Annotated in this window: 107 protein-coding genes (1 of these 107 cut by a window edge); 43 read left to right on the forward strand and 64 right to left on the reverse strand. The window is 45.3% G+C overall.

What is annotated here, in order from left to right; all coding sequences use genetic code 11:
- Positions 1–340: 340 nt before the first annotated feature.
- Positions 341–1,552: an MFS transporter gene (locus L1D15_RS05355; protein WP_239874917.1), complete on the reverse strand. Its 1,212-nt coding sequence runs from the start codon at positions 1,550–1,552 to the stop codon at positions 341–343.
- Between the two features lie 90 nt (positions 1,553–1,642).
- On the opposite strand from L1D15_RS05355, the gene L1D15_RS05360 reads away from it, so the two are divergent.
- On the forward strand, positions 1,643–3,343 hold the full coding sequence (locus tag L1D15_RS05360) for an ABC transporter substrate-binding protein (RefSeq protein WP_239874918.1): 1,701 nt from the start codon (positions 1,643–1,645) through the stop codon (positions 3,341–3,343).
- 54 nt (positions 3,344–3,397) lie between these two features.
- Here L1D15_RS05360 and L1D15_RS05365 read toward each other — a convergent pair whose 3' ends face one another.
- A complete protein-coding gene (locus L1D15_RS05365; protein WP_239874919.1) occupies positions 3,398–4,273 on the reverse strand; it encodes a LysR family transcriptional regulator in 876 nt (291 codons plus the stop codon).
- Between the two features lie 158 nt (positions 4,274–4,431).
- Here L1D15_RS05365 and hisC point away from each other — a divergent pair, with 158 nt between their 5' ends.
- Together hisC and L1D15_RS05375 are read left to right on the forward strand one after the other, a co-directional pair.
- A complete protein-coding gene (hisC, locus tag L1D15_RS05370; protein WP_239874920.1) occupies positions 4,432–5,550 on the forward strand; it encodes a histidinol-phosphate transaminase in 1,119 nt (372 codons plus the stop codon).
- Positions 5,534–6,307, forward strand: coding sequence for an ABC transporter substrate-binding protein (locus tag L1D15_RS05375; protein WP_239874921.1), 774 nt, complete (start codon positions 5,534–5,536; stop codon positions 6,305–6,307). Before hisC ends, L1D15_RS05375 begins: the two co-directional genes overlap by 17 nt.
- A gap of 33 nt (positions 6,308–6,340) precedes the next feature.
- On the opposite strand, the gene L1D15_RS05380 is transcribed toward L1D15_RS05375, so the two are convergent.
- The 8 genes from L1D15_RS05380 to L1D15_RS05415 form a co-directional block, all read right to left on the reverse strand.
- A complete protein-coding gene (locus L1D15_RS05380; RefSeq protein WP_239863664.1) occupies positions 6,341–7,135 on the reverse strand; it encodes a transporter substrate-binding domain-containing protein in 795 nt (264 codons plus the stop codon).
- A gap of 210 nt (positions 7,136–7,345) precedes the next feature.
- Complete coding sequence (locus L1D15_RS05385) at positions 7,346–7,771, reverse strand: YccF domain-containing protein (protein WP_239874922.1); 426 nt, start codon at positions 7,769–7,771, stop codon at positions 7,346–7,348.
- 27 nt (positions 7,772–7,798) lie between these two features.
- Complete coding sequence (locus L1D15_RS05390) at positions 7,799–8,092, reverse strand: antibiotic biosynthesis monooxygenase (RefSeq protein ID WP_239874923.1); 294 nt, start codon at positions 8,090–8,092, stop codon at positions 7,799–7,801.
- Between the two features lie 40 nt (positions 8,093–8,132).
- The gene (locus L1D15_RS05395) at positions 8,133–8,861 is read right to left on the reverse strand and encodes a sulfite exporter TauE/SafE family protein (RefSeq protein WP_239875124.1); all 729 of its coding nucleotides are present in this window, start codon (positions 8,859–8,861) and stop codon (positions 8,133–8,135) included.
- Positions 8,862–8,953: 92 nt separating this feature from the next.
- Positions 8,954–10,498, reverse strand: a complete 1,545-nt coding sequence (locus L1D15_RS05400) for a cryptochrome/photolyase family protein (protein WP_239874924.1) — start codon at positions 10,496–10,498, stop codon at positions 8,954–8,956.
- Between the two features lie 74 nt (positions 10,499–10,572).
- The gene (locus L1D15_RS05405; RefSeq protein ID WP_239874925.1) at positions 10,573–11,793 is read right to left on the reverse strand and encodes an MFS transporter; all 1,221 of its coding nucleotides are present in this window, start codon (positions 11,791–11,793) and stop codon (positions 10,573–10,575) included.
- Between the two features lie 9 nt (positions 11,794–11,802).
- Positions 11,803–11,988, reverse strand: coding sequence for a hypothetical protein (locus tag L1D15_RS05410; RefSeq protein WP_239874926.1), 186 nt, complete (start codon positions 11,986–11,988; stop codon positions 11,803–11,805).
- 166 nt (positions 11,989–12,154) lie between these two features.
- The gene (locus L1D15_RS05415) at positions 12,155–12,568 is read right to left on the reverse strand and encodes a rhodanese-like domain-containing protein (RefSeq protein ID WP_239874927.1); all 414 of its coding nucleotides are present in this window, start codon (positions 12,566–12,568) and stop codon (positions 12,155–12,157) included.
- A 121-nt stretch (positions 12,569–12,689) separates the two neighbouring features.
- Between L1D15_RS05415 and L1D15_RS05420 the strand changes: the two genes are divergently transcribed.
- Together L1D15_RS05420 and norR are read left to right on the forward strand one after the other, a co-directional pair.
- Positions 12,690–13,628 (forward strand): helix-turn-helix domain-containing protein, encoded by a 939-nt coding sequence (locus tag L1D15_RS05420; protein ID WP_239874928.1) that lies wholly within the window; start codon positions 12,690–12,692, stop codon positions 13,626–13,628.
- A gap of 109 nt (positions 13,629–13,737) precedes the next feature.
- Positions 13,738–15,267, forward strand: coding sequence for a nitric oxide reductase transcriptional regulator NorR (gene norR, locus L1D15_RS05425; RefSeq protein ID WP_239874929.1), 1,530 nt, complete (start codon positions 13,738–13,740; stop codon positions 15,265–15,267).
- 261 nt (positions 15,268–15,528) lie between these two features.
- Here the strand turns inward: norR and L1D15_RS05430 are convergent, their stop codons facing one another.
- Both L1D15_RS05430 and L1D15_RS05435 read right to left on the reverse strand, forming a co-directional pair.
- Positions 15,529–16,011: a hypothetical protein gene (locus tag L1D15_RS05430; protein WP_239874930.1), complete on the reverse strand. Its 483-nt coding sequence runs from the start codon at positions 16,009–16,011 to the stop codon at positions 15,529–15,531.
- A complete protein-coding gene (locus tag L1D15_RS05435; protein ID WP_239874931.1) occupies positions 16,008–17,174 on the reverse strand; it encodes an MFS transporter in 1,167 nt (388 codons plus the stop codon). The genes L1D15_RS05430 and L1D15_RS05435 overlap by 4 nt, the downstream gene beginning before the upstream one ends.
- Positions 17,175–17,320: 146 nt before the next feature.
- Here L1D15_RS05435 and L1D15_RS05440 point away from each other — a divergent pair, with 146 nt between their 5' ends.
- The 4 genes from L1D15_RS05440 (at position 17,321) to L1D15_RS05455 (ending at position 23,319) form a co-directional block, all read left to right on the forward strand.
- Positions 17,321–18,229: a LysR family transcriptional regulator gene (locus tag L1D15_RS05440; RefSeq protein ID WP_239874932.1), complete on the forward strand. Its 909-nt coding sequence runs from the start codon at positions 17,321–17,323 to the stop codon at positions 18,227–18,229.
- A gap of 118 nt (positions 18,230–18,347) precedes the next feature.
- Positions 18,348–20,195, forward strand: coding sequence for a M3 family metallopeptidase (locus L1D15_RS05445; RefSeq protein WP_239874933.1), 1,848 nt, complete (start codon positions 18,348–18,350; stop codon positions 20,193–20,195).
- 369 nt (positions 20,196–20,564) lie between these two features.
- Positions 20,565–22,226 (forward strand): hydroxylamine reductase, encoded by a 1,662-nt coding sequence (gene hcp, locus L1D15_RS05450; RefSeq protein WP_152472566.1) that lies wholly within the window; start codon positions 20,565–20,567, stop codon positions 22,224–22,226.
- Positions 22,227–22,287: 61 nt separating this feature from the next.
- Positions 22,288–23,319 carry a hybrid-cluster NAD(P)-dependent oxidoreductase gene (locus tag L1D15_RS05455; RefSeq protein WP_239874934.1) on the forward strand — a complete coding sequence of 344 codons (1,032 nt, stop codon included), beginning with the start codon at positions 22,288–22,290 and terminating at the stop codon, positions 23,317–23,319.
- Positions 23,320–23,405: 86 nt separating this feature from the next.
- On the opposite strand, the gene L1D15_RS05460 is transcribed toward L1D15_RS05455, so the two are convergent.
- The 8 genes from L1D15_RS05460 to L1D15_RS22035 form a co-directional block, all read right to left on the reverse strand.
- Entirely contained in the window at positions 23,406–24,779 is a 1,374-nt protein-coding gene (locus tag L1D15_RS05460; protein ID WP_239874935.1) for a YjiH family protein, read from the reverse strand.
- Positions 24,780–25,071: 292 nt separating this feature from the next.
- Positions 25,072–25,971 (reverse strand): AraC family transcriptional regulator, encoded by a 900-nt coding sequence (locus L1D15_RS05465; RefSeq protein ID WP_239875125.1) that lies wholly within the window; start codon positions 25,969–25,971, stop codon positions 25,072–25,074.
- A 71-nt stretch (positions 25,972–26,042) separates the two neighbouring features.
- Positions 26,043–29,132, reverse strand: coding sequence for an efflux RND transporter permease subunit (locus L1D15_RS05470; protein ID WP_239874936.1), 3,090 nt, complete (start codon positions 29,130–29,132; stop codon positions 26,043–26,045).
- Positions 29,129–30,271, reverse strand: a complete 1,143-nt coding sequence (locus tag L1D15_RS05475) for an efflux RND transporter periplasmic adaptor subunit (protein ID WP_239874937.1) — start codon at positions 30,269–30,271, stop codon at positions 29,129–29,131. The genes L1D15_RS05470 and L1D15_RS05475 overlap by 4 nt, the downstream gene beginning before the upstream one ends.
- A complete protein-coding gene (locus tag L1D15_RS05480; protein WP_239875126.1) occupies positions 30,261–31,148 on the reverse strand; it encodes an ABC transporter six-transmembrane domain-containing protein in 888 nt (295 codons plus the stop codon). The genes L1D15_RS05475 and L1D15_RS05480 overlap by 11 nt, the downstream gene beginning before the upstream one ends.
- A 95-nt stretch (positions 31,149–31,243) precedes the next feature.
- Positions 31,244–32,233, reverse strand: coding sequence for a succinylglutamate desuccinylase/aspartoacylase family protein (locus L1D15_RS05485; RefSeq protein ID WP_239874938.1), 990 nt, complete (start codon positions 32,231–32,233; stop codon positions 31,244–31,246).
- Between the two features lie 252 nt (positions 32,234–32,485).
- Positions 32,486–33,484 (reverse strand): succinylglutamate desuccinylase/aspartoacylase family protein, encoded by a 999-nt coding sequence (locus L1D15_RS05490; RefSeq protein ID WP_239874939.1) that lies wholly within the window; start codon positions 33,482–33,484, stop codon positions 32,486–32,488.
- 13 nt (positions 33,485–33,497) lie between these two features.
- Positions 33,498–33,626 carry a hypothetical protein gene (locus L1D15_RS22035; protein WP_275658284.1) on the reverse strand — a complete coding sequence of 43 codons (129 nt, stop codon included), beginning with the start codon at positions 33,624–33,626 and terminating at the stop codon, positions 33,498–33,500.
- Between the two features lie 660 nt (positions 33,627–34,286).
- On the opposite strand from L1D15_RS22035, the gene L1D15_RS05495 reads away from it, so the two are divergent.
- Positions 34,287–34,808 carry a hypothetical protein gene (locus L1D15_RS05495; RefSeq protein ID WP_239874940.1) on the forward strand — a complete coding sequence of 174 codons (522 nt, stop codon included), beginning with the start codon at positions 34,287–34,289 and terminating at the stop codon, positions 34,806–34,808.
- Positions 34,809–34,934: 126 nt separating this feature from the next.
- Here the strand turns inward: L1D15_RS05495 and L1D15_RS05500 are convergent, their stop codons facing one another.
- From L1D15_RS05500 to L1D15_RS05510, 3 genes are read right to left on the reverse strand one after another with little or no spacing between them, the layout of a single operon-like run.
- The gene (locus tag L1D15_RS05500; RefSeq protein WP_239874941.1) at positions 34,935–35,843 is read right to left on the reverse strand and encodes a DMT family transporter; all 909 of its coding nucleotides are present in this window, start codon (positions 35,841–35,843) and stop codon (positions 34,935–34,937) included.
- A 1-nt stretch (position 35,844) separates the two neighbouring features.
- The gene (locus L1D15_RS05505; RefSeq protein ID WP_239874942.1) at positions 35,845–36,588 is read right to left on the reverse strand and encodes a 2OG-Fe dioxygenase family protein; all 744 of its coding nucleotides are present in this window, start codon (positions 36,586–36,588) and stop codon (positions 35,845–35,847) included.
- A 12-nt stretch (positions 36,589–36,600) separates the two neighbouring features.
- Positions 36,601–37,815: an argininosuccinate synthase-related protein gene (locus L1D15_RS05510; protein WP_239835949.1), complete on the reverse strand. Its 1,215-nt coding sequence runs from the start codon at positions 37,813–37,815 to the stop codon at positions 36,601–36,603.
- 105 nt (positions 37,816–37,920) lie between these two features.
- Here L1D15_RS05510 and L1D15_RS05515 point away from each other — a divergent pair, with 105 nt between their 5' ends.
- Complete coding sequence (locus L1D15_RS05515) at positions 37,921–38,832, forward strand: LysR family transcriptional regulator (RefSeq protein ID WP_239863639.1); 912 nt, start codon at positions 37,921–37,923, stop codon at positions 38,830–38,832.
- Positions 38,833–38,890: 58 nt separating this feature from the next.
- On the opposite strand, the gene L1D15_RS05520 is transcribed toward L1D15_RS05515, so the two are convergent.
- Together L1D15_RS05520 and L1D15_RS05525 are read right to left on the reverse strand one after the other, a co-directional pair.
- The gene (locus L1D15_RS05520) at positions 38,891–39,109 is read right to left on the reverse strand and encodes a helix-turn-helix transcriptional regulator (protein ID WP_239835947.1); all 219 of its coding nucleotides are present in this window, start codon (positions 39,107–39,109) and stop codon (positions 38,891–38,893) included.
- Positions 39,110–39,119: 10 nt separating this feature from the next.
- Entirely contained in the window at positions 39,120–39,647 is a 528-nt protein-coding gene (locus L1D15_RS05525; RefSeq protein WP_239863637.1) for a DUF2975 domain-containing protein, read from the reverse strand.
- A gap of 161 nt (positions 39,648–39,808) precedes the next feature.
- On the opposite strand from L1D15_RS05525, the gene L1D15_RS05530 reads away from it, so the two are divergent.
- Complete coding sequence (locus L1D15_RS05530) at positions 39,809–40,150, forward strand: hypothetical protein (protein WP_239874943.1); 342 nt, start codon at positions 39,809–39,811, stop codon at positions 40,148–40,150.
- 110 nt (positions 40,151–40,260) lie between these two features.
- On the opposite strand, the gene L1D15_RS05535 is transcribed toward L1D15_RS05530, so the two are convergent.
- A complete protein-coding gene (locus L1D15_RS05535) occupies positions 40,261–41,877 on the reverse strand; it encodes an NAD(P)/FAD-dependent oxidoreductase (RefSeq protein ID WP_239874944.1) in 1,617 nt (538 codons plus the stop codon).
- A 209-nt stretch (positions 41,878–42,086) separates the two neighbouring features.
- On the opposite strand from L1D15_RS05535, the gene fdxA reads away from it, so the two are divergent.
- Positions 42,087–42,410: a ferredoxin FdxA gene (gene fdxA / locus L1D15_RS05540; protein WP_239835943.1), complete on the forward strand. Its 324-nt coding sequence runs from the start codon at positions 42,087–42,089 to the stop codon at positions 42,408–42,410.
- Between the two features lie 64 nt (positions 42,411–42,474).
- Here fdxA and L1D15_RS05545 read toward each other — a convergent pair whose 3' ends face one another.
- Positions 42,475–43,212 carry an RNA methyltransferase gene (locus L1D15_RS05545; protein ID WP_239835942.1) on the reverse strand — a complete coding sequence of 246 codons (738 nt, stop codon included), beginning with the start codon at positions 43,210–43,212 and terminating at the stop codon, positions 42,475–42,477.
- Positions 43,213–43,346: 134 nt separating this feature from the next.
- Positions 43,347–44,525, reverse strand: coding sequence for an MFS transporter (locus L1D15_RS05550; RefSeq protein WP_239874945.1), 1,179 nt, complete (start codon positions 44,523–44,525; stop codon positions 43,347–43,349).
- Positions 44,526–44,738: 213 nt separating this feature from the next.
- On the opposite strand from L1D15_RS05550, the gene L1D15_RS05555 reads away from it, so the two are divergent.
- Positions 44,739–45,230 carry a GNAT family N-acetyltransferase gene (locus L1D15_RS05555; RefSeq protein ID WP_239863631.1) on the forward strand — a complete coding sequence of 164 codons (492 nt, stop codon included), beginning with the start codon at positions 44,739–44,741 and terminating at the stop codon, positions 45,228–45,230.
- A 30-nt stretch (positions 45,231–45,260) separates the two neighbouring features.
- On the opposite strand, the gene L1D15_RS05560 is transcribed toward L1D15_RS05555, so the two are convergent.
- Both L1D15_RS05560 and L1D15_RS05565 read right to left on the reverse strand, forming a co-directional pair.
- Positions 45,261–46,238 carry a phosphotransferase gene (locus L1D15_RS05560; RefSeq protein ID WP_239874946.1) on the reverse strand — a complete coding sequence of 326 codons (978 nt, stop codon included), beginning with the start codon at positions 46,236–46,238 and terminating at the stop codon, positions 45,261–45,263.
- On the reverse strand, positions 46,235–46,522 hold the full coding sequence (locus L1D15_RS05565; RefSeq protein WP_239835938.1) for a GNAT family N-acetyltransferase: 288 nt from the start codon (positions 46,520–46,522) through the stop codon (positions 46,235–46,237). The genes L1D15_RS05560 and L1D15_RS05565 overlap by 4 nt, the downstream gene beginning before the upstream one ends.
- Before the next feature lie 171 nt (positions 46,523–46,693).
- Here L1D15_RS05565 and L1D15_RS05570 point away from each other — a divergent pair, with 171 nt between their 5' ends.
- Positions 46,694–47,431: a flagellar brake protein gene (locus L1D15_RS05570; RefSeq protein ID WP_239863628.1), complete on the forward strand. Its 738-nt coding sequence runs from the start codon at positions 46,694–46,696 to the stop codon at positions 47,429–47,431.
- A gap of 67 nt (positions 47,432–47,498) precedes the next feature.
- On the opposite strand, the gene L1D15_RS05575 is transcribed toward L1D15_RS05570, so the two are convergent.
- A complete protein-coding gene (locus L1D15_RS05575; RefSeq protein WP_239874947.1) occupies positions 47,499–48,929 on the reverse strand; it encodes a methyl-accepting chemotaxis protein in 1,431 nt (476 codons plus the stop codon).
- Between the two features lie 276 nt (positions 48,930–49,205).
- Between L1D15_RS05575 and L1D15_RS05580 the strand changes: the two genes are divergently transcribed.
- The gene (locus tag L1D15_RS05580) at positions 49,206–49,670 is read left to right on the forward strand and encodes a GNAT family N-acetyltransferase (RefSeq protein WP_239874948.1); all 465 of its coding nucleotides are present in this window, start codon (positions 49,206–49,208) and stop codon (positions 49,668–49,670) included.
- Here L1D15_RS05580 and L1D15_RS05585 read toward each other — a convergent pair.
- A complete protein-coding gene (locus tag L1D15_RS05585; RefSeq protein WP_239835935.1) occupies positions 49,667–50,569 on the reverse strand; it encodes a DMT family transporter in 903 nt (300 codons plus the stop codon). The genes L1D15_RS05580 and L1D15_RS05585 overlap by 4 nt on opposite strands.
- Before the next feature lie 219 nt (positions 50,570–50,788).
- Between L1D15_RS05585 and L1D15_RS05590 the strand changes: the two genes are divergently transcribed.
- A complete protein-coding gene (locus tag L1D15_RS05590) occupies positions 50,789–51,145 on the forward strand; it encodes an acyl-CoA synthetase (RefSeq protein ID WP_239874949.1) in 357 nt (118 codons plus the stop codon).
- A gap of 37 nt (positions 51,146–51,182) precedes the next feature.
- Here the strand turns inward: L1D15_RS05590 and L1D15_RS05595 are convergent, their stop codons facing one another.
- A complete protein-coding gene (locus tag L1D15_RS05595; RefSeq protein ID WP_239874950.1) occupies positions 51,183–52,334 on the reverse strand; it encodes a tetratricopeptide repeat protein in 1,152 nt (383 codons plus the stop codon).
- A 353-nt stretch (positions 52,335–52,687) separates the two neighbouring features.
- Here L1D15_RS05595 and nagB point away from each other — a divergent pair, with 353 nt between their 5' ends.
- Complete coding sequence (nagB, locus tag L1D15_RS05600) at positions 52,688–53,488, forward strand: glucosamine-6-phosphate deaminase (RefSeq protein WP_239835932.1); 801 nt, start codon at positions 52,688–52,690, stop codon at positions 53,486–53,488.
- 61 nt (positions 53,489–53,549) lie between these two features.
- Here nagB and L1D15_RS05605 read toward each other — a convergent pair whose 3' ends face one another.
- Complete coding sequence (locus tag L1D15_RS05605; protein ID WP_239874951.1) at positions 53,550–54,329, reverse strand: PilZ domain-containing protein; 780 nt, start codon at positions 54,327–54,329, stop codon at positions 53,550–53,552.
- A gap of 365 nt (positions 54,330–54,694) precedes the next feature.
- On the opposite strand from L1D15_RS05605, the gene rsgA reads away from it, so the two are divergent.
- The 4 genes from rsgA (at position 54,695) to L1D15_RS05625 (ending at position 59,008) form a co-directional block, all read left to right on the forward strand.
- On the forward strand, positions 54,695–55,750 hold the full coding sequence (gene rsgA, locus L1D15_RS05610) for a ribosome small subunit-dependent GTPase A (RefSeq protein ID WP_239874952.1): 1,056 nt from the start codon (positions 54,695–54,697) through the stop codon (positions 55,748–55,750).
- 208 nt (positions 55,751–55,958) lie between these two features.
- A complete protein-coding gene (sstT, locus tag L1D15_RS05615; protein WP_239835929.1) occupies positions 55,959–57,176 on the forward strand; it encodes a serine/threonine transporter SstT in 1,218 nt (405 codons plus the stop codon).
- A gap of 235 nt (positions 57,177–57,411) precedes the next feature.
- The gene (locus L1D15_RS05620; protein ID WP_239863615.1) at positions 57,412–57,894 is read left to right on the forward strand and encodes a molybdopterin-dependent oxidoreductase; all 483 of its coding nucleotides are present in this window, start codon (positions 57,412–57,414) and stop codon (positions 57,892–57,894) included.
- Positions 57,878–59,008 carry a GGDEF domain-containing protein gene (locus L1D15_RS05625; protein WP_239863614.1) on the forward strand — a complete coding sequence of 377 codons (1,131 nt, stop codon included), beginning with the start codon at positions 57,878–57,880 and terminating at the stop codon, positions 59,006–59,008. The genes L1D15_RS05620 and L1D15_RS05625 overlap by 17 nt, the downstream gene beginning before the upstream one ends.
- A 103-nt stretch (positions 59,009–59,111) precedes the next feature.
- Here L1D15_RS05625 and pstB read toward each other — a convergent pair whose 3' ends face one another.
- The 4 genes from pstB to L1D15_RS05645 form a co-directional block, all read right to left on the reverse strand.
- Positions 59,112–59,861 carry a phosphate ABC transporter ATP-binding protein PstB gene (pstB, locus tag L1D15_RS05630; RefSeq protein WP_239874953.1) on the reverse strand — a complete coding sequence of 250 codons (750 nt, stop codon included), beginning with the start codon at positions 59,859–59,861 and terminating at the stop codon, positions 59,112–59,114.
- A gap of 56 nt (positions 59,862–59,917) precedes the next feature.
- Entirely contained in the window at positions 59,918–60,781 is an 864-nt protein-coding gene (pstA, locus tag L1D15_RS05635) for a phosphate ABC transporter permease PstA (RefSeq protein WP_239835925.1), read from the reverse strand.
- 21 nt (positions 60,782–60,802) lie between these two features.
- On the reverse strand, positions 60,803–61,735 hold the full coding sequence (pstC, locus tag L1D15_RS05640; protein WP_239835924.1) for a phosphate ABC transporter permease subunit PstC: 933 nt from the start codon (positions 61,733–61,735) through the stop codon (positions 60,803–60,805).
- Between the two features lie 94 nt (positions 61,736–61,829).
- Positions 61,830–62,651 carry a phosphate ABC transporter substrate-binding protein gene (locus L1D15_RS05645; RefSeq protein WP_239863612.1) on the reverse strand — a complete coding sequence of 274 codons (822 nt, stop codon included), beginning with the start codon at positions 62,649–62,651 and terminating at the stop codon, positions 61,830–61,832.
- Between the two features lie 372 nt (positions 62,652–63,023).
- Here L1D15_RS05645 and L1D15_RS05650 point away from each other — a divergent pair, with 372 nt between their 5' ends.
- Positions 63,024–64,667: a methyl-accepting chemotaxis protein gene (locus L1D15_RS05650; protein WP_239874954.1), complete on the forward strand. Its 1,644-nt coding sequence runs from the start codon at positions 63,024–63,026 to the stop codon at positions 64,665–64,667.
- A gap of 114 nt (positions 64,668–64,781) precedes the next feature.
- Here L1D15_RS05650 and L1D15_RS05655 read toward each other — a convergent pair whose 3' ends face one another.
- From L1D15_RS05655 to L1D15_RS05745, 19 genes are all read right to left on the reverse strand, one after another.
- Positions 64,782–66,218, reverse strand: a complete 1,437-nt coding sequence (locus tag L1D15_RS05655) for a coniferyl aldehyde dehydrogenase (protein ID WP_239874955.1) — start codon at positions 66,216–66,218, stop codon at positions 64,782–64,784.
- Between the two features lie 128 nt (positions 66,219–66,346).
- Complete coding sequence (gene dsbD / locus L1D15_RS05660) at positions 66,347–68,086, reverse strand: protein-disulfide reductase DsbD (protein WP_239875127.1); 1,740 nt, start codon at positions 68,084–68,086, stop codon at positions 66,347–66,349.
- Complete coding sequence (locus tag L1D15_RS05665) at positions 68,086–68,967, reverse strand: FAD:protein FMN transferase (RefSeq protein ID WP_239874956.1); 882 nt, start codon at positions 68,965–68,967, stop codon at positions 68,086–68,088. The genes dsbD and L1D15_RS05665 overlap by 1 nt, the downstream gene beginning before the upstream one ends.
- Positions 68,957–70,180, reverse strand: a complete 1,224-nt coding sequence (locus L1D15_RS05670) for a DUF3570 domain-containing protein (RefSeq protein ID WP_239874957.1) — start codon at positions 70,178–70,180, stop codon at positions 68,957–68,959. The genes L1D15_RS05665 and L1D15_RS05670 overlap by 11 nt, the downstream gene beginning before the upstream one ends.
- Positions 70,181–70,199: 19 nt before the next feature.
- On the reverse strand, positions 70,200–70,664 hold the full coding sequence (locus L1D15_RS05675) for a DUF4266 domain-containing protein (protein WP_019274265.1): 465 nt from the start codon (positions 70,662–70,664) through the stop codon (positions 70,200–70,202).
- The gene (locus tag L1D15_RS05680; protein WP_040121981.1) at positions 70,661–71,125 is read right to left on the reverse strand and encodes a TlpA disulfide reductase family protein; all 465 of its coding nucleotides are present in this window, start codon (positions 71,123–71,125) and stop codon (positions 70,661–70,663) included. The genes L1D15_RS05675 and L1D15_RS05680 overlap by 4 nt, the downstream gene beginning before the upstream one ends.
- Positions 71,126–71,149: 24 nt before the next feature.
- Positions 71,150–72,343, reverse strand: coding sequence for a Tad domain-containing protein (locus tag L1D15_RS05685; RefSeq protein ID WP_239874958.1), 1,194 nt, complete (start codon positions 72,341–72,343; stop codon positions 71,150–71,152).
- Positions 72,336–72,905, reverse strand: a complete 570-nt coding sequence (gene tadF / locus L1D15_RS05690) for a tight adherence pilus pseudopilin TadF (protein ID WP_239874959.1) — start codon at positions 72,903–72,905, stop codon at positions 72,336–72,338. The genes L1D15_RS05685 and tadF overlap by 8 nt, the downstream gene beginning before the upstream one ends.
- Positions 72,895–73,329 carry a TadE/TadG family type IV pilus assembly protein gene (locus tag L1D15_RS05695; protein WP_198561847.1) on the reverse strand — a complete coding sequence of 145 codons (435 nt, stop codon included), beginning with the start codon at positions 73,327–73,329 and terminating at the stop codon, positions 72,895–72,897. The genes tadF and L1D15_RS05695 overlap by 11 nt, the downstream gene beginning before the upstream one ends.
- Positions 73,323–74,057 carry a tetratricopeptide repeat protein gene (locus L1D15_RS05700; RefSeq protein WP_045986500.1) on the reverse strand — a complete coding sequence of 245 codons (735 nt, stop codon included), beginning with the start codon at positions 74,055–74,057 and terminating at the stop codon, positions 73,323–73,325. The genes L1D15_RS05695 and L1D15_RS05700 overlap by 7 nt, the downstream gene beginning before the upstream one ends.
- Positions 74,054–74,908, reverse strand: coding sequence for a type II secretion system F family protein (locus tag L1D15_RS05705; protein WP_045986499.1), 855 nt, complete (start codon positions 74,906–74,908; stop codon positions 74,054–74,056). The genes L1D15_RS05700 and L1D15_RS05705 overlap by 4 nt, the downstream gene beginning before the upstream one ends.
- The gene (locus L1D15_RS05710) at positions 74,905–75,810 is read right to left on the reverse strand and encodes a type II secretion system F family protein (protein ID WP_239863602.1); all 906 of its coding nucleotides are present in this window, start codon (positions 75,808–75,810) and stop codon (positions 74,905–74,907) included. The genes L1D15_RS05705 and L1D15_RS05710 overlap by 4 nt, the downstream gene beginning before the upstream one ends.
- Positions 75,807–77,144 (reverse strand): CpaF family protein, encoded by a 1,338-nt coding sequence (locus tag L1D15_RS05715; protein ID WP_239874960.1) that lies wholly within the window; start codon positions 77,142–77,144, stop codon positions 75,807–75,809. The genes L1D15_RS05710 and L1D15_RS05715 overlap by 4 nt, the downstream gene beginning before the upstream one ends.
- A complete protein-coding gene (locus L1D15_RS05720; protein ID WP_239874961.1) occupies positions 77,144–78,310 on the reverse strand; it encodes a P-loop NTPase in 1,167 nt (388 codons plus the stop codon). Before L1D15_RS05720 ends, L1D15_RS05715 begins: the two co-directional genes overlap by 1 nt.
- A complete protein-coding gene (locus tag L1D15_RS05725; protein WP_045986495.1) occupies positions 78,310–78,936 on the reverse strand; it encodes a CpaD family pilus assembly lipoprotein in 627 nt (208 codons plus the stop codon). Before L1D15_RS05725 ends, L1D15_RS05720 begins: the two co-directional genes overlap by 1 nt.
- A 7-nt stretch (positions 78,937–78,943) precedes the next feature.
- Positions 78,944–80,353, reverse strand: coding sequence for a type II and III secretion system protein family protein (locus L1D15_RS05730; RefSeq protein ID WP_239874962.1), 1,410 nt, complete (start codon positions 80,351–80,353; stop codon positions 78,944–78,946).
- An 18-nt stretch (positions 80,354–80,371) separates the two neighbouring features.
- A complete protein-coding gene (gene cpaB, locus L1D15_RS05735; protein WP_239863594.1) occupies positions 80,372–81,211 on the reverse strand; it encodes a Flp pilus assembly protein CpaB in 840 nt (279 codons plus the stop codon).
- A 24-nt stretch (positions 81,212–81,235) separates the two neighbouring features.
- A complete protein-coding gene (locus L1D15_RS05740; RefSeq protein ID WP_006961609.1) occupies positions 81,236–81,418 on the reverse strand; it encodes a Flp family type IVb pilin in 183 nt (60 codons plus the stop codon).
- Between the two features lie 57 nt (positions 81,419–81,475).
- Complete coding sequence (locus L1D15_RS05745) at positions 81,476–86,356, reverse strand: DUF1566 domain-containing protein (RefSeq protein ID WP_239875128.1); 4,881 nt, start codon at positions 86,354–86,356, stop codon at positions 81,476–81,478.
- 171 nt (positions 86,357–86,527) lie between these two features.
- Here L1D15_RS05745 and L1D15_RS05750 point away from each other — a divergent pair, with 171 nt between their 5' ends.
- The gene (locus L1D15_RS05750; RefSeq protein ID WP_239874963.1) at positions 86,528–88,591 is read left to right on the forward strand and encodes a hypothetical protein; all 2,064 of its coding nucleotides are present in this window, start codon (positions 86,528–86,530) and stop codon (positions 88,589–88,591) included.
- 40 nt (positions 88,592–88,631) lie between these two features.
- Here L1D15_RS05750 and L1D15_RS05755 read toward each other — a convergent pair whose 3' ends face one another.
- Positions 88,632–89,525, reverse strand: a complete 894-nt coding sequence (locus L1D15_RS05755) for a LysR family transcriptional regulator (protein ID WP_239874964.1) — start codon at positions 89,523–89,525, stop codon at positions 88,632–88,634.
- Between the two features lie 115 nt (positions 89,526–89,640).
- On the opposite strand from L1D15_RS05755, the gene L1D15_RS05760 reads away from it, so the two are divergent.
- Positions 89,641–90,162 carry an NAD(P)H-dependent oxidoreductase gene (locus L1D15_RS05760; RefSeq protein ID WP_239874965.1) on the forward strand — a complete coding sequence of 174 codons (522 nt, stop codon included), beginning with the start codon at positions 89,641–89,643 and terminating at the stop codon, positions 90,160–90,162.
- A 180-nt stretch (positions 90,163–90,342) separates the two neighbouring features.
- On the opposite strand, the gene L1D15_RS05765 is transcribed toward L1D15_RS05760, so the two are convergent.
- Positions 90,343–90,984 carry a MarC family protein gene (locus L1D15_RS05765; RefSeq protein ID WP_239835905.1) on the reverse strand — a complete coding sequence of 214 codons (642 nt, stop codon included), beginning with the start codon at positions 90,982–90,984 and terminating at the stop codon, positions 90,343–90,345.
- A gap of 157 nt (positions 90,985–91,141) precedes the next feature.
- Between L1D15_RS05765 and nfsA the strand changes: the two genes are divergently transcribed.
- The 15 genes from nfsA to L1D15_RS05835 all read left to right on the forward strand — a co-directional run bounded on the left by nfsA (position 91,142) and on the right by L1D15_RS05835 (position 103,947).
- The gene (gene nfsA, locus L1D15_RS05770; RefSeq protein ID WP_239863587.1) at positions 91,142–91,864 is read left to right on the forward strand and encodes an oxygen-insensitive NADPH nitroreductase; all 723 of its coding nucleotides are present in this window, start codon (positions 91,142–91,144) and stop codon (positions 91,862–91,864) included.
- A gap of 427 nt (positions 91,865–92,291) precedes the next feature.
- Complete coding sequence (locus tag L1D15_RS05775) at positions 92,292–94,073, forward strand: SgrR family transcriptional regulator (RefSeq protein WP_239874966.1); 1,782 nt, start codon at positions 92,292–92,294, stop codon at positions 94,071–94,073.
- Positions 94,074–94,236: 163 nt separating this feature from the next.
- Entirely contained in the window at positions 94,237–95,235 is a 999-nt protein-coding gene (locus L1D15_RS05780; RefSeq protein WP_239835902.1) for an ABC transporter substrate-binding protein, read from the forward strand.
- A 73-nt stretch (positions 95,236–95,308) separates the two neighbouring features.
- Positions 95,309–96,208 carry a proline/glycine betaine ABC transporter permease gene (locus L1D15_RS05785; protein ID WP_239836382.1) on the forward strand — a complete coding sequence of 300 codons (900 nt, stop codon included), beginning with the start codon at positions 95,309–95,311 and terminating at the stop codon, positions 96,206–96,208.
- Complete coding sequence (locus L1D15_RS05790; RefSeq protein WP_239874967.1) at positions 96,201–97,424, forward strand: glycine betaine/L-proline ABC transporter ATP-binding protein; 1,224 nt, start codon at positions 96,201–96,203, stop codon at positions 97,422–97,424. The genes L1D15_RS05785 and L1D15_RS05790 overlap by 8 nt, the downstream gene beginning before the upstream one ends.
- A 250-nt stretch (positions 97,425–97,674) precedes the next feature.
- Positions 97,675–98,622: a hypothetical protein gene (locus tag L1D15_RS05795; protein WP_239874968.1), complete on the forward strand. Its 948-nt coding sequence runs from the start codon at positions 97,675–97,677 to the stop codon at positions 98,620–98,622.
- Positions 98,623–98,749: 127 nt separating this feature from the next.
- The gene (locus L1D15_RS05800; protein WP_239874969.1) at positions 98,750–99,703 is read left to right on the forward strand and encodes an alpha/beta hydrolase; all 954 of its coding nucleotides are present in this window, start codon (positions 98,750–98,752) and stop codon (positions 99,701–99,703) included.
- A gap of 1 nt (position 99,704) precedes the next feature.
- Entirely contained in the window at positions 99,705–99,974 is a 270-nt protein-coding gene (locus tag L1D15_RS05805) for a hypothetical protein (protein ID WP_239874970.1), read from the forward strand.
- 260 nt (positions 99,975–100,234) lie between these two features.
- A complete protein-coding gene (locus L1D15_RS05810; protein WP_045986485.1) occupies positions 100,235–100,606 on the forward strand; it encodes a zf-TFIIB domain-containing protein in 372 nt (123 codons plus the stop codon).
- Positions 100,607–100,782: 176 nt separating this feature from the next.
- On the forward strand, positions 100,783–101,130 hold the full coding sequence (locus tag L1D15_RS05815) for a DUF4144 domain-containing protein (RefSeq protein WP_239874971.1): 348 nt from the start codon (positions 100,783–100,785) through the stop codon (positions 101,128–101,130).
- Positions 101,131–101,220: 90 nt separating this feature from the next.
- Complete coding sequence (locus tag L1D15_RS05820) at positions 101,221–101,928, forward strand: class I SAM-dependent methyltransferase (RefSeq protein ID WP_239874972.1); 708 nt, start codon at positions 101,221–101,223, stop codon at positions 101,926–101,928.
- 24 nt (positions 101,929–101,952) lie between these two features.
- Entirely contained in the window at positions 101,953–102,357 is a 405-nt protein-coding gene (gene fos / locus L1D15_RS05825) for a fosfomycin resistance glutathione transferase (RefSeq protein WP_239875129.1), read from the forward strand.
- Positions 102,358–102,407: 50 nt separating this feature from the next.
- Entirely contained in the window at positions 102,408–102,617 is a 210-nt protein-coding gene (locus L1D15_RS22040) for a GDCCVxC domain-containing (seleno)protein (RefSeq protein WP_275658285.1), read from the forward strand.
- A 38-nt stretch (positions 102,618–102,655) separates the two neighbouring features.
- The gene (locus tag L1D15_RS05830) at positions 102,656–103,420 is read left to right on the forward strand and encodes a carbon-nitrogen hydrolase family protein (protein WP_239874973.1); all 765 of its coding nucleotides are present in this window, start codon (positions 102,656–102,658) and stop codon (positions 103,418–103,420) included.
- 92 nt (positions 103,421–103,512) lie between these two features.
- A complete protein-coding gene (locus tag L1D15_RS05835; RefSeq protein WP_239874974.1) occupies positions 103,513–103,947 on the forward strand; it encodes a GNAT family N-acetyltransferase in 435 nt (144 codons plus the stop codon).
- A 72-nt stretch (positions 103,948–104,019) separates the two neighbouring features.
- Here the strand turns inward: L1D15_RS05835 and L1D15_RS05840 are convergent, their stop codons facing one another.
- On the reverse strand, positions 104,020–107,469 hold the full coding sequence (locus L1D15_RS05840; RefSeq protein ID WP_239874975.1) for an ATP-binding protein: 3,450 nt from the start codon (positions 107,467–107,469) through the stop codon (positions 104,020–104,022).
- Between the two features lie 467 nt (positions 107,470–107,936).
- Between L1D15_RS05840 and L1D15_RS05845 the strand changes: the two genes are divergently transcribed.
- Complete coding sequence (locus L1D15_RS05845) at positions 107,937–109,529, forward strand: BCCT family transporter (protein WP_239874976.1); 1,593 nt, start codon at positions 107,937–107,939, stop codon at positions 109,527–109,529.
- Between the two features lie 186 nt (positions 109,530–109,715).
- On the opposite strand, the gene L1D15_RS05850 is transcribed toward L1D15_RS05845, so the two are convergent.
- Together L1D15_RS05850 and accD are read right to left on the reverse strand one after the other, a co-directional pair.
- Positions 109,716–110,447, reverse strand: a complete 732-nt coding sequence (locus L1D15_RS05850; RefSeq protein WP_239874977.1) for a siderophore ferric iron reductase — start codon at positions 110,445–110,447, stop codon at positions 109,716–109,718.
- Between the two features lie 129 nt (positions 110,448–110,576).
- Positions 110,577–111,452 carry an acetyl-CoA carboxylase, carboxyltransferase subunit beta gene (accD, locus tag L1D15_RS05855; protein ID WP_239874978.1) on the reverse strand — a complete coding sequence of 292 codons (876 nt, stop codon included), beginning with the start codon at positions 111,450–111,452 and terminating at the stop codon, positions 110,577–110,579.
- 101 nt (positions 111,453–111,553) lie between these two features.
- Between accD and L1D15_RS05860 the strand changes: the two genes are divergently transcribed.
- Positions 111,554–112,459, forward strand: coding sequence for a LysR family transcriptional regulator (locus L1D15_RS05860; protein ID WP_239874979.1), 906 nt, complete (start codon positions 111,554–111,556; stop codon positions 112,457–112,459).
- A gap of 220 nt (positions 112,460–112,679) precedes the next feature.
- Positions 112,680–113,234, forward strand: a complete 555-nt coding sequence (locus tag L1D15_RS05865) for a prepilin-type N-terminal cleavage/methylation domain-containing protein (RefSeq protein ID WP_275658286.1) — start codon at positions 112,680–112,682, stop codon at positions 113,232–113,234.
- A gap of 109 nt (positions 113,235–113,343) precedes the next feature.
- Here L1D15_RS05865 and L1D15_RS05870 read toward each other — a convergent pair whose 3' ends face one another.
- Entirely contained in the window at positions 113,344–113,940 is a 597-nt protein-coding gene (locus L1D15_RS05870) for a fructose PTS transporter subunit IIA (protein ID WP_239874980.1), read from the reverse strand.
- Positions 113,941–113,950: 10 nt separating this feature from the next.
- Positions 113,951–115,343 carry the 3' portion of an alpha-amylase family glycosyl hydrolase gene (locus L1D15_RS05875; protein WP_239874981.1) on the reverse strand. 299 nt of this gene lie beyond the right edge of the window, so only the last 1,393 of its 1,692 coding nucleotides appear in the window; its start codon lies beyond the right edge, outside the window — the gene reads right to left on this strand; the stop codon is at positions 113,951–113,953.

Genomic DNA, 115,343 nt, shown 5'->3' on the forward strand with positions numbered 1-115,343 from the left:
AACCAAACAAGCGCACAATATAATTAGCATTTATTTTATAAATCATAAAATAAATCAATTAAATTCAACCTAAAATCAAATATTGTTAAATATGTAAATTAAAACCTCACAGTAAAAATAACGGTTATTTGTATAATACAAACAACCTTTATTGACTTAATTATTTAATTCCAATTTAATCAATTAAATTAGCAAATTATTGAATGCATCAAGAAATTAAAATAACAAACAGACATTTATTTAAATAGTAAACTTCTTAAAAATAAGTGAGTAAAATAATATTTATAACCGCGTAATTAGAAGACTGCATTCAAAATATAAAAATCAAAAATATTGATGATCACCTAATAAATCGAACTCGGCTGAATAATAATATTAGCGCGACCAAAAGCTGAAGTGTAAAGCATGAAACGAACACCGCTTGCTCACCAAAGCTAGCAACCATATACCCTGACGCTGCTAAACCAAACGGCATGAGCAACTTAAACAACGAACCCGTAATCCCCGTCAGCCTGCCGAGGCATTGCTCATCGAACGCTTCCTGGCGGTAACTCCAGATGCAGATCGAGCTGTATAAGCCAATGGCAGAGATCCACAAGAAGGCAAAGACCAGACTCCACACTCCGGGAAGCACCAGAGGAATGAGGAAACCAAACGCCTCCAACGCAATTGAGGCAATCAATAACTGGCCTAAACCAAACTTGGTACGTATTTTATCTGCGGTAAATGAACCCAATAAGCCACCCACACCCGAAGCGGCAATCAAGTAGCTCACTTCAACTGAATTCAGACTGAGAGTGGATTTCGCATAGAAAATCGACTGAATCCAGAATATTGCACCTGTAGTGTTAATTACCATCACGGCCAAGGTGATGTACCACATATTGGTTTCAGCACGCAGTATCGCCCACCCTTCCGCCAATGCTTTTAGCACGGGTGGGTGCGGTTTCGGCTCTGGCTTCACTACAGCTAACTTTTCCAGTTGCCAATAAGCCAGCACCAACATTGCCGCGACACCAAGAAAGACATGATGAATAGCCGACAATAGCATCAGCGCACCAGAAAGTACCGGTCCGACCGTTTCCATAAAACTGCTCAACGAACTCATACGTGCAATAGCGGTATTTTGTAGTTCATGAGGGATACCATTTTTCATCATCGCTATACGTGCATTGTGATAGCCGTAATTACACGCCATCATGAAAAACGCCGACGGGAAAAGAACCCAGAGCGGATTATCCAACCATTCCACTGCAAAATAGCAACTCAGTACCATCAGCAACTGACCTAACAACATCATTTGAGACCAGCGTTTTTTGTCGACTCTATCGACCCATACACCAATAAACAGCGCCAGCAATAAGTTAGGTAGGAATTCAACTGCTCGCATCCAGCCCATCATCTGAGATGACTGAGTCAATTCATACACTAACAAAGGCAATGCCAAATTATAAATCTGGGCACTAAACGCCACGAACAATGCACTGGAAAAGAGCACCACAAACGATCTATTTTTCCACACTGAATTTTGAGGGTGAGATAACGTCTCCATCGAATAATCCTTTCTTCCTGATAAGAATCCACTATTATCCGAATAAAAAGATGAAGAAAAATAGAAATAGAAAAAAGGAATTTCACCTTTATGCGTTACTGGAAATCCCTCGCGTTCTGCCGTGATAATCTGCAGCTTGAGCAGTGGCGGCCAATGTCCTTGGATAATTTCAGCCAATCACTGGACTGCACAAGACGCAATGCCCAATTGCTCATTAAGCGATTGATTAAAGAACGCTTCCTGGAGTGGCAGCCGGGGGTAGGCCGAGGTAATTTACCCAATGCAAAGCTATTGAAGTGCCCAAACGAACGATTGGAGCAACAAGCTTTTCGTCTATTAGAAGAAGGAAAAGTCGCGCAGGCTCTATTGCTGGTCAAGGATTCACATCGTGATAATTTTTTGGAAAACTATCTCGCTCAGTTTCAGCCGAAAGATGCGTCAAAACATATACTAAAGATCCCTTTCTACCGCGGCACCCATTGCCTAGATCCCGTCTTTATCACGCGGCGAACAGAAATCCACCTTGCACGCTATCTTTATGCCAATCTGCTTATCATCAATACCGATAATCTCGGCGTACAAGCAGATCTGGCACACTCATGGAAACTGAGCGGCCACACACTTGAAATAACATTACGCAAAGGGCTTAAATTTCAGGACGGCAGTCCTTTGCTGGCTCAGGATATCAAAGCTCACTTTGAGCGATTGATGAGCTCAGACGCTGGTTGCAAAGTTCTGTTCGAATTTATCGATGACATCATCGTAATCGATGACCTATCTATTCACTTTGTCAGCCATTCAATACCGAACCTACTGCCTAAATTGCTGGCACACTCTGCTATGGGCATCACCAAAGCAATCAAAGGTGAAATCGTCGGAACTGGCCCATTCTGCTTAGAAGAGCAATCTGAGTGGCGAACACTGATGACCATTAACCCGCACTATCACGGATTCAGACCTTGGATAGACGGTATTGAGATCTGGAACATTGGTGATAAAGCTAAGAACTTTGACCTTAACAGTCATGTCGTACACGGCAGCCATATACGTGAAGAACACGCATCTGGCTTCCGTGCGCAAAATCAATGGGAGGAAGGTTGTGTCTACGCAACATTCAACCTGAATCGTAATGGATGGATGGCCAAACGAGCTCATCGGGCTGCGCTGCAAGAGGTTTTATCTCATATGGGCGCACCGCAATCACAACAGTGCGAAGAGCTCGCCGGAGCGAGCGGCATGATGTCTTCTCCCGAGTCAATCAGACCATCAGCGTTAGATTTAATTGCAGAGCATATTCGTTCGCTCTCTAAGCCGGAAGCGCCTCTCTCTGTCGTCACCTACCAACTTGCAACCCATATAGAAACCGCTCAGCTAGTTGTCGAATCGCTAGAAAAGTTAGGCATAAATGCCAAACTGACTGTTCATGAATACCCCGTGTTTGACCAACTCAGCACCTTATCTCAAGCGGATGTCATCATTTGTGGCGAAGTGTTCGGTGAAGATACTGAAATGTCTTGGTTAGGATGGCTATTTAACACCAGTGCTCTTACCGCCTGCCTGACCGATAAAGAGCAACATTGGATCAAGCAGAAATGTACTCAAGCAATGGCACAACCCAAGCTAGCTACGAGACTCAAACAGTTTGAAAATATTGAGAAAAGCTTAATCAGTAAAGGAATTTATCAACCACTCTTTCATGTAGAACAGGACCTCAATATCTCAGACACAGTGACAGCGCCCGCGCTGCTCGCTAACGGCTGGATAGACTTCAATCAGGTAGTGATGAAATAGGTGACTCGCTGAAGGTTACGAACCATTTGATAGCGATACAAAACATTAGAAAGTTTAGTTGTGCGCCAACCAGTCAGATAACGCTTTGACCGAGTCATTCGGCTCTTGATTTGCCGAAAGCAAAAAGTAACTATTGCCAGAGCGGATACGCATATCAAACGGGCAGAGCAAGCGGTTTGACTTAATATCCTGCTCCGCCAAGGTCACATCCCCCACGGTCATCCCAAACCCCTGCTGTGCCGCATTCATAGCTTGATCTAAAGTTGCAAATATCTGATTGCCCGTTCCTTTCAATGCCGATTCATTGCTACTGTTGCACCACAAAGCCCAGTCCGATTGCTCTTGATTTGCATGTAACCACATAAAACGATTAACCAAGTTATCTTGTACTGGTTCATCCTCCTCAACACACTGCGACCACAATTGAGGCGAGCAAACGGGCGCTAAAATTTCATCAAACAACAAGGTTTGCGAAACCTGCTTGCTTCGAGCTGGTTTACCATAAACGATCACCATATCGAAACTATCAAAATCAGGGTGCAATTGATGTTTAGTGGTTGAAGTCAACTCGACATTCACATTTGGGTTAGCTTGCTGAAAGTTTGCCAAGCGAGCCAGTAACCAGGTGGTAATACAACTCGGGGCAAGTAATTTGACTCGGTTGGCACTTTCGGACACTTCCCTAACTGAGCGTTGCAAGCGCTTAATGATGTCTTGCGCCAGCGGAAGGAATAGACTCCCTTCAGGCGTCAAAGCAAGTCCTCTAGCGCGTCGATAAAACAGGCTAACTCCCATAAGAGATTCCAGTGATTGGATCTGTCGGCTGACCGCACCCTGTGTCATGTTGAGCGACTCGGCGGCATGGGTGAGATTGAGGTACTCAGCGGTAGCCAAAAATGCCTGCAAATTTTTCGTCGAAGGTAATCTCATTTTTCACCACCCAATAAGCCATGCATTTATTGCATAGCTAGTATGCCTTTATTTCGATTCTCCTCAAACAAAACTTTGACTACCTTTTTATAAAATAAGAAATTCTAGTTATAGATCTAACTTTAACTAGATTAGTTATGCAGCAAAGGAATAGAAACATGATATCGCTGGCAGATAAAATTGCACCCGATAATATAAAAAAATTAATACCTTATCAGTCAGCAAGACGAATTGGTGGTTCTGGTCGACTGTGGCTCAACGCCAATGAGTTAGAACAACCACTTCATTTTAACGAACAGCAAAATGCGTATCACCGCTACCCTGATTTTCTACCTCACGATATCGCCTCCGCCTATCAGGATTACTGCCAAACCCGAAACCCTGCTCTTGCTGTCAGAGGCGCTGATGAAGCCATCGATCTACTTGTGCGTACGTTCTGCCAACCGGGTAAAAGCCGTATTGCTATCTGTAGTCCGACTTATGCAATGTATGAGTTTTGTGCAGATTCACTGGCCGTTGAAACGATCGACGTCCCTTTACTTGCACCAGACTTTGCTCTGGATGTTGAGGGGGTAGTTAAGGCTGCCGAATCGGCGAGTTTAATTTTTCTCTGTTCACCAAACAATCCAACCGGACAATTACTGAAACGACACGATATTTTATCCATTCTTGAGCAGACACAAGAACACGCTCTGATCGTCGTTGACGAAGCATATATTGAGTTTGAGCTTGAAGAAAGCGTTGTCAGCTTAATCGAGCAATACCCTAATCTGGTTGTTATTCGTACTCTCTCTAAAGCCTTTGGCCTTGCAGCCGTGCGCTGTGGTTTCATCATCGCTGATACATCCGTGATGAACTACCTCAATAAAATGCTACCACCTTACCCAATGCCGGATAGCTCAGCAGAAATCGTATTAAACGCACTGAGCTCAGAGGGTTTGGCCCAAGTCAGGGCGAATACCGAGAAGCTAATCGCTACCAAAGAGTGGTTTGTAGAACAGATTCAGTCATTTGAATGGATTGAGAAGGTGTACCCTTCTGCTACCAACTTTATTTTAATCCGTACGCGACCTGATGTTGACCTTTTCAACTATTTGCTTAATGCCGGAGTTGTGACCCGTAATCAAGCCCATGAACCGAGCTTGAAACACTGTGTACGGATCACGATTGGTTCACAAGAATCTATGCAAGAAGTCGCTACCATCATTAGCCACTTCTCAAACCCAGTATCAACGAAAAACAAAGACAAGGATTTCAACCATGAACAAAGTGCTTAGTGTGATTGCCTGTGCAGCCACTCTTCTGTCTACACCCACTTTTGCAAAACAAGTGCGCTTGGCCTCTGATTTCACTTACCCACCGTTTAACTACAAAGATCCAAACGGTAATCCAACAGGGTTCGATATCGAAATTGCCGATGCATTGTGTGCTGAAGCAAAATTAGAATGTACTTGGGTTGCTCAAAGCTGGGACTCACTCATCCCGAGTCTGCTGGCGAGAAAGTCGGATGTGATCATGGCTTCGATGCGCATCACAGAAGAACGTAAAAAGCGGGTGCTATTTACCAACAAGTACTACCAAACACCAGCTCGGTTCGTCACTGCAACGGGCACTAAGATTGATATTTCGGAGAAAGGATTAAAAGACAGAGTTATAGGCGTTCAAGGTGGCACGATTCATGACCGCTATGTGACCGATAAATTCGGCGATGTCGCCGAGATCAAACGCTATACAGGTCAAGATGAAGTCTATATTGATATGGCCACCGGCCGACTTGATCTGACTTTTGGTAACTCTGATCAACTTGCCTTGGCGTTTTTGGATAAAGACATTGGGCAGGGGTTTGAGTTTGTCGGCAAGCCCGTGACCGACAAAGCTTACATCGGTGAAGGGACTGCTCTGGCACTGCGTCAGAAAGACAAACTGTTGGCCGATAAATTCAATAAAGCGATAGCCGCTATCCGTGCCAACGGTACTTACGACAAGATTGCGCAAAAGTACTTCTCTTTTGACATCTACGGCGAAGAGATGTAAATCCATTTGGGCCTGTTATCAGGCCCCTTTTTATCACTTTGATGCCAGCTCCTGATAGCGGAGCATAATCGGGTTCTCAGGCTGGTAGGCCTCAATCAATGAAGACAGCTCTCCCTCAGCCTTCAACTTTTCAAAGCTTTGCCTCAGCGCTTCCACTACTTCAGGTGACGTTTGCTTACCTGTGACCAACCACAACGCTTTACACAATGGTTTTACTTTCATCACTTCAACAAAATTACTCGGATCGAAGCCGTATTGCGCCATTCGGTAAGGATAGCTGACCGTCACTAAAGGGGCGTAGTCAACCCGATTAGCTCGCAACAAACGAATCGCGTCCTTACCGTAGTTCACTGGAATGATCTGCTTAAAGCCCAAAGACCGGATCAACTCTTCAAAAGACCCTTCTGTTTGAGCACCAAAGCGATAATCCTTGAGTGCTTGTAGTTGATCTGTTTTGAGGCTTGGACCATTAATGTGGCGAAAGATACTGACTTCATATGGCGAAACTTCACCAATCCAGTGAAATTTATCTTCTCGTATTGGTGTGCGTGACACAGATACAAGCAAAGCATTCTTACGAGTTTGCGTAATTCGCATTGCCCTTTTCCACGGCGTAAAATGGACCTGATGCAGTGTCATTGGGAGGGTTCGAGCAGCATCTTGTACCACAGCTTCGACAAATTTGATCACGTATCCTTCTGCCACACCATCGACTTCCACTTGTAACGGTGGAAAATCCTGAGTGTAGAGAGCCAACTCCACGGGATGGGGAGCAGCATAACTTGCAGTGGAGACGATCAAGCTTGACGCACTGAGGATAGTTTTCATCTTTGTTATCCAGCGCAGCATTGAGTGTTTATTCTATTATTCAGCAGCAAATCTAGCGCACTACTATAAATGACATTTATATCGGGTCAATGTCATACCAGTGCAATATGTCTGATTAGATTGTCTCTTTTATGGGAGAAGTGAAAGAGTTTCTTACTCGCCATCCAATATTGGGATCAAGAAAGCAGAAAGCCCCATTCGGGGCTTTCTTTATTTAGAATATTTTGCCATTGCAGCTTGCTCTTTAGGTACCACAGTTTTTCCAATTGGCGCCAATGAAATATACGCCAGTTTGAGGTGCTGAATCGCAAATGGGATACCAATGATGGTCACAAAACACGCCACCGCTGACATGATGTGGCCTATCGCTAACCAGATACCTGCAAACACAAACCAAATGACGTTGCCGACCAAACCGAGCGGGCTGGTTCCAATGTCCATTTCATTAGTCAGTTCATCTCGAGCAATCGCCTCTTGACCAAACGGGAAGAAAGAAAAATTCCCCATCACAAAACACGCCCGCCCCCACGGAATACCCACGATACTAATGAAAGCCAGCAGGCCGAAGAACCACCACATCAGGCCCATGACAATGCCACCAAGCAAAAACCAAATTATATTGCCTATCGTTCTCATAACCTTATTTTCTCCTTTTAGAAAATCTTAGCCGAACACACTCTCATAATGTTCTACGGTCGGAAATGGATCATAAAAGTGATGTAACAGCGCTTTCCATTCCTGATACTCGGCAGATTGTCTGAATCCGACTTCATGGTCTTCCAAGGTTTGCCAATTCACTAACAAAATATAGCGCCTCGGGTTTTCTATGCAACGTTGCAATTGATGAGAAACATAGCCTTGCATGCTGAAAATAATGGCCTGAGCTTTCGAAAAGTTTTGTTCAAAATCTTTCTCCATATCCGGCTTCACATCCAGAATTGCGACTTCTAGTATCATGGTTTTTCCTTAACCTAAGATGAACATCAATAAAAATGGCTTATACCAAACCTTGCCAAACTGCTGTCGCACCACTGACGGTACACAGCATCAATGCTCCAAGACGAATCTTCTCTTTGGGTAGAGATTGAGTCGTTGCTAAAGCGAGTTTATAACCCAACCACGCAGCGGGCAGTAACGGAATACTGATCCACAAGTGGTGCATCGTCAAAAAACCCGCTGGCATTTGGATAATCAATGAAATGATTGAGCTGAAGACAAAAAAGGCCGACAAATTGCCTCTTAATTGATTTGCCTCCTGATGTTGTAACAGTAAAGCCATTGGCGGTCCACCAATCGCTGAGCTGGTGCCAAAAAAGCCAGAGAAGAACCCCGCAATACCCATACGGATTGGGGTCGGTTCGATACGAAAAGGAAGAAGGCTCACCGTAACTGCCAGCAGTACCAACAGACCAAGCCATAATGCCAGCAGATCGGTAGACACCATCACCAGCAACACACCACCCGCTATAGAGCCCGGTACACGACCAATTAAGGCCATCTTAAGCCCACCGATCTCGACATTAGCTCTATGTTTCAACGCGTTAAGAATAGAAATGTAAAGGGCGACTAAACAGATAGGCGCGGGAACATAATCAGGCGAAACAAGGAACAGCAGTGGTGCGGCAACAATCGCTAAGCCAAAACCTATCGCTGTCTGTACGAATGAGCCAAGGAAGATCAGAAAGGCAGCAGTCAATGCCTCTGCCGTTATCCATTCAGCAAACATATTGATAAAAACCATTGTAATCAAAGGCCTTCATCATAATCTAATTTACGCTCTAGCACGTTTTTATTTTTCACAACACGCTGGCGATAGGGCTACAAAGTTTCAATATGCTCTAAATAATGCTCTGCTTTTTGCAAAATCTCACTTTGTGCCTGTTCCTCCAGATTGTCCCAAGAGCGATAAATAACGCCAATACGTGGATTCTGCGTAAGCATTTCTCTGTGTTTGTGCATGAAACGCCAATACAAGCTATTCAACGGACATGCATTATCCTGCGTTTTTTCGCTATGGTTATAATGGCAACCTTTGCAGTAATCACTCATTCGATTGATATACGCGCCACTTGCAGCATAAGGTTTAGTTCCTACAATGCCACCATCCGCGAACAGAGCCATACCTCGGGTATTAGGCATTTCTACCCATTCAATCGCATCCACGTAGATACCGAGATACCACTCATCAACCTGGGCTGGGTCAATCTCCGTTAACAAACAGAAGTTTCCCGTCACCATAAGCCTTTGAATATGGTGTGCGTAGGCAAAATCCAACGATTGCCCGATAGCTTCCTTCATACATGCCATTTTTGTTTCCCCAGACCAAAAATACTTCGGCAAGTGGCGCTTAGCGTCGAAATGGTTGTGCTCAGCATAGACTGGCATATTGGCCCAGTAGACACCTCGAATATATTCCCTCCAACCAAGTATTTGACGTATAAAACCTTCTGCCTGAGAAATATCAATGTCTGGGTTTGACTCATACGCTGACAGCGCACTATCAATCACTTCAAGAGGGTGAAGCATTTTGCTGTTTAAGGCGAAGGACAATCGACTATGGTAAAGCGACCATTTTGATTCATGCACCTGCGTCATTGCATCTTGAAACCGACCAAAGTTAGGTAGGCATACGGAGCAAAAGTGGGCAAGAAGCGTCAGACTTTGATTGCGGTTAATCGGCCATAACAACGGCCCTTCAAGTTGCCCTATGGTGCTGATATTGTGCCGCTCAAGCGACGCTCTAATCTCGGTGACATCATTACCAAACAACAGAGGGGTCGGCAAACGTTTTATATCCGCTGTTTTGAGTTTGTTGCGATTGTTCGCATCGTAATTCCACTTTCCACCTTTAGGTTTTCCATCATCCATTAAGATACTGAAATTTTTCCGCATTTTACGATAGAAGTGCTCCATCATAATGTGCTTTCCTTGAGGAAAGTGCTGCTCAATCTGCTCAAAGGGAAGAAGGAAGTGTTCACTCTCTGTACGTTGAATACGGCAGCCTTGTATCTCTATTTCATTAAGGAGCGTTGCTAAACGAAACTCATCTGGTCTTTGATACTCGAACACTGCTGCACCAGACTCTTTGACATAGTGATGAACAAGTTGAGAGACATCAGAGAATTCCAAAGTTTGGTCCAGATTGAGATGCAACACTTGGTGTCCGTCTTGCTGAAGCTCACGCGCAAACGCTCTCATTGCAGCAAAAAATGCACACACCTTTTGCACGTGATGCCTAACATAAGTAGCTTCTGGGTGAAGTTCTGCAATCAAATACAACACTGACTGGTCAACATCTTGAAACCAAGAGTGACGTGCATTGAGCTGATCACCAAGAATGAGACGGATAGTATTAAAGGTCATTTTACTTACCTCCTGATTTTTCTCTTCTCAGTGTATACGTGAAAAAACAGGAACTAAGACATACGTCGGATAAATTATTGCGCTATTGCAAACTGTCGAACAGGCTTGTCGTTAATTGGCAGGTGAATAATCGCCGCAGCAAACGCGAGAACAACCGTCGACCACCAAATGGGCTCATAAGAACCGTAGTAATCGTAAATACGGCCACCAGCCCAAGCCCCTAAGAAGCTGCCGACCTGATGAGTGAAAAATACCAGCCCGTAAAGAGTCGATAGATACTTAGCGCCGAAGATCTGCCTCACTAAGCCAGATGTCAACGGCACCGTACCTAGCCAACAAAAGCCAATGGCCGCACCAAATATCGCCGCTGTGTGCTCTGTGACTGGCAACGTCACAAATGCGCCAATCACTATGGTACGCATCAGATACAGCGCAGACATCACATGGCGTTTGCTGAATTTATCGCCCATCACTCCCCAAAAGTAAGAGCCGAAGATATTGAAAACCCCGACGTAGGCGAGTGCCATCGCAGCCGTTGAGGCTGGTAACTGTTTGTCTGCTAAATAGCTAGGTAGGTGTGTCGCGATGAACATCACGTGGAAGCCACAAACGAAGAAACCAAGATGGATCAGCCAATAGCCTCTATGAGAAAACGCTTCTTTTAAAGCCTGCTTAAGCGTCAAACTATCTTCCTTTATCTCACTAGTAGAGTGTCCTTGGTTAGCCGCTGTTTTCGGCGCTCGCATAAACAATGCAAACGCGATCATTGTTGAGCAAAGCATAGCAAAGCCCTGAAGAGCCCCTTGCCAACCCAAATCACTCAGCAGCACCTGTGCTCCGGGAATCATAGCAAACATACCAAAAGAGCCTGCCGCAGTGGTCAAGCCAAATGCTTTTGCTGCGTGCTCCGCTGGGACAACTTTAGCAACGGCGCCAAGAACAATGACATAGCTAGTTGCGCTCAGGCCTAAACCAACGAAAACACCAAGTGTCCAATAAAGTGTTGAAGGCTCGACAGCGATGGAGGTCAAATACAAGCCGACGCCATACGCGATAGCACCTGCAATGATGATGCGTTTTGCGCCGAATCGGTCAGCAGCCATACCGACAAACGGCTGAAAGACACCAAACAGCAAATTTTGCAGCGCAATAGCAAAGCTGAAAAATTCACGTCCTGTTTGAAAGTAATCGGAAACCGGCATCATGAAGATGCCAAATGATTGCCTGATACCCAGGCAGATAACCAAAATTGCGATACCTAACCAGACCATTGCTGGAAATCGGAAAATGCTCATGAACTTACCCTAATGATGGTGATGATGATGAGAATGGTCACCGGACATATCATGACTTTGCTGGTGGCAACCGCTATTGATCGCCTGCTCTGCTAACAGTTCCATCAGACGTGGTGACTGATGGACGACCAACAGAGTTAGGCAAAGCAATACCGTCATTCTCACTAGCTGAGCAAAAAGTGATTGAGAAAACATGATTCATAGTCTCAGCAAGAAAATAAAGAGCGCGAAGTGTATTGAGCCTCTCGATGTGACTCAAATGACATTTTCACAATGACTCTATGCGCTATACTCATAGGGTTATTGTCGATGCATCAATAAACCGTTGCACGCCAAGCCCACACAGAATCAACTCTAGCCACTAAGCGCATGTTTCAACCTCCTGTTTGAACAGCTCAAACCCTTCATCAAGCCAGCCTGTGACTCCACCAATCATTTTTTTCACAGGTCTACCAAGTTTTGCCAAACGAATAGCCGCCTTCTCGGTACCATTACAGTGTGGCCCAGCACAATACACCACAAACTGTGTGTCTGTGGGAAAGGCACTCAGGCTCTTTTCATTCAACCTCGGGTGAGGAATGTTAATCGCTCCCTTCACGTGGCCTTGCGCAAACAGCTCATCTCCTCTGACATCGAGCAACACAAAATCCATACGATCATTGCTGATGGCATGGTGCACATCCCAACAGTCTGTTTCAAATTCCAATAGCCGACTGAAATGTGCCAGCGCACGCTCACTACTGGCGGCTGGAACTCTAGTTACTGCACTTGTCATAACGTCTCCTTGTTTGTCTTTTGAATCATTATTGCGTTCAAATGAGCAACTCAACACTGGCCTAAAAGTCAATATTCGATAATAATCAGCCAAAGACTATCGCTCACTAACGAGTTTCCAGATGATCAAAGTTGCTATTCTTGCCCACTCTCACATCACCTTGTTTGAAATGTCCTGCGCTGCGGAACTGTTTGCCTTGCCTCGACCAGAGTTCGATCCTTGGTATGACTGCGAGATCATTAATATGGAGAATAAAGATTTTGAAAGCACAGGCGGTGTTACTCTCAGGACGAAATTCGTAGATAGTTTAAAGAGTTACCACACATTGATCATTCCCGGCTGGCCGACCGGAGACTACGAGATTCCTCCCCTGATTCAGCGCGAAATTCGTCAGTTTGTCGCTGATGGTAAACGCGTTTTGTCGCTCTGTTCAGGCTCTTTTTTGCTGGGTAAACTCGGACTGCTTAAAGGGCGTAAAGCCACCACACACTGGATGTATGAAAACGCATTTCGTGAGCAGTTCCCTGATGTCGAATACCAGAAAGATGTACTTTACGTATTGGACGGGCAGATTGGGTGTTCAGCCGGAAGTGCATCTGCCCTCGACCTTGGTCTGGCGATAATCCGTCACGATTACGGCTATCAGATTGCCAATCAGGTCGCGAAAAGGCTGGTCATATCTTCCCACCGAACAGGCGGACAAGCGCAGTTTGTTGAAACACCCATGCTCAAAGTTCCGAGCACATTTTCACAAGCTATCGCCTGGGCGTCTGCGAATCTGGATAAAGCCATCACTGTCGAAGACTGGGCTCAACAAGCCAGCATGTCTCGACGTACTTTTGATCGTAAATTTCGCGCCAGTTTCAGCCTTTCCCCTAAAAAATGGCTAATCCAACAGCGCATCGAGAGAGCAAAAGGCTTGCTGGAAACCGAGTCCCTACCAATCGAACAATTGGCTAACCAAGCAGGGTTTGAAAACGCCGTCACCATGCGCCATCATTTTCGCCGCTTGGTGGGCGTTTCGCCACAGAAATACAGAGCGCAGTTTGGTCAAAACTGAGAGAGAAATTGACCTTAATCAAACGTATGGCGTTTCTATCCTTTGTGACGATGTGAAAACGACAACGCGCTGATAGCATGGCTGACGTCGTTCACTACCAAAGTCAGCTATGGATGCAAAAATGAATCAGGTGCTATTGGAAATAGCCCTCAACCTGAGCTCTAACCTCAACAGCGAAGCCCAGTATCAGCATTTGATTGATGGTATTGATCGGGTATTTCCATGCGATGCCAGCGCGCTATTCATTTTGGATCAGGATGGATTTCTCACCCCCGTTGCGGTGAAAGGCTTGTCCACCAGCGTCCTCGGTCGACGGTTCTTTCCTCAAGCGCACCCGAGGCTGGAAGCGATCATGGCAAGCAAGCAACCGGTTCGGTTTAGCGCCGATTGTGAGCTACCAGACCCCTTTAGTGGTGTACTACTTAGCGAAGAAGCCGAGTTAGACGTGCATGACTGCCTCGGTTGCAGCTTATACGTGGATGGACAACTGGTCGGCATACTGACTCTGGATTCGCTCAACATCGGCGCGTTTGATGCCATAGAGCCAATGACTATTGAGACATTCGCAGCACTGGCGGCTGCCACGTTACGCAATATTGGCCAAATTAAAGCGCTCAAAGCCCAAAATCGCAAACAGCGCTCTGTCACTCAAACCCTGATTCAGCAAGCCCGCTCAAAACAGGGTGAGATGATCGGTCTTAGCCCTCAAATTCAACAGCTTAGAACCAATATTGCCACCGTCGCTCAATCAGATTATGCCGTTCTAATCACAGGTGAAACGGGTGTAGGGAAAGAGTTAGTGGCTCACAGTGTCCATGCGCAATCAAGCCGCCGAGACAAACCAATGATTTACGTCAACTGCGCCGCTTTACCCGAAGGCTTGGCAGAAAGTGAGCTATTCGGCCATGTCAAAGGGGCATTCACCGGTGCCAACAGCTCACGAGCAGGTAAATTCGAGCTGGCCGATGGTGGTACCATTTTTCTTGATGAATTGGGAGAGCTACCTTTAGTTCTGCAAGCAAAACTGCTGCGTGTGATTCAGCAAGGTGAGCTGCAGCGTGTCGGTAGTGACAAGCATTTACTGGTCAATGTAAGAATTATTGCTGCGACGAACCGTTTACTTGAAAATGCAGTCGAGCAAGGGCAATTTCGCGCCGACTTATTCCACCGTCTAAATGTGTTCCCGATTTCCGTTCCAGCGCTACGTAAGCGCGAGGGTGATATTCCTGTTCTTGCAGGCTATCTTCTGGAAAAAGTCCGTAGCCAGTTCAACATCCCTAACTTGCATTTACACCCCAAAGCCTTGGTGCTTTTGGAAAAACAGAACTGGCCCGGTAATGTACGAGAACTGGAACATACACTAACCCGCGCAGCGTTAAGAGCCATTCAGGAGCAACAGCAGATTATTCACCTCAATCACTTTGACGGCGGCTTTGAGAATACGGATGTAAAAAGCACATCACACTACCTGCCGCAAAGTAGCCAAGGAATGAGAGATCTCGTCGAATCTTACCAGAAAGACCTCATTGTTCACGCACTGAAAAAATCGAACCGTACTTGGTCTAAGGCGGCGGAGTTTCTACAAATGGATCGCGGCAATTTATACCGAATGGGGAAAAAGCTAGGCGTTGAAGCCTAAGTTCAATAACACTTAGGTAGGCCCGCAGGCCTACCTGATCTCTCACAATCGTCTAACAAGACTAAGCCAAAGAAAGTGTCGCCTTCGAACAGCCCCTTTTCTGGTGTGCTTGCCTTAGCTTTTCCTTTAGATAAATAATGAGTTCATCAACAGCTACCTGAATAATTGTCCCGTCCTCACGACATTTTATCGCTAGGCTGTTTTCGGCTCGCTCTTTGTCTCTCGCTGCATTTACATATTCCAACCTATGTTGTTGAAACTTCAATCTTCCAACGATTGGGTTGTATTGATCATTTTGAGTGCCTGATGATAGAACACTTCGATCAAAACCAGTGTCGAGTTATGCTCTTGCCATGTAAACCTTGAGATACGACCTTGGTTTTGAATGAGTCCACACTGCTTCGAACGTTCGATTGTAGGAAGTGAACACTCAATAAATTGATAAGGGCTACGCTTGACTGATTGGTAGGAGAAAAGCAGTTGCTCACCCAATGATTGACCTTCTAAGCAGCAATACGCTGCAACTGTCTTTTCATGCTTAGAAAACAAAGTTGATTTAGCCCAAACCAAAGGCAAAGCACCATCACAAAGTATTACTTCCCGTGTGTAAATCGGGCTTTGGCCGACCACACGTATCGGTTGAATCTGGAAATCTTCACTCGCAGAACGCAAAGCCTGTGTCAGTGAACCCAAGCCTTTCATTGCTTGAGGGACTGCTGTTGAGTCAATCACGCGGAAATTCATGCCACTTCCTCCACAACCTTGTCTCTGAGGTCAGGGACGAACTTGAAGCACAATAGGCTTACCACACCAATTAAACTACTCAGCAATAGGAAAAAACGCTCTGTACCAAGCAGGTTTTGCAAATCGAGCACGAAGGCGCTCAACGCCTGCCCCAGAAAATAGAACATCACAAAACCGCTCAGCACGGATGTTCTCAGCGCTGGTATGCTCGTCTGAATAACCAGGTGAGTGAGCACTGGCAGCAATAATCCAAACCCAATACCTGTGCTGACTAATACTATGTATGCGCGCCAATCACAATGTGTTTGCGACAGTGCTAGAAATGCAGTGGTGAAACACATAAAGCAAAGCGCTATGATAAGCTTCTCACCATAGTTGATGACGCCATGTCTAAAGAAATACGCTACGAAGGCTGACAACAAACTCATCGCCCCCATCGCCAACCCCGTTTCAGAGCTGTTGAAACTTTGAGACGTTTTCAATAGATAAGGTAAGCCAAGCAATACTAGGTAGTATGACAACATACCCACACACCCAAGTAGATAAAACGGCAAGACAGGCCTAAAGCCCAACCAGCCTAGTTTAGGCCGAAATTGAGTACGCACTTTTTTACTTGGGGGAATTCCTTTTAAAGACAGTGCGAGTGTCAGCAATGCAATCAGATAAATAGTAAAAGGCAGTCGCCAATGCAAAGAGGCTAACCAACCGCTGGCAACGACAAAAGCAATCCCTCCAAGGTTGACCGCAATGGCCTGTTGAGAGATGAAATGCATTCTTTCCTGACCTGAAAAGTAGTCGCTAATCAACTGGTTGATCACCGTCATGCAGATAACGATACTTGCCCCGAAAATGACTCTTCCAACAAGCAGCGCTGCTAATGAATCCAGCCACAAGCCACTACTACCCGCGACTCCATAAAATCCAAGCCCTAACATTAAGCTTTTCTTCTCCCCCAAGTGATCAATCATACGACTCACAAATGGCGCAAAGCCAATGACCGCAATGGCGGGAAGCGTCATTAACAGTGAAACGCCGAATGGGTCAACAAACACATGGTTTATTTCAGTCAAAGACGGCGCAATCGAGGCATTGGCCATGACGAGTAAACTGCTACCAAGTAGTAAACAGGCTCGGGTTAAGTTAGGAACTGATGAGGTTTTCATTATTGGCCTTAAGTAGGGCTGACATAGGCCAAAGGTTAGAAGTTTTCACTCAAGCCAAATAGCGCAAAATTGGCAACACAGCGTTGCTTTGGATATAGGTTTCAATGTGTTATTAAAGAATCAAATTGAGAGAGGAAGCAGATAGTATGGACTGGAACCTAAACGATCTTCCGATATTTATTGCCGTCACAGAAACTGGCAGCGTTTCAAAAGCAGCAAAAAGGCTTGGCATTCAAAAATCCAGTGTCAGCCGAGCCATAAACAGATTGGAAGAGTCGTTGAATATTAAACTGCTTGAGAGAAACAGCCGACATCTGAACCTGACCTCAGACGGAGAACAGCTATACAATCAACTTAAGCCGCTGATGCAGAACCTGTCTGCAATCAAAGAGCAAGTTCCATCGCAAAGTCTATGCGGCACTCTCCGCATCGCCACTACGTTCGCCTTTTCTCGGGAAATATTGTCACCTAACCTTAAGGCCTTCACCGAACGTTACCCCGATATACAGCTATCTATTCGCAGCATGTCGCACCGTGCTCACTTACTGGAAGACAAACTTGATCTCGCGATTCAGCTCGGTGATTTAGCCCCTTCTGGTTTTTATGCCAAAAGGCTCACTGTTGTGAAATTACTCTGGTTCTGCACACCTGAATACTTGCTGGCGAATCCAGAGCTCCAATCGGCTACGTTGGAGACTTTGCAACAGCACGTCAGTTTTTATCACGATCAGGAGAATAACCAGTCGATGCTGTACTCAACAATGACTGATGGCAGTAAACAAACCATAGAATTTAAACATGCCAACCAACTGGATGATGTTCTTCTGGTGCGAGATATGGTCGCATCTGGCAGTGGCGTTTCACTGCTGCCTGACATTTACTGTCGTCAATTGTGTCGTGACGGTAAGCTAGTACAAATCGCCCATGAACTTAACGTTTTACCGCATGTGAATATTTCAGCCGTTTACGCTAGCAAAACCACTCATTCTCCTCGTTTAAAAGCCATGCTCAACTTTATGGAAGAAATCACTGCACAGTACGTTGGCGAGTGTTAAACGTAAACTCGCTCAGAGCTCGGTATTGAGAAAACATCAAAAACGCCGACTATGTAACTAATTTCATTATATAAGTCATGCCATAATAGTGCTTCACACCACCATTTTATGGACTGAAATGACTGCAACTCAATACCTCAAAGATCTTAACCATCGTTACCTAGACGTTCATCGTACCAAAGAAGATTTGTTCTGGGACACCTACATGGGGATCAGTAACGAACATGATCGTTTTGCCACTGCGCAAACCGCATGGACTCACTTCCTGAGTAATGCCGATCAGATTTCTGACATCGAACAACAGCTCAGCACGCTCAATGAAATAGCCGACTTAGAAGAGCGTAAACAAACTCAAATAGGGCTTGAAGGCTGGCTAGCCACTTTCCGGTCACACGCTATCGAAGGAGATAAAGCTCAAGCACTCAAGACAGAACTGATAGCATTTGAAACGGAATTATTTGAGAAAAAACAAAATCATGCACTGGTTTACGTCAACGAGGAAGGAGAACAAGTTGACGCCTCTTTACCAGCACTACGCTCAACCATAATGGCAAACGAGAATGAAGCCGTGCGCCAGTCAGCACATCAAGCATTGTTAGATCTTGAGCAATGGTTACTTGGCAATGGCTTTATCGATTTAGTCAAACTGCGTAACCAGTTTGCCCGCTCGTTGGGGTACGATAATTTCTTCGATTACTCAGTACTGAAAAACGAAAAAATGACCACCACTGAGTTGTTTACCATTCTGGATGATTTCGAGCAGCGGACCAGACAAGTTAATCTCACCAGCTTAGATAAACTCGCCAGTGAGAAAGGCCAAAATGCGCTCACAGGTTACAACTTCAATTACTCTTTTTCTGGCGATTCGATGCGTGAGTTGGATCCATACGTTCCGTTTTCCAAGTCACTCAGACGCTGGGTAGAATCTTTTGGCCGGCTGAACATTGATTACTCTGGTGCAGAACTCACTCTGGACTTGCTGGATCGTCAAGGTAAATACCAAAACGGTTTTTGCCACGGCCCGATACCTTCGTTTTATGACGACGGGCGATGGATAGCAGCCAAGGTCAATTTCACCAGTAACGCAAAGCCTGATCAGATCGGCAGCGGTTATGATGGCATCAACACCCTTTTCCATGAAGGGGGACATGCCGCGCACTTTGCTAACGTCAAGATGAACTCACCTTGTTTTTCTCAGGAGTTTGCACCGACGTCCATGGCTTATGCCGAAACTCAATCCATGTTCTGTGACAGCCTGCTGAATGATGCTGACTGGCTGAAACAATACGCTCTGGATGCGAATGGAAATCCAGTTCCAGACGAGCTCATTCAATCGATGATCAATAGCAGCCAGCCGTTTCAAGCGTATCAGGAACGTAGCATTTTGGTGGTGCCTTACTTTGAGCGAGCCTTGTATCAGCTAAGCGACGAGGAACTGACGGCAGAACACATTACAGCATTGGCTCGTCAGTGTGAAAAGCAGATTCTGGGACTAGAATGCAGCCCTCGCCCATTGATGGCGATTCCACATTTGCTTTCTGATGAAGCGTCCTGTGCTTATCACGGTTACTTGCTCGCCAACATGGCCGTCTATCAGACACGCGCTTACTTCCTCGACAGATTTGGGTACCTGACTGACAACCCAGAAATTGGCCCCTTGCTGGCAGAGCATTATTGGCGTGCAGGCAATCACTTATCCCACAATGACACCATCAAGAGCCTGACGGGTGAAGGCTTCAATGCCAAATATCTTGCCGAGGCATGTAGCCTCACCGCCGATCAAGCGTGGGAAATTCAGAAACAAAAGATTGCTGATTTAAACTCCCGTGAACGAACCGATGCCAAACCGTTGAACGCAAAGATCAATATTGTTGATGGTACTGATTGCTTAGCTGACAACGCTACCTCTGATGAGCTGATGTGTAAGCAGTTTGAGGACTACATAACAAAAACGTACGGCTGTTAATCTTCTCCATGAGCCAGATTCAGGTCTGGCTCATCTTCCATTCAATGGAGTTGATGTTAAAAGTACATCGCGCGTTCCAGCTCATCCCATCATGACAATCACCGTCTAACTATCTGTTTTACTCGCTTATCCTCAGCTCAAAATTCATACATTTTACTGACTATCTTATTTACTGTTTAGCTCTTCGTAGCATTCATTGATGTGTTATTTACATCAACATCGTTGTCATTCAAACAACAACCTCATATCCAAAAAAAGAAAAAACTCTTAAATATCAACCACATAAATAGTGGCACGCTCTCTGCAATTCTAGCGCTAAACAAATCCAAGCGGCGTGACCGCATAAAGACTATTTACTGGAGAAGCGCAATGTTCTGTATTCAATGTGAGCAGACTATTCAAACCCCAACTGTTAAAGGTTGTTCTTTCGCCCAAGGCATGTGTGGCAAAACATCTGAAGTTTCAGATCTACAAGATGTACTGGTCTATACCCTTGAAGGTGTTTCGTACTGGGCAGAACAAGCTCGTCGCTTTGACATTATTGATGACGAAGTTAATCAATGGGCGCCAAAAGCCTTCTTCTCGACCTTAACCAATGTGAATTTCGACCCTGAACGTATTCTTGAACTCGCTGCACAGGCTGCGCAGTTTAAATCCCGACTTAAAGAGCAGACGCTCGCTGCGGCAAAACTGGCTGACGTTGAACTTGAGCCCGCACCTAAAGTCGCTAATTTCGAGTTACCAGCAAGTGCTGAAGCGATCCTCGAATTTGCTCCTCAGGTTGCGGTCAACCGTGGCTATCAGGAGATCAGTGAAGATGTGATTGGTCTACGTCTGCTGTGCCTTTACGGCCTGAAAGGTGCTGCCGCTTACATGGAACACGCACGCGTCTTGGAGCAAACCAATAACGATATTTACGCTGAGTATCATGAAATCATGGCGTGGCTAGGCACTGATCCAGAAGATCTTAACGCTTTGCTTGAATGTTCAATGCGTATTGGTCTGATGAACTACAAAGTTATGGAAATGCTGGACCTTGGTGAAACCACTACTTTCGGCCACCCAGAGCCAACTCAGGTCAACGTTAAACCAGTTAAAGGCAAATGTATTTTGGTCTCGGGGCATGACCTGCATGACCTAGAGAAAATTCTTCAGCAAACTGAAGGAACCGGAATCAACGTTTATACCAACGGTGAAATGCTCCCTGCGCACGGTTACCCTGAGCTGAAAAAATACCCGCACCTGGTCGGCAACTACGGCAGCGCATGGCAAAACCAGCAGAAAGAATTTGCTAACTTCCCTGGCGCGATTGTCATGACGTCTAACTGTCTGTTGAACCCGAACATGGGCCAGTACTCAGATCGTTTGTTCACACGTAGCATCGTTGGCTGGCCGGGCGTTGCACACATTGAAGGTGATGATTTCAGTCAGGTGATTGAGTGTGCACTGGCGCAAGACGGTTTCCAACACGATGAAATTGAACACATGATCACCGTAGGCTTTGGTCGCAATGCGTTGATGAGTGCAGCGCCTGCAGTGGTTGAGCAGGTCAAAGAAGGTAACATTAAACACTTCTTCTTAGTTGGTGGTTGTGACGGTGACAAAGCAGAGCGTAGCTACTACACCGATTTCACCGCCAGCGCGCCTGAAGATACTCTGATCCTAACACTGGCCTGTGGTAAGTTCCGCTTCAACAAAAATCAGTTTGGCGACATCAACGGTATCCCGCGCTTACTGGATGTTGGCCAGTGTAATGACGCCTATTCTGCCATTCAGCTTGCCCTAGCATTGTCGAAAGAATTTGATTGCGACATCAACGAACTGCCGCTAACTCTCGTGCTGTCTTGGTTTGAGCAGAAAGCCATCGTGATTTTGCTCACTCTGTTCGCACTAGGTGTGAAAGGCATTTACACAGGCCCAACCGCACCTGCATTCCTGACCGATAACCTCATCCAAATCATTCAGGATAAATTCGACATGCGCAGTATCGGCAATGTTGAAGACGATCTGAAAACTATCCTAGCAGCTTAATCCCTGCCTTTTGATAGCCCAGTCAGTTTGTTTGGCTGGGCTCTTTTACTTGTGAGGAATTATGATTCGCGAATGGCAAAATAACCAACCCGCCCAACTTCGTTGTGTTGATAAATGGCAGGAAACGTCAGATACCGTCAGCTTGACGCTGACCTCTGATACTCCCCTACCAAATGGATTTGATTTCAAACCGGGTCAGTTTATTTCGTTAGGCTTTGAGTTCGACGGCAAGGTGGAATACCGCGCGTATTCTGTTTCTTCGTTACCGGGGGAATCGCATCTTAAATTGACCGTCAAACGAGTCGAGAATGGCTTGGTATCCAACTACATCATCGACCACTTCAATTCCGGAGACAGCGTCTTGGCACTGGCGCCGACTGGACCATTCAACAGTATCGATTGCCCACCGAAGCATAAAGTGGCTTTGCTCAGTGCAGGTTGCGGCATCACACCTGTCATGTCGATGGCAAAACATTGGTTGAAAACCAAAGTAGACGTCGAGATAACCTTTATTCACATGGCGAAAAGCGCTGCTCAGACTATCTACTTTGATGAACTGGAGTCCATGGATGCGCAATGCCCAAATTTCCACCTAAAGTTACTGCTTAAAGACAATACAGGCACACGCCACCCGCAAGGACGGCTCGACAGAGAGTGGTTAGCCAAACTGTGCCCAGACCTTAACCAACGCACGGTTTATCTCTGCGGACCAACTCTATTTATGCAGGATATGGAGAGCAACGCGTTGGCACTGGGTGTTGAGGCGGCGCAATTCCATCAGGAAAGTTTTACTCCTATCGAAGCTCATAATGAAAGCTCGTCAGATGGTGTTGTTCAGTTCGAAGTGCCAGCGTTTGGCGTATCAAAAGAAATCAGCCAAGGCGCTACCTTAGCTGACGTGCTGGAAGAAAACGGGGTGCCAATTATTATCGCCTGTCGCAGCGGCATGTGTGGATCCTGCAAATGTAAAGTGACTAAGGGCGAAGTCAGCCGCACCAGTACGGAAACGCTGACTGAAGAAGATCTCGCCAATGGTTATACCTTAGCGTGTTCTAGCCAAATTCAGTCAGATGTTGAAGTGGAACTGTGCTAGGAGCCATCAGCTTTGCCAGAGACAAAAAAACAGCCCGCTAAGTCACATCTAGCGGGCTGTTTCATCAAATAAGTTCAATTAAGACATCAGAAAATCCAATGTGCGACCAACACAATGATTGGCAGCGTAACTAGCGTTCTTAGCAGGAAGATAGCGACCAGCTCCAAAAAGTTCACTGGGACTTTACTGCTTAGAATCACAGAGCCCGTTTCTGACATGAAAATCAGCTGAGTTACAGACAACGCTGCCACAACAAACTTGGTCAGATCGGCATTAATCGTCGACGCTGCGATGATCGAAGGTACGTACATATCAGCAAAACCAACTAGCATGGTTTCCGCAGCAGCTGCTGCTTCCGGAACATTCAACGCGTTTAGCAGCGGAATGAACGGTGCACCCAGTAATGAGAATAATGGCGTCGTTTCAGCGACAACCAGACCTAAAGTACCGATCGCCATAACCACAGGCAGCACGCTGATTACCATATCCAGTGCGTTGTGCACACCTTCTTTAGCTACTGCCCCAAGGCTTTTCACTTTGCTTGCTCTGTGCAGTGCCAACTTCAAGCCAAAGCCCATAACTGACTGACCCGCAGGCACCAATTCGTCATTACGATTAGGCTTAGTACCATCAATGTACAGGTCTTTCTTATACGATAACGGTGGCAGATACTGAATCACCATCGCGGCAATCACGCCAGACAAACAGATAGAGAAGTAGAACGGGACAAATAAGTTTTCTAAGCCAACCTGAGTTAATACCACCAGCGAGAAAGAAATCCCAACCGGAGAAAACATAGTCGCGACAACCGCTGCTTCACGCGCAGTGTATTTTTTATCTTCGTATTGTTTACTGGTCAGAATCACCCCAACGGTGCCATCACCTAGCCAAGAAGACATACAGTCAATCACAGCACGACCTGGCAAACGGAAAACTGGGCGCATAAAACGGCTCAGAACAGTACCGAGCAACTCAAGCAAACCAAAGTTGAGTAACAGTGGCAACAGCAAACCGGCCAGGAAGAAAGTCACAAGTAAAGAAGGAAGAAGATCATTAAGCACCAGACCACCCGTGTTGCCGTTCCAAATCACTTCAGGCCCGATTTGATGCAATGCCATCAGAGTGAACACCGCGCCTAAAACTCGAACGACTAGCCAAACTGGCGTCAGAACAAACAGTCTTGTCATCAATGTAGATTGAGTCACAAAAGTTGGTTTGATGAGGCTGGCAAGAATAGAAGCGACCGCAGAGAAGCAAATCACAGCGGTGACAGTTGGTAAAATCGCATCCCCAAGGACCGCTTTGACGCCTTTCGCCATCAGCGCTAGCGGAAAGGTGAAGTTGCCATCAATGGTTAATGGTGCAAGGAAAAAGAAAAGACCCAACAAAGACGGAATTGCGAACATCAATATGCTGCGACTGTTTTTGTGGTTCTCTTCGGCTAAAAGTGTATCACTCATCTGACTGCTCCCTAGATGATTATATTTTCACAATTAGTGAATAAGTTCTCTTTGCCGCAATTATAACGACAAAGATTTCACACTCAAGCAAATAATGAAAAATAATTCACTAAAAACGCATAATAATATAAATCAATACGTTATAGAGCTAAGATAATTGGTGGCATTTTGTACGAACGTGCTTAACAATAACCACAGACTCTTTAATCCCCCCCTTTTATATCGAGTATGAATGTGATTATTTATGCAACAACCATAAGAGAAGTTATTCGAGTAAGCTCGATAAATAGAGTTAGCGAATAATAGGTATCTGAAATGAAAACGTTGCCCCCCCTGTTAAGGTCAACTCAATATCACGAACCATTTCAATCAAAAAAGCACTGCCATCAATTTCCAACTTCTGTTCGTCTACGATCTCAAACAGCGCTTCTAAAGCCGCACTGTAAGCAACATCAGAAATCAGATACACCTCAGCGCACAGGTAGTACCCTTCAGGAATCACAAAATCATAGAGAGCTTCATCGACTTGCCAATCACCAATGAAAGTCTCAATTTGGTCCCATACTTTTTCAAGTTGGTTAATCGGCGTTGCGCCGAGTAGATTGACAGTTTTTTTGCCATAGATTTCGATCACCGAATCCCAGTCAGGATCTTCCAGAGCGGTCTTTTTCATACCTCGCTGAGGGTACCAAATCAACTCAGTCGGCATAGACTTGGCCAGCTCATTCTCAATCGACTGCTGAGCACCGGGATGAGCAAGCTTAGCGATAAAATCAGCGGTCTCTCGCGGTGTGGACTCATAACCCATTTTACGAATTTGTTTCGCCGTCACTCCAAGCTCTCTCTTTAAAGCCTTGCCTAAAGCTTGTGAAGAAGAGAAACCACAATAGTGAGCAATCTCCATCACACTCCAAGGCTCATCATTGAGCAGCAGATTCACCGCGACTTGCAGTCGTAATCGGCTGAGATACTGCCCCGGCGTCTCATGGAACAATTCGCTAAACTGACGATGGAAATGATAAGGAGATATAGCGCTCTCTGTAGCAATTTGCTCCCACGATCTGTGTTCTGCCAGTTCGTCATGCATCAACTTCAATGCGTGAGCAAAGCGCTTTCTAAGATGCTCTGATAGCGGTTCTAATAACGCAATTTCGGGCACCAGTTTAAATGCTGGTTTCTCTTGCTGTGACATAGATACGGGCCTCACTGGGGCGACCAGATCACTATCGCCCGTCAAGCGGATAAAATCAATCACGCTCAGCATTAGGCTCCCTCTAATGCCAACTCATCTTCGACAGGCTTTGGCGCTTTACGACTGGTCATCCCCAGCAGTATTGGGATCAGAAGCAGGGTTACCGCCGTGGCAAATAGCTCACCAAACACCAATGAAACCGCTGCAGGTTTTAAGTACTGCGCTTGCTCTGCGGTTTCACTGAGTAGCGGCAGCAAACCACATACCGTCGTAATAGTCGTGAGGAAAATCGCCCTCAATCGACTGGTACCAGCCGTCACTAAAGCCTGTTTAAGCGGCACACCGCTGCGATACTCAGCATTAAAGCGCGTGATCAGTACCAATGAGTCATTGATCACTATTCCCGTCATTGCCATCATGCCGAACATCGACAGCAAACTGATTGGCAGATCCATCAAGTAGTGACCGAAGATAGCGCCAGCAAAACCAAATGGAATTACTGCCATGATGATGAACGGCTGCCAATAAGACTTCAGCGGAACCGCCAACAAGATGTAAATCAGCAGAATGGTCAAAATCATCGCTGAGCGGAAGCCGTCAGAGACTTCACCAATCTCTTCAAATTCGCCGCCTGCTTTGATCCGAACTCCTGGATACTGCTGATGCAGCGTTTTGATCTCAGAGCTAAGCTGAGCCATAGTCTGCTCAGGCGCCTGAACGTCTCGGTTCTGCTTCCAATAGAGGTTTACTACTTGCTCACGATTACGTCGGTAGAGTATCTGAGGCTCCTGCTCATGACGAAATTCAGCAATATCACCGAGTAAGACACTCTTCCCTTCAGACAGCAACACCATCGTCTGCTCAAGCTGAGCGAGGGTTTTACGCTCTGAACGAGGATACTGCAACAGCACCTTAGTTTCTTGGCCTTGTTCTAACAGGCGGTGAATTTCTCGCTCACCAAATGCCTCACCCGCCAATCGCGCCAACTTGTCTTGCGTCAATCCGAGCTGTTGACCGTATTCATTCAGCACTAGCCGCACCTGAGGCTGGCCGCTTTTACCATCATCATAAATATCCGCCACGCCAGGCAAAGCAGCCAGTTTGTCCTCCAATTGACTACTGACGCGCTTAGCAAGTTCACGGTCACTGGATGATATCGAGATGAATGTTCCACCAGCAGGCGCTTCAGCCGCACTAAACTGAACTGAATACGCTCCTTCAATGCTCCCAGTATGAGTACGCCAACTATCGGTCAGTAAATTACCCGGCAAGAGGCTCAGGGCTTCACTGGTTAGCTCGGCGGTCACTTCCACCTCTCCATAACCATCCGACCACGCAAGCAGGTTTACCACGGGTGGCAGGCTCAACGGGTAGTCTTGCATCAGCTCGTCTTCGACGTTGATCATCGCCTGTTCGATTTGATCTAAGGCTTTCTTTTGTAACGGCAAAGGGGCACCGTCTTCTAGCTCGACTTTCGCGGTAACGTATCGACCGGGGATTTCGGGGAAAATGGCACTTCGAATCGTCCCAGTCGACCACATGCCATATGCCAGTACGATCGCGGCGACAAAGCCCAGCAGTGATGCCAGTTTATAATCCAGTACCTTCTCCAAGGTAGGTTTATACACTCTGAAATTGAACCACTCCAAACCACCTTGAGCCACAGACTGAATGCGAGAGAAAATACCGTTGTTTTTTTTACTTACAGACAACTGTGCTAGGTGCGATGGCAGAATGAACTTACTTTCAATCAGAGAGAAGATCAGCGCAAATATCACCACAGCGGAGAATCCAGCCAGAATCTTGGCAAAATCGTTGTTAATCCAAAGCATTGGCGAAAATGCCGCAATAGTGGTCAAAACACCAAATACCGTTGCAACGGAAACCGAGTGTACGCCGTGCCATGCCGCTTTGCGCCCGCTCGCATGTTTACCTCGTTGTTCATGAATGGCCTCACCTACGACAACGGCATCGTCGACTAGGATCCCCAGTACCAAAATAAAGCCAAACAGCGTGATGTCATTGATGCTGTAGTTAGCCAGTTGCATCGCCCCTAAGGTACCCGCGATGGCTACCGGTATACCCACAGCCACCCAGAATGCCAGTTTCAGCTCAAGAAAAATGCCCAGTAAAACCACCACAATCAAAAGGCCTTGCCACGCATTATCACCGAGCCTGAACAATTGCTCTTCAATATAGGGAGCCATATCTGCCATAGTGCTCAGCTCGATGTCTGAAGGCAGGATTTTGCGTTGCTCCGCCAAGGTATCCTTAATTGCATCGCTCACTTTGAGCAGGTTGTCGGTCTGGCTGGTGCTGATCAGTAGAGCGATTGCGTTGATGCCATTATTACGGACGATGGAGCCACTACGCTCATAGCCACGACTCAGCTTAGCGATGTCACCTAAATAGATGGTACCGGATGGACGAGATACGATCGCCAGACGACGCAGCTTCTGTACGTCATCGGCGTAGCCATCACCACGGATGACCATGCGGCCCTTGTCACTAATCAGCTCACCTGTGCGAGACTCAAGTGACATCTGTCCGATGGTGCTGGCTAAATCTTCCAGACTCAAACCCAGTTTCTTGAGCTGCGCTGGATCTGGCTCAATGATAAGTTGTGGCTTGCGACTTCCCCAGTTGGATACTTTAGAAATCTGGGGATTACTTTTCAGCGCTTGCTCGACCTGTCTTGCGATGGGTTGAAGCTGCTCATCGCTGCGTGGCCCTGAAACGACAACAAAGGCGGCCAAGTTAGTAAATTCATTTCTAACCACCTGAGGCTTTTCAGCTTGAGCAGGAAAACCATTGATCGCATTCACTCGGTTACGTACATCATCCAGCAGCTTATTGAGGTCGGCGCTGCTGGTTTTCCGTACAACAACACTCGACATACCAGCGCTAGACTGACTGGTCACCTGTTTAATACCAGAAATGCCACTGATCGACTCTTCAATTCGCTGCGTGACACTCTCATCAATCTGTTTAGCTGTACCTCCCGGGTAGGCAACACTAATCACAATAGATGATGGCGAAATCTGCGGAAAGGACTCCACACGGAGTTGACCAAACGCCATAACACCACTGGCGATGATCGCGAGCATCAACAGATTCGCCCCTACTGGGTTGTTGATAAACCACTTAGTCAGCCAGCTCATTGATTACCCTCCTGCTTCGCAACCAATATCTGCGCAGCTTGAGGAGCGACTTGCTTCCCCGGTAACATCGACAACAGTGGGTACACCACCACCTGACGTGCCTTAGCGCTGTCTTGATCAAAGCGGGCATAAACCTGATTACGCGCTTGTCCTATTTGCGTTATCCACTCTTTCTGCAATCGGTTCTGCTCATCAAGTGTCCAGACGTATCCATCTCGTGTGATCGCACTGAGTGGCAAGGTCACTATTTCTGGCCTTAGCCCGAGACTAACGATGACTTTCACCTGTTGATTAGGCAGCAAGCGAGTCAATCCTTGATAAGGCTCGCGAACAGACAAAACCACTTGTCGCTGACGTGTGGTTGGATCAGCCTGCGGCGAGACATATCGAACTTGTGCCTGCCACTCGCTGCCATCTCGATTCACAATTGTAATCTCAGGCTGACGCAACGCGGATTGCACCTGCTGCCAGTGAAGTTCCGAAACAGGCAGCTCGACATCCAGTGAGTCGCTGGCGGCGAGTTCAAAAGTCACCTGCCCGGCTTCCAACCATTCACCGGGGCTGATGTTACGACGCATGATCACAGCATCAAACGGCGCTGCAATACTTGCTTCCTCAAGCAACTTTGCTGCACTGGTGTAAGCCTGTTTGGCCTGCGCCAGCTCTGCCTTGGCTGCCAACACCTGTGGCTCACGGCGAGCAAACGGTGAGCTTTTGGTCGGTGATAACATTTTTAACGCGACCGTTTGTTCGTGCTGTGCCTGTTTAAGGTTTAATTCTGCCTGCCTAACGCTGCTGTTCGCCTGAGCCAGATTAGACTCTAAAGCGCTGGTGTTGAGCTTCGCCAACAAGGTCCCTTTTTTCACCAGTACACCCGGCTCAATATCGGGGTTCAACCACGCTAACTGAGCGCTGCTTGAAGCCTTAAGCTGGATCGGCCAACGCGCGGTGGTTGTTGCCAGCAAAGTCAAATTGGAATCGTGATCTTCCGGCGTCACTTGCAGTACTGAAACAGGGACTTTGCTCGGCGCTTTTTGCTCAATCACAACTGGCTGAGGCTCTAAAACATCCACAATCACCAATGCCGCGAAAATTGCCCCGCAGCCAGCTAATATTGCAAGCGTCTTTTTAAATTTCATAGGGCTTCTCCTCTACAGCCAATTGAGCGGGGGGTTGATTTAATCGTTGACTGATCTCCATCAGGCGCGACAAGGTTTGCAGTGTGATAGGCAACATCACTGCCGTTTCCACGAATTCCAGTGAGTAAGTTACGATGGAAAAAACCTGACCCACAGTAGGATCAGTAAGAATGCTCACCATCCAAAGATTGGTTAGGACTGCGGCAAATAAGACAATAAAGATCAGCCCATACATCAGCGCTTCAGTGTCGGACAGCTTGATTTCACAGCGTTTCAAGCGTTCAAAGTGTGTTCTAAGCGCCGCGAAAGGCTGGCCGCTGAGTACGCGAACCTGTTGCTCTAACTGATCGTTTAACGCGCTGTTAAGTCGCGTAAAGGTTTGATGGAACAGACCACAAATCAGCAGCATGATCAGCCCCGCGACCAATACGCATAATGCAAGTTTGATATGAAAAGTGGCGAGAATGACAACGGTAGCAACCAACTGCACAACGGCCGTGATCAGAGATGGTAAATCGTCCTCTAGAAAATCTACCAGCTCGCGGGACATGGACAGCCTGGCATCTTTGACCGACACCGATTGGCCGCGTAAATTACGCTCAACCAAATTGGACAACCGCACTCGGATCCCGCCATAAACGCGAGTATCGTAAAAACGACGAGCGACACTGATGACCACCAGTACAAACAAGATCGCTGCGAACATAAGCAACGGCTGCAAATTTTGCTTAAGCACACCATCAATCGCAAAACCGATAAACAGCGGCAGCAAAATCATAAATACGTTCTCAGCCAGAACCATCAGCCAAGTAAACATGACTTTAATGGGACTCAGCCGGATAACGGACCGAAGTGTGATGGGTTGATTGAACAGCATTATTGACCCCACAAATGAATGTGGCGCCAGTATTACCAATTATTAACCAGAAAAAGTGTCCCAGATTGCTGTTTTGGGCAGCAAGCTTTTTTGTTTTATTTAATCATCCGCACAATCAATGATCCCGGAGCGCGCAAAGCTTCAAGGTTATAGCTAAGAACCGTGCCTGATTCTGGGGCGTGATAATGTGCGACGTCGAAACCCAAACTATTGTACTGAACCGCCAGAAGCTGACCTTTCTCAACTTGTTGCAGTAAAGATACCTGCGGCTCAACAAAACCGCCTTGCTCAGCCCGAATGCTGATGGTCTGGCAGCCTTCAATGCAAGGTGTTGCTTCAACGACTTTCCCAGACAGCACTTCGTAGTAACGCAATATGTTCAGCACTCCTTCAACTGCTCGCTCGACCATGTCTGCATCATGATATCGACCTGAACCCACTTCGACCGTAATACTTGGCACTTCATGTTTGTTCCATGTCGTTTCCAGCACACCAGACTCACCGGGATCATTGAGAATCACATCAGGATTCATGAGCTTTGCTAGCTTCATCGCTTGGTCAACCCGATAGTCAGCAAATACATAGAGAGGGTAACTGGTTCCTGTAGTCTGGGTGTGTAGATCTATCGCCACCTCTGCGTTTGGCTTTAGCAAGTTTTGCCATAAGCTATCAAGGTAACGTGCGGCTTCACTCCCAGCTTTGTCACCGGGGAAAAAACGGTTAAGGTTAGAAGAAGAGACATCCGGATCCACTGTCTGAAAGTCACGGCTGTGATGAAGAATACCACTCAGATTTATCGCAGGAACGATAGTGACGCACCCTATCAAAGGTTTGCCGGCCAAAGCTTTTGCCACTTTCAACGCCGTCACAATACCGTTTTGCTCATCACCGTGAACACCAGCAGTAAGCATGATTTTACGACCCGGCCTATCACCTTTAAAAACTCGTACAGGCATTTTCTGCCAAAGCCCTAATGCATCCGTGGCAACCGCAAAAAGGAATGAATGTTCTCCAGCAGCTAAAGTGTCAACGTCAAGTGAATGAATAGTGGGGCAGTGTTCCATAATAGAGGCAATTTCAGACATACTCAGAATTCCTTATACAACAGAAGCGAGTACCTGCTCGCCTTGAAAAACAGCTCACTCTAATCTTTGTTAGCAACCATGGATAGTAACAAGGTGGATTTTTGTTAGGTAAGTAGCGCTACCTGACCAGAGAAATAGGTCACGAAGAGATTACAAAAATAAAAGTAAGTTACTATTTAATATTAGGTTTAAATGCTGTTACAGCTTCTGGTCAACCAAAAGATATAATCTATTCCTAACCGAAAATTATAACTAATCAATCAACCGGACAACCAATGACCCAGGCGCTCGTACCGACTCAACATTATGACTAATCACTGTAGCTTTGATTGGGGAGTAGTAGGTTTGAATTTGATCTCCGAAACTGTTGTACTGAGTCGCTAAGATCTGGCCCTTGTTGACAAGTTCCATCAATTCAACGTGACAAATGACAAACCCTCCCTGCTCAGCACGAACACTAGTAATCCGCTCTCCTTCAACACAAGGATGAGCCACCTTTACTACTTCACCTACAATGAACCGATAATCTTTGAAAATATTCAATACCCCAGTAACGGCGCGTTGCACCATGTCTAAGTCCGTATAGCGACCTACCCCTACTTCAATTGTGATAGAGGGAATACCAGCACGGTTATAGACCGTTTCCAAAATACCCGGATCTCCCGGATCGTTGAGGATAACATCTGGATTGATCAGTCTTGCCATTCGAATGGAATCATCCAGTCGATAGTCAGCAAATGCATAAAGAGGGTATGCTGAACCACTGGTTTGAGAGTGAAGGTCAACCGCGAGATCGGCATTTGGTTTGAGTAAGTTTTCCCACAGGCTGTTGGCGTAGCGACTGGCGTCATCTCCATTCGGATTACCGGGAAATACGCGATTAAGGTTTGTCGATGAACTATCAGGAGCCGCAGAATGAAAGTCTCGACTATGTCTTACAATACCTGATAAATTGACCGCTGGTACGATAGTAATACAACCTGAAATGGCTTTGCCTTCCAGCTCTCGAGCCAACATTTGCGCAGTTAGAATACCATTTTGCTCGTCACCATGAACACCCGCAGTGATCATAATACGCTTCCCAGGCTTTGCACCTTTAAGCACTCGTACGGGAAGCGTTTGAGGATGACCAATCGCGTCCGTCGCAACCGCAAACCAAAACTTATGTTCTCCCGGTTCAAGTGTATCCACATCCAACGCTTGTATGGTTGGATACATAGGCACAATGCACTCATTCAACGGCTTCGTCATTGATCTTCTTTCCTTAAATCGCAGCGACCATCTTTTGTAACAAACGAATGATTTCTCGTTGCTCTTCAGGCTCAAGTGAACTCAGCATCTTTTTGTTGATCAACCAGCCAAAACTGCTTTGTCTGTCAAATTTCTCACTCATCCAATAGATTTAAAAAGTAAAGGCAATAATCGTCATAGTAACTGATATTGCCAAAACTAGCACGAGCAATGCTCGAAGTTGAGAAACAAATTCAAGCCTGTGGTGTTGAGACAAACCTACCTGAACTCCTGTCACCATAGCCCAAGTAAGTGGCTTCGAACGAAGTTTATAAACGAGAATGGCAACAACATGTACAGCAACTAATGTAGGTAACACTTTTGCCAACATAAGATGTACGGATTCGAGAACCCAAAACCCACCGAATTATATTATTCAATAATTGGTATAAAATTCTAAAAAAATATATTAACAACTTATAAAAAAATAAACACACATTCAACGATGTAATTGATATTTATAAATTAACCCCCATTACTGATAATTCTGTTACATGTAGCTGGTTGAATTTTTAATATTGATTCCATTTGAATAATCTTACATTGCTTAGTCAAATTATATTTCATTACAATTATTAATGAAGGGATTGTTACTTTGTGTAATTTATTAGCTCACTTCTGGCATTAAATAAATTGCTTACAGCCAACAAAACCGGACTAGGTTAACTGCTTTTTCAGAGAAGAAAGGCCCCGTTAGCCATATAAAACTTAGAAAGCTTTATCGCTCTCTAAGCGATATACCCTAACCATCAAGGATGAAAACATGCTTAAAAACGTCATTGTTTCTATACTCTCATTATTTCTTATATCTACGGCATTCGCGGAAGAAAATAACTTCCGGTGTGACAATTTATTAGGGAAGTGGTATTCGGAACGAGCTCAAGACCCTTTAATTATGGAAATTATGGATAATGGTGTTAATAACTACCTTGTCTACTACAATGAAAAACTTGAGGATGCGGCTGAATTAACGTGTTATGACAATAATGGAAAGTCTACTCCAATAGCTTCTATTGAAAGTAATAGTGGCTATAACGTCACAGCTTCATTTGGAATCAATGAAAATTACTTGTCGCTCAATGTACAAGCAATAACAGCTGACTCTGTGTCTAAGATATATTCCATGACCAAGAACATGAGTCCGTCAGAGAGTTCTATTAATGCTGCACAGTTCAACAGTTCCCTGCAACCTTATCCAGCTGAGCCATGTCGTTCAATATGTATGACGGGACCTCTATTAGAGCGCTGTCGCTGTCCAAACGGACAACTACCTGGATGGCATTAAATGATTTACCGCAAGCGATATAACATCTGCCTTATGTCGGTTGTCTGAACATAGAAGAGACAAAGGAACCTTCTGAAATCACTGTTTTCATAAGGTTCCTAATCATACAAATAAGTAACGGAAGAATTATTCAGTTTCTCTAGTAGACGTGACCACAACACTAAACAAAATTAGCGCCCCACCTATAACTTGTACTGGGGTTAATGATTCCTGTAACCAAGCCATGGCAAATATAGCACCAAATAATGGCTCGCTACCCATCAGCAAAGAAACCCGTGTTGGCGACGTTCGACGTACGGCATAATTCTGAACATAAAACGCAAATAGTGTACAAAACAGAACCAGATAACTGACCGTTAACCAAAACTCCATCGAAGTGGGAACCGAAAACTCCACAGCGGGAAGATAGGCAACTGCAAATATAATCCCGATCAAAGCGACAACTAAAGACTGGAGAGAAGTTAAGGTCGATGTAGTGATTTCTTTGCCTTCCGTAAACCTCTTGGTCATAGTGACCATTAGGGCCCTCAAAACAGCAGCGATGAGGATAAAATAGTCACCACGGTTAAGTGAAAGCTCAAAGCCTTTGTTGCTGGTCAATAATAACACTCCAACAACACTACAAACCGTCAATATCCACAACGTGTTGCTGACCTTTTTCTTATTGATGAATAATTCGGCAAAAGCGGTAAAAATGACCGATAAACTGATCAGAAACGCAGCGTTGGATGCAGAGGTTTGGGATACACCAAACACCTCACAGAAAAAAATCGCCGATAGAATAAAACCGGTGGGAATCGCTATTTTCCAATCCTTATTCAATCCTCGGCGAAAGTCTCGAATCACCACAGGTAGCATACATAAAAAGGTGACCGAAAATCTTATGGAGATAAAAAGCAAAACACTGGTATAAGCCAACGCACTTTTGGTCAGGCCATAACTTGTCCCCCAGAAAATCGCTACCAGTAGTAGCAGCGATTCCGTAATAGGAAACCTTATACTTCCTTTCTTTAACGAATCAGCAGCCGTTGTCATTTCAATCCTCCATCCGTGTAAACGCTATGACGAGTACGTCCCTGTACGCGCATTTTTCCGAGCAAACTGGTGTAATCGGCGTAACTTCGTGCATTGTCTGCTCATCGTCCGCCATAACTAAATCAAAGGTTTTATCCAACATAATCTGTTCACGAAAACACCCTTTAGCGTCAGTAATACTGGTTACACCACCAGCGATGTTGACTCGATTGATCATCAAAGACGCAATGAAAGTCACACCATCACGATGAAGCCCTTCCGGTGTGGGTTGCCCCTGCTGCGAGCTATTCGCGATGATCCTATACGGGTGCAGCCGTATATTCCAATTCACAGGGGTTCCCAGGGAATAGTCGTAGATGTCACTCATCATAAATAGCAACTTTGCTAGCAAATCTGATGTGACAAACTTATCGCTCAGTGGGGAAAAATGACGTTCAACATCACCGTTCAATGTATTAATGAAAGCCGGTTGAACATAAGGCTCATGCGGTAACAGGGTTATTTCACGCTGAGCAGCCAGCTTAGTGAATTGACCATAGCGCCGGTACCGATAGGTCCCGCCATCCGCCATATAATTGTCTCGTTCAAGTGAGCTCCAACACTGCTTAAAACGGATCACTTCATCGACATTGGTATCCAGCAGAGCGGTCATTTTTCGCCCCGACACAAAGACATAGTCTTCTTTGATAAGTGTGTGGCTGATGTCTGCCAGAGTCTTGGTGGCTGCGTCCTGAATAGAAGTCATCGGCGGTAATTCCTATACCCACTGACGATTTGATCTAGATTGACTATTGAACTTGAGCGCTCGTTGTGACCTTTGCTGAGCAATCTCAATTTCCCACTCGTCCCTATCACGTAGATACTTCGGCTCATCAGCCACTATCCCAGAGGGGATAAAGCTTCCTCTGGATAAGTTGAAAGAGACACTGCCAGAGATGGACTCGGCAGTGTGAGCGATGAACGCATAGCTTGCACACTGCAACATACTTCCCCAACGGCCTTCAACAGCCTCCTGAGTCCACATGTCGTTATGCAATGCCTTCGCTTTGAGAACATCTGTAGGTAAAGTTGCTGTCTCCAGTAACTTATAAGCCTTTATCAGAACTAAGGCGGCGGGCGCTTCTCGCACCTCTAGTACCTTTTCATCCTGATCGAGATGATCGAACCCTACAAAACGACCAATCTCATACGCGCCAACGTAGTTGTTAATGAAGGCAATTAACTCTAGTAAATTAATCGGCTTATCATTCAGTGTGACAGGATAGCCCTTTCTGAAGCCGATCGTAATTTGATCATTGTCTAAATGTTTTTCTGGCTGCCACTTTGACCAGGTAAACAACGAATCTGAAACTACAAAATTTTCAGGGTCATCTAAAACCCCAGACTCGAATTCACGGCACCATAGATTTGAATCCCCGCTGACGTTTCGGGTCTTAAATCCCACTAAGCCTGAATGAAACAAAGCCTGTGCCTTATCTTCACGAGACAGTGCTGAGTACTCATAGGGGGAACCGTAATAACCATCAAAACCTGATGCTTCTATCGCACCATTAATACGACGCAAGCTATTTTGGGACTGGTTTGCTGTATGAATGATTGCATCACAACCTAAGCTCCCCGCCAACTCGACCGCCTTTTTCACTATGATAGGCCGTGATAAAGAGGAACTGACCGGATAGTCATTGAGGTACATTGCTTGCGCCTGTATTGCCGAGACTAAACTGTGTTCAACAAATTCCTGCCTTGCGTCGATAATCTTGAGATCAAAACCATAATGATCCGTAATTAACTTGAGTTTCGATTCTTCTATCCCATCGCCGAGGTTAACCGCGACTGCGGTGACTTTTACATCACTGCTTTTTAGTAGCTCCAGCACATAGGAGCTGTCTAAGCCACCGCTAAATAAGGTCAAAATATGATTAGCAACTTTCGCGACGGCCTTAACATCACCAACGCTTCTTATTTTTTTCACGCGTCACGTCCTTGGATATTCTGGGATACTGTCAATTGACTTAATTAGTATCCATAAGTAACTTGAACGAAACAATATAGCTGAAATGCAAAGGATAATTGCACTGTGGACACAAATAAATTAATTCCTCTCTTATCTGAGATGGCAATTTTCGTAAATGTGGTCGAATCTGGGAGCTTTTCAAAAACCGCTCAGAGGCTTGGTGTGTCACCTTCATCAGTCAGTCGTTCCATCACTCGGCTGGAAAGTGCATTGCAAGAAAAGCTGTTGGAAAGAACGACGAGACAGATGCGTCTGAGCACCACAGGACAGGAGGTCTACAGCTTGTGCAGTGACATGATGAACTCGGCAAAAATGGCTATCTCTGCTGCCCAAGTAGATAAAACTGATGTATCAGGCGTGCTGCGTGTCGCTGCACCTAAAGCCCTTTCCCGACAGGTTCTCATGCCAATGATCCTCAGCTTTATTGACCGTTTTCCCAACATTTCATTGCAACTGAAAGTCGCTGATCACTATATCGACCCTATTGGTGATGAAGTAGATGTCATCATTCACATTACGGATAAGCCGACTGAAGGTTTAATTGCAAAGCAGCTCAGTCAATGTCGCTTGGTCATGTGTGCCAGCCCTGCTTACTTTGAGAGGTGTGGTATCCCCACTCACCCCGAAGACATTTCCAATCACAACTGCTTGTGCTTAGGAGAAAATCCCAAGGATAGGGTGTGGGAGTTCACTAACAACAACAAAAAGCTATCAATGAACGTCGGTGGTTCATTCGCAGTCAACCATAGTGAAATTCGACGCGAAGCAGTATTGCGCGGTGTGGGAATATCGGTTTTCCCTGAGTTTGCAATTCAGTCCTATATTGATTCTGGGCAAGTGATTGAAGTATTACCTGACTGGCACGTGGGAGGAAACTATCAAGGAAAAATCATCGCCCAATATGCACAATCTAAGTACATTCCCAGTCAAATCAAAACTTTCATTGAGTATCTGCAAGATTGTTTTAATGAATAAGCCAATTAAAAGCCAGAGGCAAGCTCTGGCTTTGTTCTGTTGCTCGATTTGTCAAGCATTAGCACTCATTATCAGTCGGGGAATACTCCAGAATATCTCCGGGTTGGCAATCAAGATGCTTACAGATAGCTTCTAAAGTCGCTAACTTGACCGCTTTCGCCCGACCATTTTTAAGCACTGATAGGTTTTGTTCAGTAATACCAACTAATTTTGCTAACTCATTGGAGCGCATTTTTCGCTTAGCTAACATGACGTCAAGGTTAATTACAATTGCCATAATTTTTCACTTAAATTGTCAGCTCACTTTCTTTTTGAAGCTCTGCCGCTCTTTCCATTACCACTGCAATGACGCGAACAATCAAACCAATAACAAACATTGTGATATCAGCGTCATTGACGTTAAAGGACATGCTCCAGTTTCCGTCATTGTACGACAATGCAAAGCTGAGAAGTATACCCATGATAAATTGAACGAAAGGTGTTGCCATCAGCAAGTAGCTGATCTTTTTGTAACATAGCGTGTTTTGACGCTCAAAGACCTGCCCTCTTTCATATAAGCGGAATAGAACTATTAATTGCCACAATAGAGCCATTGTCAGAAATGTTGTCAGCATACTTGGTAGAAAACCAATCAATGACCGCGTAAAACTCAAAGGCAACTCGACCTCTACTGGAAAGCTCGCCTCGAACCACTCCACATTCCATAGAGTTGCAGAAAACCAAAATACAGTATTCAACACAGCAGTAAAAATCAGAGAGAACCAAAATAGTACTAATAATTTTCGGCTGAATGTGCTTATCGATTGTTGTGTCATAAAACATCCTAGGTAGCATTAATTTGAGTTCACCTTAAAGTAACAAAAATCAATTATCAATAAAAAATTATCGTTTTACGATAATTTTTTATTGCCCTATATTGTTTTTGCCTCTATTTTATAAAACACAATCTCTCAAACCCTTTTAAACAGGCACAACTATGATCAAATTTTTATGCATGGCCATTTTGCTGGCCTTTTCAACGAGCTCTGTAAATGCAGGAACTTTCCTTGATGAGATAACTGATGTTCTCCCCACCGAAAGTGTCAACCAGTGGCAATCATCTCCATACACGGAAGACGCTGCACCAATACAATCACACTATTCAGGTAGCGAATGTACCAATAAAACGCAGACACAATTAAATCGAGAAACGTCAAAGCAAAACGGCAACTCTAGTGAATGCTATATCACTGAGTTTCCAGATAGAGGGATCGAAACCCATATTCAATCAACGGAACAAGGGGATTTTAGTGTGGGGGTAAAATGGGAAATAGATTAACCAATACCAAAGGATAGCAACAGGCTCAGGCTTTCAGAATATCAACCTTTTTTCTTAGGGGAAAAGCTCTTCTGTTATTACAGAAGAGCTTAGTAATTTGCTGATGTGAATTATGCCTTTTCTAGATCGGACACCATAGCCTTGGATAGGGCTTCAGCTACTTTGATGCCATCTATACCCGCAGAAAGGATCCCTCCAGCGTAACCTGCGCCTTCACCCGCAGGATAGAAGCCTTTGAGGTTTACACTCTGGAAGTCTTTGCCACGCTTGATACACACTGGTGAAGAAGTACGAGTTTCCACCCCTGTGAGCAAACCATCCTCAGATGCAAAACCCTTAATCTTCTTATCAAACGCCGGAATTGCTTCTCGGATCGCTTCTATAGCGAAATCAGGCAGCGCTTTAGAAATATCCGTAAGGTGAATTCCCGGCGTAAATGATGGTTGAACATCACCGAGCTCACTTGGATCGCGACCTTTTAGAAAATCACCTATCTTCTGTGCTGGTGCATCGTAGTTTTCACCACCCAGAACGTAAGCACCCGATTCAAGCTCACGCTGGAAGCGGATGCCTGCCAGTGGGTCACCTGGGTAATCACGTTCTGGATCGATGCCAACGACAATAGCACTGTTCGCGTTGCGCTCTGAGCGCGAGTACTGACTCATGCCATTTGTGACCACGCGGCCTTCCTCAGACGTAGCGGCAACGACAGTACCACCCGGACACATACAGAAGCTGTACACGGTACGACCATTCTTACAATGATGCACCAGCTTGTAGTCGGCGGCGCCAAGAATTGGATTGCCCGCGTTAGGACCAAAGCGCGCTTCATCGATCATTGACTGCTTGTGCTCAATACGGAAACCAACCGAGAACGGCTTCGCTTCCATGTACACGCCGCGATCGTGGAGCATTTCAAAGGTATCACGCGCACTGTGGCCGACGGCTAGAACAACGTAGCGAGATTTAATCTCTTCGCCGTTTGATAGTGTTAAACCTGTGATTTGCTCGCCATCCATGTGGATATCATCGACGCGCGTACTAAAGCGAATCTCGCCACCCAGTTCGATAATTTTCGCACGCATCTTCTCGATCATGGTGACCAGCTTAAACGTACCAATATGTGGCTTACTGACGTACATGATCTCTTCTGGCGCACCAGCTTCCACAAACTCCGTAATGACTTTTCGACCATAGAAATTTGGATCTTTTACTTGGCTGTAAAGCTTACCGTCAGAGAACGTACCTGCACCACCTTCACCAAACTGTACGTTTGATTCCGTGTTTAGAGTGCGCTTACGCCAGAAACCGAAGGTATCTTTTGTACGCTCACGGACCTCTTTACCACGTTCAACAACGATAGGTTTAAAGCCCGCTTGTGCAAGAATCAGCGCGGCAAATAGACCACATGGGCCAAAACCGATTACTACTGGACGCTCTGTTAGGTTCTCTGGTGCTTTCGCTACGAACTTGTACTCCATGTCTGGAGTCTCTTTTACGTGCGGGTCGCTAACGAACTGCTCAAGAAGCGCAGCTTCGTTTTCAACGATAACGTCTAGCGTGTAGATAAGTAGGATGTTGGCTTTTTTACGAGCATCATAGCCACGTCTGAACACATTGAAAGAGATGACTTGGTCTTCAGAGATGCCAAGCTTCTTGGTAATGGCAGCAGTCAGCGCCTCTTCCTCATGATCGAGAGGAAGTTTAATTTCAGTTAAACGTATCATGTTGATGTCTCGTATAGATAGGTGTCTTAGCCAAAACCGTCTGACAAACGGTCAGCTCACAATGGCGCGCATTTTACGAGAAATTAAATTGTCTGTCATACTAAATCAGACAGCATTAGTAACAATCACCGTGCTGGATATTGAATTTTAGCTTGGGATGAGTATCATCCCCATTCTTCGATTTTGACTAACTAAAAGAGCGGATCACCATGGCGTTCGTCGTAACAGATAACTGCATTCAATGTAAATACACAGACTGTGTCGCTGTATGCCCTGCAGATGCTTTCCACGAAGGGCCAAACTTTATGGTGATCAATCCCATCGAATGCATCGACTGTGGTTTATGTGTTGATGAATGCGACGCTAATGCGATTTTTCAGGAAGATGAAGTACCGGAAGATCAAACCGTTTACATTGAATTGAATGCAGAACTCGCCGAATTATGGCCAGTGCAAACCGAAGTAAAACCAGCTATGGATGGCGCTGAGAAGTGGAATGGCGTACCGGATAAATTAGGGATGTTAGAGAAGTAGATTCTCTATCTTCAGATACAAGAAAGCGCAGTGGATCACTGCGCTTTTCTGCATTCGGAACTTTTTATTCACCATGCTGGCGACGTAAGTTATCTAAAATGATCCCCGTTGCCATCGCCACGTTAAGTGACTCAGCACCACCAAAAGCAGGTATGGTGATCTTGTCTGTGACAAACTGAGCGGCTTGCTCACGAATACCGTGAGATTCACTGCCCATCAGCAAAATACCTTCGGCTGCAAACTCGACGTTATGTACACTCTCACCTTCAAGAAATGCCCCATAAACCGGTAAGTTAGCTTGTTCTAAATAGCTAGGAAGGTCTAATTGGCTGACTGTGACGCGACCAAAACTGCCCATAGTGGCACTAATGGTTTTCGGATTATACGGGTCAGCACAATCATTACTGGCAACGATATGCTTAATACCATACCAATCTGCAACACGAATGATCGTCCCCAAATTGCCAGGATCCGAGACACCATCTAAAGCAATCATCAAGCCCTGAGCTTTGGGTACGTCAACACAAGGGGTGTTCACTACCGCAATCGCCGCGTTATTGCTCACCAACGTACTTGCCTTCGTTAATTCATCTAATGGCGCTTCGATACATTCAAAATCGCTTAATGTTGAATGATGCTCTGCCAGGAACTCCGACGTAGCGAAGATCTGCTGTACCGTTAGTGAACTCTTTGCCAACTCAAGTACATTCTTCTCACCTTGGACCAAAAATAGACCATGCGCCTTACGTTGTTTCTTTTGGCCTAAGGCACGAAGTAATTTAAGTTGGTTTTTCGAAATCATAATGTATCCAAGGTGAAAGAGGGTGATACCCCACACTAAAGCGCGGCAATTATAGAGTAAAGCGCCACATAGCTAAAGGGCTGTCGCTAAACATCTCTTCACGGAAAAACGAAGGCTCTACCCTTGGCTTTTGCCTAACTCCAACGGAGGATACGCACTTCATTACCTTCTTCAGGTTTGGTCGGAATATTAAGCGATAGAAGAAATGATACCCCTGCCATCGCTGCGCCAATATAGAAAACCGCTGAAGGCGAGATTAACCAGATCAAACCAAAAGAAACAGGAATGAATACCGCTGCGATGTGGTTAATCGTAAATGACACACCAGCAGTTGAAGCCATATCTGCAGGATCCGCTATTTTCTGGAGGTAGGTTTTGATTGCCAAGGCTAGCGCAAAAAATAGATGATCGATGACGTACAACGCCGCAGCCCATTCAGCGCTTTGAACTAAACCATAGCCTACGAATATAAGTACCAACCCAGTGTACTCGAACAACAGCGCCTTACGCTCGCCGACTTTACCAATGAATTTGCCTATTTTTTTAGCAAATAAGAAATTAAATAAATAGTTGATCAGAAACAGCATCGTAATATCAGCTGCTGAATAACCAAACTTTTCCACCATCAGGAAGCCAGCGAAAACGGTAAAGATTTGTCGACGAGCACCACTCATGAAGGTCAGTGCATAATACAACCAATAACGCTTACGTAAGACCAACTTTTTATTTTGTTGGACTTGAGTTTGGAACTGCGGAAATGAAAAAGCCATCCAAACCACTAATAGAAAACCAATGCCACCAAAAGTAAGATAGACCCACTGGAAATCCATTTTCAGCATTTCCAGACAGACCCACAATGCGCCATAAGTCACCAGTGATGCTAACGCACCGACGGAAATAAACTTACCCAACATTTCCGGTGCTTCATCTTTCGAAAGCCATTGTAGTGAAAGAGATTGTTTAAGAGTCTCAAAATAGTGGAACCCTGTAGACATCAATAAGGTCGTCATTAACAATCCAAAAAGTGAAGGGAAAAAACCTGTCATAGCGGTGCCCAGAGTGAGAGCCCCCAATGCCAGCAACATAAACCGTTGTTCACGAATAAACATTAAAACAAACACTGCGGTAAAGGCTAAAAAGCCGGGAATTTCACGTACACTCTGCAAAAGCCCAATATCTGCGCCATCAAACTGTGCCTTTTCAATCACAAAGTTATTGAGTAGTGCCATCCAACTGGAAAATGCAATGGGAACGACGATAGAGATGATGATTAAGAAGTTTTGAGGGGTTTTCCAGCTAGCCGACTGTTCCATTTTGTTATTCCTTTTATTCGCTCAGAGACACCTTAATTCTTCACTAGTGAATAGACAAACTTATTTACAAATTAAACGTCCGTAGTACTCATAGCGTTCAACGTGCATCAGAGTAAAGTTTCACTTAATTAAAATAAGTTAAAACAATGCTTTATCTTTAAGTCCTTGCTCGTTATTGTTGAGCTATGTTTAACCAGTCGAGAAGGTAATAATATGGAAATAACAATTCGTCCGACTCAAGTCAGTGATGCCGCCGCAATGTGTGAGATCTACTCTCAACCTAAAGCACAACGCGAAACTCTCCAATTGCCCAAACCCTCTGTGGCAATGTGGACACAAAGACTGGAAAACATGCCTACCGGTATTTATAGCTTTGTCGCGGAATTAGATGGCAAAGTGGTCGGAAACATAGGTTTTGAGCATTCTCAGCGGCCTCGTACCGCTCACAGTGCGACTTTCGGTCTAGGTGTTCATGATGACTATCATGGTATGGGTATAGCTAGTAAGCTGATTGAAACTGTACTTGATTTAGCAGACAACTGGCTGCAAATAAAGCGCGTTCATCTCGAGGTCAATACGGATAACGAAGCGGCGATCGCGTGCTATAAAAAATTTGGCTTTGAAATTGAAGGCGAAGCGAAAAATTCGGTTTTCAGAGAAGGCAAATACCAAAACACTTATTACATGGCAAGGCTCAAACCATAGCCGTGTAACGACATTATGTTAAAGGCTTACTTATAGGTAAGCCTTTAACATATCAATAGCCCGATGAGCCAAAGCTTCCGTATAAGCATTGATTTTCCAATGATCCGGGCTCCATCCTTTAACAAAACGATGGAAATCTGCCCAAGCAATAGCAAATAACGGTCGCCAAGTTTGCTCTACGTCAAACGCATCGGTTTCAGGCATTAAATCACTTATCGCTATTTTCAGGTGAGTAAAATAAGTATCCAAAATCCACTCCTCCATATCATTGCAATCTTCAGGCTGGACAGCACTACTCATAAAGAGAACGACATCCTTCATCGCGCAACCTCTACCCACATACTGGAAATCGACAGCCGCGGCCTCTTGGCCATCAGAAGTAAAACAGAAATTCGCTAACTTCGCGTCACCATGAACTAAGGTTTGATAAGGTGCATTACCAAGCACCTTATCAATATCTCTCGCAGCTTGTTTGAGTGACATATCATCGAGCGCCGCCAGTTCATCAGGACGAGTATCAAGGTGCCAATAGGTGCCTGTTTCCCACAATCCTTCCCCTTTCTCTCCGATATGTGAAGCATGAAACCATGCTAGCCACTTGAGCACCGCTTCCAAATGTACTTTTTCAGCCTTGTGGCACACCTCGTCATAACCAAGCTGATGTAAGTCTTCCATCACCAAAAGGTGCTCCATTCCCTTTTGCTCCACAATAATGGGTTGTGGCTGCGGACAATGAACATGCGCACGTGCCGCAAAATGTCGATACCAGTGTAACTCGACATCATAAGACTTAAGTTTCCGCTGATGTGAAAGTGCTGTATTCCAACCTCTGGGATGTTGATCAGGCTTAGGCAAGTGAACATGTTTTATCACGATACTGGTTTGATCGACATACAACCTAACCAACTCACCGTAGCCACCCCACAAAGGTTGTAAAATCTCTCTATGTTCTAATTTTCGGTATCCCAAGCGCTGACATAACGCTTGATAATCATAGATTTGCTTCATGACGGCTCAGCAAGCAAGTGAGACCACTCTGGGTGACGTGACAAGTAATGGACAACATACGTACATATAGGGTTGATTTTCACTCCTTGTCGCTCAATCTCAGGCAAAATAGCTTCCATCATCACCTTACCGTACCCTTTTCCTTGCAACTCTTCTGGGACTTTAGTTGAAGTAATGACATAAACACTACCTTGCACATCAAACTTCATGATGGCGTCATGTTCACCCTCTAGGTGAACACGAAAAAGTGAGTTTGGTTCATCAAAAACTACCTTATGTGACATACGGACTCCTAAAAATGATATCTAGCTCAAAGTTATTGAGCGTTTTGATATTTGAACAAACGGTAAAGCACACATAGAATCGGAAACCATCAAAGAGAATAATAAATCCTCAATGAAGAATAAGTTGGCCTACAACTAAAACGATAGCATGGCGACTCTAACGGAGGCTAGATGAATACTCAGGCGATTGCCAGTAAAGAACAATCTTCACGATCATCGGCGAGGGAGAAAAGCGTTTCAACATTGAACAGCACTGATGCATTAGCAATGTTAGAGCATGGCGGAGAACTTACTATTGGTATCACTACCCCAGTAGGTACCACTTTTAGGTGTAAGACAACATTCATCGGCTTCCACTCTCAAAATTTGGTTCTCGCTGAGCTGCCTAAAGTCTCAGATAGCGATCTCAGCTTTTTCTTTCAGCCGGGATTTTGGGCTACGATCAGAGCGATTTCTCACCGTGGTGAGGGCGCCATCGTCCATTTCCGAAGCCAGCTCGAACACGTGATGACAGCACCTATACCGATATTCGCATTGACGGTCCCAAACACTATGCAGGTTACTCAACTGCGAAAAGAGCCAAGATACGATGTCAATCTTGCCGCACGTGTTAATGCATCAACTCATCGACTCGATTGCCAAATTCGAGATTTATCCAAAAGTGGTTGTCGCTTTGTTACCGCTCCACTGAGCCGAGCTTTTCAAGTTGGTGATGTGATAGCATTGGAAGTCTATTCTGGTATGAATAAGTCCAACCACTTTGAACCTCTATTCGGCAAGATCTGTAACCTCCAAAGCTCTTCACACTATGCTCGCTATGGCGTACAGTTCGATGAAAATGGAACAGAAAACGCCAAGCGACTGCTAGCGAATCTCAAGTTTGATGGCACCAAACTGACACTGCGATAAAACGCATCAACCTTCGAATATAAAAAGGCTTGGTTCTCACCAAGCCTTTTTATTATCCAATCACATTTTAAGTACGATACTGTTTAAGAATATCAGCGAGAGAAATCGATGCTTTGGTCAGATTTGCTACGCCTTGAGACGACTTCTCCGCCACACTACGGATAGTATTAGACTGGGTACGTATATCACTCAGTTCTGAAGCGATATCGTTCGCAACAGCACTTTGCTCTTCTGCAGAGGTGGAGATCTGGATACTCATATCCATGATACCTCGCGCAGACTCCGAAATTGAGTTTACATCCTTCCCAATGTCTTCAATTAGATCACTACTGGTTTGTGCTTGCTCAACCGTTTGTTGAGTAATGGAGGCGATGTTCTGGCTCTCCGACTGCAGTTTTTCGATCATAGACTGGATCTCCACCGTCGCCGCCTGAGTACGGCTGGCTAGAGTACGTACTTCATCTGCCACAACGGCAAAACCTCGACCTTGCTCACCGGCACGCGCTGCCTCAATCGCTGCGTTCAGCGCCAACAAGTTAGTTTGCTCAGAGATAGCATTGATTGTGGTTATCACTTCATTAATCTGAGTGGTATTGTCATTCAGAGTCGAAACTGAGCTAGACGCCTGCTCAATGTAACTAGACAGTTTTTCAATCTCGTTGATCGCGGACTGAACACGCTTGTAACTACCATCGATATGCTGAGAATCTTGCTCTGCTTGATCTGTCGCCTGCTGAGAAATATTCGACACCTCTTTCGCTGAAGCTGTCATTTCTTCCATCGCGGTCGCAACCGAATCTAAAGAGGTGTACTGGTTGGTGATCTGAGATTCACTCAATCGCATTTCTTGTTCAAAAGACGCAGACGTTTCACTCATTGTCTTCGCATTCTCTTTTACGTTGTTGACCAAATCGGTCAAGGTATCCATTGCTTTATCAAGCGCACACCCAATAGTGCCAAACTCATCTCGACCAGGGTGGAAGCCAAGGCGAGACGTCAGATCACCCTCACCAATTTTCTGAGTCGTGGTATACAACACCCAAAGAGCCCCACCAATAAAGGTAGCGACCCAGTAACAAAACACCGCAAACGGAACAGCCCAGACAAAGCTAAAGAAAAAAGTGGATAAAGCCTGAGAGCGTGCTTGCTGATCTTGTGCCTGATTGTTCATGGTCAGTTGGTAAACATTGCCATCTTTACCCGTTTGAGAAACCGTCACAATCCCATTGTTATACGTCGGTTCATCGACACTAGACACTTTGCTAATATTAGCTTGGTCCACTATCGATGCTTCAGTACCTGCACTCATCACACCGTCAAGTCGATGAACCGCAGCTGAGATCGCCGAACTTTCAATGTATTTTATTTTAGAGTAATAGTTTCCGCCTGCTATGCTGCCTACAGCGACAAGAAACAAGGCAAAAATCACCCACATTTTGTCATTAATAGACATCTTAATAAAAAGCTTGTCTATCGTTCTGAACTCTACTTCTTTCATGTTAACTCTGCCTCCTCTAACAATGGCTCCATGCCTGGGTGTTGGCTATATAAAATTATCGGCCTATAAGAGTAATTTATGGGACACGAATCAAGTAACAATGAAATGTAATACTAATGAAATGTCATTTATGAGATCCAAAACCCACTTATATAGGCCGACGTCCCGCAACAAGTCGTTACATCCACAATTTTTGAGCAACTCATGGATGAATTGCGATTGAAAAAACCACCCTACAGAATTAGATTATTTTAAACCCATCGACAAGGAGGAGTGATGGATATTAAAACCGATCAACTTGATCATCCTGAAGTGATCAAACTGCTCGAGGAACACCTCGCAGACATGAATGCAACCTCACCACCAGAAAGTGTCCACGCTTTGGACACTTCGGCACTGAAAGCAACGAATGTCACATTTTGGACCTGCTGGAAAGATGAGCAACTGCTAGGTTGCGCAGCCATCAAAGCGCTTTCCGCAACACATGCGGAGTTGAAATCAATGCGTACCACACCAGCGGCTCGCAATCAGGGCATTGCTTCAAGTTTACTGTCATTTGCCATCGATCAAGCAAAGCTTAGGGGTTATCAACGCATCAGCCTTGAAACCGGTTCTATGTCTTTCTTCAAACCTGCCAGGGAGCTGTATACGAAATTCGGCTTTGAGTATTGCTCCCCTTTTGCAGACTATCAGCCAGATCCTAATAGTCGCTTCATGACCTTAGAGTTAAGTAAAGTTTAGCTAGAAACCTGCTCGGCAAGCCGAGACCGTTTCAACAGTCGAGCAGGAGAGAAACCAGTGACGAGCATGGTGCCAACTAATACGAGCACTGTGCCAGCAAAGGTATTTAGGCCAATAGGCTCATCAAGAATCAAAGCTCCCCATAGAATTCCAAATACTGGGATCAAAAACGTCACAGAAAGCGCAGACGCCGCACCTTCATCCGCAACTAAACGGAAATAGAGTAAATATGCAATACCAGTACAAAGTACGCCTAGTGCTACAACCGATAGCATTTCATAGCTACTCGGCTCTCCCTGCATCGGAACAAATGGTAACAGGGGGAGAATCCACAAAACAGCCGCCCACATATTGCCGTGTGCATTTTCAAATGATGCCACTTTGGGTGCGGTTTTGGTGTAGTTAGTGGCAATACCATAACAGCATGCTGCCATCACACTTGCCACGATAGGTAGCGCCGCACTGATACCAATGTTAACCGCATCCCACCCCACTAAGATCCCAACACCTGTGACACCAAGCAACATACCAAACACGGCTTTTCTTGTCAGAATTGACTTATGCCAGACAGCACCAATCAAAGCTCCCCAGATCACAGAGGTTGAATTGAGCACCGATAATGTTGATGCGTTCAAAGTTTGCGCAGCATACGCAAATAACAAAAATGGTAGAGCGGTATTAAATAACCCGATTATCATAAAATGCTGGAAATGCTGTCTAAACGCCAATTTCTTACGTAGATAAAGAGAGATAAGAAACAAACTCAGCGCAGCAAATCCGACTCGAAACTCAATCAAATATGCCGGTCCAAAAGTATTGGCCGCTATTTTCATAAATAGAAACGACCCGCCCCAGATAGCCGCAAGACAGATTAGACGTAAAAAGCTGGCAGTAGACATGAATTATCCCTCTTATTGTTTGCGCCTAATGTGAATCAATTGTTAACTAGAATCAATCATAAAATGAGTTACATTTCCGAAAATGGCGAATAAAAATAGAGAACTAAACACACAGATATGACACTTTTCTCATCTACTGAGAAGTTATCACATTGATCCGCTCGCTTATTAGATAAGTTGCCCTTAACTTAATTCCTTTCTCTCTGATTGAAATCTAGTATGAACTTAATCGTCAATATTAATCGGCATGTTAGAGAATATGGGTTTGAAATGGCCACAAGGCAAGCATGGCGCTGTGGCGTGAAAGCCAACCTAGTCCAACGTATTATTGGGGTTGCTAAGGGGCAGGTTGTCTGTGTCATTGAAGGGGTGAGAGCTGAATTGTCAACGCCTATGAACAACCCTCTCCACCATGAGGAAATACAAGGACGCTATATTTTTGTAGGAGGTATTGTCTGGCAACCAAACGATATCCTTGCCCCAGCTTTCCCCGAATTCATGTTCATGCATTTAAGAAATATCAGTAATAAACATAAATACATGACAGATGAACAACTGCAGGTAAATTTAGCGTAGCAAGTAACAAGAAGCCCCTGAAATCAAGGGGCTTAGTTTAGGCTTTATCGATATTGGATTGCGAGAAATCCAACTTTTCTTTCACTTCCGATTCGCTGGGTACGGCTTCAACCGATTCTTCTACAATAGGCGGCACTTCACTCACTAAATCTAACTCGATCTCCTCCTCACCTAACACATCCTGTTCTTGAAGCGGGATATTACGCTTGTATAACTTATTGAGCGCCTTGATAACCGCATGCTTACTTACCTTGTTATCGCGAATTTTTTTCAAAATCGGTTTCGACAATGACTGCAGGCCAACAACGGTATCGACTCCAATACTAAGTGCAACCTGATCTCGCAATATGCGAGCCTGTTCATGCCCTAGTTGTCCCGCTAGAAATAGCCATATATACGCAATGGAATTGCCATTAGGCCGTTGATCCATCCAAGCTTCGCCTGCGCTATACATTGCATCGGTATATCCTTTCTCAGCTGCTCGCTCTAACCAATAACAGCCTCGTGAAAAATTCGCAGTCACGCCAATTCCACGGATGTAATTAAGCCCAAGCTTCATACGACCCTCATTACTTCTCTGAGATGCCGCTTGCTGGTAATACTCCGTAGACAAGCGTGGGTTAGGCTCAGGGTTGTGGGCCGATGCAAACCAGTCACCCAAGAAAATCAGTGCATCAAGGTAGTTTTGTTCCGCCGCCTGCTTCATGACTTGAATTGCTTTGCCAATATTTTGCTCAGTACCTCGACCATAAAATAAGGCCAATGCCATTTCGAATTTATGAGGAATGCTGCCTTCCATTGCAGGAATACAGGTCTGCCAAAATTTGGCTTCTTCTCTCAAAACTAGGTCCTGATTCATTTTATTACTGATACGTACAACACCGTACATACCATTGACATTATCCAGTCTGGCCGCTTTGTTGTACCAATACAAAGCTTCTTTAGGCCTTGAACGTTCTGCCTCTTTAGCCAAAAAAAGGATTGTCGGAACATGGCCATTTTCAGCTTTATAAACTCGCTCTTCCTGCTCTTGCTTGCGATTTTTTTCCATTGCTTTCCGGTAAGCAACTTCACGCTCTTTACGCTCTTGTTCTAGTCGCTTCTTACGAAGCTGCAATGCAAGCATCCACATGAACAAACAAAGCAGCAGTAAACCAGTCGCACCAATGGCGATCCCTATAACATTCATCTATATCTTTTCTTCACCTTCAACTGGCGTTTGCCATCTAAAATGCTTGTCGGCCAGTCACAACAAAAGTTAAGGAGTTATGCCTCCTTTTGTTTAAGTGTACCTCACTCCCACGATTAGTTGATGAATAAAATACAAAATATGCCACAGGAGCATATATTTGTGGCCTTAATTTTTATGGTGAATTTTTTCGTTAAAAATCACGAGATGATCACTTTTCCTTGTGATGATATAAAGCAGTTTGGCAAAGAAAAGGCAAAAATTGACCGAAAACAATAGCCGCCACCACAAACTTATTTTATAATGAAAATTAATGTTTCAGAGCATCACAATTTCAACATTAGAGGCAACCAATGAGACTAATCCCGTTAAACAAAGCAGCGCAGGTCGGTAAATGGGCTGCAGCACATATCGCTAAACGCATTAATAACTTCCAACCAACGGCTGAACGTCCTTTTGTATTAGGTTTGCCAACAGGTGGAACTCCTCTAGCCACTTATAAAGCGCTGATAGAGCTTTATCAGGCAGGTGAAGTCAGCTTTAAACACGTAGTGACATTTAATATGGATGAGTACATTGGCATTCCAGCCGACCACCCCGAGTCATACCGCTCTTTCATGTATAACAACTTTTTCAACCACATCGATATTCAGGAAGAGAACATCAACTTGTTAGATGGCAATGCGGTGGATCACGAAGCCGAGTGCCAGCGTTACGAAGACAAAATTAAATCATACGGCCGCATTAACTTGTTTATGGGCGGTGTAGGGAATGATGGGCACATTGCATTCAACGAACCCGCCTCTTCTTTATCTTCTCGTACGCGTATCAAAACCCTGACCGAAGACACTCGTATCGCCAACTCACGCTTCTTTGATGGTGACATCAGTCAAGTACCTAAGTATGCACTCACTATCGGTGTAGGTACATTGCTTGATTCTGAAGAAATAATGATTCTGGTCACTGGTCATAATAAAGCACTTGCACTTGAAGCGGCTGTTGAAGGGAGTGTGAACCATTTGTGGACAGTATCTGCGCTTCAGCTTCATCCTAAATCTGTCATCGTATGTGATGCACCTTCCACTCAAGAGTTGAAAGTTAAGACAGTCAAGTATTTTACTGAACTGGAAGCAGAGAACATCAAAGGCTTCTAGGCCATTTATTCGGATAACAACTCAAAAAGGCCTAGTCTACCGTCTAGGCCTTCCTATGAAGCTAAATAGTAAATTTCTGACTCATTTGGCAAAAGTGCAAACGCTCGATCAAACTGGCAACAGAATCAATACTGTCCTTCTCAAATTGCACACCAAGCTTACCGTAGCGGCTAGTCATCTTGATATTTCTCACTACAGCTTCGAGTATCTGTGGCTCAATCACTTTATCGCTTTCGGTTTCTAAAATATTGAGGGAAATTAAATCGCCTACTTTATGGTTAGTCAGGTGGCGCTCAACCACGATCAAGCAGCCAGTACTCGAAATATCTCGGATCTGGCACTGAACATTTTGGGACTGGGGCGAAAGCACACCGTCCAAAGCCAGCTCCAAGCGAGCACTTTCTCTCAATCCGGCAGCGACCTGAGTTGCCGCTGGCAAGGTGATTAAGAACAAGCTATTACCACCAGCATCAATCACATACTCAAGCTTACTCTTGAAATATATCCTCGCCCCTTCTCCTGACTCCGAAATGACACATGCTTTAATCGCATAGCCTCGTTGAAAAAACACCGCCAGTTCTTTAGGTGATGCTTTGGGTACCTCTAGCAACATGAGATTATTCGAATGAAGGCCAATATACTTGGTTTTTCCTTTAAGATTTTTACCCGTTGGAGTAGTGATCAGAAAGGCAACCTCACTTAATGGTTTGACGTCATTAAATGCATCTTCACCATACTTAATGTTATCGGGCAACGGCTTAGAGGGCTGTTTTTTTTGTTCAGGCTCAGCAGAAGAGAGTTCTATCGCTTCCGCAGCCTCACTTTGGGTCGCTTCAGTCATTACGCAGTGATATCCATATAAACCAACTCACATAAACAGTTTATAAACAACCACTCGGTATCGGCAAGAAAAGTTACTGTCTGATTGACAACTATTGATATAAAGTTCAAAAAAATAGCCTAGTAGAAAAGTATTGACGATAATTAATCAGGCTGAGTATGATCGCTTTGTAACCAAGGTAAACAAGCACTTTTAGGAGGATATGATGATTGTAGCAAGAACCCACCCGGCAGAATTAGTGAAGAAGACTAGGTAATCATACGTTACCCCTTCCCTTCTCTTTGCCCGGTGTATTAAAACCGGGGTCTCAGGACCCTAGCTGACTTTACAAATGCAGAAGCCTTTCTGCAAGTCTGGGGTACACAATGAATATCAATCCCAAACAGCTATTGAGCTTGCCTCAACTCGGCTGGAACAACTTATTTCAACAACAACTTACACTTGAAGAACTGGAACATAGCCTTATTGCACGTGTCACAGAGCATCACCGTAGTGGCTACAAACTGGTCAGCGATCAAGGTGAAATAACTTTACCGATCCGTAAATCACTACCCATGATGACTGTCGGTGACTGGTTGTTACTGAACCAAGAGCATGGCTTCGAGCGCCTGTTAGAGCGCCAGTCTTTATTTGCTCGAAAAGCAGCAGGCAGTAAGGTAGAAGAGCAGTTAATTGCGGCCAATGTTTCAACCGTATTTATCGTTTGTGCACTGAATGATGACTTTAACTTGAGCCGTATTGAACGCTATCTTGCCACTGCAAACGAGTCTGGAGTCGAGCCAGTGATTGTCTTAACAAAAGCGGATTTAGTTGCTGATGCTGAAGCTAAACGTCAACAAGTTCAGCAGCTCGACCCTTTACTTATAGTAGAGATGATCAACGCACTTGATGCTAACCAATACACACCGCTTACGCATTGGTGTAAAACAGGCTCCACTATTGCGTTCATAGGATCATCGGGTGTTGGAAAATCAACGTTAGTCAATGGGCTACTTGGCGCATCGGTCCAGCTAACTGGCGGTATTCGTGAGAGTGACAGCAAAGGGCGGCATACCACTACAGGCCGTTCGATGCACTTTCTTCCCACAGGCGGGGTATTAATCGATACGCCGGGAATGAGAGAATTACAGCTGCTTGACTGTGCAGAGGGGGTTTCTGAAACCTTTGCAGACATCGAGGCGTTAGCCACCCAATGTCGATTCTCTGATTGCCATCACGAAAGCGAGCCTGGATGTGCCGTTACTCATGCGATTAAAACTGGTCAACTTGAGCATCGTCGGCTGAATAACTATCTCAAGTTAATGCGGGAGCAACAGCGTAACGGAGCGACGCTCGCTGAGCGTCGTGCTGCCTACAAACAGCAAACGAAGATGTATAAGAACATACAGACGGCCAGCCGGAGCCGAAAACAAACTTCGTAAAGCAACAAGGGGCTACTCGCCCCTTTTTTAGTACAACAACGACAACATATATAACACAATATTCACATTTTAACATTTTTAATAAATGTTCATGCTAAAAATCAATTAATTCTAGACACATTATTTCAACACGCTAGTATTGTCCCACTCAGTTACCAATAACTGAAATTACTAGAAGTTCATAAAATAATTCATTGCAGGGATAACTATGCAACACAACTCTATTTTTGCCCGCTTTGCGCGCGGAAATCTGGTATTACAGATCCTAGCCGGTATCGTTCTCGGCGTCGGTTTAGCCACTGTATCACCGGAGTATGCACAAAGTGTCGGCTTACTTGGAAGCTTATTTGTCGGCGCACTAAAGGCCGTCGCCCCTATTCTTGTTTTTATTCTGGTCGCTGCATCTATTGCCAACCAGAAGAAAAACCAACACACCTACATGCGTCCTATTGTGGTTCTGTATCTTTTCGGCACCTTAACTGCAGCTTTGACGGCAGTAGTGCTTAGTTTCATGTTCCCAACCACATTAACACTGGTTTCCGGTGCTGAAGGGGCAACACCGCCTCAGGGCATTGGTGAAGTCATGAACACCCTACTGTTCAAGATTGTTGATAACCCGGTTAGTGCGCTGATGAATGCTAACTACATTGGTATTCTGGCGTGGGCTATTGGCCTTGGTTTAGCACTGCATCATGCCTCTGGAACAACAAAAGCGGTATTTGAAGATCTCAGCCACGGCGTATCTCAAATTGTTCGCTTTATTATCCGCCTAGCACCATTTGGTATTTTTGGTCTGGTGTCCTCTACATTAGCAACCACTGGTTTCGATGCTCTGGCTGGCTACGCTCAACTTCTGGGCGTTTTATTAAGTTCGATGTTGTTTATTGCGCTTGTTGTGAATCCAATCATTGTCCTTGTTAAGACAGGTGAGAACCCATACCCGTTGGTATTCCAATGCCTACGTGAAAGTGGTGTTACTGCCTTCTTTACACGCTCAAGCGCAGCAAATATTCCAGTAAACATGGCACTTTGTGAAAAGCTTAAGCTTGATGAAGACACATACTCAGTATCTATTCCGCTTGGCGCAACCATCAACATGGCTGGCGCAGCAATTACCATTACGACACTGACGCTAGCAGCAGTCCACACTATGGGCATTGAGGTCGACCTCATGACTGCATTGCTCTTGAGCGTGGTAGCAGCTGTCTCTGCCTGTGGTGCTTCTGGTGTTGCTGGCGGTTCACTGCTGCTGATTCCACTGGCTTGTGGCCTATTTGGTATTCCAAATGAAATCGCAATGCAAGTTGTCGCGGTTGGCTTCATTATTGGTGTTGTACAAGATTCTGCCGAAACCGCACTGAACAGCTCGACTGACGTCGTGTTTACTGCCGCGGTTTGTAAAGCAAAGCAAAAACAAGACATGTAAACATCAGATATTTAAATTAAAAATATTTGACAGAGGCCCGGCTAAATTAGCCGGGCTTTTTTATTGAAGTCTCACATAGCAATCACCTGTATGCAGACCAAGCATTTCCCTTTATCACCCAAACAATGGCGTCAAACCAAACCAACTTAATTGGCAAATTAATTTCCATGATGGATATCTGCACATATACTTAATAACATAACAATCATTAGCGAATCATCATTAAGGAAGTTTTATGAGAGGTGTTGTTCTCGCCTTTTTACTTCTGGTAAGTCTGCCCACCCTTGGTGCTGACTTAGTCGTCCGTTTTGAAAACAGCCAACCAAAGACTTTGGCTTATGAACAGTTGATTTCGCAATACCCTCCAACCTCCTTTAAAACCAAGCTTCCATGGTATCCGGATGCCAATCAATTCACTGGCTTTAGAGTCTCAGACATGTTAGCGAACTTAGTCAAAGAGGAGACAATGGCCGTATCTTTCATTGCCCTTAATGACTACGCAGCCAGTACAACGATAGAAAACATTATTAAATACGATCCGATTATCGCCTACAAAATGAATGGCAAAAAAATGAAAGTGCGAAATAAAGGGCCATATTGGTTGGTCTTTAATCTAGACAAATACCCTGAGATTGATAATGCTGCTTTTCATTCTCAAATGGTGTGGCAAATTGACGAGATCATGATTCATCAAAAAACCAATGAGAATACTGACTAGAGTACGTGGATTTAATCAAGTTTTATCAAGAGCGAAAGTACTGCTGATCTTTCTCTCTGCAATACTGATTGTGGCAAACTTATACCTTCTCTCGGCAACTCGCGACTTAGCTCGTTCCTACAACGAGCAACAAAACCAAGCCACTTGGTATCTTTTTCAACTAACTAAAGAGTTTTCTGAACTAAAGTCCACAACCCTATTGGCTGAAAAAGATCACAATTACATAGATAAGGTATTGTTAAAATATGAACTAACATGGAGCCGCTTTGATCTACTGCTCAACAACCGTGAAAGTGAATCGCTGATCTCATTACCCGGAGCCGAATCATTTTTTGAATCACTTTTTCATCAATTTCAAACTTTAGAGCCCAAGTTAAAACAATTCCAAGAGAGTGGCGATCCTGCGTTGAACCTGAGTCAGGATTTTGAACATCAGTACATGCTGATGATTCACTACATTAATACCAACTTTCGTGTTAAAAGCCCACTTTACCAATCTCAAATGCAGCTGGCTCAGGCACTGACACATGCTCAGTTTGTATTAATGATATTACTGTTTGCGTGTGTTGGTATCGTCAGTTATATCATTCATAAAGAAGCCGTGTTCCATAAGCAAGCCTCTGTCACCGACTCACTCACAGGCATACCCAATCGCCTCGCTTTTATGTATCAATTAACAGAATACATTGAAGAGAAGACCAGTTTCTCTTTGATATTGCTTGATCTAGATGGGTTTAAAAAGATCAATGACTCACATGGACATCAAGCCGGTGATTTAGCCCTGCGAATCGTTTCAGCCCGCTTAATTGAGCTAATGAGCCAATACCAACTCTCTATTTATAGAATTGGCGGAGATGAATTCTCGGTCTTAACCACGCAAACTGACAAACAAGAAATAGACGCTCTTATCCAAACAATTAATCACTGCTTTGATAAGAGTATCACTTTGCAAAACCAGACAGTTCAGCTCTCTGCTAGCATAGGGGTCGCCAGCTATCCTTATGATACGACTAGTCTCAATCAGTTGATTTCCATGGCTGACCAGAACATGTATAACGAAAAATTCTCAACTAAATCCGATGAAGGTAACGTCTTCAACTTAAAAAAACGATAAACCAACATAACAACTCGGCATCAAGAAAAAAGCCCCTCATGAAGAGGGGCAAAGTACCATCGCTTATTGTTATAGTGATAATGCCAGTAAAACGACTCAGTGATTAACCAAAATCACCATTTACGTATCCTTTTGTACGATCATCTTTGGGATCATTAAAGATAACTTGAGTGTCATCATGCTCAACCAACTCTCCCATTAGGAAGAAGGCCGTACGGTCCGAAATTCGGCGTGCTTGCTGCATAGAGTGAGTCACGATAACAATGGTGTAGTTTTTCTTTAACTCTTCCATTAACTCTTCAATTTTGTGCGTCGCAATTGGGTCAAGCGCCGACGTAGGCTCATCCATCAAAATGACATCCGGTTCCATCGCAATGGTACGGGCAATACATAAACGCTGCTGCTGACCACCTGATAGCCCAAACGCATGGGACTTCAAACGATCTTTTACTTCATCCCATAGAGCTGCGCCACGCAGTGAACGTTCCACAACTTCATCAATGTGTTTCTTGTCTTTAATGCCCTGAGCACGTAAACCATAAGCCACGTTTTCATAAATGCTCATTGGGAAGGGGTTAGGCTTCTGGAATACCATCCCAACCTTGATACGCAAGTCTGCGACATCAATGTTGCCATAGATGTCTGTGCCATCCATGTCCAGCTTACCTGTAATCTTTACACCTTCAATCAAATCGTTCATACGATTCAGACAACGCAGTAACGTTGATTTACCACAGCCAGAAGGACCAATCAATGCCGTGACTTGACGTACTGGAATAGGAAGGTTAATCGCTTTCAATGCTTGGTTTTCACCATAAAACAGATCTAGGTTTTCAATATCAAATTTGTTCATTGTCTCAATCTCTTAAATCTAAAATTCGTGTCTGTGCTTTCAATTAAAGTCGCTGGTTAATAATTCGCAGTATTGAAGCGACTTGCGATGAGTTTGGTGATCATGTTGATCAAGAGAACAACGACAATCAGCACGGTAGCTGTACCATAAGCTTGGTTCCACTCTTCAATAGTGAACAGCTCAGTAGTCAGCTTATAAAGGTGAACTGTCAGCGTACGTCCTGAATCCAGTAACGAATCAGGAATACGTGCCACCATGCCCGCTGTCAGGAAGACAGGAGCCGATTCACCAATTACACGACCAATACTTAGAATGACCGAGGTTAAGATACCTGGCATTGCGCTAGGCAAGATCAAACGCCAGATAGTGTAGATTTTTGAAGCGCCCAAACCATATGAGCCTTCACGATAAGTTTGTGGTACTGCCATCAGAGCTTCTTCCGTGGTACGGATGATCACTGGCAGTATTAGAATACTGAGAGTCAACGCGCCTGAAAGAATCGAGAATCCCAAGCCTAAGATTGCGACGAAGAAAGTCATACCAAATAGACCGAATATGATTGACGGGATCCCCGCCAACGATTCAGTACAGAAGCGGATAACCTTAACCAGTCTACTGCCCACTTTAGCGTATTCAGTCAGATAAATCGCCGTCATAATGCCAAGCGGTGCCGCCACGGCGATGGACGCGATTACCATATAAATAGTGGCTACAATCATCGGGAAGATACCGTGTTCTTCGCCAGTACGGGTGTAATTATCAGTAATGAAATTCCAGTCTACGTGCTGCAAACCGTTCGACAAGATGTACCAGATAATCCAGAACAAAAAACCGACCGTCAGTGCTGCTGCAGCCCAGATAAAGCCGTTAAAGATATTGTCTTTAAACTGGCGTGCTTTTTTTAATTTTGCGCGATCCATAGTCATCACCTTTAAACCACTTTACTTCGCTTTTTCGCGGTTGAGATAAAGCAGGGCTGCGTTAAGCATCATGATAAACACCAGCAGAACAACACCTGTAGCGTAGAGAGCATTAGCATGCACGCCGCTTGCGTAAGACATTTCAATAGCAATGTTCGCAGTTAGCGTACGGGCTGAATCTAGGATGCCCTGAGGCATTGCAGGGGCGTTACCCATCACCATGATGATCGCCATGGTTTCTCCTAGAGCGCGACCAATACCCAGAATCACACCGGTCATGATGCCCGAGCGTGCTGCCGGAACCAGCAGCTTAAAGATAGTGAAAATCTTTGATGCGCCCAAAGCCAGTGAACCTTCTTTGTACGTTCGAGGCACAGCGCGAATCGAGGTTTCTGATACCGTGATTACGGTAGGCAGAATCATCACACCCAAAACAATAATACCGGCCAGAATTGTATTACCTGCTGGGACTGCGAAAATATCCTGAATCAGGGGAACAATGATCACTAATCCAAAGAAGCCGTATACAACCGAAGGTATACCTGCTAGCAATTCAACGGCAGGACGGATGATGTCTGCGAGGCGCTTAGGTGCGATTTCAGCAATGAAAATCGCCGTTAAAACACCCACTGGTACCCCAACGATAACCGCACCAAATGTCGATACGATGGAAGCAACAATCATGGTTGCAACACCGTAAAGTGCAGGAGGTAGCCAGTCTTGGCCTAATACGATGCCAGAAACACCCGCTTCTTGAAACGCAGGGATAGATTCTTTAACGATGAAATAGGCGATGACCGCCAGAGACACAATGCCAATAACTGCACTGGTAAGGAATAAGCCATGGAAAATACGCTCTTTCCAGTCAACACGCTTGCTCGCGCGTAGACTAGGCTTAGAAACTTGAGTCGCTTCAGTATTCATAAGCTCGTCACTATTTGTTGCGATGGTCATAAAATTCTTACCGTTCTCACGAACTTGGTTCGTTTGAAGTCAAGAAAAGGCTCAGCCCAAAGTGGGCTGAGCAATTAAGGAGTTTTACTAGATATTAGTTAACTGAGATGTAGCCGTTGCTGTCAACTAGACCTTGTGCTTCATCAGAAACCATCCAGTCTAGGAACTTCTGAGTTTCTGCAGAAGGCTTACCTTCTTTATATAGAACAAGGAATGGACGAGCAACTTTGTAAGAACCGTTCTTCACGTTGTCTACGTTTGCTTCAACGCCATCAATTGGTAGAGCGTTTACAGAGTTATCTACTGTACCTAGAGAAATATAACCAATTGCGTATGGGTTAGACGCAACCATAGTTTTCAGAGCACCGTTACCGTTTGCCACTTGTGCACGTTGAGAGATAGCCGATACTTTCTTGCCAGAGATTTTTTGCTTCAGCTTCATGATGTCTTCAAATGCACCACGAGTACCAGAAGCAGTATCGCGAGTGATCGCAACGATTGGCTTATCTGCACCACCAACTTCTTTCCAGTTTGTGATTTCACCTTTGTAGATTGCAGTTACTTGCTCTGCAGTCAGTGCTTTAAGGTCGTTCTTAGGGTTAACAACAACAGCGATACCGTCTAGTGCAACCGTTAGCTCTTTAAGAGCAGGTTCTTTTTCAGAATCTTTCAAGTTACGAGAAGACATACCTAAGTCAGCAGAACCGTTTTTCGCTGCTTTTACACCAGCAGAAGAACCAGGACCCTGAACTTCGATAAATACGTTCGAGTTAGTCTTCATGTATGTTTCAGAGAAAACTTCCATCAGTGGAGTTACGCTGCTAGAGCCCACTGCAGAGATAGTTTCTTTAGCAGAAACTGAAGTCACTGCCATTGCGCCTAGAAGTGCGATTGCACCGATAACTGTCTTTTTCATCACAATTTCCTTAGTTGGCAACATTGCCGTTATATTTCACTTGAACGGTGCTCACTTTAGGACTCAATTATGACAATTGTGTTTCACTTCGTTGAAGCCTATATGACAGGTGAGATTTGCTAGGAATTTTTGATGACGTTTTACTGATAAGTCCAACAGCGATGTAACAAACTGTGAAAACCAAACGAACAGATAACAAACTAGAACAATAACACTATGACTTAAAAGGAAAATGATTAAGCCACTTTTAGTGGTTATTTTATAAAATTATCATTTTCTGGATTGAATTATACTTGGGAAAACTTAGAATCATTCCTCTTAATTATAAAAACAATAACAGACAATTCATCACAATATAGAAGAGGACAATCGATGCGCCAATTACTCAGCGGGCTTTCCATTAAGCTCCAAGTAGTGGTTCCTGTCATATTCACTTTACTACTACTCGTAGTCGGGATAATTTACAGTACAACCAATCTTAAAAATGCTTTTCATCACGTTACCGTCTCAACAGAGAATGTCATTAATCATAAAGACTCGCTCTCTCAGATCATTGATAACACCTATGGTATGCGAATTAAAGCCATCTATAGCCTGTTTCGTGCTGAAGATGTTAAACAGCTAGCAACACATTTGCGGAACAAACAGCAAGAAAACCGCCAACTTCTGCATTCACTCGGCACTGTCAAAGGTCTCGAGCAAGAAATCACGGACATGAACCACGCCATTGATCATTATGTGAACTACTCAATTAACGTCATGGTCCCATTGCTTAATATTCGTCACAGTAACAACCTTCCCCCTTCTAATTTTCAAACCAAGTATGATCGTGCGGCAAGTGACTACCGAACCGCAGGCAACCAAATGGTTGAGGCAATCGATAGGCTTTCAAAGAAGTTAAATACACTGGCTCTTGATGAAGTCCAGGCAAACGAAAGCACCCACTCGAAAGTAATGAACAGCAGTATTGTTGGACTCTTATTGATATTAGCGGCAGCACTCACGATTAGCTGGATGCTCGCTGGCATCATAGTGACACCGATTAAGAAACTGCAACTCGCGATGAAAGAGCTCGCACAAGGCAACCTGTTAGTCTCGGTAAAAGAAGAAGGGAACAATGAAGTCACCGCTCTATCTCGTGATTTCAACAGCACTGTAAGCCAGTTGAAAAGCACAGTTGATTCCCTAGTCAGAATCAGTGTGGACGTCGCCTCAGCTTCGACTGAACTTGCCGCAGTCATGACACAATCAAGCGCCAACTCAGATCAGGAAAAAAATGAAGTTGAGCAAGTTGCATCCGCCATCAACCAAATGGAAAGTACTGCCACGGAAGTAACCCAAAATGCCAACAACGCGGACTCTGCATCTATTAACGCAGATAAGCTCGCTCGAGAAAGTTTAGAAACATTCGAACAAAATACGCGAGCCAGTGAGAAAATGGCGCATCAGTTGTCCCAGGCGGCTGGCGTGGTCAATTGTCTGAAAGAGCAGTCAGAACAAATTGGTAAAGTGATCGAAGTGATTGAGAGCATTTCAGAACAAACCAACCTACTGGCGCTTAACGCGGCCATTGAAGCGGCACGAGCGGGAGAAAGCGGCCGTGGATTCGCGGTTGTCGCCGATGAAGTGAGAATGCTTGCAGCTAGAACTCAGGAGTCGACAAAAGAGATCCAAGTGATCATTGAAGAGTTACAACGCCAATCAGGTGTCGCTAATGATAGCATGAACTCTAGTCTAGAAATGATTAGTCATAACCAGCTTCAAGCTGCAAAGGTAAGCGAAGCGCTTGGCCACATCAGCACTTCCATTTCAGAATTGACCAGCATTAATGCGCAAGTTGCGGTCGCCTCTGAGGAGCAAGGACAAGTAACTTCCGACGTCAACAGCAACCTCAGTAATATCTATGAACTGGTGAGCCAGAACGTGACTGGAATTACCCAAGCAGCTGCCGCAAGTCATGAATTGTCTACTCTAGCGGAAAGACAAAAACAGCAGCTGGGCTTTTTCAAAGTCTAGACAAGCCAATATCGACCATGTGGCTACATTATCCAGAGGCCAGAAAAATCTGGCCTCTGGCATTACCAACTCCTAAGCAACTCAGATTAAGTGGTGTAAGCACTCGGTCTGCGGCTAGCGGATAAATAAGCGACTCAAGCCTTTCTCAGCCACTTTCCTGAAACGTAGCAGAAGGCGACTTCTCGGCAACCAAGCAGGTGAACGCAAAACCGTTTTCGCTTTAGAAAATGTTTGAAAACCTTCGAAGCCATGGTAGTGACCAATACCAGATTCCCCTATCCCGCCAAACGGTGCATCTTCCGCCGCCACATGTAACAGAGTATCGTTAATCGCAACACCGCCGCTGTGGGTCTGCTCGATGATTTGCCGCTGAAGGAGGCGATCTGTCGACATCAGATACAAAGCCAGCGGTCTTGGTTTAACGTTAATGTAATTGAGCGCCTCATTCAGATGGCGATAGCCAATCACGGGTAGCAGTGGGCCGAATATCTCTTCCTGCATCACCTGCATGTTTTCTGTAACTCCTGTAATCAAATGCGGCAGCATCTGACGCCCATCCAACGTCACGTCCTCTATGGTGTAAATGCAGGCACCATGGTCTTTTGCGTCCGCTAACATCGCGTGAAGGCGGTCATACTGCCGTTCGTTGATGATGTGGGTTACTGTTGGTGCTTTATCGCCATCTATATACAGTGCCTTATAGCGTTTCAGATACAGGTTGATGAATAGCAGCTCTTTTCCTTGAGGCAGCAGAACATAGTCTGGTGCAACACAAATTTGCCCGGCATTGACTGATTTTCCAAGTAACACTGCATCAACCGCTGCGCGAAGATCAATGTCATTATCAATCACGACTGGCGACTTACCACCGAGCTCCAATGTCACAGGGGTAAGGTTTTTCGCCGCAGCCTGAGCGACTAGCCTCCCTACTGGCGTCGACCCCGTAAAGATAAGGTGATCAAAGGGGAGCTGAGAAAAATAGCTGGCGATATCCGCTTCGCCCTCAATGGGGTAAATGTGTCGGTCTAAGCAAGATAAGATCTGGCTGAGTACCTGATTGGTATGATGGGTATGCTCACTCAGCTTAACCATGACTCGGTTTCCCGCCGCAATCGCCGTCACGATAGGTGCAATGCTCAACACGATTGGAAAGTTCCAAGGGACAATAACTCCGACCACACCTAGCGGTTGATACTCGACTGTGATTGACGAAGGAGACAGCAACAAGCCCGCTTTACGTCGACTTGGTTTCATCCACTTTTTCAGATGCTTGATGGTGTAATTGATGTGAGAGACCGCGGGTAGGATGTCGCAAATCATGCTGTCGAAACGGCTGCGCGCACCATAGTCCTTTTGCAGAGCCTCAACCAACTCTTCCTTGTGTTCAAGTAAAGCTTGCTTGAGGATCTTTAGCCTTTTCATCCGAACGTTGTAGCCAGAAAATGGCTCACTTAAATAAAAAGCCCGGACTTCAGCATAGAGATGAAGTAACTCTTGCTGCGTTCTGATGTGTTCTTTTTGCCAACGATTAAGATCTACGACGCCTTCCATGTGCCATCATTGCCTGATTGGTTATTCTTTGCTCATAAGTATAGTAGCCAGATTCGACACCAATGTCTTGGCTAGCACACTCCTAACGTGCATAAGATAAAGGCGACATAAATGCCGCCTTCTGTTAATTACTGCAATTGGGTCATCACAGATTGAAAATGCTCAAGCCCTGTGGCTCCGACAATTCTCTGCTGAGCAATTTCCGCTCCTTTGGTATCGAAGAAAAATACCACCGGGGGGCCAAACACATTACGCTCTGCCAGCCACGCCATCTGCTCAGGGGTACTCTCTGTGACATCAAACTTGATCGTATTCCAGTCAGCAAAGTGCTTTTGTACAGATTCATGACCAAACACTTCTTTCTCAATGACCTTACACGAGACACACCAGTCGGCATAAAGGTCAATCATTACTGGCTTACCTTGCTGCTTCGCGAGTACTAATTGTTGATCCAAGACTTCAACAGAGCTGACTTTATCAAATGGTAAAACTGTGGATAGTTTGTCTGATGAAACCTGCGCAACATTAAGTGGTTTAAGAGGATCGTTTGATCCTGTCAACATGCCGACAAATATAATCAAACCATAGAACAGAGACATAAATGCGGCCAGTTTACGGGTCCTCGCCCAACCTGGTTGCGCTGAATCCAGCGCGCCAAAATGAATACCGCTTCCAATGGCAAGTATCGCCCACAAGAGCATCGTCAACCAATCTGGAATAAAACGGCTCAACAACACAATCGCGACCGCCAGCAGCAACACACCGAACATTTGCTTCACAGCAATCATCCAAGGGCCGCTTTTGGGGAGTAATTTACCGCCACTCATGCCAATCAGAATCAGTGGCACACCCATACCTAATGCCATCACAAACAGGGTTACGCCACCCAAGACCCAATCTTGCGTGGTGGAAACATAGAGTAACGCCCCAGCCAATGGCGCACTCACACAAGGTGACACCACCAACGCAGACACAGCGCCCATCACAAACACGCTTGCCATTTTGCCGCCGCCTAGTTTGTCTGAGCTTGCATTAAGTTTCTGTTGAATGGAAGCGGGCAATTGCAGCTCGTAAAAGCCAAACATCGCTAAAGCAAGCAGGACAAACACCACCGCAAATATCGATAGCAACCAAGGTTGCTGCATCGCCGCTTGCAGGTTCACACCTTTAGCCAGTGTCGTGACTAAGATCCCCGTTAGCGCATAACTGGAAGCCATACCCAATACATAGGAAGTCGACAAAACTAGACCTTTTCGGCCTGTCATTTTTGCGTCACCACCAATGATGCTCGACAAAATAGGCACCATGGGCAACACACAAGGTGTCAGTGACAGCCCTAACCCAAGTAGGAAAAAGATGAGGAGAGCCTGAGTTTTGGACGCACTGCCTAAGAGCTCAGACAGGCCCGCCGTGTCTTCTGCCAAGCCGCCAACTTTATCCCAAATGGAGGGGCTGCCGTCATTCAGTGTATTGGCGGGCAAATCGAGTTTGATCGTCTGAGGTAAGTAGCACAGACCTTTTTCTGAGCAACCTTGATAACGAACCTTTAGTTGACCTTCGCCACCATAAGGCACCAGCACGGTTACTGGCTTATCGAAAACGACGACTTCGCCAAAGTACTTGTCTTGTTTCTGTTTGCCCGGTGAAGAAAATTGAGGGTCAGTCAACTCAACGCCGCTATCTGCTGAAAACTTAAATCGGCCTTTATAGAGATAATATTCAGGCTGAGTCGCGAAATGGATCTGCACACCTTGTTCACTGACCGACCACTGATAAGGAAATGCCTCTTCCACGGGCAAAAAGTCAGGCTCCTGCGCGGACGTAAAGGCAGAGATAAGCAGTAATAATGGCAGGATGAAAATTCTGATCACGCTACAAACTCCGTATCTTGATGAATAGCTAATTGATCGTCGATAAATACAACGCCGACTTGTTCAGGAACTGGTAAAGTCGGCTCTAATGTCAATGCCGTACTGAGGGCGCCGGCTTCCAGTGTCGTTGGAGCTAAGACGCTGACAGAGAGCACTTGGGGATGTGTTCCACGTTGCGACAATATGTGTGAGCTTTCCTCATCGCCAAATTGGAAACTTCGCTCGTAATGAGCGGATGTCGTCAAAGCGGCATCAGCCAGTGGCAATGAGAAAAATGGCTCATGCTTATTCTTCGGATTAAGCACCGCCACATTGAAAGGTGAACCATCTGGCTTAGTGCCAAGCACTCGAATGTCTCCACCAAAATTCACCAGCGCAGAAGAAACACCAAATGTCTCTGCGATCATCACCGCCTGATCGACCGCAAACTCTTTAATCACTCCACCCAAGTCAAATTGAGTCTCTGCGTGAGGGATAGAGAGCGTTTTATCTGATAGAGACCAAGCATCAACGCCCATAAACGCTTTAGCACCTTCATAAGCCGCATTTCTGTCCAATTGAGGCGTGCTGGCCATCATTGACTTCACAGTACCGACCGTTGGGTCAAAAACACCTTTCGTACCGTCAACCAAACGCTTCAACACTTCAAATACAGCGTAGCTTTCATCATCCAAAGCCACAGATGATGACTGACGTTGATTCACTTGCTGATTGAGCCAAGAGTGAGAATCATAAAAGTTAAATTTCTGCTCTAATCTCAGAGTATTAGACTCAATTAAAGCCGCGATATCTGCGGCTTTCTCTGAGTGATACAGCTGAACTTCGCAAGGAACCGTCATCGCCTGAAATCGGTGAACAAACGGCGGATTAAAACTCATAGGTTGCCCCTACTGCCCACCACTGAGCTTCAAAACCATTGGACTGCTCGTAATAAGCGCCAAGCAGATTGAAGCGCAGTTTCTTGTGTACTTTAAAGCTTGCACCTAATTCATAGGCATTGGCCGTAAAATCACCAAGACGTAAATCAGAGGTCGCATAACCCGATGAAGCAAAAGTAGGATCGCTGCCATTAGGGTCACGGTAGAAATCAGCAGCACTTTGGGTGTACCAGAAGTAACCCGGAGCTAACGTTAGCCAGCTGTTGACCGTCCAAGAAAGTTTGCCACCAAGCTGATGAGAAGCTACTCCCCAATCATCCTGGAACCATTTGTAACGAGGACGAACCACTAGATTCTCGGACATTGACCAGAACGCCTGAATATTCACGCCACCTGACAAACGAGTATCCGGGCGTGAGTCCTGACCAAGAAAGACTTCGTCAGTACCGATCGAACCATCGCCATCAATATCCACCTCACGCAACACCGTCAAATAGTGATTGCTAAGATAGCCAGAACGATAACCCGCATAGCCGGTGAAGACCATGTAGTAATTTGGCGAGAAGGTTTGTGAAAGCCCAGCCTCAACATTCCCTGTAAAGATGTCTTCCCAAGATTGTGGATTGGTCGAAGTTTGATATTTGCCAAACGTCATCGTTTCATCAAACAGGGTAGAAAACCCTAAACTGTATGAGCGGTTTTTCTGTGCGTCGGCGTAAATTAGCCCTTTACCATTTAAGCCAATACTGCGGTAATCCTCTTCTTTGGAAAAGTTAGCGCCGAAAGTCCACTCGTTACGCAGCTCGTCTCGGTAAGTCGCGCTGCCATTGATCGATTTACGGGTATCTTCCAGCTCATATTTCTGAATTTTGTAGCCACTGCTGTGGGGATCGTAGCCAGCGCGGATCACCTGATCCGTCATATTTTGAGCTTGTTGAGTTTTCGTCGCACGGTTGACCGCATCCGCTGCACTGCCAATTGGAGTGGTTGGCCCCCAAGACGGTGACGCACCAGAAACCGTGTCGTAGCCCAATTCAAGATTGATGGTCCAATCAAGACCAAAACTCTTTTCGATAGAAACAACGCTGTCGCCTGCTTCCACTTTATCGTCGTACTCTTCGTAATTTAGATAGTGAACAGAGATATGGTCTTCTGCCAGCGTACTATTCGCCACTGCCGCTGCGCTCAGCAGCGTTAAAGGTAGTTTTTTCATTCTGATTTATTTTTAGTATTTAGTTACAACCACAGCCGCCGCCACCGACGCCACTGCCACCCACTGAACCTTGCTTGTATGAGAAGACTTTCTCAGAAAATAAGTCGAACTCAGGCACCGGCCCTCCGGGTTTCATCTCTTTCTTAGCCAGCGTACCTTTTTCCCACGGCTTAACGGGTTCAATACCCAATGCTTCGTCGACAAAAGCGAGTGCTGACTTTTCATTTGCGACGGCTTTTGGCTTATTCAGCGTTAAATCCTTAGCCTGAGGTTTGACTAATTCAACGTTGCGACGCGCACCAATTTCAGAACTGCCACTGGTGTAGACCTGACCAGAAATCACCTCTTCTTCAATGCTGGAACCACTGACAGATGTTTCCGTAGCTTGGGAAGGTTTTTTCCCTAACTGACTTAAATCCACTTTAGGTGCAGCAACGCTCAGCGCCGGAAAGCAGAGAGCAAATACAAGAACGACTGGCTTCATAGCTGCACTCCCATATCAGCCAGATCAGTGAGAATAACGTTACGGATATCGTTGATGGCGCCAAACCGAACTTTGAGTACTTGGCCCTGATAGATGTAATAGAGCGCTGGCATGCCAATCGGCTTGAACTCGGCGATCAACTGTTGCTTTGGATCGTTGACGACAGGAAAGGTCAAACCTAACGATTTTTGAAACTCAAGGCCAACTTCGACCTCTTCATCGACATCCACACCGACAACCGTCACGCCTGTCCCTTCTAGTTCACGGTAGAGCTGATTAACCAAAGGCAGTTCATGGCGACATGAAACACACCACTCCGCAAAGAAATCCACTATCGTTAACTGGCTTTGATCCAGCTTGAGCCCCGTTGACGCTGAATCTGTAATTGTGTCTCCTTCTTTAAACGCAGATGCTGAGAAAGAAGCGCATAAAGCGAGTAGCACAACCAATTGTTTAATCATTATTTTCTCCATAATTTTGTTGTTTTATTTCTGTCCGAAGTTAAGCGTGGTGTCATACTGAACTTCTAATATCTTTGAAAAGTACTCATCGAGTTTCTCGGTGTTGGTTGCAGAGAAAACCTGCCCCTTAATTCCGTCTGTATTTGCGGCGTTGATGCAGCTCTGAAACTGAGCTAGGCGGCTGTCTTGGACATTGAAACCAATAAAATTGAGCTCAATAGAAAATTCATTGGCTAAACGGTCACAAAGGCCAGCGTCAATCAGGTCATCCAGTACATAACCACTATCAACTCCATCAGTCATCAGAATCAGCTTTTGCTTAGGTGCGAGCGAATAAGGGTTATATCCCCATTCTTGGCGCCACCTTGGAATCAGTTGACGAGCCCCCCAGATAACCCCTTGATACGAGCGGGTGCCACCTGTCGTAGTCAGGGCATTAATTGCTGTTTTCACTTCGCTCATATTGTCGGTAAGCGGGACAAGGGTGGCTGAGGCACTGCAGTCTGCGAGAAACTCGTCCGGTGCACGATGACTAACCGCCTTCTCGGAGTGGATTCGGTCTAGGTTTTGAACGGTTTCATTCACCAATACAGAGCCGCCAGATTCTTTGGTTAGCCCATCGATACAAAAGACGCCTTTGTCATCTAACCAATCGGCATTGCGGGCAGATACCCCATCAGAAAAAGGCACGATAGAGATACTGATTGCTCGCCTTCCATCGATTTGTACATTGTCTTGCTCTATGCGCTCTATTGCTCGAGTAAGGATGCTCTTTAATGTATCGATTGACCCTGTCATGGAACTGGAAATATCCAACACTAAAGTCATTTCCGTTGGGGTCACACTGGCCGATTGATTGACGTGCGCTTGCTCTACTGAGCCTGATTGTGCTGAATACGAAGCCTGTGCAAATTTCAATGATGAGAATAGCCCTGTCAGCTGATACCCCATGTTCAGCTCACAGCCTGAAGCACTGTATATCTCGCTTTTCACCAGTTTTACGTTGGGCTGGTAATACTCCAAATACGCCTGATTAACGCTAGGATCGGAGTAATCGGCAAATGCACACGCCAAAGAAGCCGCGTCCACGGCTTGCATCGCACGGCTGCTCAGTTGTACCTGAAAGCCAATCATGATGGTCGCAGCAGATAGCACCACCAAAGGAATCAGCAGCGCTAAGAAGGATAAGGAGACAGAGCCTGTATGTTGCTTAAGCACTGTAGCGCCTCCCTATCATGGCAGCTTGGCTGCGCATAGATGTTGGAAGCGGTAATGGCAGCCAATTGAAAATGGCACTATCCGACTCCAACGGCTCGGAGATACATAGCGTTACCTGATACAGGCTCGCAGTCTTACCACGTAACGAGGCAATCGAGCTTCGGCTAACTGGAGCGAGTGTAGACAGAGCATCTATCGTTTGTTCTACCTCACAGTCACTGCCTGCTTTTTGGGTGATGAGCTCTGTGCGGCCAGCGGTCACGGTTCGAATTTCAAGCACAAGCCCAATACGCTCTGCTTCAAAACCTGTGGGTAAAGAACGCTGTGCGACACTCAACAGTTGATTCGCACTCGCATCTTCATAGGCTTTAGCGCTACCTTGTGGCACTAACGCTCTTGCAGCAGCGCTCGCCATCGAATACGCCGTACTATCGACACGACTTTGAAGGTAGAGCAGCTTGTACACTGCGAACAGCCCCAAAACGATGGTCAGAATTCCGAGCACAACAAACGGAAACTCGATCACGGTTGCGCCATTTTGCTTTGAAACACTACGCATCATGACTCACCAATACGGTTCGACTTAAAGACGCCGCTGAAGGAAACGTTTCGGACAGGGCTGGCACCAACAAAAAGGTAAAACGGTATCGAATGTGGTACTCGGCCATCACCGCAGTTAGAGAAGTGGTCGTTCTCCCCAAAGCTAAAGATTGAACGCTATCGCTATAACGTGGGGGGTCAATGTCGATCCTCTCTAGATCGAGCAATGGAAACGAGGCGATGCGATCGCGGATTTGACCGTCTAAAGTCGTGGAAGGTGGCAGCGTTCTTACATCCCTAACCGCAGCATTGACGGCAGATTCAAAGATCATGGTGACCCACATCAGGCGAGCAAATTCAAATGCCGCCAGTAGCACAATCATCAGGGGAACAATTACCATTGCAAACTCTATCGTCTGGCTCCCAGAATGACGCTTCATCACCATGCGCTAGCTCCCAGCTCAGCAAGATGCTGGTAATACGCTAAGTTGTTCTCTAACTCCGCTTTGGTCAGATCGCCCATCGCGATCGTTCGTGCAGCATCGACCTCACCTTGCAATGCATAAGATAACGCCAAGTTAAGCCGCAACTTAGTTGTCGCTTCACCGCGTTGGTAAATTGGGTAAAGAATCCGAATACTTTGAGCTGGCTGACCATCTAGCATCCAGCTCAACGCGAGGTTGTTTCGGTACTCTAAGCTGTCCGGTCTGATGTTAATCGCCTGCTGAAATGCGTCACGAGCAGCCTCATAGCTTTTTTGCAATGAATAGCTCACACCAAGACTGTTTAGCGCCACTTCGTCTTTCTCGTTTCCTTCCACCGCTCTGCGCAGTGATTCCGTCGCTAAACGAACATTTCCTAATGCTAAGTGTGCGCGACCTAATTCACGATCAAACTGTGGGGAGGGCTTAAGTGCACTGCCCTTTTTGAGATAATGCAGCGCTTCATCGTAACGAGCGGCTTGATTACTGGCACTGCCCGCCAGAAACAAAAGCTGGGGATCATCTGGAGTCATCTCCAGTTTCTGCTTATAGATGCTAAGCGCATTATCCGCATGACCGTTTGTCAGTGCGGTTTCCGCCAGTTGAAAATCGGATTGCTCAACCTGACTGTCTGTAGACTGACAACCAAAAACCAATAGACAAAAGCAGGCTGAGAGAAATGGTTTAATCATAATGTGTCCAAGGTATTAAACAGGCTGAGAACAACAGGGGCGACAATCATGACCACCACTGGAAGCATGATGAACACCACAAGTGGGAAAGACATTTTGGCTGGAATTTTTCCTACCCATTCTTCGAGATCGAGCAACTGGTATTGACGACTATCAGACGCAATCAGGCTCAGTGCCTGCGAGAGAGGCGTACCAAACTGAAGCGCTTGAGACATGGTCACAACCATGTTGTTGATATCTGGCAATTCCAATCTCTGATCCAGATTGAGCAAAGCTTGCTGCGGAGAATCCAGCACTGACATTTCCGTTGCAGTCAGTGCCCATTCTCGGGCTAAGGCCGGAGAAACTGACGTCATTTCTTCACCAACAACACGGAAAGTGTTTTCCAGTGTCAGTCCAGAAGCGACGCAGACCACCATCAGATCGAGTGCATCGGGTGCCACTTTGGAGATTTCCTGACGAATCTGGTTAACACGCCATTCGAGCAGTCGATCAACCGCAATACCACAAGCGATTGCCACCGCTATATCTTGAGCAATATCCGCCGCCGACCAGCCTAAAGAGCGACCAAAATGCCACAAGCTAGCGCCGCAAAGCATCAAGACAAAGCGAATCAACACAAACTGGGTTTCTGCATGATTTTGGCTAAAGCCAAGTAATGCCAATTGTTTTTGACGAGCAGGGTTCGACTTCCATCGCCATTTTTCGCCTAGTGAGCGAGTGTGAAGTGTAGAAATACTCACCTGTTTCAAGCGACGATGGATAACATCCTGCTGACGTGCAAGCTGAAAGCAAACCACGGAGCTAATGACGCCCACCACAATCAGCAAGGTCGCAATCATAGATATCATGAGAACTTCCTATTTTTAGTCAGCGAATGGAGCGTGAAACCGCCAAAAGCAATGCTGGCTGCACAGTAAATCAGAATCGACTGACCACTTTCGGTGTAGACCAGTAACTCGAACAACGACACATCAATCCACGCAACAACGGCCACCAGCAACAAAGGCAGCAATGAGAGAAATTTTGCCGTCATTCTCGGTTCCGCGGTCATACTTTTTACTTTCTTGAGCATGGCTCGATTGTCATGCATGGTGCGGCTCAGATTGTGGAGGATCTCCCTCAACTGGCCACCGTTACTCTGATTAAGAATCAGAGCGACGGAAAAATAACGAAAAGTACGGTAAGGGAGGCGAGTACAGGCTTCATCAAGTGTTTGACGCAGCGAAATACCTAACGCCAAATTGTCTGTAATAAGCGCAAATTCCCGCCCCAATAACCCTGTTTGAGAATTCGCCACTTGTTCGATGGCTTGAGGAACAGAAAGGCCGGCGGACACCGCACGACTAACAAGCCCCAACACCTGAACGATATTGGTATCAAACTCTTCAATTTGCTTTTTACGACGCACAACAAACAGCGTGCAGAACAAGACACCAAAACACACTAAAACAACAGCGGTTTGCCAATACCATGCCAGCGCTTGCAGCCAGAATATCGTGCCAAGCGGCAAAGCGAATGCTGACAAAGCAAGCAATAGCTTGTCCTGACGTGGCAACAAGGCGTCAGTACGATACAAGAACTCGCGCACTCTCCCGCCAGACTGGCGCGATTTAACAATCGAGCTCAAATGACTCGTACCCGCCTCAGGGATGTACTTCGACAAGCGTCGCTTCACATTACGACGCTGGCTGTAGTAATGAAGGGAAAACGCTACGGTCAGGCACCAAATCACGACCAGAGCAAGGATCATAAGTCGAGCTCCATGGCTGAACGTAATTGGCTGTCAAGTTGGTAATATTGCGCTTTGGATGCAAAAGCAGGCAAACTTCTGACACTCATGTACTTGCCCAGCAGTTGACCCTGATGATCTTCGCCCTGAACCTCAAAGCGGTAGAGATCGTTGGTGACATATTGCTCACCTTCCAAGCCGATAACCTCTGTGATAGCGACGACACGACGCTTACCATCACGCATTCTCTCTACTTGAACCACCACATCAATCGTATCAGCCACTTGTCGACGCAATGCAAACAATGGCAAGGTGGATTGCGCCATCATCAGCATGTTTTCAATTCGAACCAATGCATCTAGCGAAGAGTTCGCGTGTAAGGTCGACAAAGAACCTTCGTGGCCAGTGTTCATGGCCTGCATCATTTCAAAGGCTTCGTCACCACGCACCTCTCCAAGGATTATGCGATCAGGGCGCATCCTTAATGCGTTCTTAACCAGCTCTCGCTGACTGACAGCAGCTAGCCCTTCTGCGTTTGCAGGTCTGGTTTCAGCTCGAACCACGTGCGGCTGTTGAAGCTGAAGTTCTGCGGCATCTTCAATGGTGATAATCCGTTCATGAGGCGAAATACTGAATGACATCGCGTTAAGCAGCGTCGTTTTACCTGCGCCTGTTCCACCCGCAATCAAAACGTTCAACCGACAACGAACAATGATATCCAGTAAGCGCACCATGCTGTCTGACATGGCGCCATTTTGCGCCATCTGATTGAGAGACAGTTTTTCCTGATTGAATTTGCGAATTGAAATACACGTGCCATCCAATGCAAGCGGAGGGATCATGACATTAACCCTGCTGCCATCTTCTAAACGCGCATCAACCAGTGGTGAGCTTTCATCAATTCGGCGGCCTACTTTGCTCACGATTCGACGGGCTAAGTTGAGCAACTGCTCTTCACTGCGAAACTCGACCGACGTCTTTTGCAATTTACCCAACTTCTCGATGTAAACCTCATTGGGTCCATTAACCATGATGTCACTCACCATAGGATCATCGATCAATGGTTGCAGCGGCCCCAAACCCAATAGCTCATCCACCAGCTGTTTGACCACTAGCGCGACTTCACGATTGCCCAGCGGTAGCTGATGAGTCGCAACCACGTCCGTCACCAGCAGTAAAATCCTCGATTCTAATTCCTGAGGGCTCAGCTTGATGACAACGCTGGCTTCAATCGCATTCACCACCTGAGAGTGGATCAGGTGATAATGTTCACGAATAGGATCCGATTGCGCGGCTACGGCACTGTGTGAGTGATTTATCGCTAGTGGCTCTTTCGCTCTTGTCGACTTAAACATTACGCCCCTCGCTTCCAGAATCTGAATGAGCGTGATTGCTGTGTGCCTTCAACTTTATCCGCTAGGTCAGAAAACGCTTGGCTGACCTTGCGATTCCCTTTGATGGCAGACTGCCCCAACGACTCTTTAGCTAAGAAGTGATTCGGTGCAAAAGGCACTGAAACATCAATATCAACACCCAGTGCACGGTGAACGTCATTCAATGCAATCAAGGAGGCTTTGTTCGATTTTGTGTGATTGACGACTAAAAGGTTTTCCTTAGCGAGGCCAGCTTCTGCCCCAGCAGAAAGGAAGCTAAAGATTTGCCCAGCATTGCGAATTGACGACAAAGTTGGTTCAACGACGATAACGCGCACATCTGCACTTTTTAGCACGCTCATACCAACCTGATCTCTCAGAGAGAACGAGGGAATATCGAAGATAAGGTTATCAGCGTGCTCCAGGCAGTATTTACTGAAATGCTCTAACGCGTTTTTGTCAGGCCAAAACGGGTCCGTATCCAGAGGTAAATAGCCCGTGAACAAGGTTAAGTCTGGCTGAACCGCAATGCCACTTCGTTCAAAGACTACTGGCTCAAGGCGCTCTGGGTACTGCAACATTTCAACCAAAGCGGTATTGCCTTGAACATCGAAGTGTAAATCCAGATCCCCTGAGGCAAAATCAAGGTCAGCCACTGCTGTCGACTCGCCACGGCTGTTCATCATTCGTGCGAGATTCGCAACGACAGTGGAAGTGCCAACGCCACCTTTAGTACCTACCACAGAGATACGTTTCCCACTTTGGTTTCCATTATGATGGTGACCAAAATCGAGAGACGCTAACGCATCCGGTGCAATAGGATTCACCAAATATTCGAGAGCTCCAGCCGATAGCAAACTGCGGTAGTAAGCGATCTTCTCATCATCACCAATTGCGATGACCTTGCAGCCTGTACGATGAACTAGATTACTCACAAGACTTTGAGCATCTTCAATTGACAAACCAATCACATCTAGCGCAATGACGCTGTGGTTATTGATCAGTGCCTGCTTGATGATCTGCTCACGCTCTAGAGAAACCTGAGTAAGCTGAGTGATCCCTTGCTCTGCAAATGCAAGGCTTAGATGGTAGCTGTCCAGCGCCGGAGAGCTTGCCACCAATACTGAAAGGTTCTGATTTTTCATCATTAGTTACCCCCCGTACTAATCGAAATCACCGAGCCGTTGTCCTGACTATTTTCATTGGTGCTTGCTGGAGCAACATAAGCATCAATGGCTGCAACGGCTTTTGCCCCATTCGTTGGACCGAGCTTTTCACCCACAACCAAATCCTTCGGGTTAGCGACCATTTGCGCTAAAGCCGCAGCATTACTGCACCCGTATGCCTGATGCGTTTTATATTGGTTGAAGATGACCGGCTGTGATTTATCAGTGCCACATCCAGGCACTTTGGCACGAAACGACTCAACGATGACCTGCACATCACCAGATTGAGTTCCGGTCGCGCGTTCCATCATGATCTGGTGCTTGGCGAGTCCCTGTCCGAGCAATAGGTTTGAAATAGGCTTAATCTGAGACTGTCCTTTAGGTGAATAGCTCACCAATTTCACTCTTAGGCTATAGGGGTTTCCACGCTGAACGATGAAGGATCGGATATCCTGTTGCTGCTGCGGAGTGAGCGATTTCTTTTCGACCGCAAGAGTAAGCTTATTGGTTACGGAGACCACATCTATGGCAGGTTGACGTGCTATTTGATCAGAAGCACAGCCACTCAGGACGAGCAAAACAGGCAAAAGTAACGATTGTAATTTCATGCGCACCTCAGTAGTAAAATCCGTTGTCGCCCAGTAAACGAGGCTTGCGGTTGTCGGTGTAAGTTGCTTTGCCACTGGTTCCGACGAAATCCTCGTCAGGCAGCGCCAGTAGTCTCTCCAGATCGCTTTGTGGAATCAGAGCATCGGTAGGAATCGGCAAGTTATCGCTTCGTGTTGGCTCGACAAGGTAAGCGGTCGCGATAATGATTAGTTCTGTTTCACGGCGTTGATACTCGTTAGAACGGAAAAGGCCACCTAGAATTGGGATATCTCCCATACCCGGCAGTTTTTGCAGCTGCTCAATTTCACTACTTTGCAGTAAACCGCCAAGTGCAAAGCTCTGTCCGCTAGCCAATTCAATCGTTGTTGACGCTCTACGTGACGTAAAGGAAGGCAGCACATTGCCATTTAAAACCGCTTGATTATCAACAGAGACACTGCTGACCTCAGGCTCAACCTTTAAGCTGATTCTATCTGGGCCAAGCACCACAGGTTTGAAGTTCAGATTGACACCAAATGGTTTGTACTCAACCGTCGCAGTGTCTCCTTGAATCAGAGGAATTGGCACTTCGCCACCAACTAGGAAGTTGGCTTCTTCACCCGACATTGCGGTCAGGTTTGGCTCTGCCAGAATCGACATATCACCAGTAGATGCCAGCGCATCAACCAGCGCACTTAGGTTAGGTTTGCCCCAACTGCTTACATCCCAAGGTTTATTGTAAAGAAAGCTACCGACCGTATTCTCAACGGTGCTGCCATTGGTGACCAGAGAGCCCCACTTAATGCCGAGTTTATTCGATACATTGCGCGAGACTTCTGCAATTCGAATACGGATGTTGACTTGCGTTGGCATCGTCACCACCAACTGGTTAATCAGCTCGTCACCATTCGAGTTTTGCTGGTTTTCAGAGTTACTCTCCGATGAATTACTGCTTTTTGAAGAGTCATTGTTATTGCTCTCTTGCGGAGCGACGATCGGAGACAAATACCCTTTCGCCACATTAACGATACTGTGCGCCATTGCCGGAGTCGGTACAGACCCTTTAAGCCACAACTTGCCACCGAGTGACTCAGAATTCACAGAAGCATCAGGGAACTGAGCTTTGATTAGTTCATCCAGCTCTTGTGTATCGTGGACTACACGAATTTTGTTGCTGTAAATCACTCGTTCCTGCTCATTAAGAACAGTCATCGTGGCAGTGCCAGCCTGCATACCAAACACCATGATTTTGGTATTGGTCATAGGTTGGTAGTCCGCGATGTGTGTATTGGAAATAAAAATCGACTTTGCCTTTTCTGACAGGCGAATCATTTTTGCTTCATTTATGTTCACTTCGAGGGCATTTGCCCATGTTGGAAGCGCAAAAAGCCAACCGGGAAGCAGCAACAAGCTCCACCAGCGCAGTAATGTGTTCATTGTTTCGTCCTGAAGTTGTTAGTTTTTGTCGCTGTTTGGTCGTAACTGAATCAGGTCTACGTCCGGAGCAATCAATTTGCTTTCCGGATTCAGCTGAGTCGTTGTGATGGTATGGCTTTGCGGTAATGAAAAGTCTGTTTCACCCGAACCACGCAATGAAAGAGTCAAGCGGCCTAACTGGTTAGCAAGCACAATTTGTGTTGCCTGCTCTGGCGTCACTTCAAGTGATACAGAGCTGTTATCCGGTATTTTCGCCCCGTAGTCGTGACGCTTTTCCTGAAACCCTTCGGATGAAGAAAGATTATTGAAAGCAAGAATACGAACATTGGTTGCAATAGTGCTGACGTAAAGGCCTTCAACCACATTATCGTACTTCTTCAACTCGCTGACCTTAGAACCCAGCAGTAAAATATCGACCTTATCACCCGGTTGAACAAAGCCAGAATTGGCAGTTACCTGATCAACAGGCACCGATACCGCTCTATACCCAGCTCTGACTTTCAAGGCCAGTGAAGCCCCACCCTGTGGTGGTATCAAGTCAGCCGCAGCAATAACTTGCCCTTGTTTAATTGCAATATGTGCAATACCACTCGCTAGGTTAATGGAAGTGATCTCATCTTCCGTCACGTAGTCAACGTAATCAGAAAGCTGCTCCTCACTCAGAGATTGCCAACGAAACATATTGGGCGTGTAGACATCGCCGACACCGATATCCTGACCCGAAACCAGCACTCGCTGGAACACTTGTTCAGGTTGCTCTTTCGTCTGATGTTCTGAGTTATCTTGCCCAAGCAGCAACAATCCTATGCCTATGCTAGACAATAAGATAGACAACATCATCAATCGCTTAGCCGTCATGATTATTCCTTCAGCCTTGTCGGTTTAGTTACCAGAATCCTGAGTTTGCTCCAGTGATTCGATCACTGTCTCGTAGGCACCAACAATGGCTTTGGTCAACTTGCCATCACTGCCCCCAACAAATGAAAGAAGAACAACAGACATTGCCGCTGCCAAAATCGCGTATTCAATCGCAGCTGCGCCACGTTGCTTATTTTTATTTAACATGAATAGACTCCTGAAAAAGAGAAGGTTCAGCCCCAATAAAAGGGCTGAAAGTTATTATTATTTTGAGATAAATCGGTATAGGTAATGATGCCCACCCGAACCATATATCTGGGTATTGATAATTTTGCTTTGCAACAAATCTACAGATTCAAGAACGTTACCTTGCATGCCGTTAGTGACGTATTCTTCCTTTTTGTGGCCACTGGTATCATTAGGGAAAACGTTGGCAAACACAGTTTGGTCGATTGGATTCAAACTCAATAGCTCATACGCATTTGGTAGTCGCCAATTCGATTCTCCGCAAAAAGATTGGGAATTAAGTGTTCTTAGTTCTTCTTCAGCGGAAGCCAAGAGCTTATAGCGATTACTTACATCAGTATCTTGGAAAAGTTGCCAAACTTCGCCAGTTGCCACGTTTTTAGCACATCTCGCGTTATTTCTTTCAGAGATAGACAAACCTTCCGCAGATAAGAACTGCCATGAGACGGCGTTTTCACGAACTAACCGAACTAACGTTACGCTACGTTCACCGTTTTCAGCGTTTGCAGAGAGCATCTTGGATGTGGAACTATAGTGGTGATTAGAATATGAGAAACCGTACTGGTAAGCTGAGCTATATGCCCAATTTGTCCAATAAGAAAATTGGATACCACCGTAATAATTGGTGCGGTCATATTCCGGTAGCATAGCCTTGTGATTAGGGAACACTTCGGTGTTAATTGTATATCCATCACCTTTTATTCCATCGCGCTTGTGCGTAGCTAAGCTCTTCAATTGAGTAATGTGAGGCACAGACCAATCACTATGACCACAAACGTTTTCGCTATTGGCTCTCGCTAACGTCCCATTAACTCCCATCACGCTAGCAACACCAGTACCATCAGGAAAATAATAGGTGTCATCAGATCCATTAGGTAAACCATCAGTCAGAAGCATCCAAACCCTTTTTTTATGTCCAGAAGACACATCTTCAACACACCTCCAAACTTTTAGTGAGTTTACTTCTGCAGGTAAATAACGGCCTAAGATATCAATCTTTGCAAAGCGTCCATCAATCATTGCATCAGCCACATTCACTCGGTAGCCAGAATCATGAGCACGGTTAAGACCACCCTTAGCATCTTGATACAGCGAATCAACATCATGTTTAGATTCAATGGAACTAATCTCAGCTTTAAGTGCACTCAGAATCCTATTTACTGAGTCATACTCACCGGTTAGGCCTAAAACACTTTGCTCTAGTACAATAAGGGCTGAATTATTCGCTTGAATTGCGACTTCAAAAGCAGAGAGCTTTTCATAGAAATCTAATGTTGCTTGATGAATCTCACTACCTAGGGTAACCGAATCCAGATTATCCTTACTCGTTGTCAGCAAAGAAGAATTGGCCTTTAATGTATTTAAACTGACAGCACTTTTTGCAATGTTAATTGTGGCAAGTAACACCTTATTGTTCGCTGATAACACTTTGTGCTTCGTGTGGTAATCTGCGAACCTTTCAACAACCTTGCGGTTTGTTGAATCCGCTTTGTAGTTCGAAAAGTAAACATGTTGAGTTAGTAGCGCTAAGCTCTCTGCGATCTTAGCCTGTTCAGCTTGATAAACTGACAACACATTTGTCAGTCGCACCTGCTCAGCTAAAGCTTCATCACCAAGTACCGCATGACTTTTTATCTCTTGTTCACTACTTTTTAGCCAATCAATGAAAAACAAATTCGTTTTGTTAATCTCATCCACTTGGTTACTAATAAGGCCTTCTATCACCGTAACTTCAGCCTCAATTGTCGCTAGTAATTGATCGTTTGGTTTTGGCTCCCACTTAGAAATTGCGTATCTCCAAAATGCCGAGGCATCAACTTCAATTCCGTTGGAAACGGTAACAGCTGAACCTTGCTTATTCGCCCAAATATTTTCATACCTATCTGATATCAAATTATTTCTAGCATACTCTGGGAGAGTATCTTCACTTCTAGATGACAGGGTAAGCGCTTCCCCTAAATCGGGAAGCTTCCACGCTACAATTTCACAATCATTTTGTTCTTTGACCTTCGGTAAAACGTCGACTGCATTTGATACATCGAACTTGGGCGCCCAAAATATCGGAGAACCTTTCCCTTCAGTATCATACTCAGCGATACAACTCTTATGGGATGTATTCCAACCGCTATTTGAAGCAAAACTCGTTGCTTGCGAATAGTTGATCATTGGTACAAATTGAAGCGCTGCAAAATCCCCTGACATCTCTGTGGACCATAAAATTTCACTTGCAACGGTATTTAACCCAGATATCGCGTTGGGCTTTAGCCGCAACCCTACGTTTTCTTTGACGTACGCTTGAGGCCCTACAAACTGAGGCTTGCTTGTCACGGTCTGCCAAATTAAGCCCTGATCGGTAGTAAACTCATAGTATTCTGGCTTATCAAAATCCACTTTGTTTCCACCCACAGACGTCGAAATATACGCCCAATCAATTGAGTTGGAGTGTTGCCCTTTATACTCCAAAACAACCCCATTTGTAGGCGCTGGTAATTTTGGCAGCTCTGTGAATACAGTATCATTACTGGCTCGTGCGCCCGCTGGCATGCCGTTTTCACCATTAGCACGAACGCGTACTTGAACCTGACCGATACTTTTGGCGACATCTCCCACTGCTACAGGTTTTTCTAGCACTGGAGCCCAATCAGTTCCCTGATTCATTGACCACTCATAGTCGGACAATGAGGTAAAGCCAGTGACAAAGGTCCAGTCCAAGGTATCAGCGGCGTCATCCACTACCACACCTGTTGGCGCTGCTGGCGCATCCGGTTGCTTTGTCAGAGCCTTGGTGTTTGACAAAACAGGACTAGCAAGGCGCCCTGTGACGGGATCATACTTAACACGGACCTCTAAACTACCAACGGCATAAACTTTGTCTGCAAGTTGAAGAGGTTTGCTCTGAACGGTTGCCCAAGCTGCACCGTCGACGCGATACTCATAATCACTATCCGAGTTAAAACCATCGACCCAATCCCAAGTAAACGTATTTAACGCATCATTAACCAGCCCATTCGTCGGCGCACTTGGCGTACTTGGAGTGACAGTGAATACCTTGTCTGAACACAAGTTTTCACCGACAGCATCATCGTCTGATGCTTTGATACGAACACAGACCTGTCCCACTTTGAATGCTTCATCAGGAATAGCCTGAGGTTTTGATGTTACAGGGCGATAGCTGATTCCACTATCAAGTGAGTATTCGTATTGCTCCGCGTTCGGGTAACCGTCAACGTTCGTCCAGTTCAGAAGGTTGTCAGCATCGTTGATGACTGGAAGCGTCGGTGCAACAGGCTTGTTCAACACTTTGTTAAACGCGCTGCTCACCACCAGACTTTTACCAGCCGGGCGGCCATCAATCGGGTTCGCTTTCACTCTCAGTTGAATGGTGTTGGCTGGAATGTTTACATTGCCAATTTGGTAAGGGTTCGCTGACGCATCTTGCCATCCGCTGCCGAGATTGATTTCATAATCAGCGGCGTTACCGAAACCAGACACGTTTTCCCAAGCCAGGATATCTGAGTCATCATTCGCAGAGATTAAAACCGGAGCAACGGGCGCATAAGGAGTGACCGTCATCGCGGTCTCTGATTTCACCACCAGCCCAGCAGGACGACCTGAACTTTGGTCAGCTTTAACTCTGAGCTTTAAGTCTCCGACTGGAATCGCAATATCAGCGATGTTTTGTGGTTTGCTCACTACATCGTGCCAATTTTTACCACCATCCAGTGTGTACTCATAGTGAGCGACGAGCCGAAAATCTGCCGAATGTTGCCAGTCAAAGTTATTATCAGCGTCATTGAGTGTCAAAGATGTCGGAGCGGCAGGTACAAGCGTCGCCGTGAACGCTTTAGTCGATAGAAGTGCCATGCCTGATGCCAAAGATCTCGCTGGCTTTGCCATGATACGTACCTGAACATCACCAACACTTCTTGCCGCAGCACCAACATTAATGGGCTTTGACGTTGCTGGTTGCCAGCTTTGGCCTCTATCTAACGAGAATTCGTAAGCGTTAACCTCTGTGAAACCCGGAACAAATTGCCAATCAAATGTGTCAGCAGCGTCATTGACGACCCCGCCGCGTGGTGCTCTCGGTCTGGTTAGAATTTTGTCGCCATCTAAGTCTTCTGGCTTAATTTTAAGATGCTCATAGTAATCAGAACCGATCTGAGCTAACGCTTCTTCCGTATTGCTCGCGCCATGAGATAACTGATCGGTACGAAGCTTTAGTTGCGCGGCGTCTAAATTCGCCAATCTTTGAATCGATCCTTTTCTTGCCGCTTCCTGACTCACACCATCATTGATAGAGCTTTCCTGTGCGGACTGAAGCACACGAGTAATCCCGCGCGCCAGCATGTGTATATCTCGGCTTGCCTGAGAGTCGCCTGCGATATAATCAGACTTAAGCACATCGGCAGAAACACTTAGATCGCTAGCAAGGCTTTCAGCAGACTCATCAAATGCCACTCCAGAACTGGAGGATAAGCTAGCAATCATTGATGTCATCGGGCTAATAATATGAGGTTGTGATGACAGCGTTTCCAGAGTGAAACCTTTAGCGACAGCTTGATTGGGGTTATCCATGTCAACCGTCACATTGGCAATGGCTTCTACCAGCAACTTGTAATTTTCGACGTTGCCTTCAAAAGGCAATGTGTACTGACCCGACTTGTCCGTCTGAACCGTTGTACCATCTCCACTATCACAGACCGCATTGTTGTTTTTATCCAGACAAACATTCGCTTTGTAAAGATAACCATCGAGTACCACACCAGATAATACTGAGCCAGAGTTGCCTGTTGCAGGCGTCTCATTTGAAGTCAGTTTTGGGTCAGATTCATTTCCTCCGCCACAACCGAAAAGTGCAACGGAAATAGCCCCGACACTGAGCTTTTTGGTCAGCATTTTCACCGCTGGATACTCCTTAAATTTGTAGGTCTAATCAAAATTCCGGCGGCGATATTAATTTAAATGATATTTATTATCAATATCATTTGATCTTTTATTTCACATGATGATTAAATAATAGAGATAAATGCTAGGTCTTATATTAATTAACAAAACTATTGGTCAAACATGCTTAAAAATACAACAATATGCAGCGTAGCCCTTGCTGTATCTAGTGCTATAGCTCTAACCGCATGCGGTGGTGGCGGAGAGTCAGGTAGTTCATCATCCACTGCTATTGCCAGCACTTACAGCTATCAAAATATCGCCTCATGTGCAGATACCGACCTAGATGGCAGTTGTAGTGACTATGAAAAACATGTCGCGCTGACAAGCGGTTATTCAAGAATGCTCAATGCCAATGGCGCCATACTAACCTCTCCAGCAGAATTGAGTATCATTTCTCCGTTCACAACCTTGCTCCACAGTGAGATGCTATACAATCCAGTGACCGGTGGTAATATTGAAAAATCAAAAGCTTACTTACAAACCGTACTGGGCCAATACGTCGATGTCGACTTCACATCGGTGGACGTCAGTCATGGTCCTCAACAAGCCACAAACCTCTTGATGGCATCACTTAAACAGGCTCAGATTCAGGGTTCAAGCAGTTCGCCAATGGTGAATATTGCCCAAGCTCTTGATGCAATGATTGAACACAAGACGCTTGATCTTTCCTCAATAAATCTGGCAACTCAAACATCACGTCACGTCAGTTTTGATGGTTCACTGTTAATTCATGGATCACAAAGCGATGCTGGCTTGGCCGCTATGAAATCGATCGCCCTTAACCCTGCCAATAGCAGAATAATCTACGTTGATGCACGCGATAATGTCCGAGAGCTGGATACGGCCACAAAACAATCGGTTGCTATCGGCGCATCAAGTGCCTTTCGTTCTCACAGCATTACTGCTTATGACGATCATGATCACGACCATGACCATGACCATGACCATGACCATGACCATGACCATGACCATTATGGCGGCAATGCCAACAGACTTCCTGGATATCAGCAAGACACCTCCAACACATTGAAAGAAGTGATTCCAGCCCTTAACAGTGTTCAATCCTATAAATTGTACGAGCCCAATGGAATTCGGAACCAAAGTTTTGTCTGCAACACCACTGGTGGTAACGGTATTTTCCTAACTAGCCTTCAGGATAAGACCGGCAACCCTAATACCAACGTCGCTAGCAAAACTGCATCAAGAAAATTGAAAATTGATGCTTATGGAGGCGCTTCTGGTAGCGATCTTCCCGTGACTCTACCAAGTACACCTCCCACCATTCCACTGTCCGCTTCTTCTTGCTACAACGACAACTTTGAATGGATGCATGCTCTTTATCAGCAGGGAATTATCATAGCGAAACTAGACGATGGCCTGAATGCAGATGGAGACCAGTTGCGCCGCTTAGACGCTACTACACTCAATATGGAGCCCATCACCTACACATTACGCTCTGACGAAAAAACCATTATCTTCTCTAAAGATGATAATGAAATTCTGATTATTTCTGATAACCGCCAGTCTCCCCCTAAACTTGTTGACACTAAGACTCTCACGGAAAGGCTAGCGCTGAATGTTACCGATGTTTTAAATGCTAGCTTCGCTGCAGGCGGACAAATAGTGATGGCGCTAGCCTCAGAGAACAAAGTTATTTGGACAGATAAAAGCCCAAATACTCAGCAACTCGACTCAATAAACCTTGATGGCCAAGCCAAGCTGATGGACTCGTCTCCCAACGGTAAATTCACTGTAGTCATTACTGCCACCAGCGTCTACCTGCTAGACAATATTAAGCGAGAAGTGACCAAACAAATCAGTTTCGATGCGAGTCAGACAACCAATCTGTTTGTCCAAAATGACAAAGCCATCACTGTTAATCGGAGTGGGGTAGATTACTTCCAATTCGCCAATATCTCAGGCCCGAAGTTAAAGGTTGCTTCGCAGTTGGTGACCAAAGAGCTGCTTGAGGAATGGGAAAAAACGTCCACCTCTCACTGGAACTCAACCAGCTTAGGATATGTGCTCACTCAAACTGGAACACCAGCCAGTGCTGCTCAGGCATTTCATGGTGTTACGCTGGACTGGAGCCCTTCAACGGCCACACAAGCCAGCCAGATCACCGGAGTCTATATAAGCGGAACTAACCGCGGCGACAGAGTTCAACTTTACAAAGCTCTATGACCAAGGGAGGCTTGGCCTCCCTACATTCATTTGTCTAGATTTAAGTGAAATGCTCTGCCATAAAATCAATAAAGGTCCTAACCTTCGCCGACATATGCTTACGGCTCGGATAGACAAGGCAAAGGTCGATTTTATTTTTGGGAAGATCGCTGAACAGCTCAACCAATCGGCCTGTCGCAACTGCATCCCGAGCATGTTCTTCTGGTAAGCGAGTGATACCAACACCTTCGAGGCACATGCTCATTTCCATATCAGGGCTATTTGCAGAAAAAACGCTATTGACTTCGACTTTGATGGCTTCTCCATCAGCGTCAATGTACTCCCATAAATTAGGATTCTTTTGGTAGCTATAAGTAATAGCTTTGTGTTGGGACAACTCTATAGGAGACTTTGGTGTTCCATGGGCTCGAAGGTAACTTGGCGCTGCTACCGTCACAGAACCTGTGGTTTTTATCCGTCGACTGATTAAACTTGAATCCTCGGCTCTGTGTACGGCACGCACCGCAACATCAATCCCTTCAGCGACAAGATCAACTCTGCGATCGCTTAAGTTTACTTCAAAAGTCACTTTCGGGTATTGAGCCATAAATTTGGCTAACATCGGGCTCAATTCCACCACCCCCAAACTAACTGGGCAACTGATTCTTAAATGCCCTTGGGGCTCACTTTGTTTGCCACCTAATGCGTTTTCTATATCTTCTGCGCTTTCGACTAACTGCTTACAGTTTTCATAATACAGCTCGCCTTCAGGAGTCAGACTCAGGGTACGGGTGGTACGATGCATCAACCTAACCCCAAGACGCTCTTCTAACTTAGAGATTTCTTTACTGATGTAAGAAGTCGAATGGCCAGTGTTCTGAGCAGCCTGAGTGAAACTTCCTGTGTCCACAACGTAAACAAAGATCACCATTCCATCCAGCAGATTCGTTTTCATTTTACACCTTAATTACAAGTCATATGGAAATAATAATTACACATTTACCTTATTAATCAATTAAAGGAATCAAACTATAGTTAACTCAACACCAAGAGTAAGTGAGGACATGAAGATGAAAGTATTAGCCTTTGGCGCAAGCAGCAGCAAACATTCAATTAACCAAAAATTGGCATTCTACGCGGCGAAACAGATAGAAGGCGCAGACATTTCACTTATAGACATCAACGACTATGAAATGCCTATTTTTAGTGAGGACAGAGAAAAAGAACTCGGCTCCCCACAACAGGCACAACAATTTTTTAAAGCCATTGGAGAGGCAGATATCGTGGTTATTTCCTTTGCTGAGCACAACGGGTCTTACACCGCAGCGTATAAAAACCTGTTTGATTGGACTTCACGTATCAATATGAAAGTATTCCAAAATAAGCCTGTCGTTCTCTTAGCAACCTCTCCAGGTGTTGGCGGTGCAAGCAGTGTACTGAACACAGCTCAAGGTTCGGCTCCCTACTTCGCTGCTGATGTAAAAGGTGCCCTGTCACTACCAAACTTTTACGACAATTTCGACATTGAGGAAGGCGTAGTAACTAACCAAGCGTTCAACCAACAGTTATTAGCTATCGTTCAAGCCTTATAATGATTCAGCTGCAGCAAGGCTCAGCTTATCATGCAGCCAACCTACCAAACATAAAAGAGTTATATCCCGATGGCTGCTGCGTTAACTCTTAAATGGGAATATAGTAAGAGCTCAATGAAAAAGAGCTTAATGAAAGAAGCCACCCTTACTGGGTGGCCTTAGTTTTATAACTCAAACAACTTAAGCCAAAACGGTTTTGTAGGCTTCGACTAGACCTTCTATTAACGTTTGAGTACCAATCACTGCCAAGATCAAACCCATCATTTTGGTGACTACATTCAATGCACTCGGACCCACCGCTTTTACCAGTTTATTACCAAACAAGAACAACACATAAGTAATGGCACACAATACACCAAAGGCTACAATGGTAATAATGGTCTGATCAAAGCCTCCAGCTGTTGCGAAGTTCATCGCCGTAGCAATCGTTCCTGGCCCAGCCAGTATCGGGGTCGCTAAAGGAGACACAGCCACACTCAAAGCCGCTTGCTGCTGCTCTGGCGAATAGGCTTTTTCCTTCGTTTTGTAATGAGTTGAGTTTCCTTGCAGCATATTGAAACCAATAAGGAAAACCAAGATACCACCAGTGATACGCAATGCGTACAAGGTAATACCAAACAAATCGAAAATTAACTTTCCGGAGATCACAAAGACAAAAACTATCCCGAAAGCGATTAAGACTGAGCGTAAGGCTATCGACTTTACCGTCTGGCGATCCTCATCACTGGTCAGCCCAAGGAAAATTGGAATATTAGCAATCGGGTTCATGATAGCGAAAAAACCCATAAATACAGTCACTGTATGTAGCACTAACTCTTTCATAACCCCTTCTTATTTCTATTCATTTTCAAAACTTCATCCAGATGTGAACAATAGCTGTGAAACAGAAAAGTAACAACTACATGATCTCTACTCGACTTTCAATAAGATACTAGATATGTTGCACATGCAACTTATATAAAGAACAAAGGACTCAGCCATGACACCAACGATAGACACCATTTTGTCTCACCGTTCTATCCGTAAATTTACCGATCAGGCCATTGACTCATCTCAGCTCAATATCATTATTCAATCTGGCCTTGCTGCTTCGTCTTCCAGCATGTTGCAAGTCGTGTCTATTATCCGTGTGACGGATAACGAAAAGCGTCAAGCTTTAGCGCATTTAGCAGGAGATCAACCATACGTAGCAAGCGCTGCTGAGTTCCTTGTATTCTGTATTGACTATCAAAGGCACTTTGAGATAAACCCGAAGGTAAAGCCTGAATTTACTGAACTCACACTGATTGGTGCAGTAGATTGCGGCATTATGGCTCAAAATTGCTTGCTTGCTGCAGAATCTCTGGGCTTAGGGGGTGTTTACATCGGTGGACTAAGAAGCTGCGCTCAAGAAGTGGATGACGTACTTAACTTGCCGGCCAATAGCGCTGTTTTATTTGGATTATGCTTAGGTCATCCCGATCAGGATCCTGAAATCAAACCCCGCCTACCTGCGCACGTAATCGTACATGAGAATGAATACCAGCCTCTCAACCTGCAAGATATTGAAGACTACGATACGACGATGCAAACTTACTATGCCGCTCGAAGCAGCAACCAGAAACAGAGCACATGGTCTGAACAAGTGACGGGGAAACTGGCCGGAGAATGCCGTCCACACATCAAGCCTTACCTCAATGGTAAGGGGTTAGCGATAAAGTAAATATATCCATCACAAGAGGTAATCGCTTACGTAAGGTATAAAAAGAGCAGCACGGCCAATCATGTTCGTGGGGGTTTTTGGAGCATGTTGCTTGGCTGTGCTGCTGTCTTTAGCCACTTACCAATGGCAAAGATGTATTAAAGCCAAAATAGCGGAACGTTCCAGCCAAGAGTCCGCTTTTTCCAATCTCTCATAGTAATAACAGACTAGTGGCTTCTGTTTGCTGTAATTCATCTTTTCTCTCTTAATCCTGTGTTGACCTGCTTATTATTTCTCTATAATAGGAACAGAAAAACCGAGAACTTTTATTTAATCACTTCCCTATAAAGTCATTCACAGCCTTAAATGAAACGAAAATTCACTTTTATTATTAAAATAGGGAAATGATTATTTTGTATTGTGCTTATTTTTACTATCTGGAGCCCTTGTGTCAGATTTAACCTTGTTGCGCTACTACTCCCGACTCGAGCCATTAGGAGTGGGTGAAGAAATCAAAATAGCCCTACCTCAAGTGGCTGAACTCCTGTTCACTAGCCCTCGTCATGCAAGAAATTTAATCAACCAGATGCAACAGCTTGAGTGGTTGGAGTGGGCTCCAAAGGTGGGCCGAAACCAACGCTCCAGTTTATTACTCAATCATCCACTGAATGAGCTGAAATCACAGCTGGCGGCGAAGCGCATATTGGAAGGAAAGTATGAAAAGGCCTTGGGTATTCTCGATAACGATGAAACTGCATTTGGGCGTCTGTTACAGAGCACATCAGGGGCCTCACTTAGAGAAGGCCTGCTCCATATCCAATTAACCTACAAACGCTCTTTTGAACGACTCGTTCCCCATCAACTACAGCGTTCCAGCGAGCGATACTTATTACGCCAAATCTACTGTTGCTTGGTCAGCAGTGATGCCGAAGGTAACCTTGAACCTCAGCTTGCTCATCATTGGCACTATGATGAAACACATTACCAATGGACGTTTTATCTTCGACCTTCACTCACTTTCCATAACGGGGCAGCCATAGATGCAGACAGTATTGTTAGCCTGTTTGCTAAACTTTCAACACTGGCCAATTATCAAAGTGAACTAGCCCATTTAGTCAGCGTGACGTCTCCAATGGCGAACAAGGTGATCTTCCAGCTTTCACAGCCCGATCAAGGGTTTGGTGGCCTGATCTCAGGTGTCAAATATTCGATTCAACCCACCAGCCAAGTCAATAATGCCCACAGCTATGCTGTGATTGGTTCCGGGCCTTTTCGAGTAAGTGAACATTCACAGACCCGCCTTTGTTTGGAAGCATTCGAGCGATTTTACGGGTGTCGAGCACTCACGGATCAAGTGACTATCTGGAAGCTAGATGAAAGTGAATTAACGAACAAACAGATTCAGACTAATCAGCCAGGTGCACAGGAAAGCCGTGAGTGTCATTATTACCTTTCTCATGCTGTCGACATTAAGGTCCGCAATGATACTCAGCAGTCACGTATCGAAGACGGCTGTATGTTCATACTGTTCAATCAAATAGCCTCCACCACACTGAATGATGCTCAGCGGCGCTATCTATCTTCACACTTGAGTTCTGTGCGTGTGTTTGAACAGCTCAAATCAAATCAGACATTATTTGGCTGTGAAATAGCACACAATATGTTACCGATGTGGCATCCAGTTATTCGACCCGAGGCACCCAGTGTTGAATTGCCAAAACAACTCGACATCGCTGTTTACGACTATACAGTGCTAAGAAACTGTGCTTTTGCCGTCAAAGCGATTCTCGCTGAACTAGGAGTCGATGTTCAAGTTCAAACCTACTCCTACCGACAGCTCAATGAACTGGCTCAAAATCAACAACTCAACCAGTCCATGATCATTACGAATATCAATTTAGATGACAATCGACACGCTTCCGCTTTTAGCAGCCTGTACCATAATCCGGTTCTACAAAGCTGTATTGGCCAAGACTCAAAACAATGGCTCACTCAATCGCTCAATACACTTCGTTCAAAAACGCCTCTAAATCAATATCTTGATGCTTTGGAGCCCATAGCTTCCGCATTGATCAATCAATACTGGTTAACACCACTTTTCCATCACCGCCAAACCTTGCGCTTTCATGGTGTTCTTAAGGATGTCGAGCTCACCAATTGGGGCTGGCCGGATATCCGTAATGTATGGTCAACGGATGATTCAGTAAGTGATTCGCACCCTTATATTTAGTGCTCTAATAGAGGGTTTTATTTAAAACCCTCATTTTATCTACAAAACATGAAAATTAGCCATTAAACCAACATCTCACTTCTTGATATTCATAAATTAATCATTTGAACACTAATTAATTTTTTACTACTCTGTGCTTGTATACTTCAGAAAGGAATTTGAAATGAAATACGCAACTGCAGTGTTAGCCCTCATTGCCACCAACGCCGCTTTTATCTCTCATGCTTCTGCCAATGAATGTGGCAAGGTCACCATCGCTGATATGAACTGGAACTCTGCCAGCCTAATTGCCAACATTGACCGCTTCATTCTTGAACACGGTTACGATTGTGAAGCCGAGCTTATTCCAGGCGATACGATGCCAACGGGCACATCTATGATCGAAAAAGGTCAACCAGATGTCGCACCTGAGCTATGGAGTAACAGCCTTAAAGATGCTCTAGATAAAGGTGTTGAAGAGAAGCGGCTGCGCTATGCAGGGCGCTCACTGGTTGATGGCGGTGAAGAAGGGTTTTGGATTCCGTCTTATTTGGTGAAACAGTACCCTGAAATGAAAACCATTGAAGGTGTTAAAAAGCACGCGAACTTATTTGAGCATCCTGAAGATCCTGATAAGTCAGCATTCTATAGCTGTCCTGCCGGTTGGAACTGTCAAATTAGCGCTGGCAACCTATTTAAAGCACTGAAGCTCGATAACTCTGGCTTCGTCATTGTTGACCCCGGTTCAAGTGCGGGCCTATCGGGCGCCATAGCAAAAGCTTATGAGCGAAAAGAACCATGGTTTGGTTACTACTGGGCACCAACAGCTGTTCTTGGTAAATATGACATGGTTAAAGTTGATTTTGGTAGTGGTGTCGATGAAAAAGAGTTTATCTCTTGTACCACCAACGCCGACTGCGATGCACCTAAAGCCACAATGTACCCACCATCACCAGTACACACGATTACAACCGAAGCCTTCGCTAATCGTGCACCAGACGCTTATCAATACTTTACCAAACGTGGCTTCACCAATGCTGATATGAACCAGTTACTAGCGTGGATGGAAGACAACCAAGCGGATGGTGAAGAAACCATGTATTACTTCTTGGAAGATTACCCGCAAATCTGGACTAAATGGGTTTCTCAAGACGTCGCTAACAAAGTAAAAAGTGCGCTTTAACAAGACGTTATCACTGATATGAAGTACTCCAAAGCCAGCCTTGTCTGGCTTTGGTTTTAAAAGGAATTAAATGATGTCTACAGAAAACTGGCTGAACAGCTTTCCTGAAATGGAACGTTCTGATTTAAGAGCGATTAGAAAAACACTCGATGGTGCTTATCGAGAATTCTCTCGAGAATACGGAGAATTCATTGAATCTCTCTTTGACCCGCTCCTCTCTTTTCTCATCTGGTTTGAGAAACTGCTTCTTTCAACACCTTGGGTCATTATTCTTGCTATTTGTACCGGTCTTGTGTTCCTCGCCAGCCGCTCCTGGAAACTAACGCTCGGCTGTTTCGTGTCGCTGATACTCATCGGTTACTTCGGCATGTGGGAAGACACCATGCGTACGCTGAGTATTATCACCGTCTGTACACTGCTTTCCATCGCCCTCGGAATCCCTATTGGTATCGCAATGGCACGTTCCGATCGTATTCAGTCAGCGGTGACTCCCCTGCTGGATATCATGCAAACCATGCCCGCCTTCGTATACCTAATCCCTGTAGTCATGTTATTGGGTATTGGTAAAATTCCAGGGTTGATCGCCGTCGTAATTTACGCTATTCCTCCGGTTATTCGTCTCACTAACCTTGGCATCCGGTTGGTCGATAAAGAAGTACTCGAAGCAGCCACGGCCTTTGGCGCCAGCGCCAAGCAAAGACTATGGGGCGTCCAACTTCCACTTGCCATGCCAACCATTATGGCAGGGATCAACCAAACCATTATGATGTCTCTATCGATGGTTGTTATCGCATCGATGATCGGGGTAAAAGGTCTAGGACAACCTGTACTTAAATCTATTACCAACCAATACTTTACCCTAGGCCTGCTCAATGGCTTTGCTATCGTGGCCTTAGCGATTCTGTTTGACCGAGCATCGCAAGCCTACGCAAAACGTACTCAAGCTCACCTAGGAGACATGAAACATGACTAAACCTCTTATTGAAATTAGTGGCTTGTATAAAGTTTTCGGACGCAAACCTGAGTCGGTTATGAAGCGGGTGAAAGCCGGCGACAGCAAAGAGGAAGTACTTGCAGATACTGGGCATACCGTCGGCCTCAAGGATATCAACCTTAAAATCAACAAAGGTGAAATCTTCGTCATTATGGGTCTCTCAGGTTCAGGTAAGTCGACATTAATCCGTCACTTTAATCGCCTCATCGACCCAACTGAAGGACAGATTCTGGTTGAAGGCACAGACGTTATGCAACTCAATCAGAAGCAATTGGAAGAGTTTCGTCGCCATAAGATGTCGATGGTATTTCAACGCTTCGGTTTGTTACCACACAGAACTGTCGTGGAAAACGTATCTTACGGCCTTGAAGTTCAAGGCGTAGAGAAAACCCAGAGGCGGACCAAAGCCGAGCAATGGTTAGAAACGGTTGGTTTGAAAGGGTACGAGAACCAATACCCTGCGCAATTATCCGGTGGCCAACAACAACGGGTGGGTCTTGCACGAGCACTGTGCACTGACGCCGAAATTTTATTGATGGATGAGGCCTTTTCAGCGCTCGACCCTTTGATTCGCAGTGAAATGCAAGACCAACTCATTGAGTTACAGGAGAAATTGCATAAAACCATTGTGTTCATCACTCACGATCTTGATGAAGCTCTTCGTCTCGGGGATCGCATTGCCATTCTGAAGGATGGCTTATTGGTTCAACAAGGAACACCTGACGAAATCCTGCTCCACCCAGCAGATGAATACGTTGAGGCCTTCGTGAAAGATGTCAACCGTGCACGAGCTCTGACCGTAGAAACGGTAATGCAGCCTCCAGCATATCGCATTACTGCTACTAGCATTCAAGAAGCTATCAAACAAATGAAAGGCATCAAGCAAGACTACGCCTATCATGTGACCGAAGAAGGCTATCAGGGTATTGTCACCAAAGAGAGCTTACTAGATGCGGCAAAGGACACATCAAGCAAAGAGTTCAATGAAGAGATCTACGAAGAAGTACCATCCATTTCTCCAGATGCTGCCATTGAAGAAGTCCTGATGGAAAGTATCTCTTGTGATTACTCACTCCCTGTGGTCGATGAAGAAGGCAATTTACAAGGGGAGCTGGAAAGAAGCGCAGTAGCAGAGATCTTCTCCGATCAAACGGAGGAAGACACCCCGTCCCCAAAGTTGGATAAGGTGTCCTAAATCTGCATAAAGCCGCTTTAGACATCTAGCTCAAATCTAAACTCCACACATTATCGTGTGGAGTTTTATTTTGAAGTAACCACAAAACGTAAAATCAGCATTCTTATCATTCATAGAAATTCCGCCTCGGTATGATCAACTTTCTATCTTTATTCCAAACTTTGAACATAATCACGCTGTTGCATTTGAAATCGAAAATTTAGTCCGTATCTTGTATTGGGAAATACAAAATTACTGTATGGATAAACAGGTGTTAGCAAGCAAATTTCAGGTGCATTATTATTTTGATGATCATTCGCATTCCATGGATGCAATGGTACGTAATCAGTGTGAGTGTGAGATCATTGCCATACTGTTGGAAATTGCTAGCGCACTAGAAGAGAATATTCTGATAGAAAGTGAAGCTCATCAGGAAGGCGGTTTGCGCGATATCTGGAAGGTAGCTAATGCCAATGCTGGCATGCTTTCAGTGATCGTCGGTATTGCCTCACTGGCCCTCCCTCTTCTGCCAAAATCAGACTCTGAGCTTGAACGCCTCCAGAAAGAAGAGCTACGTTTAAGCATTGAAGAGCGCAAGTTGAGAATCGAAAAGCTCAAAGCTGAAGTAAAGTCTGACAATGTCACACCTGAAACCATTTCCAAAGTTGCAGAAGTTGTTAACGAAAACTACAAGGTGATTACTCGTCGCTCGAACCTGTTTAAGCACTTAGACAATTATCCGAAAGTGATCCAATTAGGTGTCAATAGTCTCACTGAATCCGGAGAGGAAGCTTTGCCCGAATCTCACATCAGCCGATCCGCCTTTAAGCAATATGTTTTACCTACTCACCGCCTACCGATGCAAACCATAGATGATGCAGTGATAGAAATAGTTTCGCCAGTATTAAGGCAAGGCAACTATCGATGGAAAGGCATCTGGCAAGGGCAAAACATCAGCTTTACGATGAAAGATATCAGCTTCAAACAAGATGTTCTGAGCAAACAGATCAGCTTCCAACATGGCTCTTGTATCCGCTGCGTCATGAATATTCGCTCTAAGCTAGACCACATTGGTGAAATCGTGATCACCAGTTTTTCCGTGGAGACGGTTCTGGAACATGGTCATGGCATTGGCTCTCATGAAACTCCGCAGGGTAGCGCCTATCATCATCGACGAAGTTTGGAGGCCGCTCAGGGCGATCTGTTTGAAACCTCTTGAGAGCTGAGATTACTTTGCCTTTACTCGCCTAAGGCTTTTCTCTCCCAAAAGCTGAACTGTACGTATATACATATTAAATTTATAAAATTAGAATCATGACTATGCAATATAGCAGTAAGGAATAATAATGATTGAACACTTGGAGTCAGGTATCCGAGAACTGGTTGAAGGATTCATTGACGCTGGAAAACCTTGTCCTTCAGAGCAACCCATTGAAGCGAGACGCGCAGGATATCAGTCAACAGTTGAGCTGGCAGGTAAAGGCCCAGAGATGGCGCAGGTGTATATCGATATCGTTGACGGGATTACGCTCAAAATTTTCAGACCCAGCGACGCTTCTCACCTGCCGATAACGATTTACTTCCACGGAGGTTGCTTTATCAGCGGAGGCTTTGACACCCATGAGCAGCAGTTGCGTCAACTCGCGGCCGAATCTAACAATGTGGTGATCAGCGTTCAATACCGATTAGCGCCAGAGCACACTTATCCTGCCGCTCACGATGATGCCTACAATGCCGTTGTCGCAATCCGAGAAATGGGCTCGAAATATGGTGGTGATACTGAACGTATCTCCTTGGTAGGCGATAGTGCCGGCGGCCATCTCACATTAGTGACAACAATGCGCCTTAAGCAAAGACAAAACTGGCTACCTGAGCGCCAGATTCTCATTTACCCAATGCTCGATCCGCATGGTTCATCGGCCAGTTACAAAGTTAATGCAACCGACTACATCATTACCGACAAAATGCTGCTGTCTGGTTTTGATATGTATCTTAGTGAAAGAAACCCAGAGCACATTGATGCAAACCCTGAACTCAACCCGCTGCTATGTGGTGACTTTCGAGGTTTGCCTCCAACTTCGATTATCACAGCAGAATTTGATCCATTAAGAGACGAAGGTGAGCAGCTTTACCGTCAGCTGTTAAAACATGGTGTAGAAGCGCATTGTGAACGATATTTAGGTGTCATACATGGTTTTTATCAGCTTTCTGCTGTCAGTCAATCAGCAGTACGTTGTATTAGTCGTATTGCCGCCGAGCTGGCTAGCTCGATTCCAAGTACATTAAACAGAGGTCACTGACATGATTGGATTGGATTACCTGGTTCAAGTCACTAAGCTACCGAGCGATCTACAGAGTGCTTCTGGGGATGTGAATCACCATCTGTACGACACCTATGAAATTTATCAACGTGTCATCGACTCTAACTTGCTGTGGCGAGTCTGGTTAATCGACGAATACGATCAGGTGTGGCTTGAGGTTAATTTCATCAACTCTGAAGGTGAGGCAGAGTTTCACACCATTAAGATCGATGAAGGCACCTACAACAAAGTGGACTTTGATCGTTACTAAGCGCTAGATAAGCTTGAGTAGTTCCAGTGCAAGATTGAATCTCTGAGCTTCAAATCCTCAATTGTCCAATTACTCATTTTGATGCACACATACTCGTTTACATTCTTACTGTTTGATATAATGGTAAATTATACAATAAACACTTAGATTCCCGAGAATTATGCCTAGAGTGTATTTCTATCGCACATAGCGACTTCGCGGGTAATCAAAGACAACAAGAATCAACAAAACGATATTCAGATTGGATAAAAGGTAAGAACATGAAATGCCCAAAATGTGACTCTAACTTTGAGCAACTTCAGACACCGCTAGGTGATGTAGAAAGATGTATTGACTGTAAAGGGCTTTGGTTAGATGCCCATGAAATTGAAGCGATGAAGCCACTTGCAGATGTCATCGACAACGGTGATGAGGAAATTGGCAAAGCGTACAACGCAATCGATCGTATTCAATGCCCAATTTGCCCAAACAACCAGATGTTAAGACTCGTCGACCCAAAACAGCCACATATTTGGTTTGAAAGTTGCCCTACTTGTAAAGGTCGTTTCTACGATGCCGGTGAATTCAAAGATCTTGCGACCATTGATCTATCCGATTTCTTCAAAAAGTTTGTGACATCTGAGCGCGTTTAACACTCTCGCTCAATCTACAGATAAAAAGCGCCCCACCCGAGCAGTGGTGCGCTTTTTACTTTTAAGTTATAACGCGATAATTAATGATGTCAGGCCACGTTAAGCTAACACCAGCAATAGTTTACTTACCTTCTTGTTTTTAATTTGTCTAGACCAGTCAATCAAAGGAATTCATTTTGATAGATACCATCAACCACGAAAACAATGAGATCCAATGGCCCGCTTTTCTTAAGCTCGAAGGTGATAACGAACTCGTTTACCTCGCTTCACAAGATATGCTTTTTCGAGAGCTAGAATCACTGATACTCGACACCAACGATTTGGTCATCGATTCTGCTGGAAGGTGTTTCCAACTAGCATCAGACTCTGAAACAATCGGGTTAAACATGACGCCAAAAACATACGACTTGACCGAAATAACCGACCTAATTCAGGCACATGAATTCAGCAAAGCTCAAGTTTGTATTATAAAGATTCAATTTGATTCCATTCACGCCGCGATCGATTCATTACGCGATCAATAAAAGATCAACATTTGTTCACGCCGGACATTCGCGCTTACAATACGCTTCTCTCCTATAGCGGATTCGCTGCTCACACAAAAGGTCTCGATCATGTCTGAAATGTACACCAAACACGCTAAACAGTACGATGCTGTCGTCAAGGACAACATTTACAACGCCTTGCTCGAGCGCCCTTCAACCATGGCGCTTCTCGATGACCTTTCAGGTGCTGATGTTGTTGACATGGGCTGCGGTTCCGGCGTGTATGCTGAGTGGTTTATCAGCCAATCGGTGAAGCACCTGACTTGTGTTGATGCGTCTAGCGATATGATCGATCTTGTACAAGCCAAACTGGGCGATCAAGTCAGCGCTTACGTACAGGATATTGCGAAAGGCCTGCCTCAGGAGTCAGACAGTAGCGCCGATGTCATCGTCTGCCCTCTAGTGTTGCACTATATCGAAGATCTCACACCAGTCTTCGCAGATGTGTATCGAGTCCTTAAACCCGGTGGTTACATCGTATTTTCAACCCACCACCCTTTTGCAGATTTTGAATGTTCAATCTCGGGCAATTACTTTGAACGAGAATACATCGAAGAAGAGTGGAACACGGTCGGTACGCCGGTCAAAGTGAGCTTCTATCGACGCTCTCTGATGGAAATCAGTGAGGCAATTAGTGCGTCTGGGTTAAAGATATCTCGCATTACCGAAGGTAGCGTGGATGAAAAAGTGAAATCCGTTTGTGAAACTACCTATCAACGTTTGAAGAACAACCCTAATTTCATTTTCTTCCGTTGTGAAAAGCCAAGCGCAGACTAATCAAACACAGCCAATTGGATAATGATGATAACCGGACTCAACCACATCACTCTCGCTGTAAGTAACGTAGAACGTTCGTTGGACTTCTATACTCGCGTTCTTGGCTTTGAAGGGAAAGTCAAATGGGAGAAAGGCGCTTACCTCTCGATAGGGGAGTTGTGGTTGTGCCTATCTCTAGACTCCCCTTGCCCTAAAACCGATTACAGTCACATTGCATTTAATGTTGCTGAGGAAGACTTCGCGACCTTATGTGACCACCTGAAGAAGCACAAAGCTGAACAATGGAAAAGTAACCAAAGTGAAGGCTCATCTGTGTATATCCTCGACCCCGATGGGCACAAACTAGAGATTCACTGTGGAAGTTTGGCAAGCCGCTTAAAAAGCTTAAAATCAAAACCTTACCGTTGTTTAAAGTGGTTGAAGCCCTAGTCTGATATTCGCACCTATGCTTAAATAGTGCAAACGGTGGAGGTGCAACCATGGAAGTAGTAACAGAATCCAAACTGACTTGCCCAAAGTGCGGTTTTTCGAGCCTAGAATCTATGCCAGATAACGCCTGCGTTTACTTCTATGAATGTAAAAACTGTGGCGAACTCCTTAAGCCACTGGCAGGAGACTGCTGTGTATTTTGCTCTTATGGCACGATTCCCTGCCCACCCATTCAGATTTCAGGAAAATGCTGCCAATAGCCTAGCAGCAAGCCATTAAAGGAAAGGCATAACTAAAAATGGAACAAACACTTATCATGGGTTTGGCTCAGGCTCCAGCCAAGCGAGGAGACATTGAAGCCAATTTGCGCACTCACCTTATACATGTGGAGCAATCTTCTCAGCTTGGAGCAAATCTCGTCGTGTTTCCTGAACTGTCTTTAACAGGGTACGAACTGGATTTAGCCGACGAGCTTGCCTTTGCCCCATCAAATCCTGCGATTAATGCACTTTCATCCGCAGCTACTGCGCACAACATAACAGTCATTGCGGGCTGTCCGCTTGCAGTGCCAGGCTCAAAGCCACATATTGCCGCGGTTATTTGCTTTCCAAACGGAGAGATCGAGTTCTACTCCAAACAGTACCTGCATGACGGTGAAGGCACTTATTGCGCTGCTGGAAAAACCAATCACCTGCTCAACATTAATAACACGCGCATTGCGCTCGCCGTATGTGCTGATTTTGCTAAACCTGAGCACGCACAGGACGCAGCCGACAACAAAGCAGACCTTTATCTGGTTAGTGCCCTGATCTCACCGAGTGGTTTCGTCCCTGATGCTAGTATTTTGTCTGGTCTTGCTCGTGACCATGCATTCCCAGTCCTCCTCTGCAATCACATATCAAAAACAGGTGGATGGGATACTTGCGGCAAAAACAGTGTTTGGAACGCTCAAGGAGAATTAGTAGGTACATCCGACAATGCGCAGCAAGGCGTACTTATTTGTATGATTAGTAAAAACCATCTTTCAGCACAGTTTCATTCTCTTCCAGAAAACGGCTATTAAATGCCTATTTTGACAAAGCAGTAACTTATTGATAGGTATTGATTTAAATCGTTTTTACGTCCAACAACCACCGGCATAGCAAGGAGGCTAAATTGGTGACCATTCGCCCAATGACAATCGAAGATTACGACGCCGTAATCCGGTTGTGGCTTCAGACTGAAGGCATGTCCGTAAGGGATGCCGATTCTCGTGAGCACATCGCACTCTACCTCGACAGAAACCCCAATTTAAGCTTCGTAGCGATCAGTGAAGGTCACATTATCGGCGCGGTTTTGGTTGCCACCGATGGTAGGCGGGGCTATCTGCAACACCTAGCTGTCTTACCCCAGTTTCGCGGTCAGAGAATTGGCTATCAGTTGGTAAGCCAATCCATTAACGCGCTAGCCAATATCGGCATTGCTAAAACTCATCTGTTTGTCCACGACAACAACCTCAATGCACAAAAATTCTATGAGAAACTGGGCTGGTTCCCTAGAGATAACATCAGGATGTATTCGTATAATTCTTCTAGTAATTCCAACGTCTGAATCAACGCAAAGAACAGAAATGCTACACGATTAATAATACAGGCATTAAATCAAGCGATTCTAGCCCACATACTACGCAAGGTAGGCATCAATTTCCCTGCGTAAACGGATATCTGAATACAGTACTTTTTTATAGATTTCAGAGATATAATTTATATTCATGCCTTCTGTTTTACGGGCTTCACTTTCAATTTTGCTAAAGAGTTCTCTTAGCTTATCAGCTCCTATATCGCCACAAACGGCTTTTAACTTGTGGCTCCATTCAAATATCTCTTGTGAATTACCTTCCTTAATAGATTGACCTAATGCTTCAATATGCTCTGATGCCGTTTCTCTAAAAATCTCAACAATGGTGTGCAAAAGCTCATGGTCCCCACGCATTCTTACAAGAGCATTATCTTTATCCCATTCAGGCTCACCACCTTCTACCATCTCTTCGGAAAAACCCTCTGCTTGATTCATGGAAAGCACCTCATCAGGCACCCCCACCCACTGCTCAACTTTCTTGATGAGAAGCTCTGCATCAACGGGTTTGGAAATAAAATCGTTCATTCCATAGGAAATACATTTCTCTCGCTCACCAGAGAAAGCGTTCGCCGTCATGGCGATAATTGGTAGCTTGCCACTGCCATATGTCTGGCTGTTGTACCTTAATTGACGGGAGCAGTCGTAGCCATTCATCACTGGCATCTGACAATCTAATAAGATGCAGTCGAAAGGCACCCCTTTCATAAACGACTTCTTAACAACTTCAAGACACTGCTCGCCATCATGAGCAAAAAAGACTAACGCACCGACTCGCTCCAGATAACCGCGAGCCACTTCCCTATTTATCTCGTTATCGTCGACAACCAACACTCGGGTACCGGACAGATCGATATCAATAGAGGAGGCTTCATTTTCTATGATCTCAACGTTGACATCTTTTGTTTGCTCCCCTCTGAAGGCAACCAAAAAGTCCAAATAAGTACTTGGCTTCGATATCCTAAAAGAATTAGGGTAATGCCCCGAAGCTTGGTTTAAGTGTGCGCACAGTTCAATCGCATGTAGCGGGCTATCTGTTTTAGCTCTGGCTTTAACCATTGAGATTATCTCTTGTCGCAGCGGGTGAGCATCATCAAAAATTACCCTATCAGACTGTTTCAGGCTCTCTGAGGCAGTGTCTGTTATGTGCAAAGCCTCTCCCCCTAATGAATGAACCGTGCGAGTAACCGATTCTAATAGAGATTCATTATTGAGTGCGATTGCCACTGCTTGTCCCGACAAAATCAACGCTTTTTCTTCCTGCTCGCACTGGCTCTCATCAAAATCAACGAAGAACTTAAAATGGCTGCCTTTATCTTTTTCAGATTCAAACTCAATCTCGCCATTCATCAGTTTGCACAACTGTCGACATATCGATAAACCCAGCCCAGTGCCACCATATTGCTCTGAAACTTCAGACTTTTCTTGAGAGAATGGTTGGAAAAGACGATGCTGATTCTCTTTCGCAATCCCTATTCCCGTATCGTAAACATCCACAACCAACCTCACCACACCGGGCTCTTGTTGAGTCACTGAGACCAGAACCTTGACTTCTCCCTCATTGGTGAACTTGATCGCGTTATTGATCAGGTTACTCGCAATTTGCTTTATTCTATTTGGGTCACCAAACACCTTTTTGTAGTCGATGTCTACTGTATCTAAAATCACCTCGAGCCCCTTTTCTCGGGCTTTGACCGCACAAGTTTGCACTAGAGTTTCTAGCACATCTCTTGGTGAAAAAAGGATGTGATTAATTTCCAACTTCCCGGATTCAATTTTCGATAAATCGAGAATATCGTTAATCAATACAGCAAGCGTGTTGACACTATTTTCAGCCATAGTGAGGTAGTTACTTTGCACCGCGCTCAGGCCACCGGTCTTAATTAAACTCAACATCCCCATCATCCCATTGAGAGGAGTTCGCATTTCATGACTAATGGTGGCAATAAACTTACTTTTAGCCTGACTGGCTTCTAGCGCCTTTTCATGGGCGTCTTCTAGTTGAAAGCTGTACGCCTGCAACTCTTCTGTCCGCTGGGCAACTTTTTCTTCTAGCTCAGAGTTGTAATTTTCTAATGCTTCTTGCGCTTTTACAGCGCCAGTGATGTTACGAATATTCACTACCAAGGAGTCACTTCTTCGCTGGCCATCAGAAACAATAGGGGCAACACTTACCTCAATAAATACTGTATCATCCGTCGTGATTTGGTCTTCTATAAGCTGTATCGCTTGTGTATTTTTAGCCCGCTCTAATACTTCGGATAAATCATGCTCAGATAATGTCACAATACTCGATAGAGGTTTATTCATCACATAGTGCTCAGCTTGGCCAAACAGCTTTTCAGCAGATCGGTTCCAAGTGGTAATGGCTCCAGAAGCATCAAGGCAGATAATCGCATCAGAAGCATTTTCAATAACCGTTTTCGATCGAGAGTTCATTTGATTGAGTTGTAGGCTTGACTGGTATGAACGGTAGAACAATGCAAGAGCAACAAGAGCAAACACAAGAACAAACCCCACCACTAACCATAACTCGGTGAGCTCCTCTTGAACGATGTTTTGTACCGTTAGCTGATTAATCACACTATAGAGGGTAAGCTGCTTTGAAATATTGTTACCAAGATAAACCTCTTCCTTGGTTGCTAGCCAACTTCCGCTTCCAGCTTTCGACGTAATTTCAAAATATCCATTTTCGACCTCTCGAATATCGTATAGCAGATGGATATTTGCGGATGGCTCCAACTGGCGTGTAAATTGTTTTTTTTCGTTCTTGGCAGTAATGAAGTACCCATCACTATCTACCAGCCAGTTATCGTCCGCCAAAACATGTGCCTGGGTCAGATAGGTTAATAAAGAACTCGCATCGATATTAATTTTCAGCGCACCAAAGCGCTTCCCAGATTCATAAAAAATCGGCATAAAAATCCGATAAGTTGGTTGAAAAGGAAACGCTACTCGACCATGTTCACGATTCAAGTTAATCGGGGTGATGTAGATTTCGTTGAAATTAAGCGTTTTGAGCGCACCATAGTAGGATTCTTTACTCTTACTCTGTAATTGGTTGTCAGGCAAGATAAGTACTTTCCCCTGAATGCGATCAACTCGAATAAACTCTTGTCCTGACTCATCTGCCACTATCACACTCAACTGCATGACATCTGGGTTGTTCTCTATCATCCCTTTAAAAATAATACTCAGACGCGCTTTCCATTGTTCCAATGTGGTGCCATCAGCTACATCTAAACCGTCATTACTGAGCGCTCTCGTGATCCCTGAAATAGGTGGTGTCGAGTGAAGAAATTTAGCAGCGGCGATGTTTCTTTCTATATGCTCACGAAAGTAGTCGGCCTTGGTCATCGCCTCCACTTGCAAAGCGTCTTTTACTTGAGAGAGACTTTTTTCTGTATTTTTGGTCACAAAGTAGTAGATCGCCAACGCACCCAGTAAGGCAAATACTAGGAAAAAAAACCATTTAGCCAGCCTTCGTTTTATTGCCATACCATCCCCATCGACTACATTAGTAACGTACTGATAATAGTAGACCATATGCGTATTTTTAGAGGCCAAGTCCAGCATTTAAAACGCTAGAATAAGGGGAGTTTCACACCTTTAGGCTGTCCTTATACTTTCACCTAGCATTTTGTTAAACAGATGGCTCAACTTAGGATCGCATAAACACGGTGAAACTGGCTTGACTCATCCCTATAACACGATGTTTTGTTCCCCCTCCCAGCCAAGACAATTCAAGACGATCAACCATAAAGAATTGCAACATGTATCACTCGCATTACGGCAAGAAACAACATCATATGGCTTACCCTATATTTAGTTAGACCTCTACTAAATACCTCCTCCACTATTTACTTAACTATTTTTAATAAACCTGATTTTCTTTAGTTTTACCAAGTATTCTGGTAACCTCTGCACGAATTTTACTTCGAGCTCTAAATAATTAGTGAGGATTAATGAGTAGTACTAAGGATAGATATAGTATTGAAAATACCGATTATACCGTCGGTCAAGACAACGTTCAGAAATGGGGGTTTGACGTACATAACCCTGTTTTTGGAGCCAGCGCGGGCCTGATCATTGTCTTTCTTGTCGCCCTTCTTATCGCCGATCCCACCGTTGCAAAATCCACTATTGATGGCGTAAAGCTGCAAATCATCGAGTCTTTTGACACGCTGTTTATGTGGTCTGGAAATGTATTCCTAATTTTCTGTATTGGCCTAGTTTTATCACCTTATGGCAAAATTCGCATTGGTGGTGTCGATGCCAAACCTGAGCATTCCAACCTTTCGTGGATTGCCATGCTGTTCGCTGCGGGTATGGGTATCGGCTTAATGTTCTGGGGCGTTGCAGAACCTGTTGCTTACTTCACTGGTTGGTTTGAAACTCCGCTGGGTGTCGAGCCATACACTGAAGAAGCAGCTAAAGTGGCACTCGGTGCAACCATGTTCCACTGGGGCCTTCACCCTTGGGCAATTTACGCAGTCGTAGCTCTGGCAATGGCCTTCTTTGCCTTCAATAAAGGCCTGCCTTTATCGATCCGTTCGGTTTTTTATCCTATTTTGGGCGACCGTACTTGGGGCTGGTTTGGTCACATCATTGATGTGCTTGCAGTTCTCGCTACCTTGTTTGGTCTCGCGACCTCACTTGGGCTTGGCGCTCAACAAGCCGCCAGTGGTATCAGCCATGTTTTTGGTATCGAGAGTGGACTCGGTCTTCAACTTGGTGTGATCGCTTTTGTTACCAGCCTAGCCATTATCTCCGTTATTCGCGGCATTGATGGCGGGGTCAAAGTACTGAGTAACACCAACTTACTTGTGGCTTTTGCGCTGCTAATGTTTGTTATCATTGCTGGTTTTGCAACGGCACTAGGCACTATTCCAACTACCATCGCCGGCTACGTTGAAAATATGCTGCCACTGAGTAACCCTTATGGTCGCGAAGACGAAGCTTGGATGCATGGCTGGACCGTCTTCTACTGGGCTTGGTGGGTATCATGGTCACCATGTGTCGGTATGTTTATTGCTCGTATTTCCAAAGGCCGAACAGTAAGAGAGTTCCTGACGGCCGTGATTCTGATACCAACCGCTATCACTCTTGTCTGGATGTCAGCCTTTGGGGGAATCGCAATCGAACAGGTCATCAATCAGGTTGGTGAGTTAGGTCAAAATGGCCTTACAGATATTACTTTGTCACTGTTCTATGCCTTTGACGCTATGCCGATGGGGACAGTGCTTTCTGTAATTTCTATTATATTAATCATGGTGTTCTTTATCACCTCATCTGACTCTGCTTCACTGGTTGTCGACAGCATAACTTCAGGCGGAAAAGTGGATGCACCGATTCCACAACGCATTTTCTGGGCATCGGTAGAAGGCGCTATAGCGGCAATGTTGCTTTGGATTGGCGGTACAGAAGCCATTCAAGCACTGCAAGCAGGAACCATCTCAACTGGCTTACCATTTACTGTGATTCTGCTGACCATGTGTGTCAGTCTGTTGATGGGCATGCGCACAGAGCTGCAACATCGCAAGCTCAGCTACGCTTAAGTGATACCAATACCACTCGTTTAAGCGAGTTAAACAATCTTGAATCCCCACTAACTTTGTTAGTGGGGATTTTTTTATAACAAGAAAACGACAAAGGGGTTTTCCACTCAGTTGTATTGGCCTTTCCGCGATCATCCTCACCATCGCGCTGAAACAACGTAGCGCTGGAACGTTAGGAACGCAGAGCTAGGCTTTATTATCTGGATGTCGCGGGCAATCCTCGCAGAGTTTACGTCCGTGACACTTGTATACCAAACAACAACTGGTACGCACCAGTTTCAACTCTCCACTTTGCTCATCCACGGTCAGTGTTTTAGCCAATTTAGCTGGCAACCCACACGCATCCAACCAAAGTGAAGCCTGTTCAAGCAGATAGTCATTCGGAATATGCGGGGCAAACTTACTCAGCTTGACCAGACAACCCAGCACACCATCAGCGAACAAGTGGTTGGTAAAGCCCGGACGAATCCGCGTCCACTGGCTCATTTCTTCGCGGAAAAAAGCAAACAAGGTCTGCAGTTGAATACCAGCTTTTGCTACTAACTCCGCCTCTGTGCCATGAACATGCTCTGTAGATTCGAATTGAAAGCCTGCTACAAACTCCGACTGCACTTTTTGTCCAATACGAGTGAGATCAGGCAAACCATGCAACGCATAAATCGAGATGAATGAAAGGTAAACTGGTTGCCAACAAATCAGATCCCACGTTCGGGTTAGCCAATAGGCAGAGCCAGCTTCAGGATGGGCCGCCTTGAGGCGTTCATACAAATCCTGGATATTTTCACTGCACGGATGATCGACGTGGATGATGTCTTGCTGAGACGCATCTTCGGGGATCGGTGCAATCACACCAGCCAGATAAGGCGTTACTTGTTGCGCGTATTCGAATAGGTGGTCGAAGAAAGCGTCTGAGCTCATAGTGGCGATATTTATAGAATCAAAATCAGCTTGTTAGAATAGTGATAACATGAGGTTAATGCAATTGATTCTTATTACTTTGAAAAATAAGCAACTAGCCTTGCTTTGAAGAGTGCTTTGCCGGGCAAACTAGACCGCATTAGCATCATCAAGCAGTGTCGTATTGGTCATTTTCGCGATTAATCCACTGACACGCTGTCGCATCTCACGCCGATCAATAATCATATCGATGGCTCCGTGTTCTAACAGAAACTCGCTACGCTGGAAGTTCTCAGGCAGTTGTTCACGCACGGTCTGCTCTATAACTCGGCGACCAGCAAAACCAATAATCGCTCCAGGTTCACCAATATTAATATCTCCAAGCATGGCTAAGCTAGCGGACACACCGCCAAATGTCTGGTCAGTCAGCACCGAAACATAAGGTAACCCACAACGGGACAATTGGTTGAGCGCTGCACTGGCCTTGGACATTTGCATTAAAGACATGAGTGATTCTTGCATACGGGCACCACCACAAGCAGAAAAGCACACTAATCCACAATTACCCTCAATCGCTACTTCAACCGCTTTCACAAATCGAGCGCCGACCACAGCCCCCATAGAGCCCGCCATGAAAGCAAACTCGAATGCGCATGCGACGACTGGCATCCCGAACAGAGTCCCCTTCATGGCCATCAAAGCATCGGTTTCGCCTGTCGTCTTTTGAGCAAGCGAGATACGATCTTTATATAACTTCAGATCTTTGAAATTGAGTAAATCTTTCGGCATAAGATCACTGGCAATTTCCTCTCGATTCTCCTTATCCAAGAAGCTGTCTAATCGGTGACGCGCCTTCATTCTCATATGATGATCGCACTTTGGGCAAACCTCTAGGTTCTCTTCTAACGCCAAACGATAGAGGATTTGCTCACAAGAAGAGCATTTGGTCCAGATGCCTTCTGGGATCGATGCTTTACGAGCACTGATTTTGTTTTTTCTATTAAAGAGGTTTTCTAACCAATCCATGAGAGCCCTTTCAATAACTTGCAGAGCCAACATTGTATAAGCCAGTTATTGGTAATAAAGTGGGTAAAATGGATTTTATAATCCAATATTTTGGGATAAATATGTTAGATAGAATTGACCAACAATGGCTCAAAAGTTTTCACTGTGTTTACGAAAACAACAGTTTCAAAAGAGCGGCAGAATTTCTCGATCTACCAACCTCCAATGTCAGTCGCCATATCGCTTTACTGGAGGAGCGCCTTGATGTTCGACTGTTTGACCGGACAACACGCAGAATCAACCCAACAGATGCAGGGGAGCACCTTTACGTCAGAACTCAATCTCTTTTAGACAAACTCAATCACGCCCTCGAAGAAGTGACCCAGCACTCTCATGAAGTTAAAGGACAGCTAAAAGTGCTGATGCCAGATTCACCCGTCTTAGCCCAAGCGGTCGTTTCATTCTGTCTGGAGCACCCTTCAATTTCATTATGCTGTGACACAAGCATTAATCCAAAGGACGATCCATTAGATGGGTTTGATATTGTTATCAGTTTTCACCGTGACAAACTCGATGACTACAACTGGGTAGCTAAAGAGATCATGCGATGGCCCAGTGCTGTTGTTGCCTCTCCCAAATGGCTACAAACCCACCCAACTCCGTATCAAATTACCGACCTCAACCATATTCCCTGCATCACCAGTTACACAGTTTTAAATGGCAGCCCATGGGTGTTTAGAAGCGCTGAGGGCGAGTTAGTGACTCAAAAGGTCAGTTCCACCTTCAAGGTCAACAGTGGCTATCTCGCCAAAACAGCAGCATTAGCTGGACTCGGCGCAGCCCTATTGCCAATTGAGAGTTGTCGACATGAGTTAGCGACTGGTGAGCTGGCCATGATAGACATGGAGCATCAGCCTGCAGACTTGGTTTTGTATGCTTTTTACGCGTCTAGAAAACATTTAGCCAAAAAAATCCCGATGTTTATTCAACATCTGAAAAATCAGTCAAGAGAAGGGACTTCTATCTAAATAAGGCATAAGAGCATTTCACCTGTGGATTGTGTATTCCTAATAAATATCTCAATATTTCAGTGGCTTTTTTGGTTTTCAATTATTAATCTTAGTAATGTAATTAGGGATTAGGCTCTGTTGTAATCAATTATTTATAGTCATAATTGCCCCCTTCTTTATAAACATTTGCATGCAGGTAACCCTGCCATGTGGTAGCAAATAAACGTAGTAGAGTTTGATGAAAAAAACTGGTTTTACATTAATCGAGTTGGTCGTTGTCGTGGTTATTTTAGGTATTCTTGCTGTCGTGGCAGCGCCTAGATTTCTTAACCTTCAATCCTCTGCTCGTGAAGCCACATTGGAAGGTATTGCCAACGCAATGGAAGGCGTGATTAATCAGGTTAGTGCGAAAGCCTACATTAACGGATTAACACCAAGTACGTCTAATCCGGGAAATCAACAAGATTATGTGTTGGACTTTGGTATCGGTACCGTTGAGGTCGATTGGGGAGCACTGTGCCCTGAAAGTGAAGGGGAATCAGGTGACGCATTGACCATGCTTGATTTTATAACTCTTGGCACAAGCGATGATCTCACAACAGCCATCGGCAATCGGCATACTGTGATTGGTTTTGAACACTCTTTTTCTGAGACTGAACTTAACAGTAGCAACATCACCACTCTGCCGCAGGGTTGCTATGTCATCTATGATTCCTTTGGAGGAAGGTCTTCTAGCACCTGTCCAGCTGAGGGCTGTGTCTGTACCGTACGGGTTGAAAATACCAACTGTTAAATCAAAGTTCGTCCTCTCTGCCAAGCAAATCCTTTTTGCTTACTTTCAGCACAAAAAAGTCCGGTCATCCCGGGCAAAACAGAGAGAAAAATCCCTGAGACTTATCGTCTTAAAGCAATAAGAACAAGAAAGCAGAAATCAGAACACCCGCCCCCAAGACAAGTGGATACGCATGACGACTGATATCCTTTGCCATTTCGGGTTGCTCTTCTTCTACTTCCGGTTCAGGGGCGGCTTCTGTTGACACGTCTTCTTCAGCGCCAAACAGCTGCATGACTTCTTTACTCGATTTCGCTGCCACCAACTGGTCACGGAAATCGTCATCCACTAGAGAGGAAGTGAGTGTAGTCAGCACTTCCATATGTGTTGAGCCAGCTTCCGCTGGCGGAATGGCGAGCAAAAAGATCATGGTCACAGGCTCATCGCCATCCAGACCTTTCCACATCATTTCATCTTTAACGAATGCACAGGCAAATACAGGTTCCGTGACCGCAGCAGATTTACCATGCGGCACGGCAAGATATTCACCCAGTGCTGTCGGTCCCTCGTCTTCACGCTTCAATACCGCTTCTAGAAACTGACTCTTATCCGTCAGTTTTCCTTCTTGCTCGATTTTGTCTGTCAGAGCATGAATAGCAGCGATTCGATCATCAAACGTCGCATCAAGCATGATCAGATTTTCAGAGGTGAGGTTCGCAAGTTTCATAGTGTGGCTCCTATTGCTCTGTCAGCCAGACAAATTGATACGGATTAAGAGTAAACTGGTTATCAAAGCTCTGATCGCTGACCAGATCCTTACCACCAGAGTTCAGCGTGACGGATTGCGTCTGCTGAGACAAGTTGACGACGAAACGAATCGCTTTGTCACCTTCACCACGCTGTAAGCCAAACAGGCCATCACCCAGCTCTAATACCTGCTGAGATGAACTTGGTGAGAAAGCAGATTGCTGCTGGCGTACGTTGAGCAGGCGTACCATTTCACTGTAGACGCTATTGCGCAGTGAACCTTGCTCAGCCAACTCGGCTTCGAGCGATTCGACCGAGAACTTTTTGCGGTTGATACGACGATTGATGCCAGACTCTTCCATTCCGGCCACATCGTTCTCACTGCCAAGGAAGCTGTGGTAGTAGACCGCAGGCACACCAATAAAAGAGAGCAAAATTGACTGCGCTGCGAGAAACTTCGCCGCTTTCGTCTGTGTGTCATCTTCAGGCTCAGTGATGGCACTTAAATAGTTAATGTTGAGCTCGTACGGAGACTGAGTACCATCCCCATTATTCTTGTAGTTGACTCGACCACCCTTACGCTCAACCTGCTGACACATCATGTGGCGATCGTCGTCGCTAAGAATACCTTCCGTCGGACGTACACCAATACCATCATGGCTGGCAAGGAAGTTAAAGTAAGTGGTTTTGCTTCCAGCTTGCAACGATGCCATTGCTTCGCTTGTTAGTCCCTTCGCCCATTCGGTCAACACACTGCTGTCCTGGCTTAGGAAAGCATGCAGCGTTAATGGTGGCAGTGGGAACTGGTAAACCATATGAGCTTCATCACCCTGACCAAAGTAAGAGATATTCTCTTTATGCGGCACATTGGTTTCTGTAATCAACAGAGAGCCCGGCATAACGTCATCGAGAACGATACGCCATAGCTTGATGATTTCATGAGCTTCCTCAAGGTGAATACAAGTTGTATTAAGCACTTTCCAGATAAACCCAATGGCATCAAGACGAATAGAACGACCACCGTTCGCTGCGTACATCAGCAAAATATCGATGCTTTCCAACAGCACTTTCGGGCTTTTAAAGTTAATGTCGATCTGATCGTCTGAGAAGGTTGTCCAGACATGTGTCGTCTCACCCGAAGCCTTGGTAAACGGCGTCAGGAGCGGTAGTGCGCGGGGACGCGTAACGCTCGAATAATCAAGACTCGGGTCAGACTCTACAAAATAATCCTGATAAGCCTCATCGCCCGCGAGATAGCGCTGGAACCAATCGCTATTCTTAGAGATGTGGTTAATCACGCAGTCGTACATCAGGTCAAAATGTTCCGCCAACTCATTCAGCTCTTTCCAGTCACCTAAGTTTGGGTCAACCTTGCGGTAATCC

Source organism: Vibrio sp. Isolate25 (assembly GCF_022398025.1).
In the GTDB taxonomy this organism is placed as follows: domain Bacteria; phylum Pseudomonadota; class Gammaproteobacteria; order Enterobacterales; family Vibrionaceae; genus Vibrio; species Vibrio coralliilyticus_A.

Excerpts from the sequence above, each read along its gene's own strand:
- L1D15_RS05355 (WP_239874917.1), bottom strand. The coding sequence starts at position 1,552 with ATGGAGACGTTATCTCACCCTCAAAATTCAGTGTGGAAAAATAGATCG.
- L1D15_RS05360 (WP_239874918.1), top strand. The coding sequence starts at position 1,643 with ATGCGTTACTGGAAATCCCTCGCGTTCTGCCGTGATAATCTGCAGCTT.
- L1D15_RS05365 (WP_239874919.1), bottom strand. The coding sequence starts at position 4,273 with ATGAGATTACCTTCGACGAAAAATTTGCAGGCATTTTTGGCTACCGCT.
- hisC (WP_239874920.1), top strand. The coding sequence starts at position 4,432 with ATGATATCGCTGGCAGATAAAATTGCACCCGATAATATAAAAAAATTA.
- L1D15_RS05375 (WP_239874921.1), top strand. The coding sequence starts at position 5,534 with ATGAACAAAGTGCTTAGTGTGATTGCCTGTGCAGCCACTCTTCTGTCT.
- L1D15_RS05380 (WP_239863664.1), bottom strand. The coding sequence starts at position 7,135 with ATGAAAACTATCCTCAGTGCGTCAAGCTTGATCGTCTCCACTGCAAGT.
- L1D15_RS05385 (WP_239874922.1), bottom strand. The coding sequence starts at position 7,771 with ATGAGAACGATAGGCAATATAATTTGGTTTTTGCTTGGTGGCATTGTC.
- L1D15_RS05390 (WP_239874923.1), bottom strand. The coding sequence starts at position 8,092 with ATGATACTAGAAGTCGCAATTCTGGATGTGAAGCCGGATATGGAGAAA.
- L1D15_RS05395 (WP_239875124.1), bottom strand. The coding sequence starts at position 8,861 with ATGTTTGCTGAATGGATAACGGCAGAGGCATTGACTGCTGCCTTTCTG.
- L1D15_RS05400 (WP_239874924.1), bottom strand. The coding sequence starts at position 10,498 with ATGACCTTTAATACTATCCGTCTCATTCTTGGTGATCAGCTCAATGCA.
- L1D15_RS05405 (WP_239874925.1), bottom strand. The coding sequence starts at position 11,793 with ATGAGCATTTTCCGATTTCCAGCAATGGTCTGGTTAGGTATCGCAATT.
- L1D15_RS05410 (WP_239874926.1), bottom strand. The coding sequence starts at position 11,988 with ATGTTTTCTCAATCACTTTTTGCTCAGCTAGTGAGAATGACGGTATTG.
- L1D15_RS05415 (WP_239874927.1), bottom strand. The coding sequence starts at position 12,568 with ATGACAAGTGCAGTAACTAGAGTTCCAGCCGCCAGTAGTGAGCGTGCG.
- L1D15_RS05420 (WP_239874928.1), top strand. The coding sequence starts at position 12,690 with ATGATCAAAGTTGCTATTCTTGCCCACTCTCACATCACCTTGTTTGAA.
- norR (WP_239874929.1), top strand. The coding sequence starts at position 13,738 with ATGGATGCAAAAATGAATCAGGTGCTATTGGAAATAGCCCTCAACCTG.
- L1D15_RS05430 (WP_239874930.1), bottom strand. The coding sequence starts at position 16,011 with ATGAATTTCCGCGTGATTGACTCAACAGCAGTCCCTCAAGCAATGAAA.
- L1D15_RS05435 (WP_239874931.1), bottom strand. The coding sequence starts at position 17,174 with ATGAAAACCTCATCAGTTCCTAACTTAACCCGAGCCTGTTTACTACTT.
- L1D15_RS05440 (WP_239874932.1), top strand. The coding sequence starts at position 17,321 with ATGGACTGGAACCTAAACGATCTTCCGATATTTATTGCCGTCACAGAA.
- L1D15_RS05445 (WP_239874933.1), top strand. The coding sequence starts at position 18,348 with ATGACTGCAACTCAATACCTCAAAGATCTTAACCATCGTTACCTAGAC.
- hcp (WP_152472566.1), top strand. The coding sequence starts at position 20,565 with ATGTTCTGTATTCAATGTGAGCAGACTATTCAAACCCCAACTGTTAAA.
- L1D15_RS05455 (WP_239874934.1), top strand. The coding sequence starts at position 22,288 with ATGATTCGCGAATGGCAAAATAACCAACCCGCCCAACTTCGTTGTGTT.
- L1D15_RS05460 (WP_239874935.1), bottom strand. The coding sequence starts at position 24,779 with ATGAGTGATACACTTTTAGCCGAAGAGAACCACAAAAACAGTCGCAGC.
- L1D15_RS05465 (WP_239875125.1), bottom strand. The coding sequence starts at position 25,971 with ATGTCACAGCAAGAGAAACCAGCATTTAAACTGGTGCCCGAAATTGCG.
- L1D15_RS05470 (WP_239874936.1), bottom strand. The coding sequence starts at position 29,132 with ATGAGCTGGCTGACTAAGTGGTTTATCAACAACCCAGTAGGGGCGAAT.
- L1D15_RS05475 (WP_239874937.1), bottom strand. The coding sequence starts at position 30,271 with ATGAAATTTAAAAAGACGCTTGCAATATTAGCTGGCTGCGGGGCAATT.
- L1D15_RS05480 (WP_239875126.1), bottom strand. The coding sequence starts at position 31,148 with ATGCTGTTCAATCAACCCATCACACTTCGGTCCGTTATCCGGCTGAGT.
- L1D15_RS05485 (WP_239874938.1), bottom strand. The coding sequence starts at position 32,233 with ATGTCTGAAATTGCCTCTATTATGGAACACTGCCCCACTATTCATTCA.
- L1D15_RS05490 (WP_239874939.1), bottom strand. The coding sequence starts at position 33,484 with ATGACGAAGCCGTTGAATGAGTGCATTGTGCCTATGTATCCAACCATA.
- L1D15_RS22035 (WP_275658284.1), bottom strand. The coding sequence starts at position 33,626 with ATGAGTGAGAAATTTGACAGACAAAGCAGTTTTGGCTGGTTGATCAAC.
- L1D15_RS05495 (WP_239874940.1), top strand. The coding sequence starts at position 34,287 with ATGCTTAAAAACGTCATTGTTTCTATACTCTCATTATTTCTTATATCT.
- L1D15_RS05500 (WP_239874941.1), bottom strand. The coding sequence starts at position 35,843 with ATGACAACGGCTGCTGATTCGTTAAAGAAAGGAAGTATAAGGTTTCCT.
- L1D15_RS05505 (WP_239874942.1), bottom strand. The coding sequence starts at position 36,588 with ATGACTTCTATTCAGGACGCAGCCACCAAGACTCTGGCAGACATCAGC.
- L1D15_RS05520 (WP_239835947.1), bottom strand. The coding sequence starts at position 39,109 with ATGGCAATTGTAATTAACCTTGACGTCATGTTAGCTAAGCGAAAAATG.
- L1D15_RS05525 (WP_239863637.1), bottom strand. The coding sequence starts at position 39,647 with ATGACACAACAATCGATAAGCACATTCAGCCGAAAATTATTAGTACTA.
- L1D15_RS05530 (WP_239874943.1), top strand. The coding sequence starts at position 39,809 with ATGATCAAATTTTTATGCATGGCCATTTTGCTGGCCTTTTCAACGAGC.
- L1D15_RS05535 (WP_239874944.1), bottom strand. The coding sequence starts at position 41,877 with ATGATACGTTTAACTGAAATTAAACTTCCTCTCGATCATGAGGAAGAG.
- fdxA (WP_239835943.1), top strand. The coding sequence starts at position 42,087 with ATGGCGTTCGTCGTAACAGATAACTGCATTCAATGTAAATACACAGAC.
- L1D15_RS05545 (WP_239835942.1), bottom strand. The coding sequence starts at position 43,212 with ATGATTTCGAAAAACCAACTTAAATTACTTCGTGCCTTAGGCCAAAAG.
- L1D15_RS05550 (WP_239874945.1), bottom strand. The coding sequence starts at position 44,525 with ATGGAACAGTCGGCTAGCTGGAAAACCCCTCAAAACTTCTTAATCATC.
- L1D15_RS05555 (WP_239863631.1), top strand. The coding sequence starts at position 44,739 with ATGGAAATAACAATTCGTCCGACTCAAGTCAGTGATGCCGCCGCAATG.
- L1D15_RS05560 (WP_239874946.1), bottom strand. The coding sequence starts at position 46,238 with ATGAAGCAAATCTATGATTATCAAGCGTTATGTCAGCGCTTGGGATAC.
- L1D15_RS05565 (WP_239835938.1), bottom strand. The coding sequence starts at position 46,522 with ATGTCACATAAGGTAGTTTTTGATGAACCAAACTCACTTTTTCGTGTT.
- L1D15_RS05570 (WP_239863628.1), top strand. The coding sequence starts at position 46,694 with ATGAATACTCAGGCGATTGCCAGTAAAGAACAATCTTCACGATCATCG.
- L1D15_RS05575 (WP_239874947.1), bottom strand. The coding sequence starts at position 48,929 with ATGAAAGAAGTAGAGTTCAGAACGATAGACAAGCTTTTTATTAAGATG.
- L1D15_RS05580 (WP_239874948.1), top strand. The coding sequence starts at position 49,206 with ATGGATATTAAAACCGATCAACTTGATCATCCTGAAGTGATCAAACTG.
- L1D15_RS05585 (WP_239835935.1), bottom strand. The coding sequence starts at position 50,569 with ATGTCTACTGCCAGCTTTTTACGTCTAATCTGTCTTGCGGCTATCTGG.
- L1D15_RS05590 (WP_239874949.1), top strand. The coding sequence starts at position 50,789 with ATGAACTTAATCGTCAATATTAATCGGCATGTTAGAGAATATGGGTTT.
- L1D15_RS05595 (WP_239874950.1), bottom strand. The coding sequence starts at position 52,334 with ATGAATGTTATAGGGATCGCCATTGGTGCGACTGGTTTACTGCTGCTT.
- nagB (WP_239835932.1), top strand. The coding sequence starts at position 52,688 with ATGAGACTAATCCCGTTAAACAAAGCAGCGCAGGTCGGTAAATGGGCT.
- L1D15_RS05605 (WP_239874951.1), bottom strand. The coding sequence starts at position 54,329 with ATGACTGAAGCGACCCAAAGTGAGGCTGCGGAAGCGATAGAACTCTCT.
- rsgA (WP_239874952.1), top strand. The coding sequence starts at position 54,695 with ATGAATATCAATCCCAAACAGCTATTGAGCTTGCCTCAACTCGGCTGG.
- sstT (WP_239835929.1), top strand. The coding sequence starts at position 55,959 with ATGCAACACAACTCTATTTTTGCCCGCTTTGCGCGCGGAAATCTGGTA.
- L1D15_RS05620 (WP_239863615.1), top strand. The coding sequence starts at position 57,412 with ATGAGAGGTGTTGTTCTCGCCTTTTTACTTCTGGTAAGTCTGCCCACC.
- L1D15_RS05625 (WP_239863614.1), top strand. The coding sequence starts at position 57,878 with ATGAGAATACTGACTAGAGTACGTGGATTTAATCAAGTTTTATCAAGA.
- pstB (WP_239874953.1), bottom strand. The coding sequence starts at position 59,861 with ATGAACAAATTTGATATTGAAAACCTAGATCTGTTTTATGGTGAAAAC.
- pstA (WP_239835925.1), bottom strand. The coding sequence starts at position 60,781 with ATGGATCGCGCAAAATTAAAAAAAGCACGCCAGTTTAAAGACAATATC.
- pstC (WP_239835924.1), bottom strand. The coding sequence starts at position 61,735 with ATGACCATCGCAACAAATAGTGACGAGCTTATGAATACTGAAGCGACT.
- L1D15_RS05645 (WP_239863612.1), bottom strand. The coding sequence starts at position 62,651 with ATGAAAAAGACAGTTATCGGTGCAATCGCACTTCTAGGCGCAATGGCA.
- L1D15_RS05650 (WP_239874954.1), top strand. The coding sequence starts at position 63,024 with ATGCGCCAATTACTCAGCGGGCTTTCCATTAAGCTCCAAGTAGTGGTT.
- L1D15_RS05655 (WP_239874955.1), bottom strand. The coding sequence starts at position 66,218 with ATGGAAGGCGTCGTAGATCTTAATCGTTGGCAAAAAGAACACATCAGA.
- L1D15_RS05665 (WP_239874956.1), bottom strand. The coding sequence starts at position 68,967 with ATGAGTTTTAATCCGCCGTTTGTTCACCGATTTCAGGCGATGACGGTT.
- L1D15_RS05670 (WP_239874957.1), bottom strand. The coding sequence starts at position 70,180 with ATGAAAAAACTACCTTTAACGCTGCTGAGCGCAGCGGCAGTGGCGAAT.
- L1D15_RS05675 (WP_019274265.1), bottom strand. The coding sequence starts at position 70,664 with ATGAAGCCAGTCGTTCTTGTATTTGCTCTCTGCTTTCCGGCGCTGAGC.
- L1D15_RS05680 (WP_040121981.1), bottom strand. The coding sequence starts at position 71,125 with ATGATTAAACAATTGGTTGTGCTACTCGCTTTATGCGCTTCTTTCTCA.
- tadF (WP_239874959.1), bottom strand. The coding sequence starts at position 72,905 with ATGATGCGTAGTGTTTCAAAGCAAAATGGCGCAACCGTGATCGAGTTT.
- L1D15_RS05695 (WP_198561847.1), bottom strand. The coding sequence starts at position 73,329 with ATGGTGATGAAGCGTCATTCTGGGAGCCAGACGATAGAGTTTGCAATG.
- L1D15_RS05700 (WP_045986500.1), bottom strand. The coding sequence starts at position 74,057 with ATGATTAAACCATTTCTCTCAGCCTGCTTTTGTCTATTGGTTTTTGGT.
- L1D15_RS05705 (WP_045986499.1), bottom strand. The coding sequence starts at position 74,908 with ATGATATCTATGATTGCGACCTTGCTGATTGTGGTGGGCGTCATTAGC.
- L1D15_RS05710 (WP_239863602.1), bottom strand. The coding sequence starts at position 75,810 with ATGATCCTTGCTCTGGTCGTGATTTGGTGCCTGACCGTAGCGTTTTCC.
- L1D15_RS05715 (WP_239874960.1), bottom strand. The coding sequence starts at position 77,144 with ATGTTTAAGTCGACAAGAGCGAAAGAGCCACTAGCGATAAATCACTCA.
- L1D15_RS05720 (WP_239874961.1), bottom strand. The coding sequence starts at position 78,310 with ATGATGAAAAATCAGAACCTTTCAGTATTGGTGGCAAGCTCTCCGGCG.
- L1D15_RS05725 (WP_045986495.1), bottom strand. The coding sequence starts at position 78,936 with ATGAAATTACAATCGTTACTTTTGCCTGTTTTGCTCGTCCTGAGTGGC.
- L1D15_RS05730 (WP_239874962.1), bottom strand. The coding sequence starts at position 80,353 with ATGAACACATTACTGCGCTGGTGGAGCTTGTTGCTGCTTCCCGGTTGG.
- cpaB (WP_239863594.1), bottom strand. The coding sequence starts at position 81,211 with ATGACGGCTAAGCGATTGATGATGTTGTCTATCTTATTGTCTAGCATA.
- L1D15_RS05740 (WP_006961609.1), bottom strand. The coding sequence starts at position 81,418 with ATGTTAAATAAAAATAAGCAACGTGGCGCAGCTGCGATTGAATACGCG.
- L1D15_RS05745 (WP_239875128.1), bottom strand. The coding sequence starts at position 86,356 with ATGCTGACCAAAAAGCTCAGTGTCGGGGCTATTTCCGTTGCACTTTTC.
- L1D15_RS05750 (WP_239874963.1), top strand. The coding sequence starts at position 86,528 with ATGCTTAAAAATACAACAATATGCAGCGTAGCCCTTGCTGTATCTAGT.
- L1D15_RS05755 (WP_239874964.1), bottom strand. The coding sequence starts at position 89,525 with ATGAAAACGAATCTGCTGGATGGAATGGTGATCTTTGTTTACGTTGTG.
- L1D15_RS05760 (WP_239874965.1), top strand. The coding sequence starts at position 89,641 with ATGAAAGTATTAGCCTTTGGCGCAAGCAGCAGCAAACATTCAATTAAC.
- L1D15_RS05765 (WP_239835905.1), bottom strand. The coding sequence starts at position 90,984 with ATGAAAGAGTTAGTGCTACATACAGTGACTGTATTTATGGGTTTTTTC.
- nfsA (WP_239863587.1), top strand. The coding sequence starts at position 91,142 with ATGACACCAACGATAGACACCATTTTGTCTCACCGTTCTATCCGTAAA.
- L1D15_RS05780 (WP_239835902.1), top strand. The coding sequence starts at position 94,237 with ATGAAATACGCAACTGCAGTGTTAGCCCTCATTGCCACCAACGCCGCT.
- L1D15_RS05785 (WP_239836382.1), top strand. The coding sequence starts at position 95,309 with ATGTCTACAGAAAACTGGCTGAACAGCTTTCCTGAAATGGAACGTTCT.
- L1D15_RS05790 (WP_239874967.1), top strand. The coding sequence starts at position 96,201 with ATGACTAAACCTCTTATTGAAATTAGTGGCTTGTATAAAGTTTTCGGA.
- L1D15_RS05800 (WP_239874969.1), top strand. The coding sequence starts at position 98,750 with ATGATTGAACACTTGGAGTCAGGTATCCGAGAACTGGTTGAAGGATTC.
- L1D15_RS05805 (WP_239874970.1), top strand. The coding sequence starts at position 99,705 with ATGATTGGATTGGATTACCTGGTTCAAGTCACTAAGCTACCGAGCGAT.
- L1D15_RS05810 (WP_045986485.1), top strand. The coding sequence starts at position 100,235 with ATGAAATGCCCAAAATGTGACTCTAACTTTGAGCAACTTCAGACACCG.
- L1D15_RS05820 (WP_239874972.1), top strand. The coding sequence starts at position 101,221 with ATGTCTGAAATGTACACCAAACACGCTAAACAGTACGATGCTGTCGTC.
- fos (WP_239875129.1), top strand. The coding sequence starts at position 101,953 with ATGATAACCGGACTCAACCACATCACTCTCGCTGTAAGTAACGTAGAA.
- L1D15_RS22040 (WP_275658285.1), top strand. The coding sequence starts at position 102,408 with ATGGAAGTAGTAACAGAATCCAAACTGACTTGCCCAAAGTGCGGTTTT.
- L1D15_RS05830 (WP_239874973.1), top strand. The coding sequence starts at position 102,656 with ATGGAACAAACACTTATCATGGGTTTGGCTCAGGCTCCAGCCAAGCGA.
- L1D15_RS05840 (WP_239874975.1), bottom strand. The coding sequence starts at position 107,469 with ATGGCAATAAAACGAAGGCTGGCTAAATGGTTTTTTTTCCTAGTATTT.
- L1D15_RS05845 (WP_239874976.1), top strand. The coding sequence starts at position 107,937 with ATGAGTAGTACTAAGGATAGATATAGTATTGAAAATACCGATTATACC.
- L1D15_RS05850 (WP_239874977.1), bottom strand. The coding sequence starts at position 110,447 with ATGAGCTCAGACGCTTTCTTCGACCACCTATTCGAATACGCGCAACAA.
- accD (WP_239874978.1), bottom strand. The coding sequence starts at position 111,452 with ATGGATTGGTTAGAAAACCTCTTTAATAGAAAAAACAAAATCAGTGCT.
- L1D15_RS05860 (WP_239874979.1), top strand. The coding sequence starts at position 111,554 with ATGTTAGATAGAATTGACCAACAATGGCTCAAAAGTTTTCACTGTGTT.
- L1D15_RS05865 (WP_275658286.1), top strand. The coding sequence starts at position 112,680 with ATGAAAAAAACTGGTTTTACATTAATCGAGTTGGTCGTTGTCGTGGTT.
- L1D15_RS05870 (WP_239874980.1), bottom strand. The coding sequence starts at position 113,940 with ATGAAACTTGCGAACCTCACCTCTGAAAATCTGATCATGCTTGATGCG.